This is a genomic window from Granulicella pectinivorans (assembly GCF_900114625.1).
Taxonomy (GTDB): domain Bacteria; phylum Acidobacteriota; class Terriglobia; order Terriglobales; family Acidobacteriaceae; genus Edaphobacter; species Edaphobacter pectinivorans.
In genome coordinates this window covers 975475-1090817 of record NZ_FOZL01000001.1, presented here as the reverse complement: position 1 = coordinate 1090817, position 115343 = coordinate 975475, and the positions used below count along the sequence as shown (strand labels likewise).

Annotated in this window: 91 protein-coding genes (1 of these 91 running past the window's edge); 44 read left to right on the top strand and 47 right to left on the bottom strand. The window is 62.6% G+C overall.

Translation table 11 applies throughout. The annotated features are described in order from the left end of the window. The 5 genes from BM400_RS22745 to BM400_RS04315 form a co-directional block, all read left to right on the top strand. Window positions 1-713: the final stretch of a GDSL-type esterase/lipase family protein gene (locus BM400_RS22745; protein ID WP_089836957.1), read on the top strand. The gene continues 907 nt to the left of window position 1, outside the view; only the last 713 of its 1620 coding nucleotides appear in the window; its start codon lies beyond the left edge, outside the window; the stop codon is at window positions 711-713. Window positions 714-875: 162 nt separating this feature from the next. Beyond that, window positions 876-2330, top strand: coding sequence for a GDSL-type esterase/lipase family protein (locus BM400_RS04330; protein ID WP_175528862.1), 1455 nt, complete (start codon window positions 876-878; stop codon window positions 2328-2330). 26 nt (window positions 2331-2356) lie between these two features. Further along, window positions 2357-2593, top strand: coding sequence for a phosphopantetheine-binding protein (locus BM400_RS04325; protein WP_089836953.1), 237 nt, complete (start codon window positions 2357-2359; stop codon window positions 2591-2593). After that, complete coding sequence (locus BM400_RS04320; RefSeq protein WP_089836951.1) at window positions 2594-3523, top strand: 3-oxoacyl-ACP synthase III family protein; 930 nt, start codon at window positions 2594-2596, stop codon at window positions 3521-3523. 123 nt (window positions 3524-3646) lie between these two features. Then, a complete protein-coding gene (locus BM400_RS04315) occupies window positions 3647-4792 on the top strand; it encodes a glycoside hydrolase family 88/105 protein (protein ID WP_089836950.1) in 1146 nt (381 codons plus the stop codon). A gap of 347 nt (window positions 4793-5139) precedes the next feature. Here the strand turns inward: BM400_RS04315 and BM400_RS04310 are convergent, their stop codons facing one another. Further along, window positions 5140-6942: a glycoside hydrolase family 2 protein gene (locus BM400_RS04310; protein WP_089836948.1), complete on the bottom strand. Its 1803-nt coding sequence runs from the start codon at window positions 6940-6942 to the stop codon at window positions 5140-5142. Between the two features lie 293 nt (window positions 6943-7235). Between BM400_RS04310 and BM400_RS04305 the strand changes: the two genes are divergently transcribed. Next, complete coding sequence (locus tag BM400_RS04305) at window positions 7236-8483, top strand: pyridoxal phosphate-dependent aminotransferase (RefSeq protein WP_089836946.1); 1248 nt, start codon at window positions 7236-7238, stop codon at window positions 8481-8483. A 204-nt stretch (window positions 8484-8687) separates the two neighbouring features. Here BM400_RS04305 and BM400_RS04300 read toward each other — a convergent pair whose 3' ends face one another. Next, window positions 8688-11288, bottom strand: coding sequence for a hypothetical protein (locus BM400_RS04300; RefSeq protein WP_089836944.1), 2601 nt, complete (start codon window positions 11286-11288; stop codon window positions 8688-8690). 288 nt (window positions 11289-11576) lie between these two features. Here BM400_RS04300 and BM400_RS04290 point away from each other — a divergent pair, with 288 nt between their 5' ends. The 4 genes from BM400_RS04290 (at window position 11577) to BM400_RS04275 (ending at window position 15545) form a co-directional block, all read left to right on the top strand. Further along, entirely contained in the window at window positions 11577-12203 is a 627-nt protein-coding gene (locus tag BM400_RS04290) for a DUF305 domain-containing protein (RefSeq protein WP_089836940.1), read from the top strand. Further along, complete coding sequence (locus BM400_RS04285) at window positions 12200-14146, top strand: LVIVD repeat-containing protein (protein WP_175528861.1); 1947 nt, start codon at window positions 12200-12202, stop codon at window positions 14144-14146. Before BM400_RS04290 ends, BM400_RS04285 begins: the two co-directional genes overlap by 4 nt. A gap of 187 nt (window positions 14147-14333) precedes the next feature. Further along, window positions 14334-14570 (top strand): hypothetical protein, encoded by a 237-nt coding sequence (locus BM400_RS04280; protein WP_089836938.1) that lies wholly within the window; start codon window positions 14334-14336, stop codon window positions 14568-14570. A gap of 3 nt (window positions 14571-14573) precedes the next feature. After that, window positions 14574-15545, top strand: a complete 972-nt coding sequence (locus BM400_RS04275) for a sensor domain-containing diguanylate cyclase (RefSeq protein ID WP_089836935.1) — start codon at window positions 14574-14576, stop codon at window positions 15543-15545. Here the strand turns inward: BM400_RS04275 and BM400_RS04270 are convergent. The 4 genes from BM400_RS04270 to BM400_RS04255 all read right to left on the bottom strand — a co-directional run bounded on the left by BM400_RS04270 (window position 15542) and on the right by BM400_RS04255 (window position 18788). After that, window positions 15542-16186: a TetR/AcrR family transcriptional regulator gene (locus tag BM400_RS04270; RefSeq protein ID WP_217644076.1), complete on the bottom strand. Its 645-nt coding sequence runs from the start codon at window positions 16184-16186 to the stop codon at window positions 15542-15544. The genes BM400_RS04275 and BM400_RS04270 overlap by 4 nt on opposite strands. Window positions 16187-16200: 14 nt before the next feature. Continuing rightward, a complete protein-coding gene (locus BM400_RS04265; RefSeq protein ID WP_089836933.1) occupies window positions 16201-16380 on the bottom strand; it encodes a hypothetical protein in 180 nt (59 codons plus the stop codon). A gap of 141 nt (window positions 16381-16521) precedes the next feature. Next, complete coding sequence (locus tag BM400_RS04260) at window positions 16522-17538, bottom strand: hypothetical protein (RefSeq protein ID WP_089836931.1); 1017 nt, start codon at window positions 17536-17538, stop codon at window positions 16522-16524. Between the two features lie 119 nt (window positions 17539-17657). Next, entirely contained in the window at window positions 17658-18788 is a 1131-nt protein-coding gene (locus BM400_RS04255) for an esterase/lipase family protein (protein WP_175528860.1), read from the bottom strand. Window positions 18789-18944: 156 nt separating this feature from the next. On the opposite strand from BM400_RS04255, the gene BM400_RS04250 reads away from it, so the two are divergent. From BM400_RS04250 to galU, 5 genes are all read left to right on the top strand, one after another. Then, a complete protein-coding gene (locus tag BM400_RS04250) occupies window positions 18945-19685 on the top strand; it encodes a TIGR03435 family protein (RefSeq protein ID WP_089836927.1) in 741 nt (246 codons plus the stop codon). A 105-nt stretch (window positions 19686-19790) separates the two neighbouring features. Beyond that, window positions 19791-23669, top strand: a complete 3879-nt coding sequence (gene mfd / locus BM400_RS04245; RefSeq protein ID WP_089836925.1) for a transcription-repair coupling factor — start codon at window positions 19791-19793, stop codon at window positions 23667-23669. Between the two features lie 145 nt (window positions 23670-23814). Then, a complete protein-coding gene (locus BM400_RS04240) occupies window positions 23815-25578 on the top strand; it encodes a DUF885 domain-containing protein (protein ID WP_089836923.1) in 1764 nt (587 codons plus the stop codon). A 43-nt stretch (window positions 25579-25621) separates the two neighbouring features. Further along, complete coding sequence (locus BM400_RS04235) at window positions 25622-25903, top strand: AbrB/MazE/SpoVT family DNA-binding domain-containing protein (protein ID WP_089836922.1); 282 nt, start codon at window positions 25622-25624, stop codon at window positions 25901-25903. An 85-nt stretch (window positions 25904-25988) separates the two neighbouring features. Continuing rightward, window positions 25989-26870: a UTP--glucose-1-phosphate uridylyltransferase GalU gene (galU, locus tag BM400_RS04230; protein WP_089836920.1), complete on the top strand. Its 882-nt coding sequence runs from the start codon at window positions 25989-25991 to the stop codon at window positions 26868-26870. Between the two features lie 83 nt (window positions 26871-26953). Here galU and BM400_RS04225 read toward each other — a convergent pair whose 3' ends face one another. Beyond that, window positions 26954-27715 carry an SDR family NAD(P)-dependent oxidoreductase gene (locus tag BM400_RS04225; protein WP_089836918.1) on the bottom strand — a complete coding sequence of 254 codons (762 nt, stop codon included), beginning with the start codon at window positions 27713-27715 and terminating at the stop codon, window positions 26954-26956. 129 nt (window positions 27716-27844) lie between these two features. On the opposite strand from BM400_RS04225, the gene BM400_RS04220 reads away from it, so the two are divergent. Both BM400_RS04220 and BM400_RS04215 read left to right on the top strand, forming a co-directional pair. Continuing rightward, complete coding sequence (locus tag BM400_RS04220) at window positions 27845-29002, top strand: glycosyltransferase family 4 protein (protein ID WP_089836915.1); 1158 nt, start codon at window positions 27845-27847, stop codon at window positions 29000-29002. A gap of 85 nt (window positions 29003-29087) precedes the next feature. Further along, the gene (locus tag BM400_RS04215) at window positions 29088-30296 is read left to right on the top strand and encodes an FAD-dependent oxidoreductase (RefSeq protein WP_089836913.1); all 1209 of its coding nucleotides are present in this window, start codon (window positions 29088-29090) and stop codon (window positions 30294-30296) included. A 98-nt stretch (window positions 30297-30394) separates the two neighbouring features. On the opposite strand, the gene BM400_RS04210 is transcribed toward BM400_RS04215, so the two are convergent. Then, a complete protein-coding gene (locus BM400_RS04210; protein WP_141223803.1) occupies window positions 30395-31366 on the bottom strand; it encodes a hypothetical protein in 972 nt (323 codons plus the stop codon). 220 nt (window positions 31367-31586) lie between these two features. On the opposite strand from BM400_RS04210, the gene BM400_RS04205 reads away from it, so the two are divergent. Next, on the top strand, window positions 31587-32057 hold the full coding sequence (locus BM400_RS04205) for a ferritin-like domain-containing protein (protein WP_089836909.1): 471 nt from the start codon (window positions 31587-31589) through the stop codon (window positions 32055-32057). A gap of 90 nt (window positions 32058-32147) precedes the next feature. Here the strand turns inward: BM400_RS04205 and BM400_RS04200 are convergent, their stop codons facing one another. After that, on the bottom strand, window positions 32148-33428 hold the full coding sequence (locus BM400_RS04200) for a DUF2252 domain-containing protein (protein ID WP_175528859.1): 1281 nt from the start codon (window positions 33426-33428) through the stop codon (window positions 32148-32150). A gap of 136 nt (window positions 33429-33564) precedes the next feature. On the opposite strand from BM400_RS04200, the gene BM400_RS04195 reads away from it, so the two are divergent. Beyond that, on the top strand, window positions 33565-35616 hold the full coding sequence (locus BM400_RS04195; RefSeq protein WP_175528858.1) for an HAD-IIIC family phosphatase: 2052 nt from the start codon (window positions 33565-33567) through the stop codon (window positions 35614-35616). A gap of 186 nt (window positions 35617-35802) precedes the next feature. Here the strand turns inward: BM400_RS04195 and BM400_RS04190 are convergent, their stop codons facing one another. Continuing rightward, a complete protein-coding gene (locus BM400_RS04190) occupies window positions 35803-38886 on the bottom strand; it encodes a TonB-dependent receptor (protein ID WP_089836905.1) in 3084 nt (1027 codons plus the stop codon). A gap of 16 nt (window positions 38887-38902) precedes the next feature. Between BM400_RS04190 and BM400_RS21570 the strand changes: the two genes are divergently transcribed. Beyond that, a complete protein-coding gene (locus BM400_RS21570) occupies window positions 38903-39241 on the top strand; it encodes a hypothetical protein (RefSeq protein ID WP_141223802.1) in 339 nt (112 codons plus the stop codon). Next, window positions 39238-39948, top strand: coding sequence for a GntR family transcriptional regulator (locus BM400_RS04185; RefSeq protein WP_089836903.1), 711 nt, complete (start codon window positions 39238-39240; stop codon window positions 39946-39948). The genes BM400_RS21570 and BM400_RS04185 overlap by 4 nt, the downstream gene beginning before the upstream one ends. A 79-nt stretch (window positions 39949-40027) precedes the next feature. Here the strand turns inward: BM400_RS04185 and BM400_RS04180 are convergent, their stop codons facing one another. Next, window positions 40028-41749, bottom strand: a complete 1722-nt coding sequence (locus BM400_RS04180) for an OmpA family protein (RefSeq protein ID WP_141223801.1) — start codon at window positions 41747-41749, stop codon at window positions 40028-40030. 122 nt (window positions 41750-41871) lie between these two features. Continuing rightward, entirely contained in the window at window positions 41872-43509 is a 1638-nt protein-coding gene (locus BM400_RS04175; RefSeq protein WP_245781674.1) for a M28 family peptidase, read from the bottom strand. Between the two features lie 353 nt (window positions 43510-43862). Between BM400_RS04175 and BM400_RS04170 the strand changes: the two genes are divergently transcribed. After that, window positions 43863-45305 carry a GGDEF domain-containing protein gene (locus BM400_RS04170; protein ID WP_175528857.1) on the top strand — a complete coding sequence of 481 codons (1443 nt, stop codon included), beginning with the start codon at window positions 43863-43865 and terminating at the stop codon, window positions 45303-45305. Here BM400_RS04170 and BM400_RS04165 read toward each other — a convergent pair. Continuing rightward, window positions 45302-46375 (bottom strand): A/G-specific adenine glycosylase, encoded by a 1074-nt coding sequence (locus tag BM400_RS04165; protein WP_089836896.1) that lies wholly within the window; start codon window positions 46373-46375, stop codon window positions 45302-45304. The two genes, BM400_RS04170 and BM400_RS04165, sit on opposite strands and share 4 nt — an antisense overlap. A 42-nt stretch (window positions 46376-46417) precedes the next feature. Between BM400_RS04165 and BM400_RS04160 the strand changes: the two genes are divergently transcribed. Together BM400_RS04160 and BM400_RS04155 are read left to right on the top strand one after the other, a co-directional pair. Beyond that, the gene (locus tag BM400_RS04160) at window positions 46418-47722 is read left to right on the top strand and encodes an MGH1-like glycoside hydrolase domain-containing protein (protein WP_089841470.1); all 1305 of its coding nucleotides are present in this window, start codon (window positions 46418-46420) and stop codon (window positions 47720-47722) included. A gap of 48 nt (window positions 47723-47770) precedes the next feature. After that, a complete protein-coding gene (locus tag BM400_RS04155; protein WP_089836894.1) occupies window positions 47771-48553 on the top strand; it encodes a TIGR03435 family protein in 783 nt (260 codons plus the stop codon). Between the two features lie 63 nt (window positions 48554-48616). Here BM400_RS04155 and BM400_RS04150 read toward each other — a convergent pair whose 3' ends face one another. From BM400_RS04150 to BM400_RS04120, 7 genes are all read right to left on the bottom strand, one after another. After that, complete coding sequence (locus tag BM400_RS04150; RefSeq protein ID WP_089836892.1) at window positions 48617-49648, bottom strand: DUF6807 domain-containing protein; 1032 nt, start codon at window positions 49646-49648, stop codon at window positions 48617-48619. After that, the gene (locus BM400_RS04145; protein WP_089836890.1) at window positions 49641-51002 is read right to left on the bottom strand and encodes a Gfo/Idh/MocA family protein; all 1362 of its coding nucleotides are present in this window, start codon (window positions 51000-51002) and stop codon (window positions 49641-49643) included. The genes BM400_RS04150 and BM400_RS04145 overlap by 8 nt, the downstream gene beginning before the upstream one ends. A 104-nt stretch (window positions 51003-51106) precedes the next feature. Beyond that, a complete protein-coding gene (locus tag BM400_RS04140; RefSeq protein ID WP_089836887.1) occupies window positions 51107-54595 on the bottom strand; it encodes a carboxypeptidase-like regulatory domain-containing protein in 3489 nt (1162 codons plus the stop codon). 368 nt (window positions 54596-54963) lie between these two features. Beyond that, window positions 54964-55578, bottom strand: a complete 615-nt coding sequence (locus BM400_RS04135) for a YdeI/OmpD-associated family protein (protein ID WP_089836885.1) — start codon at window positions 55576-55578, stop codon at window positions 54964-54966. Window positions 55579-55611: 33 nt separating this feature from the next. After that, window positions 55612-56412 (bottom strand): SDR family oxidoreductase, encoded by an 801-nt coding sequence (locus BM400_RS04130; RefSeq protein WP_245781673.1) that lies wholly within the window; start codon window positions 56410-56412, stop codon window positions 55612-55614. Beyond that, the gene (locus BM400_RS04125; RefSeq protein WP_089836883.1) at window positions 56412-58139 is read right to left on the bottom strand and encodes a L,D-transpeptidase family protein; all 1728 of its coding nucleotides are present in this window, start codon (window positions 58137-58139) and stop codon (window positions 56412-56414) included. The genes BM400_RS04130 and BM400_RS04125 overlap by 1 nt, the downstream gene beginning before the upstream one ends. Before the next feature lie 101 nt (window positions 58140-58240). Then, on the bottom strand, window positions 58241-59446 hold the full coding sequence (locus BM400_RS04120) for a glycosyltransferase family protein (RefSeq protein WP_089836881.1): 1206 nt from the start codon (window positions 59444-59446) through the stop codon (window positions 58241-58243). 69 nt (window positions 59447-59515) lie between these two features. Between BM400_RS04120 and BM400_RS04115 the strand changes: the two genes are divergently transcribed. After that, window positions 59516-59944, top strand: a complete 429-nt coding sequence (locus BM400_RS04115; protein WP_089836879.1) for a DUF2251 domain-containing protein — start codon at window positions 59516-59518, stop codon at window positions 59942-59944. On the opposite strand, the gene BM400_RS04110 is transcribed toward BM400_RS04115, so the two are convergent. The 4 genes from BM400_RS04110 to BM400_RS04095 are packed head-to-tail and all read right to left on the bottom strand — an operon-like array spanning window position 59941 to window position 62218. Beyond that, window positions 59941-60474 carry a 5' nucleotidase, NT5C type gene (locus tag BM400_RS04110; RefSeq protein ID WP_425432384.1) on the bottom strand — a complete coding sequence of 178 codons (534 nt, stop codon included), beginning with the start codon at window positions 60472-60474 and terminating at the stop codon, window positions 59941-59943. The two genes, BM400_RS04115 and BM400_RS04110, sit on opposite strands and share 4 nt — an antisense overlap. Window positions 60475-60498: 24 nt before the next feature. Then, the gene (locus BM400_RS04105; RefSeq protein ID WP_089836874.1) at window positions 60499-61278 is read right to left on the bottom strand and encodes a zinc ribbon domain-containing protein; all 780 of its coding nucleotides are present in this window, start codon (window positions 61276-61278) and stop codon (window positions 60499-60501) included. Between the two features lie 56 nt (window positions 61279-61334). After that, complete coding sequence (locus BM400_RS04100) at window positions 61335-61796, bottom strand: RES family NAD+ phosphorylase (RefSeq protein ID WP_089836872.1); 462 nt, start codon at window positions 61794-61796, stop codon at window positions 61335-61337. Next, the gene (locus BM400_RS04095) at window positions 61796-62218 is read right to left on the bottom strand and encodes an antitoxin Xre/MbcA/ParS toxin-binding domain-containing protein (protein WP_089836869.1); all 423 of its coding nucleotides are present in this window, start codon (window positions 62216-62218) and stop codon (window positions 61796-61798) included. The genes BM400_RS04100 and BM400_RS04095 overlap by 1 nt, the downstream gene beginning before the upstream one ends. A gap of 148 nt (window positions 62219-62366) precedes the next feature. Between BM400_RS04095 and BM400_RS04090 the strand changes: the two genes are divergently transcribed. Beyond that, entirely contained in the window at window positions 62367-64007 is a 1641-nt protein-coding gene (locus BM400_RS04090; RefSeq protein ID WP_089836867.1) for a DHA2 family efflux MFS transporter permease subunit, read from the top strand. Between the two features lie 256 nt (window positions 64008-64263). Then, on the top strand, window positions 64264-66894 hold the full coding sequence (locus BM400_RS04085) for a putative bifunctional diguanylate cyclase/phosphodiesterase (RefSeq protein WP_089836865.1): 2631 nt from the start codon (window positions 64264-64266) through the stop codon (window positions 66892-66894). 27 nt (window positions 66895-66921) lie between these two features. On the opposite strand, the gene BM400_RS04080 is transcribed toward BM400_RS04085, so the two are convergent. From BM400_RS04080 to BM400_RS04070, 3 genes are all read right to left on the bottom strand, one after another. Further along, window positions 66922-68067: an acyltransferase family protein gene (locus tag BM400_RS04080; protein ID WP_089836863.1), complete on the bottom strand. Its 1146-nt coding sequence runs from the start codon at window positions 68065-68067 to the stop codon at window positions 66922-66924. Between the two features lie 63 nt (window positions 68068-68130). After that, the gene (locus tag BM400_RS04075) at window positions 68131-69531 is read right to left on the bottom strand and encodes a phytoene desaturase family protein (protein WP_089836860.1); all 1401 of its coding nucleotides are present in this window, start codon (window positions 69529-69531) and stop codon (window positions 68131-68133) included. A 128-nt stretch (window positions 69532-69659) separates the two neighbouring features. Beyond that, a complete protein-coding gene (locus tag BM400_RS04070; RefSeq protein WP_089836858.1) occupies window positions 69660-70688 on the bottom strand; it encodes an aldo/keto reductase in 1029 nt (342 codons plus the stop codon). Between the two features lie 171 nt (window positions 70689-70859). Here BM400_RS04070 and BM400_RS04065 point away from each other — a divergent pair, with 171 nt between their 5' ends. Both BM400_RS04065 and BM400_RS04060 read left to right on the top strand, forming a co-directional pair. Further along, window positions 70860-71816: an isoaspartyl peptidase/L-asparaginase gene (locus BM400_RS04065; RefSeq protein WP_089836856.1), complete on the top strand. Its 957-nt coding sequence runs from the start codon at window positions 70860-70862 to the stop codon at window positions 71814-71816. Further along, window positions 71813-72514, top strand: a complete 702-nt coding sequence (locus BM400_RS04060) for an endonuclease III domain-containing protein (RefSeq protein WP_089836854.1) — start codon at window positions 71813-71815, stop codon at window positions 72512-72514. Before BM400_RS04065 ends, BM400_RS04060 begins: the two co-directional genes overlap by 4 nt. On the opposite strand, the gene BM400_RS04055 is transcribed toward BM400_RS04060, so the two are convergent. From BM400_RS04055 to BM400_RS04045, 3 genes are all read right to left on the bottom strand, one after another. Then, complete coding sequence (locus BM400_RS04055) at window positions 72511-73215, bottom strand: helix-turn-helix transcriptional regulator (RefSeq protein WP_089836852.1); 705 nt, start codon at window positions 73213-73215, stop codon at window positions 72511-72513. The genes BM400_RS04060 and BM400_RS04055 overlap by 4 nt on opposite strands. 90 nt (window positions 73216-73305) lie before the next feature. Beyond that, window positions 73306-73683 (bottom strand): VOC family protein, encoded by a 378-nt coding sequence (locus BM400_RS04050; RefSeq protein ID WP_089836850.1) that lies wholly within the window; start codon window positions 73681-73683, stop codon window positions 73306-73308. Window positions 73684-73855: 172 nt separating this feature from the next. After that, window positions 73856-77173 (bottom strand): glycoside hydrolase family 38 N-terminal domain-containing protein, encoded by a 3318-nt coding sequence (locus BM400_RS04045; protein WP_089841466.1) that lies wholly within the window; start codon window positions 77171-77173, stop codon window positions 73856-73858. A gap of 771 nt (window positions 77174-77944) precedes the next feature. Between BM400_RS04045 and BM400_RS04040 the strand changes: the two genes are divergently transcribed. After that, window positions 77945-79069, top strand: coding sequence for a hypothetical protein (locus BM400_RS04040; protein ID WP_141223800.1), 1125 nt, complete (start codon window positions 77945-77947; stop codon window positions 79067-79069). On the opposite strand, the gene dnaB is transcribed toward BM400_RS04040, so the two are convergent. Continuing rightward, window positions 79034-80434, bottom strand: coding sequence for a replicative DNA helicase (dnaB, locus tag BM400_RS04035; protein WP_089836846.1), 1401 nt, complete (start codon window positions 80432-80434; stop codon window positions 79034-79036). The genes BM400_RS04040 and dnaB overlap by 36 nt on opposite strands. Before the next feature lie 119 nt (window positions 80435-80553). Between dnaB and BM400_RS04030 the strand changes: the two genes are divergently transcribed. Beyond that, entirely contained in the window at window positions 80554-81753 is a 1200-nt protein-coding gene (locus BM400_RS04030) for an alpha/beta hydrolase (protein ID WP_245781671.1), read from the top strand. 41 nt (window positions 81754-81794) lie between these two features. Further along, a complete protein-coding gene (locus BM400_RS04025; protein WP_089836844.1) occupies window positions 81795-82091 on the top strand; it encodes a DUF5076 domain-containing protein in 297 nt (98 codons plus the stop codon). A 65-nt stretch (window positions 82092-82156) separates the two neighbouring features. Here the strand turns inward: BM400_RS04025 and msrA are convergent, their stop codons facing one another. The 3 genes from msrA to BM400_RS04010 are packed head-to-tail and all read right to left on the bottom strand — an operon-like array spanning window position 82157 to window position 85812. Next, a complete protein-coding gene (gene msrA / locus BM400_RS04020; RefSeq protein ID WP_089836842.1) occupies window positions 82157-82855 on the bottom strand; it encodes a peptide-methionine (S)-S-oxide reductase MsrA in 699 nt (232 codons plus the stop codon). 54 nt (window positions 82856-82909) lie between these two features. Then, window positions 82910-84856, bottom strand: a complete 1947-nt coding sequence (gene mnmG, locus BM400_RS04015; protein WP_089836840.1) for a tRNA uridine-5-carboxymethylaminomethyl(34) synthesis enzyme MnmG — start codon at window positions 84854-84856, stop codon at window positions 82910-82912. A 32-nt stretch (window positions 84857-84888) separates the two neighbouring features. Continuing rightward, complete coding sequence (locus tag BM400_RS04010) at window positions 84889-85812, bottom strand: AraC family transcriptional regulator (protein ID WP_217644075.1); 924 nt, start codon at window positions 85810-85812, stop codon at window positions 84889-84891. Between the two features lie 132 nt (window positions 85813-85944). Between BM400_RS04010 and BM400_RS04005 the strand changes: the two genes are divergently transcribed. Continuing rightward, the gene (locus BM400_RS04005) at window positions 85945-86997 is read left to right on the top strand and encodes an NAD(P)-dependent alcohol dehydrogenase (RefSeq protein WP_089836838.1); all 1053 of its coding nucleotides are present in this window, start codon (window positions 85945-85947) and stop codon (window positions 86995-86997) included. 61 nt (window positions 86998-87058) lie between these two features. Here BM400_RS04005 and BM400_RS04000 read toward each other — a convergent pair whose 3' ends face one another. The 7 genes from BM400_RS04000 to BM400_RS03970 all read right to left on the bottom strand — a co-directional run bounded on the left by BM400_RS04000 (window position 87059) and on the right by BM400_RS03970 (window position 94375). Next, entirely contained in the window at window positions 87059-87268 is a 210-nt protein-coding gene (locus tag BM400_RS04000) for a hypothetical protein (protein WP_089836836.1), read from the bottom strand. An 87-nt stretch (window positions 87269-87355) separates the two neighbouring features. Further along, window positions 87356-88135 carry a hypothetical protein gene (locus BM400_RS03995; protein WP_089836834.1) on the bottom strand — a complete coding sequence of 260 codons (780 nt, stop codon included), beginning with the start codon at window positions 88133-88135 and terminating at the stop codon, window positions 87356-87358. Between the two features lie 93 nt (window positions 88136-88228). After that, entirely contained in the window at window positions 88229-90220 is a 1992-nt protein-coding gene (locus BM400_RS03990) for a M56 family metallopeptidase (protein WP_089836832.1), read from the bottom strand. Window positions 90221-90251: 31 nt separating this feature from the next. Next, window positions 90252-90635, bottom strand: a complete 384-nt coding sequence (locus BM400_RS03985; protein WP_089836830.1) for a BlaI/MecI/CopY family transcriptional regulator — start codon at window positions 90633-90635, stop codon at window positions 90252-90254. Between the two features lie 83 nt (window positions 90636-90718). Further along, on the bottom strand, window positions 90719-93346 hold the full coding sequence (locus BM400_RS03980) for an ABC transporter permease (RefSeq protein WP_089836828.1): 2628 nt from the start codon (window positions 93344-93346) through the stop codon (window positions 90719-90721). A gap of 25 nt (window positions 93347-93371) precedes the next feature. Further along, window positions 93372-93719, bottom strand: a complete 348-nt coding sequence (locus BM400_RS03975) for a PadR family transcriptional regulator (protein ID WP_175528856.1) — start codon at window positions 93717-93719, stop codon at window positions 93372-93374. Between the two features lie 53 nt (window positions 93720-93772). Next, window positions 93773-94375, bottom strand: coding sequence for a TetR/AcrR family transcriptional regulator (locus tag BM400_RS03970; protein WP_175528855.1), 603 nt, complete (start codon window positions 94373-94375; stop codon window positions 93773-93775). A gap of 52 nt (window positions 94376-94427) precedes the next feature. Here BM400_RS03970 and BM400_RS03965 point away from each other — a divergent pair, with 52 nt between their 5' ends. Genes BM400_RS03965 through BM400_RS03955 form a run of 3 tightly spaced genes read left to right on the top strand, consistent with a single transcriptional unit; the run spans window position 94428 to window position 96624 of the window. Further along, window positions 94428-95009 carry an isochorismatase family protein gene (locus tag BM400_RS03965; RefSeq protein WP_245781670.1) on the top strand — a complete coding sequence of 194 codons (582 nt, stop codon included), beginning with the start codon at window positions 94428-94430 and terminating at the stop codon, window positions 95007-95009. An 8-nt stretch (window positions 95010-95017) separates the two neighbouring features. Further along, window positions 95018-95350: a hypothetical protein gene (locus BM400_RS03960; RefSeq protein ID WP_089836822.1), complete on the top strand. Its 333-nt coding sequence runs from the start codon at window positions 95018-95020 to the stop codon at window positions 95348-95350. Beyond that, on the top strand, window positions 95347-96624 hold the full coding sequence (locus BM400_RS03955; RefSeq protein ID WP_089836820.1) for an MFS transporter: 1278 nt from the start codon (window positions 95347-95349) through the stop codon (window positions 96622-96624). The genes BM400_RS03960 and BM400_RS03955 overlap by 4 nt, the downstream gene beginning before the upstream one ends. An 81-nt stretch (window positions 96625-96705) precedes the next feature. On the opposite strand, the gene BM400_RS03950 is transcribed toward BM400_RS03955, so the two are convergent. Further along, complete coding sequence (locus BM400_RS03950) at window positions 96706-97185, bottom strand: SgcJ/EcaC family oxidoreductase (RefSeq protein WP_089836818.1); 480 nt, start codon at window positions 97183-97185, stop codon at window positions 96706-96708. 116 nt (window positions 97186-97301) lie between these two features. Here BM400_RS03950 and BM400_RS03945 point away from each other — a divergent pair, with 116 nt between their 5' ends. Then, window positions 97302-97643, top strand: coding sequence for a PadR family transcriptional regulator (locus BM400_RS03945; protein ID WP_089836816.1), 342 nt, complete (start codon window positions 97302-97304; stop codon window positions 97641-97643). Next, entirely contained in the window at window positions 97640-100381 is a 2742-nt protein-coding gene (locus tag BM400_RS03940) for an ABC transporter permease (protein ID WP_089836814.1), read from the top strand. Before BM400_RS03945 ends, BM400_RS03940 begins: the two co-directional genes overlap by 4 nt. Here the strand turns inward: BM400_RS03940 and trhO are convergent, their stop codons facing one another. From trhO to BM400_RS03925, 3 genes are all read right to left on the bottom strand, one after another. Next, a complete protein-coding gene (gene trhO / locus BM400_RS03935; RefSeq protein ID WP_089836812.1) occupies window positions 100382-101089 on the bottom strand; it encodes an oxygen-dependent tRNA uridine(34) hydroxylase TrhO in 708 nt (235 codons plus the stop codon). It abuts the gene before it with no gap. Between the two features lie 81 nt (window positions 101090-101170). Continuing rightward, window positions 101171-104365 carry a TonB-dependent receptor gene (locus BM400_RS03930; RefSeq protein WP_089836810.1) on the bottom strand — a complete coding sequence of 1065 codons (3195 nt, stop codon included), beginning with the start codon at window positions 104363-104365 and terminating at the stop codon, window positions 101171-101173. Between the two features lie 438 nt (window positions 104366-104803). Continuing rightward, on the bottom strand, window positions 104804-106423 hold the full coding sequence (locus BM400_RS03925; RefSeq protein ID WP_141223799.1) for a hypothetical protein: 1620 nt from the start codon (window positions 106421-106423) through the stop codon (window positions 104804-104806). 141 nt (window positions 106424-106564) lie between these two features. Here BM400_RS03925 and BM400_RS03920 point away from each other — a divergent pair, with 141 nt between their 5' ends. Both BM400_RS03920 and BM400_RS03915 read left to right on the top strand, forming a co-directional pair. Next, window positions 106565-107374 carry an ATP-binding cassette domain-containing protein gene (locus BM400_RS03920; protein ID WP_089836806.1) on the top strand — a complete coding sequence of 270 codons (810 nt, stop codon included), beginning with the start codon at window positions 106565-106567 and terminating at the stop codon, window positions 107372-107374. A gap of 83 nt (window positions 107375-107457) precedes the next feature. Further along, the gene (locus tag BM400_RS03915; RefSeq protein WP_089836804.1) at window positions 107458-108216 is read left to right on the top strand and encodes a metallophosphoesterase family protein; all 759 of its coding nucleotides are present in this window, start codon (window positions 107458-107460) and stop codon (window positions 108214-108216) included. Window positions 108217-108272: 56 nt separating this feature from the next. Here the strand turns inward: BM400_RS03915 and BM400_RS03910 are convergent, their stop codons facing one another. Continuing rightward, complete coding sequence (locus BM400_RS03910) at window positions 108273-110231, bottom strand: ABC-F family ATP-binding cassette domain-containing protein (RefSeq protein WP_089836802.1); 1959 nt, start codon at window positions 110229-110231, stop codon at window positions 108273-108275. A gap of 91 nt (window positions 110232-110322) precedes the next feature. Here BM400_RS03910 and BM400_RS03905 point away from each other — a divergent pair, with 91 nt between their 5' ends. From BM400_RS03905 to BM400_RS03890, 4 genes are all read left to right on the top strand, one after another. After that, window positions 110323-110670: a hypothetical protein gene (locus tag BM400_RS03905; protein ID WP_089836800.1), complete on the top strand. Its 348-nt coding sequence runs from the start codon at window positions 110323-110325 to the stop codon at window positions 110668-110670. Window positions 110671-110674: 4 nt separating this feature from the next. After that, the gene (locus BM400_RS03900; RefSeq protein WP_089836798.1) at window positions 110675-111649 is read left to right on the top strand and encodes an LOG family protein; all 975 of its coding nucleotides are present in this window, start codon (window positions 110675-110677) and stop codon (window positions 111647-111649) included. Between the two features lie 258 nt (window positions 111650-111907). Next, window positions 111908-113398: a serine hydrolase domain-containing protein gene (locus BM400_RS03895; protein WP_089836796.1), complete on the top strand. Its 1491-nt coding sequence runs from the start codon at window positions 111908-111910 to the stop codon at window positions 113396-113398. Window positions 113399-113660: 262 nt separating this feature from the next. Then, window positions 113661-114869, top strand: coding sequence for a hypothetical protein (locus BM400_RS03890; RefSeq protein ID WP_175528854.1), 1209 nt, complete (start codon window positions 113661-113663; stop codon window positions 114867-114869). On the opposite strand, the gene BM400_RS03885 is transcribed toward BM400_RS03890, so the two are convergent. Continuing rightward, on the bottom strand, window positions 114860-115288 hold the full coding sequence (locus BM400_RS03885; protein WP_089836794.1) for a MerC domain-containing protein: 429 nt from the start codon (window positions 115286-115288) through the stop codon (window positions 114860-114862). The two genes, BM400_RS03890 and BM400_RS03885, sit on opposite strands and share 10 nt — an antisense overlap. Window positions 115289-115343: the final 55 nt, after the last annotated feature.

The window sequence follows — 115343 nt, the reverse complement described above, 5'->3', positions numbered from 1 at the left end:
TCTCGAACGGCTTCAACAACGCTGCCTGGGCCGCCGCGCTCCAGCACACCCAGCCAAAGCTCGTCATCATCAATTACGGCACCAACGAATCCGGCTTCGGAGCCTATGTCGACAAGCAGTATGAGCCCACGCTCCTCCACGCCATCCAGCGCATCCGCGCCGCCCTGCCCGGCGTCCCCATCCTCGTCATGGCTCCTATGGACCGCGGCCAGCGCTCCGGTGTCGACGAGATCAAGACCTACGACACCATCCCGCGCATCATCGCCATCCAGCGCCGCATCGCCGCCGAGCAGAACTGCGCATTCTTCGATACCTTTAGTGCAATGGGCGGAGACGGCACCATGTCCCGCTGGTACACCGGCCACCCCCGCCTCGTCGCGGGCGATCTCATCCACCCCACACCGCAGGGCGCTGCCATCGTGGCCAACCTCTTCGTCAAAGACCTGAGCCTCGCCTACGACCGCTACCTCGGCCACGACGCTGCAGTATCAGTTCAAGTCCCTACTCAGCCATCCACACCACCAGCCCCGAAGCCCGCACCGCCAACCCAGGCAGCCCCGTCCAAACCGTCGCCGCCACCCTTGACGGTCATCCCAAAGCCCAAACCTTCCGCAGCGGGAGATCCCGTACCCTCCACCCCAGCCCCGACCCCGCCGTCACCTGAACCTGTCCCCACAACCGAACCAAAACCAGATCCGCCGAACCAGTCATAGCCTTTGGAGTGCCCTTTTGGTTGTCATCCTTCACAGGGAGATCCGCTGTCTTTGCTCTTTGCCCAAGGTCCTACAGGACGTCGATCGACCGGGCTATTCCCTATGGGTCTGCCTTCCTGCTCCGCCGTGCAAGCCGAACGCCTAACCGGGAGTCCTCATAGCATGATCTTCGCTTCACCACTCCATGGCTTCCCGACCACGTTCTCCCGCGTGGCCAAAGCTGTGGCGCTCGCTTTGCCGCTTTTCTGCGCCGCCCAGCCGGCATTGTTTGCCGCCAAACCAAGGCCAAAGAAATCCGCTCCCGCGCACCATGCCAAACCTGCGGCCAAGACCACACGAAAGCCCTTGGCCAAGGGGAGACGTAAGCCAGTCGCCCACGACGACGCCATCAGCCCAGAGCGCGGCACGTTCGCCGCTGAATCCGTCCAGGCCACCCTCGCCGAGTCCCCCGCGAACCCCTTCCTCTACGCCAGAAACCTGGATCCCTTTTTCCGTGCCCTCGCCGCCCAACAAGCCGGAAAGACCGATACGACCATCCGCATCCTCCAGTTCGGCGACTCCCACACCGCCGCCGACTACTTCACTGGGGCCGTCCGCGACCTTCTCCAGTCCCGCTTCGGCAACGGTGGCCTCGGCTACCAGTTCCCCGGGCACCCGTTTAACGGCTACCGCCTCGCCGGCTCCTCCCGCTCCCAGACCTCCGGCTGGATCACAGACGGCAACCACTTCACGCATCTTGGCGACGGGTACGTAGGCCTCGGCGGTCTCAGTATCTCCACCGAGCGACCCGGCGAATCGGTCACATTATCAACAACATGCACTACCCTCCAGATCCAATACCTGCGCCAGCCTGGCGGTGGCCACCTGCACTTCACCGACAACGGCACCTTCATCTCCGACATCGACACTGGCGTTGATACGAGCCCAGCGGCAACGGATGTCGCCAGCCCAACGACCGACCCGCGCGGTGCCGGGACCATGACCTACGCCTGCACCCCCGGCGTCCACGACTTCGAGCTCACCACCTTCGACCGCGCACCCGTTCGCCTGCTCGGGCTCGTCACAGAGCAACCGGGCATCACCTACGAGTGCCTCGGCATCAACGGAGCCTATGCGCCGCTGATGCTCCAGTGGAACCAGACTCTCTTCGCCGATTACCTCCGCCAGCGCGATCCCAATCTCATCGTCCTGGCCTACGGAACCAACGAGGCTGCCCAATCAGCCGCTCACAATGAGGACTATATCTATGATTTTAATAGGCTTCTCCAGAATTTGCACCGCATCGTCCCCGAAGCCGCCATCCTGGTCCTTGGCCCCTACGACCGCGCGATGAAGACCGGTCGAGGACGGCGGGCCTCTTGGCACACCTTTGCGGGAACCGACCGCATCATCGCCGACCAGAAGGAGTCCTGCCGGCAGTACCACTGCGCCTTCTACGATGAGCGTGCCCGCCAGGGAGGGCCAGGCTCCGCCATTCGCTGGGTCTCCGCGGGCTACGGCCAGCCGGATCGCACGCATCTTACCGGTACTGGCTACCGCGCCCTCGCGCAGGCCCTGTACCTGGACCTCCTCGCCGCCTATAAGAAGTTTCAGGCGCAATCCGACCCCGTAAACTAATGTAACGATTGAAAGGAATTCGTCTCATGGACAAGAAACCCGGTATCCTCAAGGTCCTTCAGGCCGTAGCCGACAAGCCCATTACCCCTGCACCCGACGAGAGCCTTTTCACCTCCGGCCTGCTCGACTCCTTCGCCCTGACCGACTTCGTCACCGGCCTCGAAGAGGAGTTTGGCGTCACGATTCCCGACTCGGACTTCTCCGCGCGAAAGTTCGACACCATCGACAAGGTCGAACAGTACCTCGAACAGAAAGGCAAGTAGATGGCCTTCCTCCGCGCCTTCGGATCCAGCCTGCCCGAGCGCATCGTCACGAACGAGGAGCTCGCACCCCAGCTCGGTGTTTCGCCCGACTGGATCTTCTCGCAGTCCGGCATCCGACAGCGGCGCTACGCCTGCACAGACGAGACGGTCGCCACCCTGGGCCACCGGGCGGCTCAACAATGCCTTGAAAAGGCAGCACTTAAAGCCGAAGACCTGGGCATGATTCTGGTCGCGAGCGGCTCCGCAGACCGCTTCTGCCCAGGGCCCGCCTCTTCCATCGCCGCTCTGCTCGGCCTCAGCGCTACACCCGCGCTCGACCTCCCCATCGCCAGTGCCGGGTCTTTAGCTGGCCTCGCTCTGGCCTCGCGGCTCGCCGATGGCATTGGGAACATCCTCGTCCTCGGAGCCGAGATCATGTCGCGGCGCATTGAACCTACCCCCGAGGGCCGCAACACCGCCATCCTCTTCGGCGACGGGGCCGGAGCCTGTGTCGTTTCACCGACAGAAGGGTTTGCGCAGATCACCGACTCCTGTCTCCATACGGACGGGAACTCGGCGGAAGCCCTTACCATCCAGAACAACCGCATCGCCATGGATGGGTCTGTCATCATCCGGCATGCCACACGCCGTATGCCCCAGGCCATGGCCGAGCTCCTTGACCGCAACACGATGAAGGCAAGCGAGATCGGCACATTTCTGCTTCATCAGGCGAACTCCAACTTCTTCTCCCGCATCGCCCAGACCCTCAAGGTTCCGGTCGAATGCTTCTTCGCCAATATCCAGCACTACGGCAACACCAGCTCCGCCTCCATGCTCATCGCCGCCGACGAGTGGCGCACCGCCAACCCGGCCCCACTCGCGGCGCCACTGATGTTCTCCGCCTTCGGAGTCGGGCTGAACTGGGGTGCCGTTCTCGCGCTTCCCCTCTAGATTCCCGGTGTCAAACGGTGAGTCACGACAACAATTTGCTTCGATCTCTATACTGATCCCACTCGCCGGGCTCCCACCCACGGAGATCGGCGAGATCCCATTGTTTTCTTTCGAGGAATCTCCATGGCGTCCGTCACCCGGCGTGCAAATGCGCTTCTGCTCTTATCCCTCAGCCTTGTTAGCCCTGTTTTTGGTCAGACCGCTGCTGAAAAATCCGCCATGGCGGGCGATACGGCGACCGATCCCGGACCCCGCGCCACGCTCTCTGGTTCGACCAAACCTGCCGATGTGAAGGCCGCCGTCAAGAAGGTCGCGGACTGGGAGCTGGCCCGCATGCAGGGTAAGTACAGCCAGGACTGGACGATCGCCACGCTCTACGCGGGTTTTATGGCTGCGTCCTCGCTCACGCATGACCCGAAGTACGCGGCCTTCGATAAGGAGGTGGGCGAGCACTGGAACTGGACGCTTGGACCGCGGCGCACTCACGCCGACGACCAGGCGATCGGCCAGACGTATCTCGAGCTTTATCAGCGGAATCCAAATCCCATTTATATTGAATCACTTAGGAAGCAGTTCGACGAGATGATGGACGAGCCCGATCCGGTCGCAGCCGCAAAGCCCATCTGGTGGTGGTGCGATGCGCTGTTCATGGCTCCCCCCGTCTGGGCAAGGCTCTCCGCGGTGACGCACGACCCTAAGTACAACACTTATATGGATCATCAGTGGCACATCACCGACGATCTTCTCTGGGATAAGGACGAGCACCTCTTTTATCGGGATGCCAGCTACTTCCAGAAGCGGGAAAAAGGGGGGCAGAAGATTTTTTGGTCGCGTGGGAATGGGTGGGTGATGGGTGGTCTGGTGCGGGTTCTGGATGTGCTGCCCAAGACGGATCCGAGCTATCCCTTTTATGTAGAACGACTTAAGGAGATGTCGGCGAAGATCATCACGATTCAGCGGCCGGATGGGTTGTGGAGCCCTGGGCTGCTCGATACGCCCAACTACGAGCTGCCTGAGGTGTCGGGTTCGGCGTTCTTCGTGTACGCGCTGGCTTATGGAATCAACCACCATCAGCTCGACGCCAGGACCTACCGGCCCGTCGTCGACAAGGCGTGGAAGGCTTTAGTTTCAAATATTTACGCGGATGGGCGGCTGGGTTCGATTCAGCCGGTGGGGGCTGCTCCGGGGGCGTTTTCGGCAGGATCGAGCTATGCGTTCGGGACCGGAGCGTTCATGATGGCGGGGTCTGAAGTGGCCAAATTGCGGTAGGTCTGACCAATTGCCCCGGCTCCTTGCGAGCCGGGGCAATTTTCGTTTAAACGCCCTTCCGTAATGATGGTTTTCTAAAGGGGTTACAGACGCTCGTTGTGAAAAAGCCAATGGTCTTCCAGCGTTCTTTTGGAGGTTAAAACGTGGTTTTTTCCTGGATCATGATGGGGTTATGCATGGAAAATGTGGCCATTTTCCATGCATGGGGTGCGTCGCGGAAAGTGGTCTGGAGCAATTCGATTATCGGCCAAAACGATTGATCATTGGTCTAACCAGTCAATCCGGAAGTTTCGTTGTCATATCGGTTGATGCGGTGTGACTCGCGGGTGTTCGTGATGTCCAGGTGTTTAGTCCGCGTGTCCGAGGCCGCCGGTCTTGTAGGCGTTTTGGAGGACGCCGAAGGCCAGCTTCTTTTCGCCCTGGTCGGAGATGAGGCCCTTGCGGTTGTAGCCATCCTGGATGCCGGGGAGCTGGCGGACGGGCGAGCGGAAGTCCATGAGGATCCAGGGGGTAGAGCCGCGGAGCTGGGGGATGCGGTTGAGCATGGCGATGGCGTGGTTGTAGATGTTGGCCTCGTACTCCTCGGTCCAGCGCTCGTGCTCGGAGCCGTGGAGGCCGGCCTTGGCTTCGCCGCCGAACTCACTGACGATGAGGGGCTTGTCGAAGGCGATCTTCCAGGTGATCTGGTCCATGGCCTCGGGGGTCTTTTCGTACCAGCCGATGTACTCGTTGAAGCCGATGACGTCGAGGGCGGAGCCTAGTTTGTCGTCGATGATCTTGGTGTTGCCTTCGCCACGGACGAGGAGGGCGGCGGTGACGAGGCGGGTGGGGTCGAAGCTCTTGACGAACTCGGCGGAGCGCGTGAGGAAGGCGGTGCGGGCTTCGGTGTTGGGGGTCTCGTTGGCGATGGACCAGAGGATGACGGAGGCCTTGTCGCGGTCGCGGGTGATCTCTTCGGTGAGCTGCTTTTTGGACTTCTGGAAGACGGCTTCGTCGTCGAAGTGGACGGCCCAGTAGACGGGGACCTCGGACCAGACGAGGATTCCGAGCTTGTCGGCGGCGCGCTCCATGCGGACGTCGTGCGGGTAGTGGGCGAGGCGGACGAAGTTGGCGTTGAGATCCTTGACCCAGCCGAAGAGGGTGGCGACGTCGGCGTCGGTGTTGACGCGTCCGCCGCGGTAGGGGGCCTCGGCGTGGATGCAGATGCCGTGGAGGACGATGGGCTTGCCGTTGAGGAGGATTTTGGAGCCCTGCACCTCGACGGTGCGGAAGCCCATGTCGTCTTCGAGGGTGTCGTTGCCGGCCTTCAGCGTTACTTTGTAGAGTTTGGGGTTGCCGGGGGCCCAGAGGGAGAGGTTCTTTGCCGGCAGGTTGATGGGGGCTTTGCCCGTGGCGTCGGTGGTGGCGGTGGCGGTGAGGCGGGCCTCGGGGATGGAGACGGAGACCCTGGTGCCGGCCTGGGCACCTTCTACGTGGACGTAGCCCTCGATGACGGAGCGGGTGGCGCGGTCGAGGTGGAGGTCGAAGTCGTCGATGAAGGCCTGCGGTGTGGTGATGATGGAGACGTCACGGGTGAGGCCACCGTAGTTGTACCAGTCGGTTTTGAGGGTGGGGATGCCGTCGGCCATGCGGGTGTCGTCGACGTAGATGACGGCGTCGTTGGAGCCGGGCTTGATGATGCCGGTGACGTCGCAGTCGAAGGTGGTGAATCCGCCCTCGTGGTCGCAGGCGAGCTTGCCGTTGAGGAACATACGGGACTTGTAGTTGGCGGCGCCGATGTGGAGGAAGGCACGGTGGCCGGGCTGGGGGGTGTAGTCGAACTTGCGCTCGTACCAGAGGGGGCCTTCGTACATCCTGAGCCACTCCTTCTGGGAGTTCCAGTCGCCGGGGACCTTGATGGTGGGGCTTTTTTCGAAGCTGTACTCGACGAGGGCGTTGGAGCCGGGGGCGGCGACCTGATCGTTGAAGTATCCGTTGGGGTTGACGTGCATGTGGAAGTCGAGGAGGCCGGCGACGTAGGGGTCGGCGATGATGTGCCAGTCGCCATTGAGCGAGAGGGACTGGCGGTGGTCGAAGTCGGCGAGGACGGTGGAGGGATGACCGGCACCGGGGTCGAGGCCTTTGCCTCGCGCTTCGTCCTGAGCGCTCATGACGCCTGCGAAACTGCATGTCAGTACTCCACCAAGGGCAACTACTTTTGACGCTGCCAGAACGACTTTCTTCAACACGCGGCACTCTCCAGAGGGAAACGTTTTACCAAATCACGATATGCCAATGGGCGGAGGTTCGTCTCTTCGTCATGGAAGGCCCTGCGTGGGAATGCGAATTTTCCGCATTTTTAGGACATTTGCAGTACAGTAACAACAACGTTCCCCCGTTGCCCATCGCTGTCCGGTTTCCCCGTCGTTTCCATCCCACCATGGTCCGAAAGCAGGAGTCCCGTATGAACCATTGTCGTGAGCAACTTGATCTTTCCCGCCGTTCCTTTCTGCGCGTTGCCGGTGCCAGCCTGCCCGCGTTCGCCGCTGCCGGAATCCTCTCCGAATCGCACTTTGCGTTTGCCGCGGGTCAGCAGGGCTCTGCTGCCAAGGCACCTGTCTCGCAACTCCAAATGATGAAGCAGATGATGATGTCGATCCCCAAGGACGCCGTCCTCATCAATGCGAATGAGAATCCGCTGGGTCCGTGCGAAGCGGCGCGGGCGGCGATCGCGTCGTCGGCCAACAAGGGCGGACGGTACGACTTCTTCGAGATGATGACGCTGATGGATGTGTTCGGCAAGCAGAACAATATCAGCCCGGACTCGATCTCGGTGTACGGCGGGTCGTCGGAGCCTCTGCACTACTCGGTGCTCTCGTATACGGGGCCTGGGAAGAACCTTGTTGCCGCGGATCCGACGTATGAGGCGGCCGGCCGCGCTGCGGAGATCTCGGGCGCGAAGACGATCAAGACGAAGCTGACCTCGACCTACGCGCACGATGTGAAGGCGATGGCCGCGGCCGACCCGAACGCGGGCGTGATCTATCTGTGCAACCCGAACAACCCGACGGGCACGATTACCTCGCGCGAGGACATTCTCTGGCTGCTCGACAACAAGCCGAAGGGCACGATGCTGATGGTGGATGAGGCTTACATTCATCTGTCGGATGCGGAGTCGGTGGTGGACCAGACGGCGAACCGCAAGGACATTATCGTGCTGCGGACGTTCTCAAAGATCTACGGCATGGCGGGGATTCGCTGCGGGTTTGCGGTTGCACATCCGGATGTGCTGAAGAAGCTCGAAGAGCGTGGGCAGAACCCGATGGCGATTACGAGCTGCATCGCCGGGCGCGTTTCGCTTGAGGATAAGGATCTGATTCCGACGCGCAAGGCCTATATCGGGCAGGCGCGCATGGAGACGATCAAGTTCCTGACCGACAACAACTACAAGGTGATTCCGGGATCGCAGTCGAACTGCTTCATGATCGATACGGGACGGAATGGCCGGCAGGTGATGGCGGCGATGGCGCAGAAGAAGGTGATCATCGGGCGCACGTGGCCGATCTGGCCGAATACGGTCCGGATCACCGTGGGCACGAAGGAAGACATGGCGAAGTTCCGCACGGCGTTCAAGGAAGTGATGGACACGCCGGTGAAGGCCATGCTCAACAACCCTTACGAGAACGTGCAGCATATTCCGCAGTTGTCGTAGTCGTTTGCACGGTGTAACGAGGCCCGGATGCTTTGCGTCCGGGCCTCGTTGTTTGTTGCCTTATTCTTCCCGCACCATGCCCATGGGGATGGGGCCTCTCGGCTATCACGATAACAACCGAAACGATTCCCTTCGGGAATCTCAGTCCATGATCCTGAAGGCGGCTTTTCGGCATGGCTGAAGCCATGCCCTTCCGTTGTCCGCTTACTTCGGGACGCTTGCCTCTGGTGGTGTGGCGGGCTTCGCGTCGGCGGGGGTTGGTGAAGGCGGCGCGACGGGCTTCGAAGCATCGGCAACCGGAGCCGGAGCGGCTGGAGCTGGTGCCGGGGCGGGTGGCACGGGTTCCGGCAGGGTGACCGTCGCCATTGCGTCGGGGTCGTCGCGGAGCTTGAAGTAGAGGGTAGTGCCGTCGGCGGGGGTGGGGACGGTGAAGGTGGCGTCGGCGAAGCCGGTGGGGACTTCGGCGGGTTTGGCGAAGTCCTTGTTGGCGGCGAAGTTCTGGACCAGGAAGAAGTTCTGGCCGTCGGCGGTGCAGGTGGGGGCGTCCTGCGTGGTGCAGTGGACGGCGCTGATGACGGGCGTGCGGACGAGCGTGCCGAGTGGGGTCCAGTCGCCGGTGGTGCCGTCTTCGGCGACGGGCCGCATCTGGAGCTTGCCGAAGCCGGACTGGCCGAAGGCCTTCAAGGGGTCGAGGGTGCCGATGGCGGTGTGGGCGTCCTGGAGGACGAGATTGTTGTCGGCGAGTGAGAGTTTGGTGTGGACGGAGTTGTCGACGGTCGCGATCTCGATGCTCTGGCTGCGGGGGAAGACGTCTTTGGTTTGAACGACGAAGACGAGCTTGCTGTTCAGCGGGAGCTCATCCTTGCCGGCGAGGGTGATGGGCAGACCCGCGCCCGGAATGGGCGTGGCCTTGAAGGAGAGCAGGTTGAGTCCGGGGCGGGCGGCGGCGGCGGAGATGTTCACGATCATGGTGCGACCGTCTTTGAGCTTCACGATGCCGTCGGAGCCGTCTTCAGGGGTCACGGCCGTCTTGGATGCAAGGTGAATGGTCTTGTCGTCGTTGCCATCGCCCGCGGGGGTGAAGGTCTGGCCGGCGATCTGGACGGAGACGACGTCGCTGAGGCCCTGGCCGGTGAGGACGGTGGTCTTGTCGCCGACGTGGATTTTGATGTCGTCGAGCTGGATGGCTCCGGTGTAGGCGGTGAGGGGAACCTTATCCTTCCTGGGGCTGCCGTACTGCTGGATAGCGAGCGAGTAACCGCCGGGCTGGACCTTCTTGAGCGATACGTCAAGATCGAGCATGTCCTTCTGGGCCTTGTCGTTCTCCGTGGAGGGCGCGGGCTTGAAGGTGACGTCGATATCCTTGTCCTTGTCGGTGGTGAGCGCGATCTTCTGCACGCAGGCGGCACCGTCTCCCTTGAGGCTGAGGTGGTTGTCCTGCCCGGCGAGGAGCTGGGTGTTGGAGACGATCTTCCAGTTTTTGCCGTCGATCTGCTGGAGCTTGAGGGTGGGGCCTTCGAAGGTATCGAAGCCCCAGAAGCCGCGCACGGTGCCGGTGATGGTGAGGTCGGTGGGACTGCCCTGCTTCTCGTCCGGTTTGGCGGCTGGCTTGCCCTCGCCGAGCTTGACGGCGACGAGACCCTTGCGGGTCTCTTCCTTGCCGACCACCAGACCGCCCTCGAAGGCGTCAGGGGTGAGGGCGAGTTCGGTATCGCTGCCGGAGCGGTTGAGGTGCAGGACCATGTCATGCGCGAAGCTGGTCGAGAAGACGAGTGGCGCGCCTTCGAGCAGGAGTGGCATCTTGGGCTGCAGGAGGCAGGCGGTCTCGTCGGGGTCATGCGCGCGGAGCGGCGGCGGGATGGCCTTCTGGATGGCGGGCAGGCCGATGACGATGACGGTCTTGGGATTGATGAAGGAGGGCGGCGCGTTGAGCTTGAGATTCAGCGTCTGGCCTTCGGGAAAGCTGATGGCCGGGATGTACTGGTACTGCGCGGTGCGGAGCGAGGTGGTGAGTTTGACGAGGTCCACGACGGCGCCGACGTAGGCGGAGTAGACACCGGCACCGGCCATGGGCGTGACGGCGGCGGCGTTGATGAAGTCGGACGAGGCTCCGCTGGAGAGGGCGGCGGCGATGCTCTGGCCGTGGCCGTCGTCGAGGAGGACGGGAGCGCTGGACTGGGTGAGGCAGGAGACCTGCTGGTCGACGGGCTGTTTGAAGCAGTCGGCGTTGGGCTTGAGGGCGAGCGTGGAGGCGAGCTTCGCGGAGTGATCCTGAATGGCCTTGGGATCGGTGGGTGAGATGGTCTTCATCGCGGCGAGGTAGCGCTCGATGCGCTGCTGCTCGAAGGAGGCCTGGTTGAGATCGGCGTCGGCGCGGATGAAGACGCCGGGGCGTCCGCGGACGGCTCCGCGGAGGGTTTTGAAGTCGCCGCCGGTCTCGGGCGCGACGAAGAGGACGGCCTGCTCGGCTCCTTCGGGGACGGTGATGGTGGTGCCTTCGACGGTCTTCTTCTCCCAGGTGTCGATCTCGGTGAACCAGTTGTCGGGCGGTTCGTTGGTGGTGCCGCGCAGAAACGCAACAATCAGAAGGAGATGGTTGGACTGGGTGGTGGGCAGCTCGGCCTTGATCCAGAGCTTATCGCCGGCTTGGAGGTTGGGCACTTCGGCGATGGGGAGGGTGGCTCCGCCACGGGTGACGCGGATCGAGATCTTGGGGCCTACGAGATCGAAGCGTGCATTGTCAGCATGGAGAGGAGCCGAAAGGCAGAGGGCGAGCGCGCATGCTGCAAAGATCCGGACGTTCATCCACTATTGGACGCTCATGGAGGCGGCTTTGTTGTGTGAGAGCGACGATATCGAAGGACAGACAAAAGATTGTGGGGAAAAGACGGACAAAGAGGGGAAAAGAGATCACGGCAAAGCGCGCATGAGGGGTGGGCGAGAGCGGATCTGCGGGTTTCGCGACTGGGCGCGGGTGGGAAGGAAGCAGCCAAACTTTGAGTTTTTGTTTTGGTTTTTTTTGCCCGCCTTTTCCGTCTTTTCCCCAGAGTCTTTTGAAAGGGATGGCTTGTGTTAGCGTTGGAGCATCCTGCGATGTGGCTTCTCTCTCCGATATCGATGCTTGCAGCCGTTTTGGCTTTTGGGCAGGCGGTCGTCGTGCAGCCTGGCGCGCCGGGACAGCCGAGCAAGACGTTGCCTGCGAATACTCGTCCCACGGCTCCGCTCCGGTCGCAGGCGGATGTCGCGTTTATGCAGGGGATGATCATGCATCACGGACAGGCGATCGAGATGACGGCGCTGATTCCTACGCATACGACGAATCAGGAACTGATCTCGCTGGGCGCGAGGATCTCGAGCTCGCAGTCCGACGAGATGAAGTTTATGCAGCGATGGCTGGCGATGCGTGGCGAGGCGACCTCCATGGCGATGCCGGGGATGCCCGAGATGGATATGTCCGGACATGCGATGGCTCCGATGCCGGGGATGCTGACCGCTGCACAGATGAAGTCCTTGAAAGCTGCCCACGGTGCTGCGTTCGACCACCTGTTTCTGACCGGGATGATCCAACACCACAACGGTGCGCTGACGATGGTGAAGGATCTGTTCGACACCGCAGGCGCCGGGCAGGATGCCGACCTGTTCAACTTTGCGACGGACGCGGATAACAGTCAGCGCGCCGAGATCAAGATCATGCAGTCCATGTTGAAGGAGAAAGAATGAAGCCAGTGAAGCGCGTTACGTTAGCCCTTGCTTTGATGTGTACGACCGTTGGCTTTGCGCAGGATGCGAAGCCTGCCGACAAGAAGGCTCCCGAGGCCGAGGCGAATCCGTTTGCGCCCACGCCGGCTCCGCCACTGCCGGCTGGGATGACGGGTTCGGACACGAGCGATCCGCGCTATACGCTGAAGCCTGGCATGTACGATGCGGGCGAGGCGGCGATGGGCATCAAGCACCTTGCGCTGATCAAGAAGCCTGCCGCGTTCGACCTGGGGACCTCGAATCCCGACGACCCCAAGGTGAAGGACACGCTCACCAAACTGGGCGTCGGCGACCCGTCGAAGATGCCTGCGGCGATGAAGCTGCCGATCGCCGGGCTGGCCTTCGCCAACTCCGATTTCGCGTTCCAGGGGACGCACCTGTTTCAGGGCAACTTTTACGGCGTCAACATCTTCGACATCTCCAACCCAGGCAAGACGAAGCTGCTTACGTCGCTGGTGTGCCCAGGCGGGCAGGGTGACGTCTCGGTCTATGGCAACCTGCTGTTCATGTCGGTCGAGATGCCGAACGGCCGCCTCGACTGCGGCGGACAGGGCTTTCCGCCGGAGCCGCCGCCGGCCGCCGGTCACGAGAAGGATCCGCCGCACCGCACACCGCAGCCGGAGCGTTTCCGCGGCGTGCGCATCTTCGATATCTCCGACCTCAAGAATCCGAAGCAGGTCGCCGCGGTCCAGACCTGCCGCGGATCGCATACGCACACGCTTGTCACCGATCCGAACGACAAGAACAACGTCTACCTGTACGTGTCCGGCACCTCGTTCGTCCGCGGCTCGGATGAACTCGCCGGCTGCTCCGGTGAGACTCCCGACAAGGATCCCAACACCTCTCTCTTCCGCATCGATGTGATCAAGGTGCCGGTGGCGGCTCCGCAGCACGCGGCGATCGTGGCCAGCCCGCGCGTGTTTATCGATCCGCGGTCGGGCGCGCTGAACGGCCTGAACAACGGCGGCAGCCACGACAAGGGACACGAGAAGTCGGCGGACACGGACCAATGCCACGACATTACGGTGTATTCGGCGATTGGGCTAGCGGCGGGTGCGTGCTCGGGCAACGGCCTGCTGCTGGATATCAAGGATCCGGTGCATCCGAAGCGGGTGGATGCGGTGAACGATCCGAACTACGCGTACTGGCACTCGGCGTCGTTCTCGAACGATGGCACGAAGGTCGTGTTCACGGACGAGTGGGGCGGGGGTCTGGGCGCGCGGTGCCGTCCGAACGACCCCAACAAGTGGGGCTCGGATGCGATCTTCTCGCTGAAGGACGACAAGCTGACGCTGGACAGCTACTACAAGCTGCCTGCGGCACAGGGCGACACGGAGAACTGCGTGGCGCACAACGGGTCGCTGATTCCGGTTCCGGGACGGGATATCGAGGTGCAGGCCTGGTATCAGGGGGGCATCTCGATCATGGACTTCACGGACCCGAAGAAGCCGTTTGAGATTGCGTACTTCGATCGGGGGCCGATCGATCCGAAGGTGCTGGTGCTGGGCGGCGACTGGTCGGCGTACTGGTACAACGGCAACATCTACGGGTCCGAGATCGCGCGTGGTCTCGACATCTTCGAGCTGACTCCGACGAAGTTCCTGAGCCAGAACGAGATCGACGCGGCGAAGAGCGCCAAGGTGGCCGAGCTGAACGTGCAGGACCAGCAGAAGATTGTGTGGCCTTCGCCGACGCTTGCGGCGAAGGCGTACCTTGACCAACTGGTTCGTTCGGAGGCGCTGCCCGCCGACCAGGTGGCCGGTGTGCAGAAGGCGATCAAAGCGCACAAGACGGATGCGAAGCTGGCTTCGTCGCTCGAGCAGAGCGCGGCGTCGGCAAAGACCCCGGCGGATGCGAAGCGGCTGCATGCGCTGGCGGAGATTCTGAACCACCCGACGGCATAACCGTACCGCAGTGAGAAGGCCGCCCCCCTATCTGGTGGGCGGTTTTCTTATTGCGAAACACCGATTCCATTTCGTGGACGGGGTAACCCAACATCCATTACCGCATCTTCCATTGACGCCAAATGTGCGGTTTATCCGGTGTATAACCTTAACGAACGGCGACTTTGCCGATAGAACCGGAGGACGTATGGAGCATCCACTCGAGCCACTTGGGGTTTTAGCCGGGAAGGATCCATTCGGCGACCTTGAGATCCCCGAAGCGCTCCAGTCCAGTCTGGACCGCCACCGCGAAAACCTCGCCCGCCTGATCGTCAGCCTGCAATCGGCAGGCATCAGTGAGGAGCAGATTGAAATGAGCGTCTCGGTCGTTGTCGCCTCGTACAAAGACGAGCTCACACGCGCGATCAAAATGATGATGAGGTGAACTGTGGTCGATACAAAACTGGAAGATGAAGCGGGGCGGCTGGCCGCACTGCATCGTTATGAAGTCCTGGACACTCCCAAGGAAGCAGCCTTCGACAGGATTACGGGCCTCGTCAAGACCGTGTTGAGCGTTCCCATCTGTGCCGTCTCGTTGATCGACGCCGACCGTCAGTGGTTCAAGTCCTGTGTTGGCCTGGACGTCGACGGTACGGCACGCGACATCTCCTTCTGCACTCACACCATCAAGGCCCGCGTCCCGATGAACATCCCCGACGCCGCCGAAGACCCGCGATTCGCTGAGAACCCGCTGGTGACCGGAGCACCATATATCCGCAGCTACCTGGGCGTGCCGCTGAGTTCGCCGGACGGCTACAACCTGGGGTCGCTGTGCGCGATCGACACCAAGCCGCGCGACTTCGATCCGACGCAGATCGAGGTGCTGAAGAGCTTCGCCGCGATCGTCACGAACGAGATGGAGCTGCGCCGCATCGCGCAGGTGGACCACCTGACCGGGGCAGCCACGCGCCGCGGATTCACCGTCGAGGTGGACAAGACGATCAGCCGCTTTCTCCGCGGCCAGACGCCGGCGGCGTTTGTTGTCATGGACATCGACCACTTCAAGAAGGTCAACGACACGTATGGCCATCCTGCAGGGGACATCGTGCTGCGCACGGTGGGAACGAAGCTCTCCGAGCTGATCCGCTCGGGCGACCTGCTGGGACGTCTGGGGGGCGAGGAGTTCGGCATCCTGCTGACCGGGGACACGGTGGAGCAGGCGACCGAGACGGCGGAGCGTCTGCGCGAGGCCCTGGAGACGACCGTCATCGAGCATGATCCGCCCATCCGCATCACGGCAAGCTTCGGCATCGCCGCCCTCGATGCGGAGTGCCTTTCGTTCGAGAAGTGGCTTGCGAAGGCGGATGCGGCTCTCTACGAGGCCAAGCGTACGGGCCGGAACAAGTGCTGCGTGGCTTAGCTCTCCGGCTGCGCCGCGGTGTCCAGCAGGGCGTCGAAGATGCGGTTTGCGATGTTGTTCACGACCTCGTGGTTGGGTGCCTCGGATGAAAATCTCATGTCCACGGCGAGCGCCAGCAGAAGGGAATACACCATCTCGATTCCGACGGCGCGGCTCAGGGCGCCCTGCCCGGTTCCGGCTGGACCGAAGATCCTGGTGAGCCCGCGCTCCCTGTCTCCGGACGTCATCTCCGAGCGGAAGAGGAGATGTGCGGCCTTCGCGTCCGGATGCCGGATGACGTAGAGCTTATATTCCATCATCAGCAACGCCCAGGACTGGTCAAACGCAAATCGCAGGCAGTACTGCCGGAATGCCGCGAGACTCTCCTCCCGGTTGCTGGAACGCCGAAGGAGTTCCTCGACCTCTGCCCGGTAACACCCGACCCGCTTCGTCACGAGGGCCAGAAAGACGTCTTCCTTGCTCTTGAACTGCGCGTAGATTGCCCCTTTGGTGCGTCCGGCGAGCGTGGCGATCGCGCCGAGTTCTGCGCGCTCGTATCCGTCCCGCGCGAAGACCGTCTCCGCCGCCTGGAGCAAGAGCTCCCGTGTGGCCCTCGTCCGCATTTCGTGTTTGCTGATCTTCTGGACCGTGTTCTCGATCATTTCAGGTTCATATCCTATTCCATTGCTTCGGTTCCGATGCGTGCGGGGCCGAGTTCGTCTTCCAGGCTGCGCATCGCGGTGCGTAGCTGCTCATTGCGCGCCAGCAGCTCGCAGACGACCTCCTGCAGGCTTTCGATGCGGCGCAACAGGGCGAGCTTCTCACTGTCCTGTTCCAGGAATTGTTCCATCGACATGATCGTTTCCGTCTACCGATCCATAGAAAACAAAAGGGGAGGAGTCCCGCCGCGCCAGAGCGTCTTCCTGCGTGACGATCCGCCCCTCCCCCAACCGCCTCACGACATGGATGAGGCGAAACTCGTTGGCGAAGCCTGCGGCTAAGGCTGCCTGGTGACGGATGCCGGGACCAGCGGGTCTTTGTCTCCCGCCTTTTTCAACATGGCGGCATAGTCCTTCGACAGCTTTTTGGCGACGTCGCCGGCTACATTCGTGCTCTCCGTCTCGCCCCGGACGGTGGCCTTGATCTGCTCGTGCATCGCGGCATTGCCCGATGCATCGGTCACGTTGGCGTCGAACTTCATCTGGGTGGTGCCGACGAACATACCGACCGGCCCCAACATCGCGCGCTTTGCCTGATTGCCCTCCTTGAATCCGCTGACCGCAATCTGCATGCTGTACTGCGGGCATCCCTGCTGGGCGTAGTTTTCGCCGTCGCGGTAGACGTGGTCCATGCCCTTGACCTGACGGAGCCGGTCGTAGAGGCGCTCGTAGACGAGAGCCCGATAGGCCGCGGGGACCTCGGCCTGCTGCCAGACGGGAGCCTGCAGCAGCACGCTGTGCGGCCTGACCATGCCGTCGTGGCAGACAGCGGTGACTGCCTCACGCGGGACGGGTGGCGTCCGGGAGAAGCTTTCGAGCGCTCCGTCTGCCTCTTTGGCGGGCAGGAAGAAGACGGCTCCGTGGTAGCCGCCGTGGGTATCGGCGAACTCCACCGTGAGCATGTCCACGCGATGATGCATGAAGAGCGCGGCTGCCGCGCCGCCGCCATCCGGGATGACCATGCGGAGAATGCGCCCCTTCATCCCCCAGATTTCGACTCTCTGGTTTCCGGCGCTGACGGCGATGATGGATTGCCGGGGGATCGTGACGCGGCTGGCTTTGCCGGTGAAGGTAAAGTCGTGCGCCGAGAGAGTCAGGGTTCCCTTCTCGTTGGGCTTGGCCTCCGGGAGGCCGTAGACGTGCTTGGCGGCCTGGGAGTTCCAGTCCGAGGGGGCCGGGGCAGAGGAAGTCTCCGGCTGAACGGCGGATGGCGCCGGAAGGGCATACGCCGCTTGCGGAACGAGAAGAAGAGCATGGATCAAAAGAAACAGGGAGACACCGGACAGAGACTTCATCGTTCACCTCAATAAAAAATACGTACTAGTAGGTATATATATGAATGCACCGACGGTTACAAGGCGAAACGCCAAAAAAGATGGTTTTTATGCGTTCTCCGCTTCCCTGGCCGCCAGGCCTACTCCGTGAGGGGGACTTCGCCGCGGATTTTGAAGTGCACCAGGAGGGTGGTTTTTCCCGTAGGGCAACCGAGCATCAGCCCATGGCCCTGCCCCTTGAAGCTGTAGGCGATGTGCGCGATGCCGACGGGGTCGATCTTGCGGACCTCGGGCGGAGCGATGTCCTTGATCTTCTCCGTGTCCACGAACTCCGCCTCCACCGACACGAGTTGTTCGTGGAGGGCGGGGTCGAGGACGATGGGCACCTGGAGGTCGTCGGCAGAGTTCGTCTTGTTGCAGTCGACGGTGAGGTTGGCGATTCTGTTGTCGCGGACGGTCTCGACGGTGTCGATGATGGGGTGGCTGCGGTAGAGCTTGGCGAAGAAGGTATAGGCGTCGGCGTTGCGGTCCGCCGGCTTCACGATGCCGATGTGGTCGGCGACGATCTTCTGGGGAGGCGTATCGACGTCGCAGCCGTAGGTGGCGCTGTAGTAGCTGACGACACGGGTGCGCGCCCGGAGGTACTTGCCGATGCCCTCGCCGGCGGCGGTATCCAGCGTCTCATAGGCGCAGAAGCGGTGGATGCGGGTGACGGCCGGGGTGCTGCGCCACTTGAGTTCGAGATCCATGAGGAAGCTGTTGTCGTTGCTGTCGCGGAGGTCGGTGAGCAGGGGGTCGCCGTCGTAGATTTTGGCGAGGCTGGCGACGAACGATCCCTGGTGCGGCGTCGCGTAGGCGACGATGAAGGGCACGTGGACGGCGTCTTCGGGGTGGCTGAGGAGCATCTCCTCGGTGAGGAGGCCGCCGAGCGAGTGGGCGATGAAGACGATCTCCCTGTGCTCCCAGACGCGTTTCTGCTTGAGGCCGTCGTAGAGGATGCGAGCGAGCTGGTCGGTGGAGAGGCGGCCGTGCGATGAGGGCGTGGGATACTCGGCGACCACGACGTCGGAGCGCTGGAAGCGGGGATCGGTCTTGATGAGATCGGGCCAGTAGGCTCCGTTGGCGGCACGCCACGTCTCATGGTCGCCGTGAAGGCCGTGGACGAAGACGATGACACGCGGCTTGAGGTCATCGGCACGGGCCTCACGACAGGCCGGTCCGGCGACACACAGGAGGAAGAACGCCCAGAACACAGCAGCACAGCTACGCAAAGAAAACCCCTTCCGGATGCACGATCCCGACCGTTTCGACGGTGCTCTTTCCAGATTAGCGCCTTCGCCCGCAAACGGTCGTTGTATCAGGAACGGTAACCTTCGCGGGATTGTTCCGTCAGTTCTTCATCATCTCCCCATGCTCCAAGGACATCCATGCGTCTTCTGCTTTCGCTTGTACTACTTAGCTCCACCGCGTGCGCCCAAGAGACGTTTCAGGTCGCGACCATCAAACCCAGTGCTCCCGATACGCCGAAGGGCATGCAGATTCGCGGCAATCGATTTGCGACCACGGGCACCACGCCGCTGGACTTGCTCGTCTTCGCCTATAACATCCATGGAAGCCAGTTGATCGGCGGCCCGGAGTGGCTTCGCACCAGCAAGTTCGATGTAATGGCCGATCCCGAGAGCGAAAGACAGTCCACCTCGCCGGAGATAAAGGCGATGCTCGCGGAGTTGCTGACGGAGCGGTTCCACCTGGTGCTGCACCATGAGCAACGCGAGCTTTCGGTCTATGCCATTGTGAAGGGCAACAAGGAACCCGTGCTGAGGGTGACGGAGGGCAATGCGATCCATATGCCCACGGGCGGGCTCGTGCCTCCGGGAAGCCTCTACGTGAAGAACGCGACGATGACCAACTTTGCCGCGTTTCTGCAGCGCTTTGCGAGCAGCGATATCGATCGCCCTGTGATCGACCAGACCGGGATTCCGGGGAAGTTCGACTTTGAACTGCACTACACGCCGGCGAATGCACCGGCGGACACTCATGCCGATGCGACCGCTCACCCGGGCATCTTCACGGCCATGCAGGAGCAGCTTGGGCTGAAGCTGAAGCTGACGCGGGCACCGGTCGATGTGCTGCTTGTCGACTCCGCCACGCAGCCGACGCCGGATTGAGGCGCGACGGGGGGCACGGGTCCGCACGGCGTTGGTGTCTGGCGGGACTTCCCTCTTCGGGCGGCTGCGGAGCCTCTTTCGGCTAAACCGGCTAAACTTGAAGGGATGGTGCTTCCCTTTGTCCGCGAACTTCTCGCCGACCTCGAACGATCCGAGGCGTACGAGCGTGTGCGCCGGCACCTTGCCGCCGGATCGGGACGTCGCCGCGTCGCGGGACTGACCTTCACGGCGCGCTCCATGTTCCTGCCCTCGTTTGTGAAGGCCGCGAACGGGCCGTGTCTCATCCTGGTCGCGGACAACAAGGCCGCGGAGGCGCTGCACCTTGCCGTGGTCCAGGCCTGTGAACTGACCGGAGCGCTTGCGCCCGAGGCGGTGCTGCGTCTGCCCGGCCACGACGTGCTGCCGTTTGAGAACCTCTCGCCGCACCCCGAGATCCAGGAGCATCGCGCCGCCACGCTGTGGAAGCTGTGCGAAAAGTCCCCGGCCAAGACCGCCGCGACGCCGCGCCTGATCATCGCGCCGGTGGAAGCGGCCTGCATGCGGCTGTTTCCGCGCGACTTCTACAACGGCCTTGCCCTGCGGCTGCGGGTGGGGGAAGAGCACCTGCCCGATATGCTCGTCGAGCATCTGCTGACGGTCGGGTATACGAAGGTCGATGTGGTGGAGATGCCGGGGCAGGTGACGCTGCGTGGCGGCATCCTCGACGTCTACTCTCCCGAGCAGGAGAGGCCCGTCCGCATCGATTTTTTCGGCGATGAGATCGAGTCGATCCGCACGTTCGATCCGGAGACGCAGCGGTCGATATCCTCACCCAGGGACCATGTTCTTCTGCTTCCGCTGACCGAGTTTCCCGTCACCGAGAAGCTGCTGACCGCGATCAATGCGCGGCTGACGCGCAGCGGCAGCGCGGCCGGCGCGAACCTGGAAGGGGGTGAGCAACCGCGCGAGTTACAAACCCGCAGCGGTGAGGCGACGATCTTCCCCGGATGGGAGTTCTTCGCACCCGTGGCCGGAGCCAGCGGCACGCTGCTCGATCTGCTGGGCCCCGCGACGCGCGTCTTCATCGAAGAGCCCGCGATGGTGCAGAACCAGGGCGAGCGCTGGTGGAACAAGGTCGAACAGAGGCATGAGCGATCGGGTATCGGGAACCTGGTGCGGCCCGAGGATGTGTACATCTCGCCGTGGGATCTGACGGATCGCCTGCGCGACTTCTCGGGCATCGAGCTCGACCAGCTCGGCGCGGTGGATATTCTCGACGCGGACCGCAGCGATCTCTCCGAGGTCGAGTTCCATACGCGCCCCACGCAACGCTTCCATGGCTCGATCCCCGGGCTGATCGAAGCGATCAAGGATCTTGTCCGGCTGGACGCGCGGGTGCTGCTGACCGCGCCCAACCAGGGCGAGGTCGAGCGGCTTGCGTCGCTGTTGCAGGAGTACGCCGTGCCGTATCGGCTGGGTTCGCGCAACCAGCAGCAGGGCGGCAGCACGACGGTGTATTCGGAGTCGAGCTATCTTGCGGGCGAGCTGAGTACGCCCGTGATCGTCAAGGCTGCTCTCGCGAATGGCGTGCAGGTGCTGGACCTCGATAAGGCGAGCGCGAAGCAGATCGTGCTGTTCGGGGCCAACGATCTCTCCGACGATGCCGATGTCGAGGCGCGACCCGTGCGGCGTTCGAAGTCCAAGACGAGTGCTTTCATCTCCGACTTCCGCGATCTTGCGGTGGGCGACTACGTGGTGCATGTCGAGCACGGCATCGCGCGGTACTGCGGGCTCCGGATTCTGGATGAGGACCCCGCCGCGAATCCGCTGGAGCTGATGATCCTCGAGTTCGCCGATGAGGCCAAGCTCTACGTTCCGCTGACGCGACTCGACCTCATCCAGAAGTACCGCAGCACCGATACGGGACCGGCTCCGCAGTTGAACAAGCTTGGCAACCCTGCGTGGCAGAAGACCAAAGCCCGCGTGAAGAAGGCCATGGCCGACATGGCCGGCGAGCTGCTGAAGCTGTACGCGCAGCGCAAGGCCGCGCAGGGTACGCCGTTTTCGCCCGATACCAACATGCAGCATGAGTTCGAAGACGCCTTCGACTTCACCGAGACCGACGACCAGCTTGCGGCCATTGCCGACATCAAGCGCGACATGGAGTCGACCCAGCCGATGGACCGGCTGCTGTGCGGCGACGTCGGCTACGGCAAGACCGAGGTCGCCATGCGCGCCGCATTCAAAGCGGTGCAGGACTCGAAGCAGGTGGCTGTGTTGACGCCCACCACCGTGCTGAGCTTCCAGCATTTTGAGAGCTTCAAGAAGCGCTTCGCCAACTTCCCGGTCAACATCGAAATGCTCTCGCGCTTCCGCACCGCGAAGGAGAAGGCAGCGATCCTGGAGAAGGCAGCGGAAGGCAAGATCGACATCCTGATCGGTACGCATGCGGTGCTGGCGCAGTCGCTGAAGTTCCAGGACCTGGGACTGCTGATCGTGGATGAAGAACAGCGCTTCGGCGTGAAGCACAAAGAGCGGCTGAAGCAGATGCGCGCTTCGATCGACGTGCTGGCCATGTCCGCGACGCCCATCCCGCGCACGCTGCATATGTCGCTGATCGGCCTGCGCGATATGTCCGTCATCGAGACACCGCCCAAGGACCGCATGGCCATCCAGACGATCGTTGCCAAGTTCGACGAGAAGCTCGTCCGCACGGCGATCGAGATGGAGCTGGAGCGCGGGGGCCAGGCCTACTTCGTCCACAACCGCGTCGAAACGATCTATGAGCTCGCCGCGAAGATCCGCGAGCTGGTGCCAAGCGCGCGGATCGGCATCGGCCACGGACAGCTTCCGGAGGCCGAGCTCGAACGCGTCATGCTCGCCTTCATGAATCATGAGTACGACGTGCTGTGCGCGACCAGCATCATTGAAAACGGCCTCGACATTCCGCTGGCGAACACGATCATCATCAACCGCGCGGATCGCCATGGCCTGAGCGAGCTGTACCAGTTGCGAGGCCGCGTCGGCCGCTCGAATCGCCGCGCGTATGCGTATCTCCTGATCCCTCCGGAGACGGAGTTGACCGAGATCGCGCGCCGCCGTCTCGCCGCGCTCAAGGAGTTCTCCGACCTGGGTGCGGGCTTCAAGATCGCGGCGCTCGACCTGGAACTGCGCGGCGCGGGCAACATGCTGGGCGGCGAACAGTCCGGCCACATCGAAGCCATCGGCTTTGAGATGTATACGACCATGCTCGCGGAGGCGGTCTCTCGCCTGAAGGGTGACGACAAGCCGGATGAGGAGACGGCGACGCTCTCGCTCGGCATCTCGTTACGTATCGATGCCAGCTATATCCCCGAGGAGAACCAGCGTCTGCGCATGTACAAGAAGATCGCCGGCGCGCAATCGGACCTGGAGCTTGAAGACGTGCGGGCGGAGCTGGTCGACCGTTATGGTGAGATTCCCGAAGCGGTGCTGAACCTGCTTGCCGCGGGCGCGATCCGCATCCACTGCGAGCGGCTCGGGATCGCCTCGCTCGAGCGCAAGCGCACCGCAATCGAAGAGCCCAAAGCTGCGGCCAAACCCACACAGCAGCCGGCCCAGCAGCGCCCCGGTCTACCCGGGCGTCATGGGCAGGCCCCGATCCACAATCCGCTGCAGCACAGCTATCGCCAGGTCGCGGCACGCCCCGTGACCAACGCGACGATGGCGGTGCGCGCCACGACGGCAGCCCTCACGCGACCGGGCCAGGGAGGCAGCATCAGGCCCATGCGCGAGATGCTGTACGTGAAGTTCACCGAGCGCACGCACGCGCCGATCGAGACGGGCAAGCAACGCATGGGTGTCGACCCCGGACTGCTGATGAAGCTGGTCTCCCGCAACACCAAGAATGGAGCGCAGTTTACTCCGCAGGGCGTGCTGCGCTGGCCATTGTCGAGCGCCAAGGCGGAAGACGTGCTGGCGGAGACGCGGGCTCTGCTGAACTCGCTGGATCCTGCCACGAACTGAGGCTGCAACACTCCCTCGCAGGCGACTCGCGCGTGAAGATTAAGCTCATCGGAAAGCTTCACCGGCTGTCCTATGTCGAGAAGCGAGCGTCATGATTTCTCGAGGTGAATCAACGCAGCAACGCACAACGCGATACAGTATCCCCATGCGCAAGCCACTCCTCGCTCTTGCCCTCGCGGCCTTCGCTCTCCTTCCTGCAAACATTCCGGCCCAGCGCCTTTCAGCCGACGGGGCGCCCCAGACCTTCGACTTTCTCGCGGAGCAGTTCTTCTCCGACATCTACTTCCGCTACAGCCCCACCACCGGCACCCAGGCCGGACTGCACCAGTACGACACGCAGCTTGAGGACTACTCCGCCGCCGAGATGCAGCGTGAGGTTGCCGCTCTGCACGCGATCGAGAAGAAGATTGAGGCCGTTCCCGCCGACGCGCTCGATGCCTCCGTTCAGGCAGACCGCGAGATCCTGCTGAACACCATCCAGTCCACGCTGCTCACGCTCGAGGTCATCCGTCCCTGGGAGAAGAACCCCGACACCTACTCCTCCGGCATCGCCAACTCGGCGTTCGTCATCATGAGCCGGGCCTACGCCCCCGCGAACACGCGGCTGAAGGCGGTCGTCGCGCGCGAGCTCCTGATGCCACAGGTGCTTCTCGAAGCGCGGAAGAACCTGAAGAACCCGCCTAAGATCTACACCGAGATCGCCCTCGAACAGATCGACGGCAACATCAGCTTCTTCCAGAACGATCTTCCCTCGGCCTTCAAGGACGCCGACAGCACCGTCGCCAAGGCCGCCTTTGCGAAGTCGAACGCCGCCGTCATCCAGGCTCTGAAGGACTATGCCACCTGGATGAAGACCGATCTCCTGCCGCGCTCGAATGGCGATTTCCGCTTCGGCGCCGACACCTTCCGCAAGAAGCTCGCCTATGACGAGATGGTCGGCACGCCGCTCGAGACGCTGCTGCAGATCGCCTACGACGACGCGCACCGCAACCAGGCCGAGTTCGCACGCGTGGCCAAAGAGGTCGATCCGACCAAGACCCCGCTCGAAGTGCTGGCGCAACTGGCTACCATTCATCCTCCGCCGGACAAGCTGCTCGAGACGTTCCAGGGCCAGTTCTCGGGGTTGATCTCCTTCATCAAGACGCACCACATCATCACGATCCCATCGGACGTCGAGCCCACGCTCGAAGAGACCCCGCCCTTCCTGCGCGCGACCACGCAGGCCTCGATGGACCCTCCGGGTCCGTTTGAGACGCACTCCACCAAGGCCTACTTCAACGTCACGCTGCCCGAAAAGGACTGGTCCGCCGCCCGCATCGCGGAGCATATGGCCGCGTTCAATATCGGCACGATTACCTCCACCGCGGTGCATGAGGCGTACCCGGGACACTACGTCCAGTTCCTCTATCTGAACCAGTTTCCCTCGAAGATCCGCAAGCTGCTTGGGGCCAACACCAACATCGAAGGGTGGGCGCACTATTGCGAGCAGATGATGCTGGACGAGGGGTATCTTCCTGACGGCGTGGATGCGAAGCAGGCCAAACTGATCCGTCTGGGGCAGTTGCAGGATGCGCTTCTGCGCGACGCGCGCTTTATTGTCGCCATCCGGATGCACACCGGCGTCGGCGGCCCGCTGACCACGGACGAAGCAGCCCAGCTCTTCGTCAAGGAGGGCTACCAGTCCCCCTCGATCGGTTCCATGGAGACCAAGCGCGGCACCGCCGATGCCACCTATCTCTACTACACGCTGGGCAAACTCGAGATCATGAAGCTGAGGGCGGATGTGAAGGCGCAGCAAGGCGCGGCCTTCTCGCTGGAGGAGTTCCACAACGCGTTCATGCACCAGGGATTTGCGCCGGTGAAGGTGATTCGCAAGGCGATGCTGCATGACGATTCGCCAGTCATGTAGGAGAAGATGATCCATACATGGCATTTTCGAGCGACATCATGGCATGATGACCACCGTGGCGGAGATCGTTAAGGCAGGCCGGTTCGTCGTCCCGAAGCAGATGCGGGACGCACTGCACCTTGTTTCGGGAACCCGGATTCCTCTGGAGCAGGCGGGCGAATCGATCGTTATTCGCCCTGAGGAAGGCCTCACGGGAGGGATTGCGTATGACGCTCTTTTGCTCGCCTGCGCCCGCAAGGTCGATGCGACCGAGTTCTACACCTTCGATACGAATCGCTTTCGTCTCGTGGCTCCCGACCTCGCGGATGGCATCGATGTCCAATGACCCAATCGTGTCACATCGCAATATCCACACGTTTGTTAGGATGATGCTCTAAACCCCTCACGAGAGAGAGAGAGTCCCAAGACCCATGTCCACACCTCAGAAGATCCGCAAAGCCGTCTTCCCCGCCGCAGGCATGGGAACCCGCTTTCTTCCCGCCACCAAGTCCACGCCGAAGGAGATGCTCTGTCTGGTCGACAAGCCGCTGATCCAGTACGGCGTCGAGGAGGCTGTTGCGGCCGGATGCACCGAGATCATCATTGTGACGGGCCGCGGCAAGACCACCATGGAGGACCACTTCGACAAGTCCGCCGAACTCGAAGCCTCACTGCTGGCTAAGAACAAGATCGCCCTGCTCGAGATCGCGCAGTCGGTCTCGAAGCTCGCCAAGATCGTCTACGTGCGCCAGCCCGAAGCACTCGGCCTGGGACACGCCGTGCTGATGGCCAAGGAGATCGTCGGCAATGAACCGTTCTGCGTGCTGCTTCCAGACGATATCGTCGACGCCTCCACCCCATGCATGAAGCAGATGGTCGAAGCCTTCCACGAGACACAGTCGTCGATCCTCGGCTCCGAAGTCGTCGAAGGCGACGCGATCTCCGCGTACGGCTGCCTGGACTGCACTCCGGATGCGACCAACCCGCGTCTGCTCTCCGTCTCCGGCATGGTCGAAAAGCCTGCGCCCGGGACGCAGCCGTCGCAGAACGCCATCATCGGCCGCTACATCCTTACGCCGCGCATCTTCGAGATGATCGAAACCATCAAGCCCGGCGCGGGCGGCGAGCTTCAGCTCACCGACGCCATTCTGGCGCTGCTGCAGTATGAGAAGGTCTACGGATTCAGCTATGAGGGCAAGCGTCACGATGCCGGCGACAAGCAGGGCTTCCTGCGCGCGACGGTCGAGCTGGCGCTGAAGCATCCGAAGCTGGGCGGAGACTTCCGCAACTGGCTGAAGACACAAAACTTCTAAGATCGCCCTAGACGGGCGGCGAGCGCCCACACGCCTTTTCCCACTGCGCCTGGTCCTCCGGGGATCTGCGCGCAGCGGGGCGGCTAGCGTTTCCGCATCCGCAAAGTCTCCCAGCTTCCGTCCGCCGTCCATCCTCCATCGACGGCCAGCGTCTGTCCATTCACAAAGCCGCTCAACTCCGGGTCCGCGAGGAAACAGATCGCCTGCGCGATCTCCTCGGGTTTGGCGAAGCGCCCCATCGGAACGCGATTCCCGATATCGGCGTCCGTGTAGCCGCCACCAGCCTGGTCCGCGACATCCATCTCCGTCTTCACCCACCCCGGACACACCGCATTCGAGCGCACGCCACGCCCGCCCCACTCCGCGGCGAGCGTCCGCGTCAGGCCGATCAGGCCGTGCTTGCTGGCGTTGTAGGCCGAGCGGTCTCCGATACCGACCAACCCGGCGATCGAGGCCACATTCACCATCGCCCCCACGCCCTGCGCCAGCATCACCGTCCCAAAGGCCTTCGACAACAGAAACGGCGCGACGAGGTTGATCTCCAGCACCTTGCGGAAGTCCGCGACCGACACCGTCTCAGCCGGGGCGATAAAACTGATCCCGGCGTTGTTCACCAGCACATCGACGCGCCCCCATTGGGCCATCACTGCCTGGACAAAAGCCGCGACCGTGCCTTCGTCCGACACATCCCCGGCAAAGTCGAGGCAATCGCCCGCAATCGCCGCAGCCGTCTCCGCCGAGCCGCGCAGATCGATCATCGCCACGCCATACCCACGTGCGGCGAGCATCTCTGCCGTCCGCCGCCCAATTCCCTGCCCCGCACCTGTGACCACTGCAACGCGCATCCGCCGATTTTACTGCGCGGACGGTGCTGTGCGGCTTCCCGGCGCAGCCGAATCGTCCCCACGAAACGCTCACGGTACACTGGAGGCACGCGCATCGCGAACCCTCCAGGCGAAAGGCACCAAACCTCCGTGATCGTCACCCAGGCTGTCTTTGGTGTGTACCACCACTTTGAGCTGGCCCGCGAGTTCGAGCGCCGTGGACACCTCGAGCGCATCTACTCCACCTGGCCATGGGCGCGGCTCAAACGCGAGGGTCTTCCCCAGCCACGGGTCGAGTCCTTCCCCTGGATCCACACACCCGAGATGATTCTGGGCCAGAGAAACCTGATGCCCCGCTGGCTGGGCGATCACCTCGGCTATGCCAACGCACTCCTCTTCGACGAGTGGACCCTCCGCCGCATTCCGCCCTGCGACGCCTTCATCGGCATCTCCGGAGCCGGCCTCAAAACCGGGCAACTCGTCCAATCCCGCGGCGGAAAGTTCGTCTGCGACCGTGGCTCCTCGCACCAGCGCTACCAGGAAGAGATCGTCGCCGACGAGCAGCGCCGCTGGAATGTCGACCGCCCCGTCTCCGATATCCGCGACACCATCCGCGAAGAAAAGATCTACGCAGCCGCCGACGCCATCACCGTCCCCAGCACCTTTGCCGCGCGCTCCTTCATCGAGATGGGCGTGGCCGCCGAAAAGATCCACACCATCCCCTACGGCGTCCGCCTTGAAAACTTCAAAAAGGTAGCCGACCCTCCCGCAGACCGCTTCGAAGTCCTCTTCGTGGGCGGCGTCGCTCTGCGCAAAGGCATCCCCTACCTTCTGCAGTCCTTCGCAAAGCTGAAGCATCCCGGCAAGCGTCTCCGCATCATCGGCTCCGTGCCCGACTGGATGCGTCCCGTCATCGCCCGGTTCCCGCAGGACCACGTCGAGATCCTCGGTGCCGTCCCGCAGTCGGAGCTGACCGCGATCATGAGCAGCAGCCACGTCCTCGTACTCCCATCCATCGAAGAAGGCCTCGCCCTCGTCCAGGGACAGGCTCTCGCCTGCGGCCTCCCCGTCCTGGCCAGCACCAACACCGGTGCGGAAGACCTCTTCACCGACTCCGTCGAAGGGTACATCGTGCCCGTCCGCGATGTCGATGCCCTCGCCAGCCGCATGCAGCAACTCGCCGACGATCCCGCCCTTCAGCAGCGCATGAGCGCCGCCGCTCTGGAGCGTGTCCAGCACCTCGGCGGATGGACCCAGTATGGAGATCGCTGGGTCGACCTGCTCCAGAACCTGACCGGCAAACAATAACCTTCATGGCTCCGCGCCCATCCGGCTGGAGCTCCGTCATACGCTACAGTAAGACCAACCACAGCACGCTCAACCAGGAGCCCGGATGAATCGCCGTCATTTCCTGCATCAGGCAGCCGCCTCGACCGCTGCCCTCGCCCTCGCCGGCTGCGCCCCCGGCAAGAAGAACCTGGCCGCCACACCGCCGCCGCCGCGCCTGCCCTTCTACGACGCCGTGCAGCCCATCAACCCCATCCGCGCCCACGAAGACCGGCTCTTCCGCATCACCGTCTGCCTCCGGCCGTTTCGGGCGATGGGGCCACGCATGGACACGGAACAGATCGCCGGCAAGCTCGTCGTTCACAACTACGGCCACGGCGGCTCCGGCTGGTCGCTCTCCTGGGGATCCGGCAAGTTCGCTGTCGAAAAAGCGCTCTCGAACGGCGACCGCGACATCGCCGTCATTGGCTGCGGGGCGCTCGGGCTTACCAGCGCCATCCTCGCCCAGCGCGCGGGTGCCAGCGTCACGATCTACGCCAAGGAGCGTCCGCCCGAAGTCCGCAGCGCACGCGCCACCGGCTCCTGGACGCCCGACTCCCGCATCGCCCTCGTCAAGGACGCACCGCCCACGTTCGCCGCGCAGTGGGAGAAGATGGCCCGCGCGTCCTGGTCGATGTACCAGTCCTATCTGGGCATGCCCGGCAACCCCATCGAGTACACCGACCGCTACATGCTCTCGGACAAGAACTCCCCGCCGCCCAGCCCTCGACCGGCCGGCACCGAGGATCTCGAGTTTGCCCGGTACGAGCACCTGATCGGCGATCTGACACCGAAGTTTCAGACGCTGCCCCCGGGCTCGTATCCCTTCCCGGTCGATGAATGCCGTCGCACCACCAGCCTCCAGTTCAACGTCGCCGACTACTCCCGCCAGTTGCTCAACGACTTTTACATCGCCGGCGGCAAGATCGAGACGATGGAGTTCCACGAGCCGTCCGAGTTCGTGAAGATCCCGCAGAAGTCCATCATCCACTGCACCGGCTACGGGGCCAAGGCGCTCTTCAACGACGCCTCCATCACGCCGGTGCGCGGCCAGATCGGCTGGCTGATCCCTCAGCCCGAGGTCAACTACGGCTTCTACTACCGGCAGGTGAACGTGCTGGCGCGGCGCGACGGAATCGTCGTTCAGTCCAGCGAGCAGGGCGAAGCTTCAGGCTGGAACGATGCCAACGAGACGCCGGATCGCGGCGAGGCGGAACGCGCCGTTCGGGTGATCGCGGACCTCTACAGCCGCATGCAGCCGAAACACATGTCGTAAATGTCGCTGGTCCTCGCGTTGCTCGGAATTTGATCTCCGGCCAACGGGAGGACCACGCGAAGCAGAAAAAGGCCTGCCCGTCCGGCAGGACACGCCTTTTACTGCGCTGGAGACGCCTTGGGCTTGATCGCCACGCACGGCGGATCGGGCAGCGTCTCTCCCGGCAGCGGCCTCCGCCCAGCCTCCCTCATCTGCCCCGCCGGACATGGTGGCAGCAACACCACGGGACGCAGGTTCTTCGGCAGCGGAGGAGCCCCCGCCAAGGCCTTGACCTCCTTCGCGCCCGGCCACCCGTACGGCGGAACCCGCAGCGTCCCATACCCCATGACGGGAAACCTCGTCGGCAGCTTGAACTCGCGATCCAGACGCACGTACGCCGACGCCGGTTTCTTGCCCAACAATCGCGTGTCGGCGGAATACAGCTCCAGCGTGTGGCCCTCCGCCGTCACCAGCAGCGTCTTGTCGTTGAACCCGTTCTTCTGCTCCGTAGCGCCCGGAAACGGCTCATTCGAAACGATCGTCACGCCGATGCCCGGTGCGTACAGGTAGATGTACTTCAGGTCGGGAATGTCATAGTTCAGCGCCGCTTTACCCGTCATGCCGTCGATGGTCAGCGTCCCCCGCGTAATTGCAACCTTCACCACCCTGGGCGGCTTCTCTTTCTTGTTCTTGATTTTCTTGCCCTTCTCGTCGTAGCCCAGGTCGGTCGCCGTCTGGAACACCGGCTTGCCGTCGCCATCGAACAGCGGATGCCCCTTCTTGTCCCTCTGCTGCTTCACCGGCGCGTTGAACATGGGTTTGCCGTCCGGGTCGAGACGCTGCCGCCCCTCTTCATCGAGCATCGGCGTCGCGGGCTGCTCGACGATATTGGCCGGCCCCGTGTACACCTCCTTGCCCTTCTTTCCCCTGGGCTTCTCCGGTGCCTTCGCGGCTGGCGCGGGAACTGCCTCCACAGGAGCCTGTTCTACCGTCGGGGCGGGCATCGCCGGAGCTGTCCCGGTCTGCTGTCCCCACCCCAAACTCGAAGCCGCCACCACCATCCAGGCCATCATCCTGCACCGCATACGCATGGTTCACTCCTCGTCGTTCAAAAAAGCCTCATCGCAGCACATGGATCCCGCACGGACGGGGAGGTTCCACTTCGGGAATGCTGGATTGATTCAAAGCATATCCGTATCCGCGTGACTTCGGGGTTAAGTTTTCCGGAGGGTACTGCACCGTGGGGCCCTAGGCTGAAGCCATCAAAATTCAGCCGGATGGCATCTCACGGAGAAAGAAACAGGAGGCACCATGTCCACCCCAGAAACGAAGACCGGAATTACCCGGGAGAAGCTGATCGAACTCCTCAATGAGGATCTCTCCCGCGAATACCAGGCGATCATCGCCTACGTGAACTACTCGCAGGTGCTCAAAGGCGCGCAGTACATGAATATCGCCGCCGAACTCGAGGTCCATGCCGGTGAAGAGCTCCAGCACGCCATCAAGCTCGCTTACCAGATCGACTACCTGGGCGGCATGCCCTCCGTGACGCCCAAGCCGGTCAAGACCAGCGACAAGGCCACCGACATGCTGCGCTTCGATCTCGAAAACGAGAAGGAGACGATTGCCAACTACCGCCGGCGCGTGAAGCAGGCCGACGAGTTGAACGAGTTTGCCCTCTCCGAGACGCTGCGCCAGATCCTCACCGACGAGCAGGATCACCTGGTCGCCCTTGCCACCGCCCTGAACGAGGATCCACCCGACGCAGGCATCGCCGACTAACTGCCCGGGAACGCCACTTTTGCTCAGAGCATGCCTGCACAGGCTACGGAAGACCGTGTCGCTTACGGCCTTCCGTAGCCTGTGCGGTCGTTAAGCCTTCGGTTTGCCGGCCTTCAGCATGGCCTTCCAGTCCTTTTCGGTCTGGTCGGCGTAGGCGAGGGCGTAGGTGAGCATGGCTTTTTTGAAAGGTTTGGCTTTGGCAAAGTACGCAGCGAGATCGCGCGCGTTGCCGGAACGGGCGTGGCCGCGGGCCAGCATTTCGCCACAGACCAGCGCGTACTGGATGAGGCCTTCGAGGCTGAGCCTGGTGACATCGACCGTTGCCTTATGGTCATGGAGCTGCCGCACCAGGTAACTGCGCCCATCGCAGGTCGTCCATCCCAGCAGAGGGTCGGACTGGAGCTGCATCGCCCTTTGGCCTTCGACGACGCGCTGCCCCTCGTGCGCTGCCTGCGACGGGCTGGGGGTGACGTAAGGGGTGTAGCAGGAAGGAACCTCCTCCTTGACCTGCAGGAAGAGCGGATCGCCTGGGCCGTTGCCTTCCATGTAGACGCAGTAGTCGCGGAGCCCGACGGAGCCGGTGCCGACCACCTTGAACGCGACGTCGACGGGCCGGTACTGCGCGAAGAAGTGCCGTCGCTCAGGGAGCAGGCTGGGGAGATAGGTATCGAGAGAGGCCAGCACCTCTGCCCGTTCGGTTCCTGTCACGCGGCGCAGGAGAGGCGGCTGCGATTTGAAGATGCGGCCCGGCTTCCCGGGCTCGGTGAGGCTTTCCACGGTCAGGTCCGGGGTCTGCCGTTTGGCCTTGCGCAGCGCCCGGGAGATGGGTGCCGACGCAGCAAGGCGATGGACCTGGTAGCGCGCCACCTCCAGCACAGGCATGCGCGAGAACTCACGCATGAGGTTGCAGTACGTGGCCAGAAAGATGGACGCAGCCGACGCGCAGCCGGTGTGTTTGAAGCAGGCCTGCCGGCCCGCGAGCAGGATGCTGGTGGTCATGCGCTTTACGTCCCACTCGAACGGCGCTCGGATGGTCTCGTCGAAGTCGTTGATGTCGAAGATGAGCCGGCCATCGGGTCCGGCGTAGGCCCCAAGGTTCTGGACGTGGGCGTCGCCGCAGATCTGGTTCACGATGCCGGAGTGCGGCGTCAGCGCAAGATCCGCCGCCATGATGGGAGCGGCACCCCGGAAGAAGCCGAAGGAAGAGGCAGCCATCCGCTCGTACTTGACCGAAGCCAGCGCGGGGACGCGTCCCTCCATGGCGCGCGCGAGAAGCGCGAGCGGATCGTAGGTGCGCAGACTGGGGTCCCAGCGGGCAAGCAGCTTTGCCGAGGGGGGCGCGACGGCTGGAAGAATGGGTGTCGTGGGCACTTTCGGCTTGTCTGTTTTCTTTTTCGACACAATGCACAGAAGTTTACGGCAAACCGGGGCTTCCGTACGGACTTCATGCGACGATGAGAGGGTTAACCTATCCATGAACGCAATGACAGGACAAGGAGCATCGAGCGTGGGCCCTGAGGAACCTCTGCCTGCAGTAGCCCGTGCGCTGGCCGCGGCGGAGAGAGCAGCCGCCGAGGCGTTGGGCGAGCCCCTAGCGCGGTGGGACAAGTTTTCCTCCACCGTCGCCTCCATGGGTCACGAGACGTTCATCACCTGGGAGACTCTTCCCCTGGTGCATTACCTGATCCGCTCGCTCGGCCCGAACGGCGCGGACTGGCGGAGCCTGTTTCTGGGCGAACGCATGAAGCAACTGCATTGGCCCGCCGAAACCCTCGACGAGTTGATTGCGCGCCGCGAGACGGTTTTTCAACAGGACCGCGACGCCCTTGTGAAAATCCTCGCCGGAAAGGTTCCCCCGGCGGAGCTCGAGGCCTTCACCGCACGGCTGGACCGCTGGCGCGAACTGGTTACGACCAACGTGCGGACCAGCCGCGAGATCAAGATTCTGCTGGTGGGCGACTGCCTTTTCCTCGATATCACGACCTTCCTGGCCGCTCTTCTGCTGGAGCGCGGCATCACGCTCCGGCCGGTCTTCGCCGCCAGCAAGAACCCTGTGGAAATGAACGCGCTTCTGCGCACCCACGCCGCGGATCGCTTCGACCTCGTCTGCTACAGCCCCTACACTTACGAGCAGAACCTCTCGCTGGCCCGCACCCACTTCCTGCAGGGCATCCGCAGCGGTCCGGCCACCCTGCGGACCCTGGCGGACGAGGCCCACGCCCAGATGCTGCCCACGTTCCGGATGCTGGGCGACCTCTTCGAGTGCGGCGTCTACGTCCACAACACCGCGAACGTCCGCCGCCACGACGGCACGCCCCTCTCCTTCGCGAAGAACCTCATCACCGCCTACGCCCGGCGGACGGCGGCCAAACGCGTCAACGAGCTACTCGACACCACACTCCGTGAGCACAATGCCAGCGCGCCGCGTCCGGCGATGCTGATCGATGAACGCGCGCTTCTGGCCCGATTCGGAGACATCAACCTCTCCCGCAAGTTCTACTCGACCGAGTCGGTCCATCCCACCGTGCTCTCGCTGCGCCTCGCCGAGATTTACACCGACTTCATCGGCGCGGTCGCCGGCCTGACCGGGAGAAAGGTCGTCGTCGTCGACCTGGATCACACGCTCTGGGCGGGTGTCATCGGCGAGGGTGCCGTCCAGCACCACCGCGACCGCCAGCAGACGCTCAAGCGCCTCCGCGCCAAGGGTATTCTGCTCGCGATCGCCTCGAAGAACGACGCCAGCAATATCCGCTGGGACGGTGCCGTGCTGGGAGCGAACGACTTTGTCTCCCAGCAGATCCACTGGGAGCTGAAGAGCACCAGCGTCCGCAGAATCGCCGCCGAGCTGAACCTCGACGCCAAGGACTTCGTCTTCATCGACGATCGCGCGGACGAGCGGGAGATGGTCTCTGCCGCGCATCCGGGGCTTCTCGCGCTGGATGCGCTGGACGAAGGGCCCTGGAGGATGCTGGACTGGTGGGCCACCTCCCTGCCCGAGCAGAAGGGGGCCGACCGCACCCAGTTCTACGCCGACCGCAAGAAGCGGCAGGAGCTCCAGGAGGAGCTCGGGGGGGATTCCGGCGCAGTCCTGGCCGGCCTTGGCCTGCGTGTGTCCATCCGCACCCTAGTGCCGAAGGAGCTCGACCGGGCGGTGGAGCTCGTCAACCGGACGAATCAGTTCAATATCCGCGGCAGCCGGGTGACCAGGCAACAGATGGCGGCATGGTCGAAGAGCGACACGCACCGCATCCTGGTGGCAGAGGCGGCGGACAAGTTCGGCGGCATGGGCATTGTGTCGGTCATGGTGTTGGAGGGCGAGGAGATTGCGATCTGGGTGCTGAGCTGCCGCGTCTTCGGCTTCGGGATCGAGACGGCTCTCCTGAACGAGGCTCGCCGGAGAACGCCGGTGCTGCGTGGCGCGATCGTGGAGACGGAGCGCAACCAGCCCTGCCGGGAGGTGTTCGCGGCGAATGGATTTCAGAAGGATGCGGACGGCTGGCTCTGGCCGGGTGGCGAGGTCCCTGCGGATCCGGAGTGGCTCGCCGTAACGACCACATAAAGTCCCGACCAACGGGAGGCCCGCACGACAACACTGCGCCACGACCGGGATACACGTCAGGAAGGTTCTGCCGCAAGCGCCGTGACCGCCTCGCTCGCAGCGGGTCCGTCCGGCAGGACAGCCTTTCGAAACAAGAAAAACGGCGCCCCGAGAAAGGGACGCCGTTTGCTTTGCTGCGAGTGAGGGTTAGAAGGTGAACTTGCCGCTCAACTGGAGCTGCCTTGACGAGCCGGCATCGCCGACCTGGTTGCGCGTCGCCGTGATCTGGCCGAACGTTCCCGTGGTCGATGCCGTCAGATTCGGGTTGGCAAGGTTGACGTGGTTCAGCAGATCGAACGAGTCGATCCGCAGCACCAGGTTGACCGACGCGGCGATCTTCGTCGTCTTCTGCAGCGAGAGATCGACGTCCGAGAAGCCGGGTCCGTTCAGCTTGTTGCGGCTCAGGTTTCCGAATCCGTTGGTCTGCGTGTAGAAGGTGCAGCCCGTCGTGATGGTGGTGCAGACGGTTGCGTTGATGAACGGGATGTTGCCGCTGGGCAGGAGGGCGCCGCGCCCGGTGGAGTAGGTCCCGATCAGCGTGGGACGGATGCTTCCGCTGCCCGTGATCGACGTGTTGGAGGTCGTCACGTTGAGCGGGTTGCCGCCCTGCGCCTGCACGATGGAGGCCAGCAGCCAGCCTTCCTTGGCGCGGTTGCCGTGGAAGGGCAGCGTCCAGATGCCGCTGAATACGAAGTGATGACGGACATCGAAGTCGGAGCGGCCGTAGTCGCCGGCGGGGTTGACGTTGTTCTGGACGCCGTTGCCCGAGAGCGAGTTCAGATCGAGCGACTTCGAGAACGTGTAGCTGGAGTTGAGCTCAAGGCCGCCGTGGAGGCTCTTGCGGGCGGTAATCCATAGAGCGTTATAGCTGGACATGCCCGCATAGGCGACCTGCGAGATGTTGCCGAGCGCCGCGCTGGGCCGGATGAGGCTGGCAGCGGAGACGGTGGGGAAGGGCCGCACGGTGCTCGTGCCGTTGGGCGTAACGAACTGGTTGATGTTCAGCGGCATGCGGAGGTGACGTCCGCCGGAGCCGATATAGCCGACCTGCAGGACGGTGCCGAAGCCAAGATCCTGCTGGACGTTGAGGTTGTAGGACTCCATGTAGGCGTTGCGGTAGTTGGTGTTGGTGGCCGAAGGAGCGAGGCCGCTGACAGCCGCCTTGGTGTACAGCGTGCCCACCGCCAGGTTGCCGCCCGAGAGCGAGACCGGCGACGAGTTCGGCGGATTGCCCGCAAGGCCGGAGACGACACCTTCGTTCGGCTGGTCCGCCATAATGCCGAAGCCGCCGCGGACGACCGTCTTGCCCGTGCCGAAGAAGTCGTAGATGAAGCCGACGCGGGGCGAGTAGTTGTAGTTCTGGTTGTAGGGCTGGTCGACCTGAGTAAGGGTGCCGGACCCGGGAAGGAAGTTCACGAAGCGGTGAGCGCCCTCGGTGAAGGTGCCGTTCCACTCGAAGCGGAAGCCAAGCTCCGCCGTGAGGCGGGGGGTCATCTTCCAGCTATCCTGCAGGAAGCCGGCAGCCGAGGAGTCGAAGATGCGGCTGACGACGTTCGAGGCGTTGCCGGTGAAGGTGTTGGCGAGGCCGTTGATGAAGTTGGCGGTGGTGGTGAAGTTGACGGTGCCGGCGGTCTGCGAGAAGTTGTTGCCCTCGAAGCGGCGGAACTCGCCGCCCACCTTGATGGAGTGCTTGCCGACAAGGTAGTTGAGGGTGTCGGAGAAGACCCCGGTGGTCACGAAGCGTCCCTGCGGAAAGCCCGAGGGCCCGCCGAAGTTCAGGCCAAGGTCGGTCACGGTAATCTGCGGAAGACCAAGGGGGGACGTCACGCCGTTGTTGATGCCGTAGGCGCTGGAGAGCCCGGTGAAGTTCTGGTTGAACGAGATCGCGATACGGTTGAAGCCGATGCGGGCCTCGTTGACCATACGCGGCGAGAAGACGTGAACTTCGTTGATGGTGCCGATCTGCCGGTGCGCTCCGCGATGATCGCCGAAGCCGGCAACAGTGTTGCCCTGCAGATTGGGCTCGGTGCGGGCATCCTGCTGCCACGCATAGTAGAGGTGAAGGGTGTCGGCGGTGGTGAGGTTGTGAAAGAGATCGCCGCTGAACTGGTCGGTCTTCACCGGTCCGGGCGAGGAGCCCGAGGCCACGGCCGTGGTCACGCCGTTCGTTGTGGTCTCCACGCCGATGGGCAGAACGTTGATGATCGTCGCATATGCCGCGCCCGCCGGGCTGGTGGCGAACTGCGCGCGCTGGGCGGCGGTCGGCACGTTGCTGGTGAGCAGGATGCCCTGCTTCTGGCGGAGGCCCTCATAGCTGAGAAAGAAGAAGGTCTTGTCCTTGAAGACGGGCCCGGAGAAGGCGCCGCCGAAGTTGTGGCGGTTGAGCTGGTTCTGGCGGCCCGAGGCGAGGGGGGTGGCGCGGTTGAAGAAGTTGCGGGCGTCGAAGTAGTTGTTGCGGATGTAGTCGAAGCCTTCGCCGTGGAACTTGTTGGTGCCCGAGCGCGTGCTCACGTTCACGATCGATCCGGACGAGCGGCCATACTCCGCAGAAAACGTCGAGTTGATGATCTTGAATTCGGAGGTCGTGTTAATCGAAGGCTGGAACGTGATCTGGTTCTGCGTCATGTCGTTCAGGTTGATGCCGTTGACCTGGAAGTTATTGGTGTCTTCGCGGTTGCCGGCGGTATCGAACGAGTTGGCTCCAAGGCCGCGGCTGGGAGCGGTCAGGCTTCCATTATTGGGCGGAACGACCGTGCCGGGGGTCAGGTTCGTGAGGTCCAGGAAGTGACGGCCGTTGAGCGGAATCTGCTGTACGGTCTCGCGGTCGATGACCTGTCCAAGCGTGGTGGTCTGGGCCTCGATCGGGGCCGGAGCGGCTTCGACCTGGACCGTCTCACCCGCACTCGACACGGAGAGCTTCACATTGGCGGTCGCGGTGGTGTTCACCTCGAGAACGAGGCGTGGGATGGTGAACTTGCCGAAACCGGAGGCGTTGACCACGATGGAGTACTCACCGGGCTGGAGCGAGGGGGCGGTGAAGCTGCCGGCGCTGTCGGACACGGTGTTACGCGCGGAGCCCGTGGCAAGGCCGAGGATCGCAACCTGCGCACCCGGGATAACCGCTCCCGTCGCATCGGTCACAATTCCGGAGATGGTTCCGGTCGACTGCGCAAGCGCACCCGCGGTAACGAAGAAGAGGGTGAGGATAAAGAGCCAGACGGTGCGTTTCAAGGGAGGTCTCCTGTAAATGAAACAAGTTGGTTCGTTCTTTGGACCGCGTGCGGTGCGGCGGAAGGCCACGCTCGTCGCGGGGAGAAAAGAAAGCGGGTCCAATGGAAGCTGCTGCAAACCAGAGGCGAAATCTATGACCAGGCTCGGCGGAGATGAGAGACTCTACGCTCCGGGAGGGGTCGTGATTCGTTCGGAAAAGCGCTGGATACAGGTGGGTACGTGGATAAGATATCAGATATCAAAATTCGATGAATTGTTTTTCTCGGCCCATTCCCGTCAGGCTAAAAAACCAATTGTCATCGTTTTGTCATCTGGTGCTGTAGACTCGTTTTGTTTCGAGGACGAAAAAGCATGAGCTATGGCGCAATCACCAAGCTGGAGAAGCTCGATTCATCAGCAAGTCTCACTGAACGAGCACACCTGAGCATCAAGCAGTACATCCTGGAGGGACACCTCGACGTGGAGGCGCGCCTGACCGAGGATTTTTTCGCGCGCCACCTCGGCATCAGCAAGAGCCCCGTCCGTGAGGCCCTGAATACGCTGCAGGGTGAGGGACTGGTCCGCATCGAGCCGCGCCGCGGGGCGTTTCTGCGCCGGTTTACCGCCAAGGAGATCGCCGACCTGTATGAGTTGCGCGAGGCCCTCGAGGTCTTCGCGGCAGCCACCTGCGACATCACCACCGAACTAGTCACGGAACTTGAGGCGAGCGTCGCCCGCACCTGCCAGTATCTCGCCGAGAACGACAAGGTCCACTACATCGACGAGGATGTCCACTTTCACGACCTGATCGTCAGCGGGACAGGCAACGAGGAGCTGCGGCGGGTCTTCGACAACATCCAGAACAAGCTTTGGCTGTGCCGCCTGCAGACCTACCGGCTCACGTCTCCGGATACCCCGGAGTCGCACCGCGAGGTGGCTCGTGCGCTGAAGGAGCGGGACCGGACCAGGGCGCAGCAGATCATGAGCCGCCACATCCGCCTGGTGCGGGATGCCCTGCTCGCTTCCATGGAAGAGCAGGAGGCGGAGAAGGCGGCCGCCGCCGAACTGGTGTCAGCGGATTAGCGTCAGGGCCTGAGTTCCGGTGAATCGACATAAGAATGGCCAGGAAGATCGCTCTCCCTGGCCGTTTTCCGCCTGCGTTTTACTTCGTCTTCTTCCTGCGCCGGGTCACCCGGTGCGTGGTGCGGCGACGCGTCACATGCCGGCGCGGAGCCCTCATGGAGTACGTCGGCGGATGCACTGAAGCGGCATCGAAGGTCGTACCGATATCCGTGTAGGTCGCTCCCACCGGTACCAGGATGCTGTCTGCCGAACGACCCGACGGGTCGCCCACGCGCAGCTCGATCCGTCCTCCATCCACTCCCTTTTCCAGAAGATACGTCTGGATATTCACGCTCCGCTGCTCGCCCTGCAAAGGCTGCTCGTCGGGGGAGTAGCGCCCCACGACGACCAGCTTCGCACCCGTGTCGCGGTTGAGGTTGAGCGCCACGTCGTCGAGGCAGGCCTTGGCTTCGTTGTCGACCCGCACCGGACGCCTGCGGTCCCGCTCGAACGAGACGCTGCATAGTTGCTGGGTCATCGGCAGAGCCATGGCCACCGGCGGTGCCGTCACGGTCACCATCGTGGTCGCCGAAGCAGTCTTGCCAAGGTCGTCCAGCAGGCTGCAGGTCACACGGATCGTGCCTGGAGGCACCCCAGCCGTCGAAAGCGTACCGGTCGAGCCCGTGCCCACAATGGTGCCCGCGCTCGCGGTGTACATGTACGTCAACTGGCGACCCTGCGGGCTGAAGCCGTTCGACGCGATCGTGGAGGAGCCGCCGGGCTGCACGGTGCTGGGGGTCGCGGTGCAGGAGATGGTGGGGGGTTCATAGGCGCGGATGGTGAACATGCCCTGGCAGCTCGCGCTCTGCATGCCCTTGCGGCCCTGCGTGACGTGTCCCGTGACGGTGTACTCGCCGGGAGGGATGCCGGTGGTGTCGATCGACGCCCCGCCCTCGCCCGCCGTGATCTTGCCGCCGGTTGTCGTCCAGGTGTAGGTCGCCTTGCGGCCGGGGACGAGATTCAGTGGCTGCGCCATCACGCTGAGCGGCTCACCCGGATAGATCGAAGCCGGGGAGACGGGACAGGCCAACGTTACCTGCTGCGGGGCCGAGCCCATGCTGCCAAACCGCGCGACCAGACCGCCGGAGAGTTTGAAGGCAGACAACGCACTGGTGCCGCCACCCAGGTTGTTGGCGAGCAGCGGGCCGTAGTCCACATGCGAGTAGTGGTAATCGGCCTGAATGGGGCGGATCGCGATGCGGTCGTGCCAGAACGGCAGGATGTAGTCCACACCACCCCCGCCTGTCGCCGCATAACCCCAGGTGAGCGGCTGGTAGACGGGCCCATTGATCTTTGCCGCGCCGCCCAGCGCGTGGATGAATGGGACGAACCGCCCGAACTGCATCCGTGCGACCGGGCCGGCCTCCGCGGTGTAGTACGAGGGATCGCGGTACAAACAGCCGAACCCGTTGGCCTTGCATTGATTCGCGATGACATCGGAGTTCGGCCCGGAGAAGTAGCCGCCTTCCACCTGCACGCCGAAGTGCCGCGTGAAGTAGTCCGTGATGCTCACCGTCGCATTGGGGTTATAGACCGGCTGGTAGAGATAGCCGCCGATGCCGCTGCTGAACGGGTGAATGTACCCGTAGCCCGCGTAGATCTCGACATGATCCGGGGCTGGTCCGTCGGCACGCACTTCCTTCTGGGGATGGAACCGGATCGGCACCATCGGCGTGTCCTGCGCGATCGCCAGGGTGGAGATGGAAGAGACACAGACGGCGAGCAAGAGAGCCTGTTGGATTCGGCGAACACGACGCGACATAGAGTTGGGCTCCTGAGGAAGCAAAACAAGGAAACGGAAAGGTTGGACCAGTGTACCGGCGATGATTGTCGTTTTTCCCGGCAAAACAACACTCTTTCCAGGAACGGACGGGGTTGCTGGCGTTATGGCGCGAGACTCGCCTTGCGCGCGGGTTCGAACTCGTCGCCGGGCTGCCAGCCGACCGAGCTGGGGGCGGCGAGTGCCTCCCAGCCAAGCTCGATGCCGAAGCGGGTCATCTTGGCGAGCGAAGTGAAGTCCATGGACTCGGTGTAGTTGTCGGAGAAGTCGTGATAGCGGTGCTCGTTATAGTCTTCACCCTGCTTCAGACCCCATGCGCGGTCGTGCCCCACATACAGGTCGCCGGCATCGATGGAGAAGGCAGGAACGCCGATACGCGCCATGCTGAAGTGATCGCTGCGGTAGTAGCCGCCGGCCTCCGGATGGGCCTCCGGCACGATGCCGAGGTGGAAGCGTTTGGCCACAGCCTCGAGGGTGGGGTAGAAGGTGGTGCGCTCGGCTCCGGCTACCTGGACTTCGAGCGGATCGCCGATGGGCTGAAGCGCGTCGTAGTTGAGGTTGAGCGAGATCTGGCCGGCGGGGATGGGTGGATGCTGGCCGAGGTACTCGCTGCCGAGCAGACCCTGCTCCTCCGCGGTGACGGCGGCGAAGATGACGGTGTGCGGAGGCTTGATGGGCATGGCACCCCAGACGCGAGCCATCTCGAGGAGGATGCCTGAGCCGGTGCCGTTGTCGACGGCTCCGTTGTAGATGTTGTCGCCAGCCATGCCGGGGACGAAGCCGAGATGGTCGTAGTGCGCGGAGTAGAGCACGGCCTGATCCTTGCCGGTCGACGTCCCTGCAATCTTGCCGACGACGTTCGGGCTTTGGAAGGGCCGGATCACACTTTCGACGTGGCCTTTGATCCGGAGGGGAAGCTCGTAGGACTTGAAGCCCTTCTTGCCGGCCTCGGTGATGGCGGCGTTGGCATCGGGGCTCTTGCCGGCTGCAGCGAAGATCTTTCCGGCGACGTCGAGCTGAATCCAGCTTGCGGCCTGCAGGGCTGGGTTGTGATCGTCGCGGAGATAGGTCTTTTCGCCGCTCCAGGAGTGCTGGACGACGCTCCAACCGTAGCTGGCGAGGTCGGTGCGGTGAATGATGAGCGCGCCGACGGCACCCATGCGGGCAGCCTGCTCGAACTTGTAGGTCCAGCGGCCGTAGTAGGTCATGGCCTTGCCCTTGAAGAACTTGGGGTCGTCCGAGGGTGGGTCGCCCACGATGAGCAGGACCACCTTGCCTTTAACGTCGATGCCCTTGTAGTCGTCCCATCCGTACTCGGGCGCGGTGACGCCGTAGCCGACGAAGACGATGGGCGCGTCGATCTCCGCGCCGGCGGTGTGCTGCTGGTTGCTGACGACGAAGTCCGAACCGAAGGTGAGCGGCATGGAGCCGATGCTGAGCGAGGTCTTCTCCGGAATCGTCTTGACGCCGACGAAGTTGACCGACTGGAAGAAGGTGCCGTTGTCGCCGGCAGGCTGGAGGCCGTCGAGGGCAAACTGGGTGGCGATGTACTTGGCCGCGATATCGGCTCCACGCAGACCGGGATAGCGGCCTTCGAGGGCGTCGTCGGCCAGGAACTTGACGTGCGCGCGGATCTTCCCGGCATCCACCGATGCCTCTGCTGCCTTCACCGCGGGGGGGACCACCTGACCCAACAAAGCGGGACTCATCAACGTCAACGCCGTCACCAAAAGCTTCTTCACAAACCCTCCACGTCACAACAACGGATAAGAGGCAGTCTACCGCCAAATGGGGTGCGTCATCCCCCAGGACGCGCAGGTTTTGTGCGCGCGTTCCATGGAGCCACAAAGGCTCTTGCCCGCATTCGGCAGAACCATAGGACAACAAACACAGGCGGCGGACAGGCAAACGCGCTTATGCTGAATCCACAGGCGCAGCGTATCGGGGCTTGGAGGCTGTTTTCTTGACACGGTGGAGAAGGCGGCAGCTTTCCGTAGGGGATGCAGATCGGGCGGCGGAAGGTTCCCGCGCTCGTGCATGGTGGGCTGCGCTCTGCGGTGCGTGCGCGGTTTGCCTTCTTCCTCTGCTGGTTCCCGTGCTGACGCCGCACGATGGCCGTTTCTTCATGTATCCCTATGGGGCCACGCTGCAGCTTTTGCCCATGGCCTTCTGCTTCCGGTGGGCGGCGCGCCAACCGGGCATGATGCGCACCCAGTGGAGGGTGCTTGGCGCTCACTTCGCGATGATGAGTTTGAGCCTGTGGGCTCCAAGCCTGATGCTTTGGGTGCATTGGCCGACCGTGCAGAAGAGCTCGTGGTGCGTGAGTGGATTCGCGGCAACAGCCTCGATGTGCTGCCTGTTGTGCTTCAGCGTGTTCTCAGGGTCATCGACGAGGAGTAAGCGACTGCTGGATGCGGCGATGACGCTGATTCTTTGCGGACTGAATTTCTCCACTGCCTTCTCTCCGGGGCCAACGGGGTTCAGCCGGTATCACCTGCAGGTATCGATGATCACCGCGGTCTTCCTGCTCTGTGCCGCGGAGTCTTCACGACGAAGCGTCACCCAGGATGGCCACCGGCTCTTCGCCGAGGTCACGGAGATCTACCTGATCACGCGCGTGGTGATGCTGTTCCTGGTGAACATCGTCAATGCGGTTTGGCTCGCGACGCCACGTGAGCTGCCGTTCGATCTGTTTTGCGGCATCCCTCCGCTGTGCTTCGCTCTGCTGACGTTGCGGCTGTTGCTGTGGGGTCCAAGGCGGAAGACCGTGAGCAGGCCATCCGCGCTTTGGGCGAATCTGCTGCCATCGATGATTCTGCTGGCCACGGTAACCTTTGCGCTGCATGGACTGGTAAGCCATCCCATCCTGTATAGCTTGACGATCCTGTTGTCCGTCGCATGCTTTGTGCTGCGAACCCACCTGCTTTACCAGCAGATGTTCCGCGAACAGAGAGAGTTGCTGGTGCGCACGGGGCAGCTCGAGAAGCTGGCGACGCGCGATATGCTGACCGGGATCGGAAATCGCCGGTCGCTGGAGCTGATGGCATTCGAGCTGCTGGAGACCGGGTCGCCGATTCCCTCGGCGCTCCTGCTGATCGACACCGATCGCTTCAAGTGGGTCAACGATACGTTCGGGCACCTGGCGGGAGATGAGTTGCTGAAGGCGATCGCGGAAGAGGTGCAGGAGCAGGTCGGAGAGATCGAGGGGGCGTGCTGCGCGCGGATTGGTGGCGACGAGTTCGCGGCTCTGCTTCCGCATGTGCCGCTCCACGCGGCGAGGGAGATTGCGGAGAAGATTCGCAAGCGGATTGGAGAGTTCCAACTGGAAGGCGAGGGGAGCCACTGCACGGTGAGTATCGGGGTGGCGGCGGCGAGCGGCAGGGTGTCGCTGACGGGGCTGCTGGAGCTGGCGGATGCGGCGCTCTATCGGGCGAAGGGGCATGGACGGAACGCAGTGGAAGTGGCTCTGGAGGACGCGGCGACTTCGACGCAGGCTCCGGCGACGCACGCGCAACGCCGCTTCCGGACCAAGGCCTAGCCGATAGCCTCTATCTCGATCACGCCGAGCCGCCTGAGCACCTTACGCGCGAGGCCGGTCAGTGGGATCTCGCCGAGCTTGCTGGTCCTGATCCAGGTGAGGTCTTCTTCCTTGGCGACCAGTTCCCGGCGGAGTTCGCGGGTATCTCCGAAGATCTGCACATAGTAGTTGGTGTTGGTGATGGAGTGGCGAAGACGGAGCATGGGCTCGGTGTCTCCGGCGGCGTCGATGGGAAGTGCAGGCAGCTCGTACATGCTTGCCATGAGGCTGGCCTCGGCGGAACGCTGCACGAGAAGCACTTCAGTCGAGGTGCCGGCCTTGCGCAGGGCGAGGAGGAAGTCCGCGGGCTTGCTCTGCTGTTTGCCGCGCGGGACGGTGACGTGTTCGCCTTTTGTCTGACAGAGACTGTAGACGGGGCACTCCAGGCAGAGCGGAGCGCGGGGCGTGCAGATCATGGCACCGAGCTCCATCATGGCCTGGTTGTGATCGCCCGCAGCGTTGACGCGCTCGCGAAGGCCGTCGATCCTGGCCAGCATGCGCTTGGGGGGGACGAGAGCGCCGGCCACTTCGCGGACAAAGGCGCGGCCCACGGACGAGGTGTCTTCGGGCTTGCCCATGATGCGAAAGACGACGCGCTCCACGTTGCCGTCGACGACGGCGACGCTCTCTCCGAAGGCGATGCTGGCGATGGCCGCAGAGGTGTACTCTCCTACACCGGGAAGGGTGCGAAGCTCGGTCGAGCCCCGTGGGATGATGCCGCCCATCTCGCGGGTGCAGAACTGCGCCGCCTTGTGGAGCATGCGGGCACGCCGGTAGTAGCCAAGACCGGACCAGGCGGCGAGGACTTCGGCCTCGTCGGCGAGGGCGAGGGCGACGACCGTGGGGAACTTTTTCATGAAGGCGGTGTAGTGCTCAATGACGGCGGCCACGCGGGTCTGCTGGAGCATGATCTCCGATACCCATACGCGGTAGGGATCGGCCGACTCGCGCCAGGGCAGGACGCGCGCATGCTGCTTATACCAACTGCCAAGCATCCTTCGGAATGCTTTTACCTCGAGTTCCAACGCCATGTTGTGATTTTAGATGGGTCGCGTTTGCTCTACACTTCTCCGGTGAGCACAACGACGACACGACGCACCTTCCTACAGACCTCCGCCCTGGCAGCTGCCTCCACTGCTCTGCCCGGTTTTGGCCAGACGCGTGACCTTGCCGCGACGCGGGCAGCCGCCATGGCAACGTTGTCCGGCAACATCCGCACGCTGCCTGCTCGCCCCGTGGGATATACCGAGCCGGTGTTGATTGAAGGCAGCACCTACCTGGGTGTCTGGATGGAGTGTGCCCCGCTGGAGGGGTTGGTGTGGGCGCAGTTAGGCGTCGAGCACGAAGGCGCGCCGTCGCCTCTGCAGGTGGCTCGCAACAACCACATGGCGTTCTTTTCGCTGCAGCGCGCGGACGGTCAGATTCCCTCCGCGGTCAAGGTGAGCGATACGGGTTGGGGGCAGATCCAGATGGTGGTTCCCATCGCCGCAACCGCCTGGGAGCTCGCGCAGATGAAGGGATTGCCCGAGGCGCAGGAGTTTCTGGAGGTCACGTACAAGGCGTGCAGCCGGTGGGACGCGTGGCTTCGTCAGTATCGCGATACGCGGAAGACCGGTCTGGTCGAAGGCTTCTGCACCTACGATACCGGCCATGACAATAGCCCGCGCTGGGCGGGAATTCCAAACCGTTGCCCCGACTCCGATGCGCGGAAATGTCCGGCCATAGCGAGCATGCCACGACTTTGCCCCGATCTTTCCGCCACGGTCTTTGGCGGGCGCATCGCGCTGGCGGCGATGGCGAAGGCTCTGGGCAAGAAGGACGAGGAGGCGCGGTGGCTGGCCGATGCCGAGCATATCCGCAGACTCATCCTCACGAAGCTCTACAGCCCCGAGGATGCTGCCTTTTACGATCTGGACGCGCAAAACAACTTCGTCAAGGTGCGGTCGGACGCGATCTCGCGCGTGCTTGGCGAGCATGTGCTCGATCTTTCGCAGCGAGGGGATAAGGCGATCTTCGAAGCGGTCTGGACCCGTCAGCTTCATAACCCGAAGGCCTTCTGGGCACCATATCCGCTCTCGTCGATCGCACAGGACGATCCGACGTTTGTGCGGCCGATTCCGCGCAACTCGTGGGGCGGAGCAAGCCAGGCGCTGACGGCTCTGCGTGCGCCGCGATGGATGCCGCACTACGGCAAGAACGCCGAGTTCCGGTACCTGATGGAGCAGTGGGTCGAGGCGATCTCGAGGCACAACGAGTTTCGCCAGCAGGTCGATCCGCAGACCGGCGTGTTCACACAGCCGGATCCCGGTGGGTATTCGCCATGTGCGTTGACCTTCCTGGATTTCGACCGCCGGCTGCATGGCATGGCAAAAAAATAGGCGACATCCGCGAGCGTGCTTCGTCTGACGACCAAAGGAGAACTCTCCATGAAACGGATGTTGTGCTTCATCGCCATCCTTGCCGCATCGTCTGGATTCGCCCAGACCGCTCCGGTTACGGAGACGAAGGCTCCTGCTTATGACGTCGTTTCGATCAAGCCCAACGACCATGGCCGCGGGGTCAGCATTCATATCAACAACAATATCTTCAACGCGATTCATATTTCGTTGAAGGAGCTGGTGGCACAGGCGTACGGGACTCGCTGGGATCTCATCTCGGGAGGCCCGTCCTGGATCGAGTCGAACGGCTTCGACATCCAGGCCAAGGTGCTGGATGCCGATCCGCATGCGCTGAGTAAACTAAGCAATCAGCAGCGTGGCGCTTTGCTCAGGCCCATGCTGGGCGAGCGGTTCGGTCTGAAGATTCACACCGAGGTAAAGACGCTGCCCATCTATGAGCTTGTCGTGGTGAAAGGTACACCCAAGTTCAGTGAGGCCTCGCCCGCAGACAAAGATAAGCGATGGAACAATGCCACCGCCGGTGGCATGATCATTCACAACGGCACTCTGGTGGCGCATGACGTCTCGCTATCACGGTTGATCGACGTGGTGGCAGGTCAGCTTCATCGCGAGGTGGTCGATAAGACGGGCCTGACTGGCAGCTACGATATTCAATTGAACTGGACGCGGGATGATGATCCCTCACCGGAAAGGTCGGCCCCATATCTGGCGCAGGCTCTGGAGGAGCAGTTGGGATTGAAGCTCGTGGCGGCAAAGGGGCCCGTGGAGACGCTTGTGATCGACCATGCAGAGCTGCCCACGGAAGACTAGCCGGCCAACGCAGAGGAGGCGCCCATCGCAGGGCGCCTCCTCTGGGGTGGACCGGAACAGCGTCTAGTACTCTGCGTCGAACTTTGCGCTTTCCTTGTTCATTTCGTCAGCCCCAGCGGCGTGGGAATAAAAGAGGACACGATACTTGAAGGTCACGCTTCCGCCCTTCTCGATGGTCATCTTGTGCTCCTTGGCCTTGGGGTCGAAGATGTGATCGCCCAGCGGATTCGCGGCGAAGAGGCCGTATCCGCGGGCGTGCCAGTAGGTGGGGTAGCCGGGATTGCCGGTGTGATCGAGGATCGCAATCGTCTCGGTCTTGCCGTCGGTCGTGCCGGTCAGCGTGCACCACTTGCCACGCGTCGACCAGACCTTGTCGCCCTCGATGCCCTCGCTGGTGCGATAGACACCGGTGGCCTTCGAAGTATCCGCATCGGCGACCTTGGTGGGATTGCCGGCTGCATCCATGAAGATACCGCCCTTCTCGGTAGGCGACTCCAGGAAGGATGCTACGCGGATGCCGAGGACACCTTCCTTGTCATCGTTGAAGACGGCCTTGTCGAGCGCCTTCAGCGTGGTGACACGATCGATGACGCGGGCTCCGTTGCGCTTCGAGAAGACGAAGCGATCCGTCTCCTTGAGGATGTCGACGCCTGTGCCTGTGGTCCAGGTGGACTCGACGACGAGTTCGCCTTTGTCCTTTCCGCTCTTGGTGGACACGATCTTGTCCATCTTGATGGAGCCCATCTTCGGCTTCTGCTCGGGCTTGATGGCGTCTGAGTTATTCCAGAAGTCGAAGCCGTTGACGTTGCCGTAGTTGAACCACATGCCGGCGTGGTGCGGGTGGTCGACGCGCTCCTTGTCCCGCGGCTCAAGCGGATAGCCGCGCGAGACGGTCGTCCCATCGGGAGCGATCAGGGGATAGAGCACGGGCTTTTCGAGCGACGTCGGCCACATGTAGGACGTGAACCGCTGGCCGTCGATCGTGACATCGACGCGGCGTTGAGCCTCGTTCGATGTCACCTTGACCTGTGCGTGTGCTGCGAGTGCCATGCCCATGCTGAGTGCCGCGACCCCAAGGCGAAGTGCCTTAGACATACTTGCCTCCCGCCATGACGCGCTGCGTCTTGTCGTCGAAGGTGACGCGCGTGCCGGTCTGCATGGCGGCGATGCACATGCACAGCGCAATGGAGTGGCTGTAGCCGGCTTCGATGGAGGCGTTCGGTGTCTTGCGCGAACGGACGCACTCCATCCAGTTGAGCATGTTGGCGCCCGTCTGCGGGTCGCCGCCGCCGGTGTTGGCGTCGGTCGAGACCTTTTCGGCCTTCGCTGTCGCCAGCGAGAAGGGCTTGAGCAGGTCGGGCTGCATGTTCATCTCCTTGGCATACTTCGCGGTGAGGCCTCCGGTCGGGGTGACCTCCTGCTTGTCCATGTCGAGCATGCCGCCCTTGGAGTAGTAGAGCTCCTTGACGCCGCCTGCCTCGTTGGTCTGCCGGGTGGAGTAGGAGACCTGGAAGCCTTTGGTCAGATCGTCCAGCGGGCCGTAGTCGAAGACAGCAGTGAGGGTGTCCCAGTTCACGCGGCCATCGCGCCATGCATAGATACCGCCGTTCGCAACGACTGAGCGCGGGTGCGGCAGACCGGTGAACCAGTGAACGGTATCGATCTGGTGGACGAGCCACTGATCGGGAAGACCGGAGGAGTAGGGCCAGAAGAGGCGGAACTCAAGATACTTGCGCGCATCGAAGGGAACCTTGGGCAGATTGAGCTGGTAGCGCTTCCAGTCGGTGTCCTCTTCCTTCAGGAGGGGCACGACGTCGGGGCGGCGCCAGCGGCCGGGCTGGTTCACGTTCCAGGTCATTTCGACCATGACGATGTCGCCAAACTCACCGCTCTTGATGTACTCGTAGGCCTTCTGATAACTGGGAGTGGAGCGGCGCTGGGTGCCGACCTGAACGATCTTTCCGGTCTTATGCACGGCGGCGCGGAAGTTGCGCGCGTCTTCCATGGTGTGTGCCGTGGGCTTCTCGACATAGGCGTCACGGCCGGCGTTGACCGCTTCGATGCCATGCTGCGCGTGCTGGAAGTCGGCGGTTGCAATGAGGACCGCATCGACATCCTTGCGGGCGTAGAGCTCGTCATTGTTGCGGACGGCGTCGACCTTATTGCCGGTCTTCGTGGTCAGCATGGCGGCTCCCTGATCGCGGCGCATGTTCCAGATATCGGAGACGGCAACGAACTGGAAGTTCTGGGCCTTGGCATGGCTGAGGAAGGCAGGAACGAGAGCCTGCTTCATCCGGTCGCCGCAGCCGACGATGGCCGTGCGCACGCGGTCGTTGGAGCCCGCGATCTGGGCGTAGCTCGCCGCGGTCCAGTTGGTGACCGCAACGCTGGCCGCCGCGGCAGAGGCCGTCTTGAGGAAGTCCCTGCGATTGCTCTCTGGTGCCTTCATCGGAAATCTCCTGAATCAAAAATGATTTTTAGTCTTTGGAAACTATGCTACTAAAGACACCTTGCCCCCCTTCGTGAGAAGAGGGGCAAGGTGCGTCTGACGATTTAGAAGTTGACCTTCGCCGAGGCCTGGAAGATACGGGCCGCAGAGGCAGCCGTGACCTGGCCGAAGGTCGTGGAAGCGACGCTAGATCCCGGGTTGCTCAGGTTGGGATGATTGAGAACGTTGAATGCCTCCAGCCGCAGGACGGTGTTGACACTCTCGTGGATCGGGAAGGTACGGGAGAGCTGCGCATCGAACTGATACGAAGACCGACCACGGAAGGCGTTGCGGCTGACGTTTCCAAAGGTTCCGGGTGCCGGTCCGCCGGGGCAGGTTGCGGTGATGGCGGAACAGAAAGCGGCGGGATTCAAGGACCCGCGTGCTGCCTGAAGACCAGCGGTTGATGTGATTCCGATGCCGGACCGGATGGGACCAGGGAGGTACGGATTCACGCCCGCGATCCGGTTGGGGCGATCCAGGGTGACAGCAGTCAGCGAGGTGTCGACGCCGGAGGTGACATTGATGACCGAACCACTTTGAATATGGACAAGCGGACCAAGCTCCCAGCCGTTCACCGCGTAGGCGAGAGCGCGGTTCGCGATGGAGAACTTGCTGCGCGTGACAAGGACCAGATTCTCGATGTGGCGATAGTCCGATCCGCACGGGCCATAGTCCATGCCGGGGTTATTGGGGTTCTCAACGGATGAGCCGGCGAGATCGCCATTGGCGTCGGCGTTGTTCAGGCACTTCGACCAGGTGTGGTTGGCGAGGAGGCTGAAGGTCGACGAGAGGCGGTGCTGCACGGTGGTGATGAGGCCATGGTAGTTGCCGGTACCACCATCGCCCACGATTGCCGAACTGTTGCCACCGCCATACTGGTTGCCGACGAGCGGGTTGAGCTGCGTGAGCTTGTATCGCTGCGCGGAGTTGGCCAGCGTGGAGCAGTTCGTTCCAGCAACGCCATTCTTGCCTGCGGGTCCAGTGGTCACAACGCCTGGGCATCCGGTGTTGTTCGCACCCCAGACACCGGGGACATAGACGGCCGGGCTGAGCGGCAGACCGAGGGGCACGTGGGTGGTCTTATTGCCGATATAGTCCACCTGCAACTGCCAGCCACGACTGAACTGATGTTGCACACTCGCCGTCCACTGCATCGTGACGGAGGGGTGATACTGGGTCGGCAGCACGATGTACTGCGACTGAGCGTAAAACAGCGCTGTCGCTGGCGTGGGTACAGCCGGCTGCGGGAAGGGGCTGCTGGTGAGCGTGCCAGCCGACCAGGGAGCCGAGAACGGGATGGGCCCCGAGGTCGCGGTGGGGATCTGCTTGATATCCGTGGCGAAGGGCGGGTTCTGCTGGTTGCGCTGACCGGTGAAGTAATTCACCTGGTCGTAGATGTAGCTGGCACCCGCACGGATGACCGTCTTGCCGTCACCGGTCAGGTCATACGCCATTCCGAAGTTCGGCGTGAACTGCCAGGGTGAGTTCTTGGTGAACTGGCGAGGTACGCCCTTATCGCCGTAGTAGAAGGTACCGGCCGGAGAGTTGGGGTAGACCGAGCTGGTCGTACCGGCCAAAAAGGCGGTTTGATCGAAGGTCGTACCGCGATTGAAGTAATCGACCGGCATGAACTCCGGTGCCCAGCGGATGCCCGCATTGATGGTCAACTGCTTGGTCGCGTGGAAGGTATCCTGCACGTAGATGCTGGGGATGTTGCCGCGCAGAGCATTCTGCTGCTGCTTGGACTGTTCGAAGGAGTTCATCGCCCCCATGAGAAAGTCGAGGTTGTTGTCGACAGCGGTTTTACCGCCGACGCCGGTCGGACCGTTGGCGCTATAGTTCAGGGCACCGCCAAAGGTGAAGATACCATTCCCGTTGTAGGCGTTGGAGATGTTGAGCTGGTTGTGTACAAGCTCACCGCCGATCACGATCTGGTGCTTGCCGCGCAGCATCGTAACCAGGTCTTCAATGGCGAGGAAGTTGTCGTTGAAGTGGGAGACGGAGTTTCCGCCACCACCCAGGGTGAACTTGTTCGCGACGGTCACATAAAGACCGTTCGGAACAGCTTGGAACGCGTTGACGCCAAGCGTCGTGGCATTGATGGCGTTGGGTGCGTAACCGCGGTTATTGCGGCGCCGTGAGAGCGTAACGTGTGCCGAGTTGACCGTCTTCGAACTGATCGCGAAGTCCTCACCCAGGGTGAAGCTCTGGACACGCTGCAGATTTCCGGACTGCGTGGTGATCAGGATATTCGTCGGAGAATAGAACGCAGGAAGCTGGTATCCATCGATGAAGTAGCGGGCATAGAGGTTGTTCTTGGCGTTGATGGTGTAATCGACACGGGTGACAAAGGAGTTGTCGGAGGTCTGGAGCGGAATGGCATAGCTGACCTGGCCGTTCGCAGCCGTCGTCTGAGGCAGATACTTGACCAGAGCCAAAGCCTGCGGATTGAAGAGCGACGGGTTGATCTGATTATTCGGCAGAGGTGCGCCGGTAAGGGGGTTCACGAGCGGGACCTTCGTCGGATCGTCAGACTGCGAAAAGTCACCGGCCAGATTCGCCGCCGAGGGAACGAATGCCGTCACCGAAGACTGGCTGGACTTGGACTGGGTGCGCTGATAGCCGGCAAACGCGAAGATCTTGTCGCGCTTGATCGGCCCGCCAAAGGTACCGCCGTACTGGTTCTGATGCAGGCTGTCTTTGGTGGCCGAAAAGAAGTTGTTCGCGTTCAGGTAGTTGTTGCGGAGGAATTCAAAGGCCGAGCCATGGAACTTGTTCGTACCGGAGCGCGTGACCACGTTCACCAGTCCGCCCGAGTGCTCGCCTTCGCCCGCGCCCAGAGCCGTGGACTCCACCGAGAACTGGCTGACTGCGTCCGGGAAAGGGAAGGGCAGGTTGCCGTTCGCCATGTAGTCGTTGTTGTCGCCGCCGTCGAGCTTCCACTGCGTCGTGTTGCCGCCCGAGCCTGCGATCGAGACCGCGATCGTCTGGTAGGAGTACTTGCTGCCCGTAAAGTCACCAGCGGGCGCGGGGGACGATCCGCCCGAGAGGGTGATGAGCGCCGCCATCTGGCGGCCGTTGAGGGGCATCTCGGTCAGCGTCTGCGAGTCGACCGTCTGCTTGAACGAGACATCTTCCGTCTGCAGAGCCAGGCCTTCCGAGTGAACCTCGACCTTCTGATCGGCGGCGCCGACCGTCATCTTGGCGTTGATCGAGATGCTGCTGCCGACTTCGAGCACATTGCCCGTGCTGGTGTAGCCCTGGAAGCCGGTTGCGGTGATGCTGATGGAGTACGAACCAACTACCAGGTTGGGAAACGTGTACACACCGACCGCATCCGTGACGGCCGTGTGGGCAACGTGCGTGGAGGCTTCGGTCGCGACGACCGTCGCTCCAGGAATGACTGCGCCCGTGGCATCGGTAACCGTGCCCTGAATGTTACCCGCGCCGGCGACCTGCGCGACCGCGCCGGCCGTAAAGAGACACGCAACAAGCGCAACGACGACCCACCGGGACGTGCGCCTGACCTGATTCAAGAAAATATCGACCATTAAAACCCCCAAAAATGCTTTTCCAACCGGCGATCGCGATGATTGAAATCCTGCGCCGTCCGGTTCCCTGCTCTTCTCCAAAACCCCTTGGACTGTCGGCCATCCGACCGTTCCGTGGTCAAAGAGATCAGACCTCTTCGTCCTGACCGTTTTCGGTTCAGAACGGCAAAACAGGCCTGTTTTATGCGGAGCGGAATATAGATACCGCAGATGAGGGCTGTCAACTGAAATTGTTTTCGGCTGGTTTTCTGCGGATTGGTCAGTCCTCCCGAGCGCGTTGCGGCGCACCGGTCCGCCCACCCCACGCACACAGTGGGTCGCCGGAGCGCACCAAAACGCCCCATGAGACGACCCTCAAGCGACAGGTTCTAGCAGTTTTCGTACTTCCAGTTCCGCTTCTTGCCTTCGGCGATCCACCCAACCGCCTCGCCAATCCGTTTCGTCCTCGTCTCGGGCCGTTTGGCCTCGACGATCCACTCCATATACTCCCGGCGGCAGCTCGGACTCATCGCCTCGAAGCGCTCCATCGCCCCGATGCGAGCGAGCGCGGCCTCGAGATCCTCGGGTGTCTGGATGCTGGCGGCGGCCTTCTTCGCCGCAGGCTTGGGTGGCCGCTTCAACTTGCCGCCCTCTTCTCCGGCCAACGCGAAGGCCGTCTTCAGGAGCCCGAGCAGGACTTTATCCCTGGGAAGGTCCTTCAGGCTGGTGATTTTCCCCAACGATCCCGAACTTCCCTCTCGCTCAAAACCGGCCTCGGCCAGCGGGCCCGCCATGCCGGATCCCCAAAAACCAAAGCCGCAGTGCTCCTTGAACGCAGACATGCCGCAGACGATCTGGCCGCCGGACAAAAACGCAGGCCGCGACCACTTCATCCCCTCTTCCACCGCCGGATACGCCCTGTGGACCAGATCCCTGAGATGGTGCAGCACCGGCTGCGCATACGCCGGCGCCTTTCCGATATACGCATCGACGCGAGCATCCACCCGTCTACCCTCCTCTGCGTGATGGCAACAACTTCAGTGCGTCTGCTGCGCCATCATGTCGTTGAACTGATTCACGAATGCGGCTTCAGCGGGGCCTGGATTGTTTCTCAGCGGCTTCACCCGCTCCACCAGAATCTCCTCCACGCCTTGCGCCAGCAGCACCATCGTCTCTTCAATGAACGCGGACAGGGGCATGGCACGCGGATCGTTCGCCCCGCCCATGAGGTCGGTCTGCACGTAGGGGGGCGCCAGCTCCATCACGGCCACGGAGCTGCCCTTCAGCTTGAACCGCAGCGACTGCGTATAGGAGTGCAGCGCAGCCTTCGTGGCGGAGTAGATCGCTGTCATCGCCAGGGGAACGAAGGCCAGGCCGGAGGTGACATTGATCACCGTCGCCTCGTCGAGGCTCTTGAAGTGCTCGATGAAAGCGGAGGTTACCCGGATGGGACCGAGAAGGTTCGTCGTGATCGTCGAGACCAGCACGGCCTCGTCGATCACCGAAGACGCGTCGTCCATCTTCATGATGCCGGCGTTGTTAATGAGGACATTCAGCTTCGGAAAGCGCGCGATCAGGTCTGCCGCTCCCTTCGCGATGCTGGCCGGATCTTCGACGTCGAGCTCCACGGCATGCATGCCGGGATTCGCCGCCGTCGTCTCGTCGAGCACAGACCTGCGGCGCCCGGAGATGATGACCTCATTGCCCATGTGATGCAGCGCCTCAGCCAGACCGCGCCCGATCCCGGAGCCACCGCCAGTGATAAAGATCGTGTTCCCCGTCATGCGCATCGTCGTCCATCCTCGCTCATACTGCCGGCGTTCCGTAGCATCATCCATCAGACTGTATCCCCCGGGGTCTTGGCCTTGACCGGCTCCGAGTAGGTCGGATACGGCGGACCCTTTTGCAAAATCGCCTGCGTCTTCTCGTCGTACTTATAGATGTCGTCGAAGAAATCGACTCGTCCGTCATCTCCCACGCGTGCGGTCAGGTAGAAGATCGCAATCGGCAGGGGAGTTTTGAGATTCACCTGGTGATTGTCGGCTCCATTGTTCATCGCCTCGCGGACTTTGTCCAGATCCCAGTTTGGCTGGTCCTGGAGGACCCAGGCCGCAAGATCCTCGGGTTTCTGCACCCGGACGCATCCATGGCTGAAGTCGCGGCGCGTGCGGTTGAAGAGCTCGGTTGCAGGCGTGGAGTGCAGGTAAATGTCATATTCGTTGGGGAACATGAACTTCACGAGGCCGAGCGAGTTCTTCGGCCCGGGTTTCTCCCGCACCATCACGCCGCCGCGCGCTACCTGGGCGGAGGTGTAATCGGTGAGGACATCGCCCTTCGCATTGGTGACCTCGAAGTTCTTCGTCGCTAGATAACCCTTGTTCTTCTCGATGTGCGGCACCAGTTCCTTACGGGCGATATCGGTAGGCACGTTCCAGTAGGGACGGAAGATGAGGTACTTCATCATGTGAGTGAAGACCGGCGTCTCGTGCTCACCGAGCACCTTGCCCACCACGACCTTCATGGTGAAATCGAGCTTGTTGTCCGGCGTATACCCGCGCAGCACAAACTCAGGCAGGTTCACCACCAGGCGAGCGTGGACATACGGATCGGGCAGCCAGCGCCACCGCTCCAGCGAGCACTCCAACTGCAGGACGCGCTGTTCGAGCGGAACGTTCATCGAGGCGATGGTCTGGGCGTTCAGCTTGCCGTCCGGAGTAATGCCGTGACGCTCCTGGAAGGCCTTCACGCCATCCGAAAACTCCTGCGTATACGCCGTTGCGGCCGTGGGCGGACCGCTGAGATCGCCCTCCAGTTGCAGCCGGGCGGCCAGTGCGTCGAGCGCCGGGTACGCCCCACCCACGCCGATCGGTTTCACCGCCGTGGGCAAAGGCTCGACGCCGCTCTCCCGCTGCTGCTTGGCGAGCACAAGATACTTCGCCAAGGCCTGCTCGGTCTGGCGATATTCATCGTTGTCCGGTTCGGCGGAGGCGATCAGCTTCGGCACATCGTCGGCGTCGACCGCATTGTCGGAGACGAACTCGGGCAGGTCGTAGCGCTTCGACTCCGCGTTGATGTCGAAGTTGAAGTGCTGCGGATTGATGCGGCCCGTGCGGATATCCGACATGTAGCGCATGACCGCCACAGTCATGGCAACGTCGTACTCCGCGAAGGCCTCATCGGAGTTCGACTTGAGCGCGGCTACGCGTCCGGCCCAGCGGGAGGCATCGTAATCCTCCGGATTCAGGCCCTTCTGGGCAGCATCGGAGAAGGCCTGGGTAAACGCCGCGGCCTGCGGGGTAGGCTTGCCATCGCGGGTCCAGGCGATCTCGTAGTTACGATCGTCATAGAAGGTCTGGGCGGGTGTCTGGAAGGGGCCCACGTCCGGAATCTTCATGAACGGCAGCTTGGTCGCCTGCACCAGCGGCTGAATCTTTGAAGAGTACGCGTCGGTATTCTCCTTCGACCGCGTCTTTCTATGCCGCTTGCAGCCCGTTGCCGTTGATAAAACCAGCAGCCCACACGCTGCGACCACACCGATTCGTCCCCACGCCTGCTTCCCGTTCATCCTGGTCCCCGTCCTCAATCCGCATCTATCTGTGTGCAATGTACACCGTAAGATGCAGATTCCACGCGAACAGCGTCAAGGCAAATTCGGAGACGGGAGGATCAGGGACGGGCGATGACTCCCAGCGAACCGAGGCAGACAACGGCCTGCGCGACCATCAGGCAGGCCGCCAGCCCGAGGAACATCTTCCGGTGTTTGGTCTCCATGGCGTCGGCAAAGACTCCGCCGGTAAACGTAAGACCGAACGGCACCGCCCAAAGCCAGGCCGCCGCGACGACCTGCGAAGGTTGAACGAGGCTGATGAGTGCCGCCAGGATCAGGGGTGCCGTGTTGCCGAAGTAGCGGCTGCGCTTGACGCCAGCCCACATGACCAGAGCCACACCAATGGCACCCACAATCGGGGCTTCGGCCAGAGCGCCGAAGAAGGTCTTTACCCCGTCGAGCGAGAACCAGAAGCGTCCGCCGCCGCCGGTAAAGACATAGGTGAACGCCGCCGCGCGAAACGCAAACGAGGCAAACACCAACACGAGCGCGCCCAGCGCGGAGAAGATGAGGATCTGCATCACGTAGCTGCGCCGGCGCTCCGCGAGGTACATCATCAGGATCAGCGCCGCCACAAATCCCACCATGGCCGCCACCAGATGCGCCGCCGCCGTAAGACCAAGCGCCAGGGTCAGCAGAACAATGCGCGGCTTCCATTTCCTGCGTGGTCCCTGCATGGCATGGGCCACGCCGATGGCCGTGTACACCAGCCCGTACAGACCCCACATCGCCAGCACTTCGTTGTTCGGCACCACCGCATACCGGACCACAGCCGGCGAAAAGCAGTAGAGACCAAGCGCGAAGAACGCACCTTCATTCCCGAAGAGGCGTCGGGCCACCCACCACAGTCCGGCGCCAAGCCACATAGCGAACAGCACAAACGGCAGATGCATGAGCCAGACGACACCTCCAAGCTGGTGGCGCGCCTCCCAGGTCGAGCCGTTCAGCGTACCGCCGACGTAGAGGCGGTTCTCCGGCTTGCGAAACTTGTCCGCCCCCAGAAGCACGAGGCGCTCCATGGTGAGCGGCAGACCCGCGTCCCGATAGGCCAGCGTGCCGTCTCCGTGCAGATTCCCACAGGTTGTGAAATACCCCGCCAGTGGCGACGGGCGCTCCCACATCTCACGCCCGCACTCCGCATACTGATAATCGGCCGCTGTGAGCCGCTGGTGCCCGATGACCCACGAGCACTGCGCCAGAAATACCAACAGCAGCAACCCAGCCCAGCGCTGCGCCCGACCAATCCGAATCTTCGGAAACTTCATCGACAAAGCCCCCGCGCACAGCCGTTCAAAATCCCATCCTGCATGGCCCTAAGTGTATCGTGGAGACATATGCAGTCGCTCCTCTTTACCCCTGGCGATGCCTACCTGGCAGCCGATTCGTCCACCTATCCCTGGTACGTCGTCTTTGAAGACGAGGGCGTTGCCGCTTATTTTTACGCCTGCGACCGCACCCGCGGCACCGACGATGACGCGATCGTCGACGCGATGCTCGTCTACAACGTCAGTTCCCTCCGCGACCCCGAAAAGCAGCGTCTGGCCAGCATCCAGTGGTCGCGCGACGGCATGCAGGCGGTGATGTACCTCGACGGCGTCGCACAGGGCCTGTTCGACTTCGCCAAACGCATCGGATCCTGCCGGCTCGACTTCCCGAACTTTATGGCGGCGCAGGGCGAGACATGGCGTCAGTCCAGCCATGCCTGGGACGACGAAGCGCTGAGGACCTTCGAATCCGGTCTCTACGCGGAACCCGCCAACTAGAGGAACATCCGTTCCACATCGAGCCAGTTATCCACACGCCGGTACCCCTTGACGTGGATATTGTGGGGAGACGTGTACAAGATCCCCTCGCCTTCGAACCGCCGGAGCTGCCGCGGGTTGTCGTCGATGAGGTATTCGGCGCGCAGAATCCCCTTGTCCCCGCAAAACACGATGTGCGAAGAGGGAATGAACGGAAAGTGCCGTTTGAGCCACAGGTACTTCGCGTTGAATGAGGTGGGAACCTCCATCGCCGCGGTGGCGATGAAGACCTCATACTTCGACTGCAGGGCTTCGATCACCCGAGGGGCGTCGGGCATGACGTCCAGAACGGCGAAGAAGTCCTCGGAGCGCATGTACGCATCGAGCTTCGCGTGCCGATCCGCGGACACGACCTCCCACAGCCACTTCCCGGCCAGATCGTCCTTCGAGATCTGCTCATCGTGGTCCTGGTTGTAACGCAACAGATGCTCCGCCACAGCATCCGCAATGACCTCATCCATATCGATGCAAATTCGTTTCAACGCGCTCACTCACCCACCATACGCCGGTTTCCGTTACAGCGACCGCACAATGCGGGCCGCGATGCTCTCCACCTCGACCACCTTGCGCTGCGGCGAATCGCGAGCCGGATCGTAGTACAGCAGGCGCCCGCAACTCTCGCAGGTAGTGATCTCGTCCTCGTTGTCACGATTGCGAATGTCGTTCCAGCGCTGGGGACGCAGCATCATCTGGCACGCCATGCACTTCTGGTTCAGCGCCTCGGCCAGTCCGGTGCCCTTGCCCTTCGCGATCCGATCGTAGTTCGACAGAATCGCCTCACCGATTGTCGGCCGTAGAACCTCGCGCTCCGTGTCGACCCCAGCCAGCAACACCTTATCCTTGTCGATCGTCTCGACCGCACGGGCACGTTCCCGGCTCAGCGTAGCCTTGGCCTCGGCGACGGCGGCATCGGCGAGCGTCTTCTGCGCCTCCATCTCCTCGGTCCGCAGCATGCTCTCGAGCTCAGCATCCTCGAGCTTCGCGATCTCGCCCTGGGAGAAGGCAATCTCGCGCTCGAACCCTTCGACCATCGCCGAAGTCGTCGCGGCATCGACCTTCTTGCGGCCTTTCTCGATCTTCAGCCGGAAGTCCTTCACATCCGACTCCTGCCGCCGCCGCAGAGCCTCCTCCTTGGCGAGCAGGTCGACCACCACAGCTCTCTGCCCTTCGAGAGCCGCCAGCTTGGCCGACAACCCGGCAACATGCTTCGGCAGCGCCGAGATTTCATCCCTGAGCCTCTTCGCCTCAAGATCCAAACGCTGCAACACAATCAACTTCTCAAGATCCGGATGCATCGTGCCTCCCGCAAAATCCGATTACACGCCGGACTGCCCATCGATGCAACTCGGATCTAGAACCCTCCAGGAAGGAGACGAGGATCCCACTCGATTTCTTCAGGGGCGGTAACCAAAATCTTCGCGAAATCAGCGTGTTCGGGATTGAGCAATACATTCCACTGACGCCCTTGGACAACGACACTCGGAACTTTCAGGAACGCCGTTCTTCCTTCTTCAAGCCATGCATCGCCGAACGAACAACTCGCAACCGGTTCGTACGACTTCCAACCAGAGACATACGGAGGTTGCAGCGTTTCGAGAGCAAGTTCATCGGGAATCTCGATCTTGATCACGACCTGGTTCTTTGGCACCGCATCTCTGCTTGCATGAACCAGTACTTCAAGAAGAGCGAGCGAATACGAATCGGCAGTGTACACAACACGGCGTCCGGGCAAATTCCATCGACCACCCTTCAAATAGGCTCCCACACCGTCAAGCCCGGGCCGGCGACGATCGGCGATGCGAAAAACGATCATCAGACCGGCAATCCATAGAAGAGTTTGTCCAACACGTCTTCCACTCTGCGCGCGCCCAGTTCGGTCTTCGCCGCTTCGAGTGGCGTTTGCCCCTGTAACTCACCATGGGGGCGGTTCATCCATGCCCGCGCCTGATCTGTGTCGTCCCACACGTACTCCGCGTAGGCAAGTACTCTCGCCATGCGCTCCGCCCGTTCACTGGCCGCCACCGAAAGCTTGCCCTTCGTCCGCTTCCATGTCGCGAGCGGAACCACTTGATCGCGCAACGCCCGAGCCGCCTTCACGTCGGTTGCGGCGCGGCTCACCAACCGTGTGACCGATTGCTTCGACAAACCGCGAGACACGGCGCCATCCAGTTCACTCAAAGAACTGACATTCCCGCCGAGACCGAGAATCAACGCAATTGCCTGGGGTGCGATCATGGATCACCTCTCATGATCATTGTAGCCTGATCCCAGGCTCAGATGAGCCCTGATTCCCGCCCGCGCGGACGCCGGATCACTGCCCCAATCGCGGTGCAGAGCGAAACATCCTGAATCCCAGGCAACCCTTGGCCATCCAAACCTACACATGGCTACGGCAACCGCATCCTTACCCGAGCAGACGATCTCTGCCCCCGCACCCTGGCGGCCCCGCGCCAACCCTTGGGCCATCGCCCTTACCGTCACGCTCGCCACCTTCATGGAGGTGCTCGACTCCTCCATCGCCAACGTGGCCCTGCCGCACATCGCGGGCTCGCTCGGCGCTTCGCAGGACGAAGCCACCTGGGTCCTCACCAGCTACCTGGTCTCGAACGCCGTGATCCTGCCGGCGTCGGCCTATCTCACCACCTTTATTGGCCGCAAGAAGTTCTACATGATCTGCGTCGTCCTCTTCGGCATCTCGTCGATGATGTGCGGCCTCGCCCCCTCGCTGCCGATCCTCATCTTCTGCCGTGTCCTGCAGGGCGCAGGCGGAGGCGGACTCGCACCCTCCGAACAGGCCATCCTGGCCGATACCTTTACCCCCAAACAGCGTGGACAGGCCTTTGCGCTCTATGGTTTGGCGGTCGTCTGCGCCCCCGCCATCGGACCCTCGCTCGGCGGCTGGATCACCGACAACTATAACTGGCGATGGATCTTCTTCATCAACGTCCCCATCGCGATCGTGTCGCTCTTCCTCACCAACCGCCTCGTCGAAGACCCACCGCACATCGTCAAGCAGGTGAAGCAGGCGGCTCGAGAGGGCCTCAAACTCGACTTTCTCGGCTTCGGCCTCCTCGCGACCGGCTTCGGTTCGCTGGAGTTCATCCTCGACAAGGGCCAGGAAGACGACTGGTTCGGCTCGCATGTCATCGTCTTCTTCACCGTGCTCTGCGTGATCTCGCTGATCACCCTCATCGTGTGGGAGCTCTACCAGCTCAAGATCAAAAACCGCCCGATTCTCAACCTGACGCTCTTTAAACGCAAGACCTTCGCCATCCCGTTCGTGCTGATGTTTGTGCTGGGCTTCTCGCTCTACGGCACCACCGTTCTGATCCCGCAGATGGTCCAGACGCTACTCGGCTATACAGCCGAACTCGCCGGATTCGTGATCTCGCCGGGCGGCATCTGCATCATGCTCATGATGCCGGTCGTCGGATTCCTCATCGGCAAAGTCGACCCGCGCTACCTCATCTGCGGCGGATTCTTCATCCTGTCGACCTCGATGATCGTCATGATGACCTTCTCGCTCGATTCGAGCTTCAAGTACATCATGTGGGTCCGCGTCTATCAGGCCTCCGGCCTCGCATTCCTGTTCATCCCGATCAACACCATCAGCTACTCCGGCGTGCCGCAGTCGCAGAATAACGACGTGGCCGGCCTCACCAACCTCGCACGCAACATCGGAGGATCGGTCGGTACTGCGTTCGTCGCCACCATGCTCGCCCGTGGCACGCAGAAGCACGAAAGCTACATGATCCGCGATCTCACCGCCGGCAACCAGGCCTTCGTCGACAAGGTCAAGAGCCTGAAGGGTGCTTTTGGTGGACATGGCGGTGGAAACCCGCTCACCGGGCCTGGCGCCCACACGGCACAAGCCTTTATCTATCAACAGATGCACCGCCAGTCCTCGATGCTCGCCTACCTGGACATCATCTCCATCTTTGTCGTCTTCTGCGCCTGCATGATCCCGATCGTGCTCGCCATCGGCAAGATCAAGCCGCCCTCCGGCGACGCACCCATGCACTAACCCTATGGCTTGCCTCGATAAAATCGTATCCACGCGGATACATCCCCCAAAAGTTGTAGGTTGTATAGGGTAATCATCGGGTCAAATGAGAACATAGATGTGAGCGCACTCCGGTCCAGCTTCGACACGCTTACCTGAATACACCATTGCCGCAACGGGGACTCCAAACCGGCAGCAGGCTGGCGTTTCTAGCTGTGTTTCTCATGCTCCCGCTCCCAGGCGCGTGTTACCTTCGCAAGACCCATTCAGGTTCACGATGCCGATGTTGGTGGAACACACTCAAACCCGTAAGTTGCGGCTTGGGCCGGTCCTCTTTGTCCTAGCAGGTTCGACGACCTGCTGCCTCTTTTTTCTGGGGAACTGGGCAGTTGGCTCCCCAGGCTACCGCCAACCGAGCGCTCTGCGCTACGATACCCCGGCAGAGCTCTTCCTCTGGCTCGGCTACACCGCCTTTGCCGCGGTGCTCTTCGCCATCCTGTATAACCTGCGGAAGATACTCCCGGTAAAGCCGATCGCACTGGCTTTCCTGCTCTTCTGTGGCGGGCACGCCGCGCGCCACTACCTTGAGGAACACGTCGCCGCCTATCCGGATAGTTGGCTCGACACCGCGATGAGCATCTTCGAGGGTGCGCTCGCCGTGGTGACCGCATGCTGCCTGCCCCTCTACTACCGCCGTATCAGCTCCATCCTGGAACGCGCCTCCATCAGCGTTCGCGACGAGGCACGCCTTTCAGCCGCGATGGAAAGCACGCTTGTCAGCATCTTCATGTGTGATACCGTCCGCGACCGCAGCGGAGCCATCGTCGATTTCGTCTTCGTCTTCGCCAACCCAACGGCCGAGAAGATGATCGGCCTCTCCCGGGAACATCTGGTCGGCAAGCGGCTCAGCGAGATCAATCCTCATGTCTACCGCGACGGGCGCCTCGAGCTCTACCGCAAGGTCGTGGAGACCGGCGAGCCATGGGTCTTCGATACCGAGACCAGGATCCTGAACGCCGGCACCGGGCGCGAGAGCTCCTTCGTGCGCATCCATATCTCGAAGCTGGGCGATGGAGCCCTGGTGACCTGTCTCGACGTGACCGCCGAGCGCCTCTCCACCCAGAGCCTCAAGCGCTCGCTCGCCTACAACAAGGCCATCGTCGCCAGCTCCTCCTTCACCATCATCATCACCGAGCCCGACGGCACCATCTCGTCCGTGAACCCGGCCGGACAGATCATGCTGGGCTACAGCGAGGAGGAACTCGTTGGCCGCAACATCATCGTCCTCCACGACCAGAATGAACTCACCGAGATCGCGCAACGCTATACCGAAGAGTTCGGCGAAACCGTTCCTCCCGACAGCTCCGTGCTGCGAGTGCGCCTCGCACATGGCCTGGAAGAAGAGCGGGAGTGGACTTACCTCTGCCGCAACAACCTCCGCATTCCGGTGCAGGTCAACGTCAATACCATCGAGGACGAACGCGGCTCGGTCATCGCCTACATGGCTTCCTCCTATGACCTGACGGACCGCAAGCAGACCGACCAGTACATCTACCACATTGCGCATCACGATCCCCTCACCGGGCTGCCTGGACGCTCTCTGCTGCGCGACAGCATCGAGACCGCCATCGAGGTCAACGCACGCACCCGCAGCCAGTTCGCAGTACTCATCTTCGACCTCGACCAGTTCAAGCGAATCAACGATTCACTCGGCCACGACACGGGCGATCTCGTACTGCGCGAGGTCGCTCTCCGGCTCCGCTCCACCAGCCGCAACTCCGACACCGTGGCTCGCTTCGGCGATCAATTCGTCGTCATTCTCAACGGACTCGCCGATCGATCCGAGGCGGAAATCACGGCAAGGAAACTGCGCGACTCCTTCGCCCCGCCCATCTCAGCCGACGGACATCAGATCGTCATCTCCGCCAGCGTCGGCATCAGCATCTATCCTGAGACCAGCTCCGCCGACGAACTGCTGAAGCACGCCGATATCGCGCTGGACCATGGCAAGATGCAGGGGCGCAATGGACTTGCGGTCTTCACGCCGGACCTGGGCAAGAAACTGCTGGAAAAGCTGCATCTCGAGACGGCCCTCCGCAAGGCCATCGCCAACAATGAGCTCTTCCTCGTCTATCAGCCACAGATTTCGCTGACCGACCACACCCTTGTAGGCGTCGAGGCATTGATGCGCTGGCGACGTCCCGGTATCGGGCTCGTGCTGCCCAGCGTCTTCATCCCCATCGCGGAAGAGAGCGGCCTCATCACCGATATCGGCGCATGGTGCCTGGAGACCGCGTGCCGCGATATCGCCCAGTTGCAGCGGGAGGTCGGTTACGAACTCTCGGTTGCCGTCAACCTGTCGCCCAACCAGGTCCACGGAGTCCACTTCCAACAGACCATCGAGCGTGCTCTCAGCGTCAGCGGACTCTCGCCCAGCTCGCTCGAAGTGGAGATCACCGAAGGCCTGCTCATGCGCGACTCCGAAGAGACCCTGCAGATCCTCGAGGGCATCCAGGCCCTGGGCGTGACTACCGCCATCGACGACTTCGGCACCGGCTTCTCGAACATGAGCTATATCACCCGCTTCAAGGTCGACCGCCTCAAGATCGACCGCTCCTTCGTCTCGAAGTGCCTCACCGATGCCAACTCGCTCGCGGTCACAACCGCCATCATCGCCCTGGCGCATTCGCTCAACATGGAGGTCATCGCCGAGGGCGTCGAGACCGTCGATCAGGCCACGATGCTCCGCGACCTCGAATGCGATTCCGCTCAGGGCTACCTCTATTCGAAGCCGTTGACGCTCGCCGATGTCAGCGCCTTCACCCGCACCCTGCACGAGTTCGGTGCCAACGGGGCAGACCGCAGCAAATGGATGTACCAGCCCCGCAACCAGCCGCACGTCTCGTAACCCGTCGCCGAACAACCCGGCGGACGCTCAGGCAAACGGTGCGCCGGAAGCCTCAACCCGCTGGGCAACTTCGGCCCGGGCCACCTTCCCCGTACCCTCGGGAAACTTTCTCTTGAGCTTCAGGATAGGCTCCTCGAAGTAGTTGAAAGAGAGCGTAGCGGCGGCAAAGCTGACACACATGCCAACCACGAAGACGAGACCGAGATAGAGCTCACGGTGAGCCGGACCGACGAGTCGGCCCACAAGCCAGAAGGTCAAAGGAAGCAGAAGAGAAGGAAAGACATAAAGCCCATAACTGATCCTGCCTACCCAGCGCAGCCATGGCAGACTCATCAGGCGAGTGAGGAGCCCTGGTCTCAGACATAGCATCAGCATCCCCGTAAAAAGCAGCCAGAAGACGGGTAGATGAAACAAGGGTGCTTGATACCCCATGAAATGAGCGGTAAGCAGAAACCCGCAGAGACCCGCGAGGGTGACCGCCGGACCCCAAACGATAACGCGCGGCCACGAGGGTGCCCGATAGGCCAGGGCAAGAAAACTGCCGGCACCGAGACCTCCCATATTTGCCAGAAAGGAAGAGTCCAAGCCCGACAACACGTGAAGTCCGGTGCCCACATCGACGCAGAGAGAGATCAGTACCACGGCAAGGCAACATACCTTGGCCTGCCCGGATGTGCGGGTTTTCATCAGAACCAACGGCCAAATGAGGTAAAACTGCTCCTCCACGGCAAGCGACCAGTAGTGAGCAAGTGGCAGTGAGAGGTGATCTGCCAGCTCCCGCAGGTGGCCTGGGAACTGAAAGTTCTGCAGGTAAAGCGCGAAGATCCAGAGGCTGCTCAACGCGATCCAGCCAAGGCCCGACAGCGCGGAAACAATCAGGTTCAGCAGCAGACTTGCATAATACAGCGGGAAGATACGCAGGGCGCGCCGCATAAAGAAGTTGCGCCACCAGAAAGCCGATCCCTTGGAGTCCCAGAGTATGCCGGTGATTAAAAATCCGGAGAGTACAAAGAAGAGCTGCACCCCCGCAAAGCCGTATCGCGTCGCAACCCCGGCCAGGTGTACGACAGGGTTGTGGGACTGAACTCCTCCGCCCAGGTGATAGCACATGACAGCGAGGACGGCGCATCCGCGGAGCCCATCCAACGCTGGAATATGTTTTCGTTCTCCCATGCGGGGACTATAGCATTCTGAGCTTCCTGTCCTGCCGATCGGCCGCGAGGGCAGACCTACGCACTACAGGGTCTCCAGCGCCCTCATCGCCGCCCAATAGCCACACATCCCATGCACGCCACCGCCCGGCGGCGTCGAAGCGCTGCACAGATACGTCCCCTTCACACCCGTGCCATACGTCCTCGCCGTCGGCCGGAAAGCGATCTGCCCGAGGCTCATCGCTCCCCCCGACACATCTCCCCCGACAAGATTGGGATTCCACGCCTCCATCTGCGTCGTCGTCTGCGTCCGCCGCGCCAGCACGCACTCGCGAAACCCCGGTGCAAACCGCTCGATCTGCGCCTCAATCTGTCTCGACCAGTCGAGCCCCGAGCCGTTCGGCACATGGCAGTACACCCACGCCGTATGCTTCCCCGCCGGAGCCCGCGTGGGATCGAACAGCGAAGGCTGCACCAGCAGACAGAACGGCGGCCCATCCATCCGCCCGGTCCACGCCGCCTCCTCCGAAGCCACAATCTCCTCGAAGCTCCCTCCAAGATGCACCGTCGCCGCACGCCGGCACTCCTTCGCGCGCCACGGAATCGGCTCCGAGAGCGCATAGTCGATCTTGAACGCGCCCGGCCCATACCGCCAGCCCTCCAGCCGGCGCCGCATGCCTACCGGAACATCCGTCATCCGAAGAAACTGCCGTGGCGTCACATCGCACAGCGTGCGGTCGGCAGGCTCCAGATCCCCCAGCCGCTCCACCCGCACTCCCAGGCGAATCTCCCCACCGAGTCCGCGCAGAATCGAAGCCATCGCCTCCACCAGCGCCTGCGAGCCTCCTTCCACGACAGGCCACCCCTCCCCATGCGCCGCTCCATGCAGCGTCAGTCCCACCGCAGCGGTCGACGCCTTCGTCAACGGCATCACAGAGTGCGCCGCATTCCCCGCAAACAGCGCCCGTGCCCGTTCTCCCTTGAAGCTCATCTTCGCCAGAGCCGTCGCCGGCAGCAGCCCCATCGCACCAAACCGCGCCAGCGCCAAAGGATGCCGCGGCACATGCAGCAGCGGCTGCAAAATCTCCCCCACAAGCCCGCTCCAGCCCGACACCAACGGTTCCATCATCCGTCGATATGCGGCTCCATCTTCGCCCAGCCCATCCGCCGTCTCGAACACGCCTCGCTCCAGCATCACCGCCGTCCCATCGTCCAGCGGATGCGCCAGCGGAGCCGCCGGCTGCACCCAACGAACGCCATGCTGCTCCAGTGGAAGAGTTCTCAAAAACGGCGATGCCAGCCCCATCGGAAACACGGCCGCACCCACATCGTGCCGAAATCCCGGAAGCGTCAACTCCTCCGTGCCACACGCTCCGCCCACCCGCTCCATGGCCTCGTACACCGTCACCCGAACCCCGGCCCGGGCCAGCACAATCGCCGCCGCCAGCCCGTTCGGTCCCGCCCCGATCACCCTCGCCGTCGCCATGCGCCCAGCCTACGCTAAAATCCAGCGGCCCCATCCACCATCCCTTAGCAAGCAGGTGGTTCCCATGCGTTCCTTCTTCCGAGCCGTACTCGCCGCCACACTCCTCGCCATCCCGTTTTGGCGTTCCCTTACACCGGGAAGGGATTCCGCTCCACGAACTGCACCTGGTGCCAATACGGATACGTCTTCGTCTGCTCGCTCGCTGCATCCAGCTTCTTCACCTGCTCAGCCGTCAGCTCCCAGCCGATCGCCCCGAGGTTCTGCTTCAACTGCTCCTCATTGCGAGCCCCAACGATCACCGTCGAAACCGTAGGGCGGCGCAGAAGCCAGTTCAGCGAGATCTGCGGGATCGTCTTGCCCGTCTCCGCAGCCACCTCATCCAACGCATCGACCACCTTGTACAGGTACTCATCCGGCACCGGAGGCCCATACTGCGCGGTCACATGCAGGCGGCTCTGCTCCGGAATCGGCGCGCCCCGGCGCAGCTTGCCGGTCAGGCGTCCCCAGCCCAGCGGCGACCACACCAGCGCACCCACCCCTTGGTCGAGCGCCAGAGGCATCAACTCCCACTCGTACTCACGGCCAACCAGCGAGTAGTACACCTGGTGCCCGATATACCGGCTCCATCCGTAACGCTCGCTCACCGAGAGCATCTTCATCAGGTGCCAGCCCGAAAAGTTCGAACAGGCGATGTAGCGGATCTTCCCCGACTGCACCAGACCATCGAGCGTCCGGAGAACCTCTTCGGCGGGCGTCATCGCATCGAACGCATGCAGATGATAGATGTCGATATAGTCTGTCTTCAGCCGCTTCAGGCTGTTCTCCACCGACTGGATCAGGTGGTAGCGCGACGAACCCACATCGTTCGGCCCCTTGCCCAGGCGGAAGGTCGCCTTGGTCGAGATGAGATAGTCCTCGCGCTTCAGGTGCGCAACCGCCCCGGCAAGCACCTCTTCACTCGATCCGTCCGAATACACATCCGCCGTGTCGAACAGATTCATCCCGGCTTCCATGCAGATATCGACGATCTTCTTCGCCTCGGCGACATCGGACGCACCCCAGGCCTTGAAGAACTCGTTGTTGCCGCCAAATGTTCCTGCCCCGAAGCAAAGCTCCGGAACCTTCAAACCCGACCTGCCAAGCTGACGATATTCCATAGCCCTTCAGATGCGATCCCAACGCCCAGGCTGCGTTAAAATTGCCCTGCTAAACTTGGTCCCAGTGCCATGGACGGACCGGAAGCCCCAGGTCTGCAAGTAAGCTCATATTTCTGAAGACTTTACGGTGTTTACCGGGGTCGGGGTGCAACCCTCGAAAGGGAGAAAAACATGGCAGGAAAACCCGTTCTCCTCATCCACGGCGGTGCCTGGGCCATGCCCGACGACGCTATCGAAGCGCACGAAAACGGCATCGCCAACGCCCTCGCCGCGGGCTACAGGCAGCTTGAGATGGGCCGCTCCGCACTCGATGCCGTACAGGCCGCCGTCACCGTCATGGAAGACGACGACACCTTCGACGCCGGTCGCGGCTCCTTCCTCACCCGCGACGGTCGCGTGCAGCTCGACGCGCTGCTGATGGATGGATCGAACCTCCGCACCGGCGGCGTCGCCTGCGTGGAGCGCATCCGCAACCCCATTCAGGCCGCGCGGCTCGTCCTCGACAAGAGCCCGCACGTCTACTTCGTCGGCACCGGGGCCGAGCGATTCGCCTTCCAGAACGGCATGCCCCTGATCGACAACACCGAGCTGATCGTCCCCCGTGAGCGCGACCGCCTCATCGCCTTCCAGAAGGCCGAACTCGCCGGGGCAGTCGACACCACCTTTTCCGGGGAACTCATCCTGGACGAAGGGCTTCCAGACCCGACGCTGCACTCGCACGACACCGTCGGAGCCGTTGCGATGGATGCGAACGGCAACATTGCCGCCGGAACCTCCACCGGCGGGACGCTCTCAAAGGCCCCGGGCCGCGTCGGCGATTCCTCGCTCATCGGCTGCGGCTGCTACGCCGACAACGACTCCGCCGCGGTCTCGCTCACCGGCTGGGGCGAACCCATCATGAAGCTCGTCCTCGGCAAGTGGGCCGTCGACCGCGTCGCCGCGGGAGCCACCGCGCAGCAGGCCGCCGACGAGGCCATCGCCTACCTGTACAAGCGGCTCGGTGGCCACGGCGGCATCATCCTTCTCGCCCCCGACGGCACCCTCGGCCTCGCCCACAACACGCCGCGCATGGCTTGGGGCATCCACGACGCCGAGGGCGCACGGCTTGGGGTGACGCGGAACGCATGACCGAGCTCCTCTTCCAGCCCCCAGCCGACCCGCGCCTCCCGGAGATCCACCAGATTCTGCTCGAACGCTACGGCCAGCCGAAGACACGCGAGCCGTGGGATCCACTGACGCAGTTCATCTACTCCATCCTGTCGAGCCGGACGAAGACAGACGTCTCACACGAAGCGCTGCGCGCTCTTCGCGCCCGGTTCGGCACCTGGGACAACCTGCGCGACGCGCCCGTGGAGGAGATCGAACGCACCATCGGCATGATCACCTTCCCCGAAACCAAGGCTCCCTGGCTGAAGACCGCGCTCATGCAGATCACGGCGCGCTACGGAGAGTTGACGCTCGACTTCCTGGCCAAGTATCGGACGGACAAGATCAGGATCTGGCTGGAGCAGTTCGAGGGCGTGGGGCCGAAGACTTCGGCGGCGGTGGTGAACTTCTCCACGCTGCGCCGAAAGGCCCTCTGCATCGACTCGCACCACCTCCGCGTGACGCAGCGGCTTGGCCTGACGCCACGCGCCGACGCGGCCACCACCGAGGAGCGGCTGATGCGACTGGTTCCTCCGGAGTGGACGGCGGAGATGCTCGACGAGCACCACGCACTCATCAAGATCCATGGGCAGACGCTCTGCACCTTCGCCGAGCCCAGGTGCGGAAGTTGTCCTCTGCTGGAGCGCTGCCCCTACGGCACAAAGCACACCCGACCCTAGTTCGCGCGTGCGGTCTCGGGCCACTCCGCGCGGACCTTGGCGAGGAAGTCCGCGAGCGTTTGCCCGGAGCGGTCCTCGAAGGTCGTCTGCTCTACCTCGATCTCGTCCATGCGGTCGATGCGGAAGGTCCGGAAGTCGCGGCGCAGATCGCACCAGGACGCCAGCGTCCAGGAGTTCGTCCACCGGTAGAGGCCAAGCGGGCGAACGGTGCGCTTCGACTCCGTACCGTCTTCCCGCTTGTAGCGGAAGGTGAGCGGATGACGCGCCACACAGGCCTCGTGGATGAGGTCGACACGCCTCCGGTCCGAGTGCGGGATATAGAAATCCGGCGCAAACAGCAGGATACGGTCGAGGCGCGCGCGAAGGTCCAGAGGCAGCACCGCCTCGATGCGGGCGAGTGCGCTCTCAGCCGCAGTCACCCCCTCGGCCCCTCCCCAGGCCTTCACCATCCGGGCTCCAAGGACGATCGCCGTCAGCTCCTGGTGGGTAAACATAAGCGGCGGCAGGTCGAACTCCTTGCGCAACCGGTACCCTACGCCGGCCTCCCCTTCGATAGGCGTCCCGGAGAGCTGGAGGTCCCGGACGTCGCGGTAGATGGTGCGCTCGGAGACCTCGAGGCGCTCGGCAAGGGTCCGGGCGGTGGTGAGGCGTCCCCCACGAAGTTGTTGGACGATTCGAAAGAGACGGTCGGCTCGGCGCATGTGGTGCTCGTTTCCAGCCTACTGCAAGGGGAAGGGCGCCCTGCGCGGGCGGCTGTCACGATGGGCAGCGGCCCCGTTCAGCAGGACGCTTTATTTGGAGGAATGCAGCCCGACGACATTGCCTTCGGGATCGCGGAAGCACGCATAGACGCCCATGCCGCCCGGGATCTTCGTGCGTGGGATCAGCATACGGCCTCCAGCCCGGGGGATGCGCTCGATGGTTCCGTCGATATCCCCATCCACATTGAGGTACACGACCGCCCCGCCGCTACCCGGCTTCATGAAGGTGCGGTGAATCAGCGCTCCGGTCAGGCCCGCAACGTCAGCCGGGAAAAGATGCATGACGTCGTCGGGCTCCTCCGCGTACTCGATGAGCTTCCGGTTCAGGACAGTCTCGTAGAATTTGGCGGCGCGGGCGAGGTCCGCAGTCGGAAGTTCGAACCAGGTAATGGCGTTGGCAGGCGGCATGTCTTTCGTCTCCTTATGAGGTGCGACCTGGTGAGTATGGAAGGGGGCTCCTGACAGCGTACTGTCAGGAGTGATTTTCTTTTGGAGCGCTCAGGCGTGTCAGCGGAGTGTCAGCAGCAAAGCAAACGCCCCCGGCCAGAGAGCTTCTGGCCGGGGGCGTTTGCGGTAGTGGTTATTTGACGGGGTAGGCGACCTGAACTGTCAGGATCTCGTAGGGCTTGATGGGCACCGTCACAACATCGTCTGTCAGTGGCAGGTGCCCGCCTTCGGTCTTCTCCATCAGGTTCGACTCGACGGCGTAGGTCGCTCCCTTGGGGACATGGAGCTTCACGTCCGTGGGGGTGCCGTTCCACTCATACATGCGGAAGACCAGAGCGTTGGAGTCCTCGGCCTTCTTCACGGCGGTCAGGACGACATCCTCGTTCTCGACCGCGCCCCACGAATACACATTGGGCAGCGAGCCGGTGTGGGGGAAGACCTGCTGGGCAGTCATCGGGTCGTTGAGCTCGTACCCGTGACGAACCGTCAGTGCCTGCTTCCAGGTACCGGCATGCGGGTAGATGGCATAGGTAAAGCGCTGGCGGCCGCGGTCGGCGTCAGGATCGGGCCAGGTGGGCGCGCGGAGCATCGTGAGGCGAAGCTGATTGCCCACGGCGTCGTAGCCGTACTTGGAGTCGTTCAGGATCGACACGCCCTGCTTCGAGTCGCCAAGATCCGCCCAGCGAAGCGCCGGAACCTCAAACTGCGCCTTCTCCCACGAGTTGTTGCGTGTCGTGGGACGCTCGATGGAGCCATAGGGGATCTCATATGAGGCCTTCGGACCAGTGGCGGCAAGGGGGAACGACGCCTTCAGCAGGACATGCGCCTCCTGCCAGTTGATGTCGTTGGCGACCGTGACGGCGTCGGCCGCAGCATCCAGCGAGATATCCTGCACAAACTTCGACGACTGCCAGGTGCGGGCGACGCGGACGGTCGCGCGCAGCGGGCCGTTGTCGACGAGCGTGACCGAGTCGACGGCGGTAATGGGGGTCATGGTGCCGTCCAGGGTGCCCGGGTCGATGTTCCACGCGTCGTACTGCTTCGGCAGGTCCTTCCAGGTCTGAAGCTGGTTACCGCATCCGCCAGCGGCGATGGTCTCGGCCCCGCCCAGGTTCTGCAGCGAGGTGATACAGCCGTTGGTGCGATCGATCTTGACCTTGAGCTTGCTGTTCGAAAGCGTAAAGGCCCCGGGATCGTCGGCGACGAGCAGGTCGGTGGGAAGCTTGGCGTTGCTGTTGGCATCGCCCTTCTCCGCGTGGAGAATCCGGTACCCAAGGGCCGGAACGCTGTTGACGCGGGCCAGCACCTCGAAGCGATGCGTCGCAGGATCCTGCGAGAGAACCTGCGCGAGCACGGGCTTGTCGAGCGAATCGAACAGGCGGACGCCCTCGGCCGACTCAGGAAGCTGCACGGAGAGCTTGACCGTCTCGCTGCGGGCCCAGCCCGAGGGATTCATCACGGCAAGCGGTACGCCGCCCTTCACGCGCGTATCGGCAGCCGCCAGCAGCGTGGCGGACGAGCCGGCGGCGATCTCCTCGTCGGAGTGAAAGACCTCCGTATAGTCCTTCTGGGCGTCGCGGTAGATGACCGCGATGCCCGAGCCGGCGGCGAGATCGTGAAACTGGTTGAAGGTGATCTTCTTCCACGAGTCGGTGAGCGCATCGCCCGGGTAGGGCTTGCCGCTCAACCACGCGAACGACGCGAGCTTCTCGGCGTCGAGGGTGGCCACCTCGGTCTTGCGGTTGCCCTTCTTGTGATTGGCCTGCGAGGTCATGATGCCGCGGTGATACTCGAAGTAGAGCTCATCCTTCCAGGTCGGAAGGCCAATCAGACCCGGCGCCGACGGCTGGGGGAAGGTGTATCCCTTGGCGATCGTGTCGTAGTTCCAGGTCGGCGAATCGGTGCTGAGCTTGCCCTCGACGTCGGTGAAGAACTGCTGCGCCGTGTGATACCGCATCGTCGGAACGGCGTCCTTGCCGGACTTGCCCGCCGTAATCCAGTGGTCGGCCTGGTCGAGCATGGCGCGCGTCGGTCCGCCGCCGTGGTCGCCTACGCCATACAGGTCCATGTGCTCGGTCGTGCCGGGGTTGCGCTGGGCGGACTCGGCGAAATCGGCCGAGATGCGGGTCGGGTTGACGTCACCGTGGGTGTAGTCCGTGGGAAAGTACGTCAGGACCTTGGAGCCGTCGGGCGACTCCCACCAGAACAGCCGGAACGGAAGCTGGTTAGTGTCGTTCCAGTGCATCTTCTGCGTGACAAAGTAGTCCAGGCCGGAGCGCTTGTAGATCTGCGGAAGCTGCCAGTTATAGCCGAACGAATCCGGGTTCCAGCCGATGCGGGCCACCGTGTCGTACTGCGACTTGAAGTAACGCTGCCCAACCAGAAGCTGGCGCACAAGCGATTCGCCATCGGGAATATTGAGGTCGGGCTCGACCCACATGCCGCCAACCACCTCCCAGCGGCCTTCCTTGATGCGCTGCTTGATCTGCGCGTTCAGCGCAGGGTACTTGTCCGCCATCCACTCGTAGTACTGAGCGGCGGACTGGCTGAACGTGTAGTCCGGGTACTCGTTCATCAGTTGCAGTGCCGTCGTGAAGGTGCGGTGGACGACATCCACCGTCTCGGACGCCGGCCAGAGCCAAGCGGCATCGATATGGGCATTGCCGGTCAGGTCGAGCTTGGCCTGGCTCAGAACGGGCTCCAGGGGCGTCAGGATCGCCTGGGCCTTCCGCAGCGACGCGTCGAAGGCAACCTGGTTTTCGGCATTCAGTGCCTTCAGATCGATGGCGGCGGCCGCCTCTTCCACCTTCGGCAGAAGGTCCTTGCGCGGGGTGGCGAGCGCCGGCAGGATGTTCGCCGCGGTAATGATCTCGGTGCGGATGTCCTCGGGGCTGGGACGGCTGTTGGTAGCGCTGGGATCGCGGTCGATCCGGAGATTGACGCCGGAGAAGCGCTTCTCGTCGACGGTGCGCAGGAGCTTGACCGCCACGAGGATCTTGTCGCCGGGCCTGGCGGGCTCGAACATGACGATGGGTTCGAGGTCGTCGCCCAGAGCGACGCGCTTGCCGTTGAAGTAGATAATCTCGGGAATGGGGCCGTTGGCGTCGGCGCGGAACTGGAACCAGATGCGGGCTCCCGTAATGTCGTAGCCGTTCAGGGTCTTGGGGACGGTGATCTCGCGGCGGTACCAGACGGCATCGAAGGGCGCCTTGGAGCGGGGCTCGACGAGTGGCCACGACGAATCGTCCAGGGTCGGGGCTTCGCCGTGCGGGATATCGCCCGCGTGGAAGCGCCACTTGCCCGCAGGGAGCGCGTTGAGCGTCTCCAGCGTGTGGAGCTTGGCGATTGCGGCAGGCGAAAGGTTCTTCTGCTCGCGGACGGGCGTAAACGATTGGGCGAAAGCGGCGGTAGAAGCCAGAGCCAGAGCGAGCGTGCAGGCGAAGGTGCGCATGCTGGGAAGGTTAGCAAATGGAAACGATTCCGTGAAGGGACAGAGGACGTACCGGAAGAGAGGAACAGTGAGGAACAGAGAGGAACAGACCAGCCGCGACATCCGCTTCTCACGGACGGTCAGAGCTGGGGCCCGCCCGGTCTGGGCACCGCTCGCGTTTCCGCAGGGACCGGATACCCACCGAGGCGGATCCGTCTCCTCTCTCGACCCGCTCCAAAGGCTTGTTCGAAACGACAGAAAAAGTAACCAGCACCGACGTGCGGAAACCGGCCTTGCGTTCCACGGGCGGAGCGACGGTCGAACCACGTCCTTCCGGGTGAGCTCAAGGCTGTGCAATTTTGCTCACATCAAAGTGCAGACCCGCCAAAAGACGCATACCAGCACTTCAACCCTATGATTTCCCTGGTAAGAACAGGAGTTACTTAAGTGAGAAAGGGTAATAAACAAAGGTGGTTACTACTCAAATGGGTAGGTATGGCGCGGGGTTGGCGAACGAAGTACCATCTCCATCTATTTTTCCGGCAAGGTGGCCAAAATATTCGATGTCGTGAATATACTCAGGTTCTACTCACGTTTACTCCGGCCCCAGACGCAGGAGCGATGAGGTGCAAGAGCCCGCCCGGTGCGGGATGGGTTCCCTGATTGCCCTTGGTCCCGGAGGAATAGACCGCCATGAAACGCTTTTTCGTTGTGTGCTCTCTCGTCATCTTCTGCTCGCTTCCAGTCCACGCTGAGAAACTATCCAGAACGATCGAATTCGATCGATACCAGATGCACGCTCGCAACGCGATCGCGAAGGGAGACTACCGGACCGCGGCCGAAAACTACGAACGCGCCGCCAAGCTCGACACCGATCCTCCCGAGAGCTTCTATTTGGACTATGCGGCAAGTCTGGGGGCATTAGGCCGTTGGAAGGCCGACAAGGCGGTCTTGTACACCTACTTTCAACACTTCGATAAACAGGGTAAATACTACGAACTCGCTCTACGCCGGTATGTTGAGGCCGAAGAGAAGGTCAACCGCCACTCGGAGGAGAGGGTTCGTCCCGAGCTGCAGGGTCTGGCCGTTCCGGCATCGAGACCGTTGACCGCCCCCGACGCACAGGTCTGGGTTCCGCAACGAGCTCCCGCGACAACTCCTCCGGCCAATCTGCCTCCCATCGGAATCACCCAGCGCACCGACCCGGCGGCCAGCCAACGACCGGAACCGCCAGCCGCGGGACGCGACGTTCTCGAGCGGCTGATTGGCCTCTACAGCGGCGAAACGAAGGAAGCCGAAGCGATCGCGCGCAGCAACAACTGCGGGCGGACCGAAGGATCGTCGCATCCCGCCTACGACTGTTTCTATGGCTATCACCGGAATATGAGCCTGAACATGATCGACGGGAATGCCGTCGTAGGCTTTGTGAAGGTGGACTATGTCAGGGAGCACAGGCCGGCCTCGACTGGAAACGCCAGCCAGGATAAGCCCGCGACCTACCTGCAGATGGAGTACTACCTGTCGATCCGGCTATGGGTCACGCCGGGCGGATTGATCCAGGGACAGCAGAAGCCGCTGTGCGAGTTCGTCGTGGCCGAAAAGATGTGTACGCAGACCGCCAAGGCAGGCATGACGCCGCTGCGCGCGAAGATGACGACAGAGGGCGGATTGGCGCTCGAATCGGACAAGGGCGGGGGGCCAAGGGTCTACTCCAAGGTCGATACCATCCCCGACGTCGTACGGGGCGATGTGGTGCACGCCGTACCGTCCCTGGGAAACTTTATGACCGCGCCAGGTTCCGCGCCGGAGAGACCCGCCGAGGGTGAGGCCAAACCGGCAGCGCTCGGTGACACCGCCGATGTGGGCGACGAGGCAGACGACTCAGTAGCCGCCGCCTTCACCGCCGCCGCCCGCTAGGTTTTCGAAGCGAGTGTAGTCCGACAGATAAGCGAGATGCACGGAGCCGGTGGGCCCGTTACGCTGCTTGGCGATGATGATCTCGGCCTTCCCCTTGGACTCAGGATCCTCGTCCCCGTTCTCATCCTTGTTGTAGTAGCTGTCGCGATGGATAAACGCAACAACATCGGCATCCTGCTCGATCGATCCCGACTCACGCAAATCCGACAACATGGGCTTCTTATCGCCGCCGCGCTGCTCGCTGGAACGCGAGAGCTGCGAAAGCGCAATCACCGGCACGCGCATCTCCTTGGCCAGAGCCTTTAAACCGCGCGAAACGGACGAAACCTCCTGCGTACGGTTCTCGAACTTCTTCTGCCCGCCCGAGACCGATCCGGTCATGAGCTGCAGATAGTCGATCACGATCAGATCGAGCGCGCCTTCCTGCTGCTTCAGACGCCGAGCCTTGGCTCTCATCTCAGCCAGCGAAATGCCCGGGGTATCGTCGATGAACATCTTCGACTCCATCAGGCGCTCCAGCGCCGCGAGCAACTTGCCCTTGTCTTCGCGGGGCAGAAAGCCCGTCTGAATCTTGCGCGAGTTCACCAGCGCCTCGGACGCCAGCATACGTCGCAGCAGCGACTCCTTCGACATTTCCAGCGAGAAGACGGCAACCACCTTGCCATCGCGCACCGCGGAGTTCTGCGCGATATTGATAGCCCAGGCCGTCTTTCCCATCGACGGGCGCGCGGCAATGATAATCAGCTCGGACTGCTGCAGACCGGAGGTCATGCGGTCGAACTCGGTGTAGTGCGTAGACAACCCGGTGATCTCGCGGCCCTGCTCATAGAGCTTGTCGATACTGCCGAAGGACGAAGCCACGATCTCCGCAATGCCGGAAAACGAACGCGTAATCGCCTGGTCGGCGACGTCGCCCAGCCGCTGCTCGATGTCGGAGAGAACGTTGATGGCGTCGTCGGACTGATCGGCGGAGCGCGTCGCTCCCTCTTGGAAGATCGACATCATCTGGCGCAAAAGAGACTTGTCCTTGACGATGCGGACGTACGACTCGATATTCAGATTGCGCGGAATCCCCTCAACAAGATAGGCGATGTAAGCCCGTCCCCCGATGGCCTCCAGCTCTTTCTTGGAAGAGAGCGCCTCGGCGACGGTGATCTGGTCGACGGCATGCCCCACGGTCATGAGCTCAAGGATGGCGTCGAAGATACGGCGGTGCGAGTCGAGCGAGAAGTCCTCTGTCTTGAGGCGGCCCGTCGCGTCGGAGATCGCGACCGCGTCGAGCATCATAGCGCCCAGGATGGCGACCTCGGCGTGGAGAGAGGCGGGGAGGCCCTGCAGGTCTTGGAGTTGAGCGAAGCTAGCCATAGCTTATTGTCCGGCGAATTGAGGCTGTGTGCGCCTGTGATTTAACGCCTCAGACCGTGGAAGAACCGGACGAAATGCGCCCGTGATATTTTGGGTGCCTCGAAAGAAGGTGTCTTCTGATGTCGACAAACCCGAGTTTTCCTCGATTCCTCGATGTAACGCGCATTCTGGCGCTCGCTGCAATCGCGATCGCGGCCCCCGCATGGTCCCAGCAGGCGGTTCCCCAGTCCACCGCCCCCGTGCCCCTGGTCGCCGCTCCCGCAGCCAGCCCGGTCGTCCATCCCGACGGCTCCGTCGACTTCCGCCTCGAGATGCCGAACGCCAAAGCCGTCACCATCTCCATCGAGGGCTACGCCGCGCCGTTTCCCATGGTGAAAGACGCCACCGGCGCCTGGACCTATACCGCCGCACACCTCGACCCGGAGTACTACTCCTACACCTTCAAGGTAGACGGCACCGACGTCGTCGACCCCCATAACCAGACCGTCAAAACCAGCTACTTCCGCGTGGAAAACGTCTTCCTCGTGCCCGGCGGCAAGCCGTGGGAGCTGCGCGACGTGCCCCATGGCGTGGTCCACCGGCACCGCTACCACTCCGCATTGGTCAACACCGACAGCGAATATTACGTCTACACCCCGCCCGGCTTCGACGCGGCGTCGAAGCAGAAGTACCCCGTCCTGTATCTGCTGCACGGTTACAGCGACGACGCCAGCGCCTGGACCGCGATGGCGAAGGCCAACCTCATCCTCGATAACCTGATCGCCGCCGGCAAAGCGAAGCCGATGATCGTCGTGATGCCGACGGGCTACGGCTCCATGGAGATGATCACGCGCGGCTGGGCCGCCTGGCAGGATCAGGCGCTCGTCCGGCTGAACTTCTCGCGCTTCGGCGAGGCGCTCTACAAGGAAGTCATGCCGCGCGTGACGCAGGAGTACCCACTTGCACCCGGGCGCGACCAGCACGCCATCGCGGGGCTCTCCATGGGCGGCGCGGAGAGCCTGCTCGTGGGCCTCAACCATCCCGACGACTTCGCCTATGTCGCTGGATTCAGCGCCGGCGGCCTGGGCGACCGCAACTTCGAGCTGATCTTCCCCGGAATCACCGAAACCTCCGGCGCAGGCCTAAGCAAGCGGCTCAAGCTCCTGTGGATCTCCTGTGGATCGGAGGACGGTTTATTCGCACCGAACCAGAAGCTGATCGGCTGGCTGAAGGAGCGCAACGTCGACCCCAAGGTCGTCGTGACACCCGGAAGACACGTCTGGCCGGTCTGGCGCGACAACCTCAGCAACCTGCTCCCCCTCCTGTTTCAGGCAAAGTAACCCGATGATGGCAGAATGGAGAGAGATCGGGAGGGTTGCGAATGGGTGTCGAGAAAAGTCTGGCGATTCCGCCGGCGGCGCAGCGGGATAAGGCGTCGTTTGAGGTGATGCGGGTCTGGATCGCGGAGAAGGGCCAGCACGTTTCGATCCAGAGCGGCGCGTGGGAAGACCCGTTCGCCTGGGGCATCGTCCTGGCAGATCTTGCCCGGCACATCGCCAACGCCCACCAGATGCAGGACAAAAAGGTCGACCCCGAAGCCTTCCTCGAGCGACTCCTCGAAGGCTTCCAGGCCGAGATCGACGATCCAACCGACGAGCCCGAAGGCGAAGTGAACTAAAAAGGTCCTCGCATTGGTCGGAATCTGAATTCCGACCAACGCGAGGACCGCACAGTCCCGCTGGCTTACTTGCCTTTATACGTCTGGAAAAGCTCCGGAAACTCAGCCCGCAGCGCCTCGATCTTCGGCCTGTCGCAGACCTGGATATAAGGATTGTTCGGGTTGTTCGTCGCGTAGTCCTGGTGGTAGCTCTCGGCGTCGTAGAAGCCCTTCAGCGGAGTCACTTCCGTCACAATCTTGCCGTGAAAGATGTGCGCTGCCTCAAGCTGCGCGATATAGGCCGTCGCCACCTTCTTCTGCTCCTCGTTCGAGTAAAAAATCGCCGAGCGGTAGCTGGTGCCGACATCCGGACCCTGCCGGTTCAACTGCGTGGGGTCATGCCCGACCGTGAAGAAGATGCGCAGAAGCTGGCCATAGGTGATCTTCGACGGATCGTAGACCACCTCGACCGACTCGGCATGTCCCGTGGTCTCGGTCGTGACCTGGTCGTAGGTCGCGGTGGCGGCCGAGCCACCGGCGTATCCGGCCTTGGTGGCCGTCACTCCCTTCACGCGCTGGAAGACGGACTGCGTGCCCCAGAAGCATCCTCCGGCAAAGACGGCCTTTTCGCGTCCGGGGTGCGCGGCCTCATCGACCTGCGGGACAGGAGCCGGCGTCTTCAGCAGAGGCGCAGCCTGCGCACGAGACAGAATCCCCCGGTAGCCGAGGAAGACAGCGGCAAGGATAAGAGCGGTATAAACGGCGGTGCGAAGAGTCGTATTCATAAAATGCCTCTGCCTATAGGACGTCCGCAGGTTACAGTTAGATTCTCCGCACGGCTACGCCGAGGCCCGCGCCTTGCCCTGAATCTCCAGAAAGCAGTTCACCAGCGCCACCGCCGCAGGCGTCACCCCGGGAATCCCCCCCGCCTGCCCAAGCGTCATCGGCCGCACCCGGCTCAGCGTCTCCACCATCTCGCGCGAAAGCCCCGAGCAGGCGCGATAGTCGAACCACTCCGGGATCAACCGGCCCTCGGCACGCTTCAGCTTGTCGATCGCCTTGCTCTGCTGCGAGAGATACCCCGCGTACTTGATCTCCGTCTCGACCGTCTTCATCTCATTCCGCACCCACGCCGGCAAGGCACCCTGCTGCATCGCGTCCGCCCAGGGCGCAAGCGCGGACTCGGAAACCAGCTTCAGAGAAAGCATCGGAACCAGAAGCTCAATGGTCAGCTCCGGCCTCTTCAAAAGCTGCGCGTACGTCTGCCCCTTCAGCGTGTGCATGTCCTCATGCGGCAGCGCCGCCCGAACAGCATCGGTAGGCTGCTCCGTCGTAACGCGCGTCGTCGCCAGCAGCTTCTCGAACGCCACGGCACGCGCCTGCTTCGACTCATAGGCAGCCCACGCCGCGTCGTCGATCAGCCCCAGCCGCCGTCCATGCGGTGTCAGCCGCGTGTCGGCATTATCGATCCGCAGATGCAGCCGGAACTCAGCCCGCGAGGTAAACATCCGGTAAGGCTCATTGGTGCCCTTGGCGATCAGGTCGTCGATCAGGATGCCCGTATAAGCCTCGCTGCGGTCCAGCGTAAAGCCCGGCTCACCCTTCACAAACAGCGCGGCATTGATCCCCGCCATGATCCCCTGGCAAGCCGCCTCTTCATACCCGCTCGTCCCATTGATCTGCCCCGCCAGGTAGAGCCCTTCATACTGCTTCACACGCAGCGTGCGGTCCAGCTCCGTCGGGTCGATCGCGTCGTACTCGATGGCGTATCCAGGCCGCAGCATCTCGGCATTCTCCAGCCCCGGAATCGAGTGCACCATCGCCGCCTGCACCTCCATCGGGAGCGACGTCGACATGCCGTTCACGTACACCTCGTGCGTGTTCAACCCCTCCGGCTCAAGAAAGAACTGGTGCTGCGCCTTATCCGGGAAACGGACGATCTTGTCCTCAATCGAAGGACAGTAACGCGGCCCAATCGCCTCGATCTGCCCCGTATACATCGGCGACCGATGAACGTTCTCCCGAATCAGCCGCAGCGTCTCCGGCGTCGTCGTCGCAATGTGGCACGAAATCTGGCGCAACGGCAGCGAGCGCGTCCGAAAGCTGAACGGCGTGGGGTCCGCATCGCCGGGCTGCTCAACAAACTTCGACCACTCGATCGTCCGCCCGTCCAGACGTGGCGGCGTCCCCGTCTTCAACCGGCACTCCCGCAAACCAAGACGCTTCAGCGCCTCACCCAGCAGCACCGAAGCGGGCTCCCCCGAACGGCCCGCCGTGTACTGCTGCTCCCCGCAGTGGATCAGGCCATTGAGAAAGGTGCCGGTCGTAACGATGGTCGCCTTGGCAAAGATAGTTCGACCATCCCGAAGCTGCACCCCACCCACCACGCCCTCGTTCAGGACAAGATCGATCACCTCGGCCTGCTTGATAAACAGGTTCGCCTGCGACTCCAGCACCTCGCGCATCTTCACGCGGTAGAGCGCCTTGTCGCACTGCGCCCGTGGACTCCACACAGCGGGCCCACGCGAAGTGTTCAGCAGTCGAAACTGGATCCCGGTCGCATCCGCCACCTCGCCCATGATGCCGCCCAGCGCGTCAATCTCGCGCACCAGGTGTCCCTTGGCGATCCCGCCAATCGCAGGGTTGCACGACATCTGCGCGATCAGGTCGAGATTCAGCGTAAACAGCGCCGTTCGCAGCCCCATCCGCGCGGACGCCATCGCAGCCTCGCAGCCCGCATGGCCCGCGCCGACGATCAGCACATCGTATTGTTCCGTATACGCCATCTACCCTTTATTTTAGCGAGTTCCAGTGCCGATTACGCCACCGCAGTCTCTCGCATCAGCCCAATCGCCGCCCGCACCCGCTCCGTCTCCTCCATCGGCGTCGCCTGGAACATCCTGCGGAACTCCCGGCTGAACTGCGACGGGCTCTCGTACCCCACGCGCTCCGCAGCCACCGACGCCCCCAGCGAGTCCTGCACCATCAGCATCCGCGCCTTGTGCAGTCGAATCGTCTTCAGATACTGCAGCGGCGAGGTCGCCGTCACCGCCTTGAAGTTGTGGTGCAGCGCCGAAACGCTCATCCCCAGCTCACTCGCCAGCGAAGCGATATGCAGAGGCCGCGCATAGTCCGCATGCATGCGGTGCAGAACGCGATGCATCTGCATCCGCGTCTCGTCCATCGGCAGCAACTGCTCCAGCGCCCCGCCACGCTGGCCACGGAGCACCCGGTACGTAATCTCCCGCACGATCGCCGGCCCCAGCACGCGCGCCTCCACCGGCGACTGCAAACACTCCAGCAGACGCAGCAGAGCCCCGCTCAAGTCGAGTTCGAGCGGCGTCGACTGCACCCCGCCCAGGCACCCCCCCGCCGGCGGTACCGCGCGAATCCCCATCGTCATCAGCAACTCGCCCACCAGCGCCAGGTCCACCTGGACCGACAGCCCCAGGAACGGCCCATCCTCTCCAATCGTCGTCTCGCACTCGAACGGCAGCGGCACGGTCAGGACAAGGTAGTTCAGCGCATCGTAGGTAAAGGTCTCCTGATCCAGATAGCCCTTTTTGCTCCCTTGCAGAACGAAGATCATGGACGGCTCATAGAGAATCGGAATCCGCCGCGAAGGCTTGCTCGCCCGCATCGTCCGCACGCCCGGGAGCGAGGTCTCCCGCATCCCCTCCGGCTTCGCCATCCGCTCCAGCAGCGTCACCATCTTTTTCCGGTTCTGCTCCACGATATCCATACATTTAACCTACCCAATCTTCACCCCACTGTCATGATCTTTGCAGAATCAGGCAAGCGATAGGCAGTTCTATGCATTGTCCCGGACGCCCGTATGCGGTGAGATAGAACAGTACCTCAGGAGAGAAACACCATGTCGACCGCGACCAAGTCCTACGCAGCCCAGACCGCCACCTCCCCGCTCGCTCCCCACACCATCGAACGCCGCGAACCGCGCGTCTCCGACGTCGCCATCGAGATCCTGTACTGCGGCGTCTGCCACTCCGACCTGCATCAGGCCCGCGACGAGTGGCACTTCTCCACCTTCCCCGTCGTTCCCGGCCACGAGATCGTCGGCCGCGTCACCGCCGTCGGTTCGGCCGTCACGAAGTTCAAGCAAGGCGACCTCGCCGCCGTAGGCTGCCTCGTCGACTCCTGCCGCACCTGTAGCTCCTGCGCCCGCGACCTCGAACAGTACTGCCTGAACGGCGCGACCCAGACCTACAACACCCCCGACAAGATCTCCGGTGGCAGCACCTACGGCGGCTACTCCGAGAGCATCGTCGTCGACGAGGCCTTCGTCCTGCACGTCCCCACCAACCTCGATCTGCCCGCCGTCGCTCCCCTCCTCTGCGCCGGCATCACCACCTACTCGCCGCTCAAGCACTGGGGCGTCAAGGCAGGCCAGAAGGTCGGAATCGTCGGTCTCGGAGGACTGGGCCACATGGGCGTCAAGTTCGCCCACGCCTTCGGAGCCCACACCGTCGTCATCACCACCTCGAAGAGCAAGATCGAAGACGCCCTCCGCCTCGGAGCCGACGAGGTCATCCTCTCCACCGACCCCGAGCAGATGGCCAGGCACGCCGGAACCTTCGACTTCCTCCTCGACTGCGTCTCCGCCGACCACGACATCAACGCCTACCTGAACCTGCTCGCCGTCGACGGCACCATCACCCTGGTCGGCGCACCCGAGAACCCCATGCCCGTCGCCGCCTTCCCCCTCATCATGGGCCGCCGCTCCTTTGCAGGATCAGGCATTGGCGGACTCAAAGAAACCCAGGAGATGCTCGACTTCTGCTCCCAACACAACATCGTCTCCGACATCGAGATGATCGACATCGACCAGATCAACGACGCCTACGAGCGCCTGCTGAAGAGCGACGTGAAGTACCGTTTCGTGATCGACATCGCATCGCTGAAGAAGTAGCCCACACGCGCAACGCTCGATGCCCCATGCCTATCCGCGTGGGGCATCGTCGTTTTAGTTGTTAGCGGTTGGCGCGGTCCGCCGCGATTGCGCCCCAGATCATCGCGATCGGATGCAGCACCGCAAGCCCCCAACCCAGGGTTGGAATGCCAATCGCCACATACAGCACCATCATCACCAGCGCGCCGGGCACCGTGCTGTACAGCATGCCGAACGGCCCAAAGAAAAAGGTCAGCACAAGCGACAAAACAACACTCTTACGTTTTCCCATAAAAAAGGGCGGCCTCCTTGCGGTCTTCTTCAACAATACGATGCAGAAGACCGTAAGGATGCCGCTTCCGAAGAGAATCGCATCGGCTCAATCTTCGAGCTTGAAGATCTTTATCTTGATCAACTGCGCAATCGTCGCGTTCCCCATGCCCCGCGCCTTCATCCGCTCCAGGAATGGCCTGTCGATCTTGAAGACCGACATCTGGATCAGCTCTTCCTCGGTCGGCTGAAAGCCCATCGCCTTCGCATCGCGCACCTTCTCCGGCGTAACCCCCACGGCCTTCATGCTGGTCAGCTTGCCGGCACGCAGCTCCGGATACCCCGCCGCCGCCATCCCGTGGATGTAGTCGAGATCCACATGCAGTGCCCGAAGCCCCATGATCTTGCCGGTCGAAAGCTCCGTGACGCCCGCCGCCTTGATCTGCTTCACCCAATCCGTCGTAATGTCCAGCAGAAGAAAGCCCTCCTGCTTGCTGGGCGAGATGTCGTCGAAGCCCAGCGCACCCATCGACGCGAGAAACGTCGGGTTGGGCGTAAACTCGTACCGCCCCGCAAGGATGCCGTCATGCACGGTCCCGGTGCAGACAAGCTGCCCTGGCTCGCCACTCATCGCAGCCTTCAACTGCGCACCCTCCTGCCCCAGTTGAGAGGCCGAAACACCGCTCCATCGGCTCCACGCAAGGTTTGAGTTCTCCGATGTCCCGCAGCTCCCGTGCTCGGAATCACTGCATTCGTTACGACGCAGCACCAGGTCCGCCTGCTGCACCTTGCCCTCCGACACCGAGAGCATGCACAGCCCCTTCCGCATCTGCGCCTGCGCCGACATCGCAAGACCGCCCAACAACACCATCATCATCATTCGCTTCATGATCTTCTCTCCTGAAAAAGAACGTAGTAAGGGCAGCCCACGTCCCACGTGTGGTGTCTATCCTGCTGCCAGCTTGTGTAGGGGTATTCGCTCTTAGTCGAGCAGGCCGGTCATCTTCAACTTCACCAGCTTGTCCAGGCTCATATCGTTGAAGCCATGTGCCCTGGCCTTGGCGATAAAGGCATCGTCGATGTGGAAGACCATGGCCCGCTGCACGTTATGCATGTCGGCATCGGGAAAGGTCTTCTTCACCCAGGTCACGTACTCCGGCGTCACACCCTGCGCACGCATGGAGATCAGCTCATGCGTGGACATATTCGGGAAGCCCGATGCCGCCATGCCCTTCGCAAACTCCGGCGTTACGCCGACAGCTTTCGCACTCGTCACCTCATGCAGATCCTTGAACGCGATACCCGAGGCCTTCATCTGCGCCACGTACTCCGGCGTGATGCCCTGCGCCTTCAGCGACATCAGCTCGTGTACCGATGGGTCGCCCATGTGCAGCGCGGCAATCTCCTTCGCATACTCGGGCGTCACGCCCAGAGCCTTCTCGCCGATCGCCTCGTGAAAGTCCTTGGGCGGAATTCCCGAGGCGTGCAGCCCTGCCAGATACTCCGGCGTAATCCCCTGCGCCTTCAGCGCAACCAGATCGTGCAGCCCCGGCGTACCCAGCCCCGACTGCGCCATCGCCTTGGCATACTCGGGCGTCACCCCCACGGCGCGCAACGATACCAGTGTGTCGAGATCCTTGTTCAGGTCCAGCGGATAGCCCGCCGCACGCATGCCGTTGATATAGTCCGTGCCATTGCCCTTCACCTCGTCCTGGCGATCGCCTGGCTCGGGCGTCGGCATGGGCAGTGCCATTGGCATAGGCATGGGCATCGCTGCCGCAACCGGCGCAGGTACGGGCGCCGCGACGGGAGCGGACGCAGGCACCGGCACAACGGCATGCACCACCGGTGTCTTGCTCGCGACCTCCACCTCCGGCGCAAAGATCGCCGGCCCCACATTCGTCAGCACAGGCATCGCATTCAGCCCCTTCGCCACACGCGGGGCAACAAGAAGCCCCATCATCACGGCGCCCGCAACCGCAACACGCATTCCACTTACCGTCTTGCTCTCCATCATGATCCCCTCTCCAAGAATCTGTTTCACTCTCGTGAGTAACGTCCCACGATGGCCATCGAGCGCCATCGCCAAATGCAGCTTTTGCGAACGCTGCTCCTCCAGCTGCAACAACGCTTCCGCATACACCAGCGGGTCTTCACAACTCCGCGCCGCAATCTCATCGCAGCAGACCTCGCGCAGCTCCCGCGTCCTGCGGCTCACCCACCACACGGCTGGGTGAAAGAACAGCAGGCACTCCACGCCCGTCTGCACCAGGTTGCAGACATAGTCCCACCGCCGGACATGCGCCAACTCATGCGCCAGCACCGCCTCCAACTGCTCCCTCTCCAGGCGCAGCATCGCCGACACCGGAAGAATCACCGCCGTGCGCCACACTCCCATCGCCAGCGGCGAGATCACCTCGTCCGACACACGCAGCACCACCCTGCGTCCCATACGCAGCTGCCGCGACACACGATAGAAGCTCGCCATCACCTCCACCGGCATCATGCCCTGCGCGCGCTTGCGGATACCCTCGAGCTGCCACCATCCTCCCAACGCACGCAGCGCAAGAAGCATCACGCCACCCATCCACACCGAGTCGACCCACGGCAGCAGACGATCCGCATGCGAGGCAATCCAAAGCTCGCTGGTCTCCACCGCCGGAGCCGCCGCCGGAATCTCCGCGACGAGTGTGCCGTGCAGCGCGCCAAGCTGCGAGGCCATCACCGCATACCCCGGTCGCGCGACCCGCACCACCAGCCGCTCCTGCTCCAGAAACGTGATGGCGGCAGCAACAGGCATCAGCGCCAGCACCAGCATCGCAATGCCGTACCGCGTCTTGGTCGCCGCATGACGCGTCATGCGGTTGACGATCGCGTACACCAACGCCAACGCCGTACCCTGCCAGCAGAAGTGCAGCAGCGTCCATCCCAGAGCCACCATCTCACCGTTATCGATCCATCCATGAGCCGTCATCGCCTTGCCTCCCGATCCCCTGGAAACGCCCTTACGACCTCTTCTTCCGCAGCAGCTTCCGAATCTCATCCAGCTCCGCATCCGAAGCCGTGTCCATCTCCAGCGCCCGCAGCGCAAGCTGTGCCGCACTGCCTGCAAAGAAGCGCTCGCTCAACTCCTGCACGAACTGCCGCTCCGTATCCGCGCGCTCCACAGCCGCACGATACACATGCGCCCGCTCGCTCTCGTCCCGCACAACAAGACCCTTGTCCGTCATAATCTGCAGCAGCTTCAACACACCCGTGTACACCACGCGGCGCTCGACATTCACCGCGTCGAACAACTCGCGTACCGTGGCGGGCCCACGCTCCCAAAGGATCGTCAGCAACTCCAGTTCCCCTTCGGTCGGCTTCGGAATCAGCTTCGTCTTGATCATGCGAGAAACATATACGAACTTATTCGTACATGTCAACGAAGAGTTTCGTAGATAGAGAAAAATATTTTCGCGGGGAAGAGGTCTTACTCCGCCCGCAGCGCCTCGACCGGATTCACCGAAGCAGCCCGCCGTGCCGGCAGATAGCTCGCCACCATCGCCGAGCCTCCAAGCACCGCCGCGACCGTCACCAGCGTCGCTGCGTCCCAGGGTGCCGTGCCGTACAACATCTTCCCCAACAGGCTCGCCGCGCACACCGCGCACACCATGCCGACGCCGATACCCACCCCCACCAGTCGCGCGGCCTCTTTGAGGATGAGCCCATACACGCCGCTACGCTGCGCCCCCAGCGCCATCCTCACGCCAATCTCGCGCGTCCTCTGGCTCACCGAGTAAGCCACCACACCATACAATCCGACCACCCCAAGCAGCAGCGCCATCGACGCAAATCCACTCGCCAGCCACGCCGATGCAACATGCAGATACGCCGCCTGCGAGCGGTTGATCCGGTCATCCATCGTCTCCGCATCCAGCACCAGAATCCCCGCATCCAGCGCATGCACCGTCGACGACAGCGCCGACACAATCCCCCGCGGAGCCTGCTCCGTCCTCACCACGACAAAGTAGTTCCGCATAGGATCCTGCTCGAGCGGCCTGTACATCACAGGCGGAACCATCGTATCGAGCGGCCCCTCCTGGATGTCCTCCACCACCCCCACAACCTCCATCGCCGCGACCGCTCCATCGAACTGGATCATCTTCCCAAGAGCCTCTTCGCCGGGAAAATAGCGCTGCGTAAACGTCCGGTTCACCACCACCACCGGAGGCTTCGAAGCATCTTCTCCGTCTCGAAAATACCGGCCACGCAGCAGCGTCGCTTCAAGCGTGCTGAAGTAGTTCGCGCTCACCGTAAGACTCTTCGCCTCGTTCTTGTCATGGCTCGGCCGCCCCACAATCTGAAACCCCGCGCTCGCCCACGACCCGCTCGACACCGGCACAAGCTCCGCCATCGCCACGTCCTTCACTCCCGGTAGACGGCGTACCTCCGCGCCGATCCGCTGCGCCAGCCCGATCCTCTGCGCATCGGTCGCATACCCCGCATCCGGAGCCCGCATCCGCAGAATCGCAAGATGCTTCGACTCCATCCCGATCTCCGTATGCATCAGCTTGTAGAGACTCTTGCCCAGTAATCCCGCACCCACCAGCAGCACCATCGCCATGCCAAGTTCCAGCACCACAAGGTTCGCGCCAAGATGCTTCCACACTCCATTCGCCGCGGTCCGGCCGCCATCCGCAAGGCCACCCCGCAGATCCCCCCGCGCGATCCTTCCCAGCGGCGTCACCGCCAGCAGAGCCATCATCCCCAACGTAATCGCAGCCGCAAACCACAGCACATGTCCGCTCAGCCCAAGCCCACGCAGATACGGCATATCGTCCTGCATCGTCGACGGAATCAAACCGAGCAGAAGATGCATGAAGCCATACGCCGACCCCAGCCCCACTGCACTCCCCGCCACCGCAAGCACCATCGCCTCGATGCAGAACTGCCGCACCATCCGCGAACGCGAAGCACCCAGCGCACCCCGCAACGAGAACTCTCTGCGCCGCGTCTCCGTCCGCACCAGCAGCAGGCTCGCCACATTCACCGAAGCGATCACCAGCAGAAGCAGACCACCACTCAACATCAGCAGCAGCAGCGGACGCAGCCTCCCGATCATCACCTCACTCAACGGCACCACCGTCGCGCTATGCCCGCCGTTCGTATCCGGATACAGCCGCGCCAGCCCCGCCGAGATCGCATCCAGATCCTCCGAGACCTGTTCGATCGACACCCCATCCTTCAGCCGCCCAATCGCGCCGAGCCCATGGTCCCTTCTGCTGTCGATGCCGGTCTGCACCCGCACCGTCGTCCAGAACTCGCATGTGCCCACCGGCGAAAACGCGGCCTGCGGCGGAAGCACACCGACGATCGTCTTCACCTCGTTATCGACGACAATCGACTCGCCCAGCACATTGCGCCGGCCGCCAAACCGCTTCTGCCACGCGCTGTAACTCAGCAGCACAACACCCTCCGCGCCGGGGGCATCATCGCCGTCACGAAAGTCCCTTCCCAGCACCGGAGCCAGGCCAAGCGTGCGTAGAAACCCCGCCGTCACCGAGCCGCCATCCACCAGCTCCATGCCTGCATCGGTCTTCAACGGCCACGGCCCCTCATCGAACGCCTCCAGCGCACTCAGGCTCTTGTTTCCACTCTTCCACGCTACATAGTCCGCATACGACAGGTGATACCGCGGCCCCATTGGCGTCTTCTCAAACAACCCCACCAGCCGTGCCGGCTCCTTGTACGGCACCGGCTTGATCAACACCGCATCCGCAAACGCGAAGATCGCCGTCACCACACCCACCCCAAGCGCAAGCACCGCAATCGCCGTCACCGCGAACCCCGGATTCTTCACCAGTCCCCGGCACGCATATCGCGCGTCCGCCCACGCGCTCTCCAGCCACAACGCCGCATCCACCCCCACGACACGCTCCTTCGTCGCCGCTGCGTTGCCGAAGCGCACCAGCGCATCGCGCCTCGCCTCCTGCTCCGTCATCCCGTGCTGCATATTGTCTTCCATGCGCATCTCGATGTGCGCCCGCAGCTCGGCCTCGATCTCGCTCTCCACCTTCGACCGCACAAACAGATTGGCAATGCGCCGCATCAGTGACATGACATCCTCCCCGTTTGCGAATCAGTTACGCGTACCGCAGCATCGCCCGCACACCCTTCACCAGCAGCTCGAAGCTCTCCTCCGCCGCGCGCATCTGCTTCCTGCCTGCCGCCGTCAGCTTGTAAAACTTGGCCTTGCGATTGGTCTCGGTCAGCCCCCACTCCGACACGATCCACCCCGTCTGCTCCATGCGATGCAGCGCCGGATAGAGAGACCCTTCTTCCACCTTCAGCAGTTCGGCCGAAGCATTCTGCACATGCAGCACAATGCCATATCCATGCATCGCACCCATCTGCGACAGCGTCTTCAACACCAGGAGATCCAGCGTACCCTGCAGATCGTTTTTGGCCACGGCGTCTCTACCCCTAGACATCTTAGTCTAGAGAAAACATACCCCTAGAACACTAGGCATGTCAACGAGACAATCTAGTCCGTAGCCTTCAACCGCGCGCTGAGATATTCCACCAGCAACACCTTGAACTCGCCGATGATGGCCTCTTTCTCCTTCGCACTCGCGCCGTCGAACAGAGGGCTCAACCCCTTCAACACCTGCATCGTCATATTCGCGATACGAAACGCCTCTTCATGCGTGAGATCGGGCTGACGCTCACGGAACAGCCCCGCAAGGTGCTCCCGCAAGCGGTTCCGGGTGCCCATATCGCGAGCCGAATTGCGGGGAACCGTCATCAGCGGCAGGTACGCCGGACGCCGGGCAATGTACTCCACGAAGAGATCCACCATGCTGTCGACCAGACGCTTCAGGTCCAGCTTCTGACCCTCGGCCTTCAACGCAGCCCACGGCGCCTCGAACTCCTTCACATACTGCACACGAAGCGCATCCAGCACCGCATCCTTATCCGGATAGTACTGATACAGCGTGCCGATCGACGCGCCCGCGCGCTCCGCGATCGCCGTCATCGTCGCCGCCTGGTACCCCACCTCGGCCATTACCGAAGACGCCGCCTCCAGCAGTTGCGCTACCCTGCGCGCACCACGCCCCTGCTGCGGCGTACGTCGTACATTTGACATCGTTGAGGACACCCTCATATTCTAAGGCTATCCGAAACATGAGGCTACCCTCATGTTTAAAGCAGGTGCTTCCATGCCCATCACCACGCTCGACCCCAACACCGCGCTTATCGTCATCGACCTCGTCAAGGGCATCGTCGCCATGCCCACCGCCCACCCCACCGCAGACGTCGTCGCCAGGTCCAGTGCGCTCGCCGAGGCCTTTCGCAGCCAACATCTGCCGGTCGTCCTCGTCAGCGTCAACCCCGCCGTACACGGCCGTGCCGACCAGGCGCCACGCGCCTACAACCTCCCTGAGGGCTTCGCCGACCTCGTCCCCGAGCTCAACCATCAGCCCGAAGACCACCTCGTAATCAAGCGCAACTGGGGTGCCTTCACCAACACCGGCCTAGCCGAGTACCTGCAATCGAAGTCCGTCACGCAGGTCGTCATCGTTGGAGTCGCCACCAGCATCGGCGTCGAATCCACCGCGCGCCAGGCGCATGAGCTCGACTTCAACGTCACGCTCGCCATCGACGCCATGACCGACCTGCACCTCGACGCGCACAACCACAGCATCGCCCGCATCTTCCCCCGCATCGCCGAAACCGGCACCGCCCAAGAGATCATCACACTGCTCCAAGCCACACGCTAAAGGTGCCTATGCCAGCGACTCATCTCATTGCTTACTTCTTCGGCGGCATGTTCCTCACCAACGCCATCCCGCACTGGGTCTCCGGCCTGCGCGGCGAGCCCTTCCAGTCGCCCTTTGCCAAACCCTCCGGCAAGGGCCTCTCCTCGGCGAACGTCAACATCCTCTGGGGCTTCGCGAATCTCGTCTTCGCCTATCTCCTGCTGGAACGCGTCGGCCGCTTTCACCTGCGCACGCCGCACCACGCCATCGCCTTCGGTGCCGGTGTACTGCTCATGAGCCTCATGTCCTCCCACTTCTTCGCGCCGTTCCACGGCGGCCTCAACCCAGCGGAGAAGCGTTGAGTCGCTTCTCCCACGCATGGCGAGCCCTCCGGCATCGCAACTTCCAGTTGTACTTCTTCGGACAGGGCATCTCCCTGCTCGGCAACTGGATGACCAACCTCGCCACAAGCTGGCTCGTCTACCGCACCACGCACTCGGTGCTTCTGCTCGGCGTCGTCAGCTTCTCCGGACAGATCGTCGCCTTCGCGCTCTGCCCCTTCGCCGGTGTCTGGGTAGAGCGCCTCGACCGCCGCAAGCTTTTGCTGGGCACCCAGTCCGCGGCGGCCGTGCAGTCGCTCGCTCTCGCCGCCCTCACGCTTGCGGGCCGCATCACCTTCCCGGAGATTGTGGCCCTCATGATCTTCCAGGGGCTCATCAACGCCCTCGACATGCCCGGCCGCCAGTCCTTCCTCGTGCAGATGGTCGACGACCGCGCCGACCTGCCCAACGCCATCGCCATCAGCTCCTCCATGGTCAACGCCGCGCGCCTCATCGGGCCCGCCATCGCGGGCCTCGTCATCGCTGCCGTGGGAGAAGGCTGGTGCTACGCCATCGACGGCGTCAGCTACTTCGCCGTCATCGCCTCGCTGCTCCTCATGCGCATCCACGCCACTCCCGCGCTCCGCCACAAGGCGACCATGCTCGAGCAGATGCGCGAGGGTTGGGACTACGTCGTCACCTTTCGTCCCATCCGCACCATCCTCATGCTCTTCGCCCTGCTCGCCATGATGGGCTACTCGTACACCGTGCTGCTGCCCGTCTTCGCCGCGCAGATCTTCCACGGCAACGCCACCACCCTCGGCTGGCTCAGCGGAGCCGCCGGTCTCGGAGCCCTCACCTCGGCCCTGTCGCTCGCCGTCCGCAAGTCCGTCGTCGGCCTCACCCGCAACCTGCAGATCGCCTCCGCGATCCTCGGCACAGCCCTCATCGGCGTTGGCCTCTCGCACGCGCTATGGCTTTCGCTGATCCTCATGGTCTTCGTCGGCTTCGGCATCATGCAGTGCGCCTCCGGAGCCAACACCATCATCCAGTCGCTGGTCACGGAGACCATGCGCGCCCGCGTCATGAGCTTCTACACCATGGCCTTCTTCGGCGCCGCTCCCTTCGGCAGCCTCATGGCAGGAGCCCTCGCGCATCGCATCGGCGCTCCCCACACGGTCTTCGTCACCGGAGGCTTCTGCCTCGCCGGATGCCTGGCCTTCACCCTCGATCTCCCACGCGTCGACGCCGCCATCGAGCCCATCTACCGCGAGCAGGGCCTTCTGCCTGCCGAAGATAAGCTTCTGCCCTCGTAGAGAACGTTTTGCCTTTTGGTTGTCATTCCCGAAGGGAATCTGCTTTCGCTCTTGCCGTTGCTTGTTCCGGCTATCCACCCGTTACTTCAAATGGATCAGATCCATCACCACCGCATCGCACACCTTCCACTCCCCATCCTTCTTCACCAGAACCTCCAGATAATACGAATGCCGCGGCTCCATCGGGTGTCCGCTCACGTCATTCACCAGCCCTTCAATCTTCTCGTCGCTCCACACCGTAGCCGTCGTCGGTGAGGTCATCCGCACATCCAGAATCCTCGTCGGTGCCGTGCTCACCCCAGCCCGATAGCCGGGCCGCGCCATCAGCACGATAAGAAACTTCTCCAGCTCCACCCGACCATGAAGGCGCACACCAAACGGGTTCTGCCAGATCGCATCGTCCGTATACGACGAAGCCACCTGCTTCGGATCGAACTTTGCCCATCCATCCCACTCCCGCGTAATCACCGCGCGCACCGCCGCCTCATCCGAAGGTTGCTGCGCCTGCCCCGTGACACCAAACACCGCAATACCCAACACGAACATCAACCGACGCATCATGGAGAAATCTCCTTCACAACAATCTATCAACCACAATTCCCCTTGACATCCGACAGGAACGCAAGCATCCTCTCCTCAGACGTTCTCCTGTCGAACGTCACAGGGAGAAGCCACACATGCCGCCATCCACCGACCTGCTCCAGGGAACCCTCGATGTCCTCATCCTCAAGACCCTCGCCGTCGGCGACATGCATGGCTGGGGCATCGCCGCGCGCATCCAGCAGGTCTCCTCCGAGGTTTTGCAGATCGGCCAGGGTTCGCTCTACCCCGCCCTCCACCGCCTCGAGTACAAGGGATGGATCGCGTCCGACTGGGGCGTCTCCGAGAACAACCGCAAGGCCAAGTTCTACTCCCTCACTAAGGCAGGCCGCAAACAGCTCGCCGCCGAGCTCGCCCAGTGGAACCGCCTCAGCTCCGCCATCGGTCTGGTGCTGGGAGAGGGCGAGGTGACCGCATGATCCGCGAAACCCTCTCCCGACTCCGCTTCCTCGTCACCCGCAAACCTGCGGACGATACCGACGAAGAGATTCGCCTGCACCTCGAAGAGCTTACCGAGACCTATATCCAGTTGGGCCTCACCCCACAGGAGGCCCGTCGCAAAGCTCGCATCGTCTTCGGAGGCATCGAGCGCACCCGCGAAGAGAGCTACCGCCAGCGCCCCGGCTGGTGGATCGACGTTGTGCTTCAGGACGTTCGCTATGCCCTCCGCCAGCTCGCCCGCACCCCCGCCTTCACCACCACTGCCGTCCTCACCCTTGCCCTCGGCATCGGAGCCAACGCGGCGATCTTCACCCTCGTCAACGCCGTCCTGCTCAAGAACCTGCCTGTCACCGATCCCAAAACCCTCGTCCGCATCGGCGACCAGCCCGACTGCTGCGTCGGCAACGGCCACTCCGACGATGGCGAGTTTTCCTACTTCTCCACCAATACCTATACCGAGCTCAAGAAGAGCTTGCCCGAGTTCGAAGACCTTGCTGCCATGCAGGCTGGCTTCGGCTTCCGCCCGATCATCGCCCGTCGCGACCGCAACGGAGAAACCGCCCGATCCGTCATGGGTGAGTTCGTCTCCGGCAACTACTTCCGCACCTTCGGCCTCACGCCCGAGGCCGGCCGCCTTATCACCGACTCCGACGATGTGATCGGCGCGCCCCTCTCCGCCGTCATGAGTTACGACACCTGGAAGAACCAGTACAACAGCGACCCCGCGGTCGTCGGCAGCACCTTCTGGATCAACACCAAGGCCGTCACCGTCGTCGGCGTCGCGCCCGAAGGCTTCTACGGCGACCGCCTCTCGCCCGAACCGCCCGAGTTCTATCTCCCCATCGAGTCCATGCCGCCACTCGCCAACGCGCCGTACGTCCACGACAGGACGCAGTGGCTCTACATCGTCGGCCGCCTCAAACCCGGCGTAGCGTTGGGGCCGCTCCAGGAAAAGATCAATGCGCACCTGCGCCAGGTCTTCCTCGATCAGGGCAGCCTGTCCGCCGCCAAGGATAAGGACTTCCTCCCCAGAGTCCACGCCACCCTCTCCCCCGGCGGCGCCGGCATACAGTCCATGCAGGAGGGATACGCCTCCAACCTGCATCTCCTCATGGGCGTCTCCGGCCTTGTGCTCCTCATCGCCTGCGCCAACATCGCGAACCTCCTCCTTGTGCGTGGCATGGCCCGCAAGGCAGAGATGTCCGTCCGCACCGCCCTCGGCGCCATGCGCGGACGCATCGTTCAGCAGCTTCTCACCGAGAGCCTCGTCCTCTCCCTCCTCAGCGGCCTCGCCGGTCTCATCGTCGCCTACCTGGGCACCCGCGCGCTTCTCCTCCTAGCCTTTCCCGGAGCGCAAAACGTCCCCATCCACGCCACACCATCGCTTCCCGTGATGGGCTTTGCGATCGGCCTCTCGCTGCTCACTGGCGTCCTCTTCGGCGTAGCTCCCGCATGGATCGCCGCCCAGGCACAGCCCGTCGACGCCCTCCGCAGCACCACCCGCACCACTGCCGCAGGAGCCTCCCTGCTGCAACGTGGCCTGGTCATCCTGCAGGCCGCCCTGTCTCTGGTCCTCCTCGTCGTAGCCGGCCTCTTCTCCCAGAGCCTTGGCAGGCTCCAGGGCACCGACCTCAAGATCCAGACGAAGAACCGCTACATCATCCACATCAACCCGCAGGCCGCCGGCTACTCGCAGACCCAGCTCGAAGCACTCTTCCACACCATGGAAGACCGCTTCCACGCCATCCCCGGCGTGCTCAACGTCGGCATCTCCAGCTACACCCCCATGGAAGACAACAACAACGGCTGGGGCTTCCAGGTGGAAGGCATTCCCAATCAGTCCACCGCCGCTTCCATCATTCGCACGAACGCCGAGTATTTCAACGCTGTCGGCACGCGTCTGATCGAGGGCCGCGGCTTTACCCCGCAGGATACCTCCACCGCTCCCGCCGTCGGCATCGTCAACGAGAGCTTCGCCAGGCGCTTCTTCAAACCTGGTGAAAGCCCCATCGGACACCGCTTCGGCGCGGGCGCTCCCAATGACTTCCAGATCGTCGGCGTCGTCGAAGACAGCGTCTACACCAGCGTCCGGTGGAAGAACCACCGCATGGTCTTCATCCCGCTCATGCGCCGCTCCCCCAGTGACACCAGCCCCATCGAGAAGGACGACACCCTCTACGCCGGCGCCATCGTCCTCCAGACCTCCCGCCCCATGTCCGACCTCGAGTCCATCTCACGCCACACCTTGGCCGGCATCAATCCAAATCTCACCGTCGTCAAATTCCAGACCTTCAACGACCAGATCGCAGACCGCTTCACCAACGAGCGCCTGCTCGCCCGCCTCACCAGCCTCTTCGGCATCCTCGCCCTGTTGCTCGCCACCATCGGCCTCTACGGAGTCACCGCCTACCACGTCGCCCGACGCACCAGCGAGATCGGCATCCGCATGGCCCTCGGCGCCGAGCGCCTCTCCGTGGTAGCCATGGTCATGCGCGGAGCCATCCTCCAGACCGTCGTCGGCCTCGCCATCGGCATACCCGTCGCCCTGCTCTGCGTCCGCTACGTCAAGGCGCAGCTCTACGAGATCACCGCAATCAACCCATACGTCATGACCATCGCGATCGCCACCCTCGCGGCAGCCGCCTGCATAGCCGGACTCATCCCCGCACGCCGCGCCGCCTCCACTGACCCCGCTCAGGCCCTGCGCGCGGAATAACTACCCCGCAAAGTCCTCATGATCCACCGAAACCCGTTCATCGAAGATGTAGCACTCACCCTGCCACTGGCTCTTCCCCGCCTCCACCTCTTCCAGATACTTCAGAATCCCGCCCTTCAGGTGGTACACCTCCGGAAATCCCTGCTCCAGCATGTACGCCGAAGCCTTCTCACACCGAATCCCGCCCGTACAAAACATAGCCACCCGCGTATGCTTCTCCGGATCCAGATTCGCCCGCACATACGCAGCAAAGTCCGAGAACGTAGCCAGCGCAGGCGTCACCGCCCCTGCAAACGTCCCAATCTCGCTCTCATACGTATTCCGCGTATCGAGCACCAGCACTCCGGGATCCGCAATCAGCTCATTCCAATCCTTCGCCTCGACATACTGCCCGGCGTTCGTCGGATCCACCGGATTCCGAAACGTAATAATCTCCCGCTTCAGCTTGAACTTCAGCCTCCGGAACGGAGCCACCTCCGCCACCGAAAACTTCACCTCACCCCGATCCAGCCCCGTCCGCTCGCCCAGAAAATCCAGCAGCCGATCGATCGTAGCGGCGTCCCCAGCCATCGTCCCATTCACGCCCTCAGGCGCAATCAGCGTGGTTCCAAGCAGGTCGGTCCCTGCAAACATCGTGCGAAGCTCTTCCCGCAGCGCGGAAGGATCGGCAAGCGTAACAAAGCGATAGTAGGCGGCAACGGTATACATGCTGCCTCTATTCTAGAATCCCGGCAAAAGAAAAGCCCGAGAGCGGAAGGAGATTCTCCTCCCGCTCTCGGGCCGCGCAGCTTAGAAGTTGTACTTCGCCGCAAGCTGCAGAGCACGATTCGAGAAACCCGATGCCGTGCTGCTGATCACACCGAAGCTGCTCGAACCATAGGCTGAACCCGGGCTCGCAAACTGCGGTGTGTTCAGTGCATTGAACGCCTCGAACCGAATCATCAGACTGTGATGATCGTTGTATGGCATCGGGAAGCTGCGGGAGATTCCCAACGTCACAGGATTATGCGAAGGAACCCGGAGCGTGCCGGGGTTGCGCGGAACATTGCCATAGTGACCATTCGCAGCCGTGAACGCCGCAGTATTGAACCAGTGAGCAAGCGTACGCTGACCCGCAGGCAGCGCCAGCGTATTCACGTTATTGCCCACCGTAAAGTCGGGCCGTTGAAACAGATTGTCGTTGTGTTCCAGATCCTGCGATTGCGTAATAAACAGAGGAGTACCCGTGACGTAGGAATAAAGACTCGTCAACATCCATCCGTTCGCAAAGCCCTTCATCAGACGGTTCGCCATCGCGAACTTCGTCTCATACACCAGCCCGATCGAGAGATAGTGCCGTTGATCCGTAAGACCGTTGGCCCACTCCTTCGACGTAGGTATCTGCGTCTCACTCCGTGACCCATTGGTGTCGCCACCCTGGTTGTCCATCAGATGCGAGAACGTGTACGACGCAATGAACGTAAGACCGCGCGAGTACTTGTGCTGGAACTTCGCCTGCAGGCCGTTGTATTGCGACGCACCATGAAAATCCACATACCGGATACGCCCGAACGTCGGGTACGGACGATTCGCCTGCGCCGAGATCGCGCCATTCGTCGGCGGCCCCGAGTTGAAGTACGGAATCGACGTATCCTGATGCGTTCCCTTCACGCCAACATACGAGACATCCAGCACGTTGTTCCAGAACTGCCGAGAAAGGGTCGCCGTATAGGTCTGCAGATACAGGTCCGGGCGGCGTCCATCTGCCGGAAGCGTCGCAACGTTCGCGCTCGCCGGCGTAATGGAGGCGGGGACCGGATTCTGAATCGTCGCCTGTGGAACAGGCGTTGTGGGCGCAGCCGCCGTCGGTCCCGTGGTGTTGGAGATCGAGAAGCTCGAGTCGACCGGAGGATTCAACTGCAGGATATTGATGTTGTCGAACTTGCCTCCGTAGAAGGTAATCCCATACGCCCCGCGCAGCACCGTCTTCCAGGGAAGGCTGTACGCAAAACCAAGACGTGGCGAGAAGTCCTTGTACGTAATCTTCCATAGCGGATTCGGCAGCGGAACCAGCGTAGGCGTCGGCGTGCTGAAGTCCAGCGTGCGCGATGTGTTCAGGTTGTTGTGCGGCGGCATCCATAGGTCGTAACGAAGACCGATGTTCAGCGTCAGCTTCGGCGTGGGCTTCCAGTCGTCCTGCACATAGAAGCCATAGCGCCACTCCCGCGCGACCGTCAGCGGCACACCCTCCGGCGTAATCACCGAGGCCGGCACGCCCAGAATGTAGTCCGCACCCGCATTGCCCGTCATCGAACCCGTAAAGCTGAGCGAGCCGAAGGGTGTGTTGTTGGTGGTCGCATTGTCCTGAATATGACGAATATCCGCACCCACCAGAATCGTGTGCTTCCCTCTCGTCAACGTAAGGTTGTCGGTCACCTGGTACGTTCTGCTGTCATCGAGATTCGACGCAGCCGTGCCGCTGCCCACCGTCACGAAGTTGGAGATCGAGATCGTCGGGAAGCCCTCCTGCGTCGGTGGCAACGGAGCCCCATTCAGCGTGAACTGGTTGATGCCGAGTTGCGCAGCCGTAAAGCCGCTGTTGTAGTAGCCCTTCGGAAGCTGCTGCACATGCTCCAGGTCCGCGCCTCCGCGGAACTCATTGATCAGCGTCGGCGAAAAGATATGCACATACTGCATCCCCGCATTGTGGATCTTGTACGTCCCCGTGTAGCTGAAGTTCGGGTTATAACTCGTCAACGGAAAGTCGCGCCCTTGGTACAGGTAGTGGATCGCGAACTGATCCTTATCGCTGATCGCATGGTCGATACGCGTCAGATACTGGTTGTTGGTCTGGTTGCCTGTCTGCACGCCGCTGTAGTTGTTCACCGTGCCATTGCTGGTGCCGGGAATGTTCGGTCGAGGCATATAGGTGCGTGCAATCGCCTGCGCAACGGAGTTCACAGGCACCTGATTGCCCGCATACACCGTGTTCGTATACGGATTGCGCAGCGTCCCCGAAACCGCCGAGAAGTCGCCATTGAGCTCTGCATCCGTAAAGACCGTGGAGACCTGCACACTCTGCTGAATGGAACGGATGCCTTCATAGCTCACCATGAAGAACGTCTTGTCCTTGAAGATGGGACCTGTCACCACACCGCCAAACTGGTTCTGCTTCAGCACCGTCTTCGAGAGAGGCGCAGGCCGGAAGTAGTCGCGCGCGTCCACCGCCGAGTTGCGAATGAAGTCGAACACCGTCCCGTGAAACCGATTCGTACCGCTCTTCAACTGCACATTCACAATCGCGCCCGCGCCTCCACCGTACTGCGCGCCATAGTTGCTCGTCAGCACGCTGAACTCCTGCACGGCATCCACTGAGGGATACGCATTCACATACGGACTGCGGTTGTTCACCATCGTAATGCCGTCGAGAAACACCTGACCCCATGTGCTCTGGTTGCCATTCGAAGAAACCGTCGAGCCCGCCGTCGAAGACGAATGGTTGTCCGGATTCGAGACCGTGACGCCCGGTGTCAGCACCGCAAGATCGTTGAACTTGCGCCCGTTCAAAGGAAGATTTGCGGCTTCGGTCGTGCCCACCACCGCGCCCAGCGTGCCGTTATCGACATTCAACAACGGCTGCGTGGTCTTCACCTCCACCACTTCATTCGCGCCACCGGCCCGCATCGTCACATCGATCTTGGCCTGCTGGTTAATCTCAAGCGTGATGCCCTTCGTCTGATACGTCGTGAAGCCGGCCGCCGAAACGGAAATGTTGTACACGCCGGGAATAAGGTACGTGACGCTGTATTCCCCGGAGCCGCCCGAGGTGAACGTCTTGCTCTGTCCGTTGGAAGGGTTGGTAATCGTAACGATCGCGCCTGCAATCGCAGCTCCAGCGCCATCGACGACAGTGCCGCTGATAGACGTATCGACGGTCTGCGCACGAGCGGAAAGGCAGAGACCGATAAGGACAAAAAGCAAACAGTGGATCCTCAAGATGCGCATGCAGTTCTCCAAGGGGACTTCGTTAAGGAAGTTAAAGAACTAGAATTGTTACAAGTTGGTGCATTATGCCAGAGTTATTTCCACATGGCATGCTGCAAAGCTCATAGAACGTTTAACTTTGGGCAAACTGAAAGAAAACAAACGGCAAAAAAATGTCCGCCATACCTCTTTTTTGTAGGCACGGCACACATTTTCGCTACGAAGTCAGCACACCCATCACCTGCTCGAAGAAGTGACTCGGACAAATGTCCCATCGCGGCGTAGGACTATCGCGCACGTGATTTGTGCAGCGCAGAGACAGAAACCCGCCTCCCGCACCCTGGAAATACCATGCCGCCGGCAACGCTCAATGCCACCAAAGAGGTCGCTGCAATCCGGCCCTCTGCAAATGAAGAGCGCACGAAGACGAGTCGCTCACGGCAAGCACGGCACGATGCCTTACTGCGTCGTACCACCCATGAACACCGTATCCGCCTTCCCATCGATCACCCGGTAAACCCCAAACTGCCGCGAGCTCTGCCCTCTCAGCTCAAACAACAGACTCGCCCGGTTCGAAGCCTCCACATCCACCACATCCACAAACCGCATCCACGCCGTCCGGTCGAGATGCGCCGCGTCCGTCACGCTCTTCATCGCAACCTTCAGCTCCAACTGCGCCCCCGGAATCGCACTCCCCTGCGCCACGATCGTCACATACCGCAACGCAGCGCCCGTGCCCGCCGTGTGCGCCGTATACACATATGTGGGAGCCCCGCCATAGCTGAGCGTGAATCCCTTGACCTCTTCCTCCACCAGCACCTCAGGCACAACCTTCGCCGCATCCGCCGCCGCCTTCTTGGCCTTGGCCAGCGCAGCCCTGCGCTGCACCGGCGTCATCTTCGCCAGCGCAGCCGCCGAAGGCACAGCAGCTTTCGCAGCAGCAGCAGACGCAGCAGCAGCAGACGGAGCAGCAGCAACCACCGGAGCCTTCACCTGCTCCTGCGCCGCCGCATCCGCCGCCACCTTGTTCCGCCGCAACACCGGAGCGCCATTCGTCGTATCCTGCGATGCCAGCCCGGGACCCTCGGCCACCGGAGCCTTCGCAGCAGCGGCCGCAGCAGCAGCGGCATTTGCACTCAGTTGTGGTCCCGTATACGGCGTCGCCGTCGACACAGCCTGCACCGGCACCGGACCATACTTCACCAGTTCGGCCTGTGCAATCTCCCGCATCTTCCCCAGCACCATCTGCTTCTCGGCATCGTCCTCCCACGCCCGCGCAAACGGATGCGGCTCACGCCTCTTCGGGTCCGACACCGCCACCATCTGCTTCATATCCGCAGGCAGCCCGTTCAACGCCGGAAAATCCTCTTCCGTCAGCCCCGTCTTGCGCTTGATCGTCGGGCGGTCCGGATCGTCGTTCAGCGAACCCTTCTCCGCAATCACCCCCGACTCCCCCTGCGCCTTCTTGTTCTTCTTCGCCGTCTTCGGATCCACCGCAGGCCGACGCCGCAGCGTAGGCCTGTCCACATCGTCCTTGTCGCCCGTCCCGGAATCGATCTTCACATCCTCCGGCGACCCGGCCTCGGGCTTGTCGTCGTCATCCGTATTCCTCTTGCCGAAGTGCGGCTTCGAGTCATCCAGCGCCTTCCCATTCATCGACGCGCGTGAAGAAGGCTTCGCCGTCCGCGACGAAACCTTCGTCGCCGCCGGAGCCTCGAACTTCCCATACCCAAACCAGCCGTCATCGAACGGCGGCAGATCCGCCCCATCCGGAACCTGAACATGCCGCGCCGACATCAGGTCCACCAGCCCCTTCTCCACGCCCGCATCATCCAGCTCGTACAACGTCCCACCCTGCAGAGCCATCGGAATCGGCCTCGCCAGATACACCGCGGCGTCCTCCACCTGCCCATCGATAAAGATCGTCACCGGCACCAGCCGCATCCCCTTCGGCTTCGCCAGGTCGCCCGTCCACTCATACACTCCCACCGCCCGCACCACCTGCTCAGGACGCTCCACCTTATGCATCTGCCCCGAAGCCACACCCGCCAGCAATCCCATCCATACCCAACGCTTCATCGCCCACTCCCGTCCCGCCGCACTCTCGTCCCGTTAGACGCATGTCCCAGGAACACGCCTACGCCTGTCCACACTAACCGTACATCCGCCCACATCTTCACCAGCAAAAATGACCAGAATTCGCTACTATCAGCCCAGCGAATGGAATCCCCTCTCCTCAACATCGAAGACCTGTCCATCTCTTTCGGCACCCGCGAAGTCGTGCACCGTCTATCACTTACCATAGCCCCAGGCGAAACCCTCGGCCTCGTCGGCGAATCCGGCTCCGGAAAATCCGCAACCTCCCTGGCCATCCTCCGCCTCCTGCCAGCAAGCGCCCGGATCACCGGCAAAATCGAGCTAAACGGCCATTCCCTCCTGACACTTCCCGAAGAATCCATGCGCAAACACCGCGGCTCCTCCATCTCCATGATCTTCCAGGAGCCCATGACCGCCTTAAACCCAGTCATGAAGGTCGGTGCCCAGATCGCCGAAGCCTACACCGCCCACCACCCGGGCGAAACGCGTATCTCCCTGCGCAATAAGGTCTTACAGTTCATGCGAGATGTCGCCCTGCCCGATCCCGAGCGCCGCATCGACGACTATCCGCACCAGTTTTCCGGCGGCCAGCGCCAGCGCATCCTCATCGCCATGGCCCTCATCAACCGCCCCCGGCTCCTGATCGCCGACGAGCCCACTACCGCCCTCGACGTCACCGTGCAGGCCCAGATCCTCCATCTTTTGAAAGACATCCGCCGCACCCACAACCTCTCCATGCTGTTCATCTCCCACGACCTCGCCGTAGTCTCGCAGATCGCCGATCGCGTAGCCGTCATGCAACACGGAAAAATCGTCGAACAAAACACCACCCAGGCCCTCTTTACCAATCCTCAACACCCCTACACCCGCAGCCTGCTCGCCTCCGCGCCCACCATGCACACGGACCCCACCCGCCCTCTCGCCTGCCCGTAAGCCATTCATTCAAAAAGACCGTCCCCGTTTGCCTCAAAAGAGAGTTACCCTGTAGCTTCGGGCCCGAGCTCGAAACGACGAGCATGCGCGCCCTTATCCTCTCCGACATTCACGGAAATCTCGAAGCTCTCACCGCTGTCCTCGCTGACGCCGACGGTCACTACGACCTCATCTGGAATCTCGGCGACGTCGTCGGCTACGGCGGCAGCCCCAACGCCTGCCTGGACATGGTTCGCCCCCTCGCCGATCTCAACGTCCGCGGCAACCACGACCGTGTCTGCACCGGCCAGACCTCCGCCCTCGGCTTCAACCCGGTAGCCCGCGCCGCCGCCCTCTGGACCCTCAAAGAGCTCACCGCAGAAAACCTCGAGTGGCTCAAAGCCGTCCCGCAGGGACCGCTCTCGTCCACCGAAGTCCCCGGCATCACCTGCGCCCACGGCTCACCGCTCCACGAGGACACCTACATCCTCAGCATGCGCGACGCCTGGATGCCCCTCCAGCAGATGCCCACCCCCATCACCTTCTTCGGCCACACCCACGTCCAGGGCGGCTTCTCGCAAAAAGAGCACGACTGGCACGAGGTCCGCCCGCGCTACGCCACGCGCTCCGACAAAGAACACTGGATCCTCGATCTCCCGCCCGGCACCCGCCATCTCATCAATCCCGGCTCCGTCGGCCAGCCCCGCGACCATGACTGGCGCGCCGCATACGCCATCTACGACGTCGAAGCCGCCCGCATCGTCTACCACCGCATTCCCTACGACGTGACCACCTCGCAAGGCCGCATCCTCATGGCCGGCCTCCCCGAGCGCCTCGCAGCCCGCCTCAAAGAAGGCCGCTAGGCTCTCCATTTTGGTTGTCATTCCCGTAAGGAATCTGCCTCTGCCGTTGCCTGTTCCTACCCCCGCTGCTCCTCCAACTGCGTAGCCAGCTCTTCCCACTCCACCATCAGCGCCGCATGTTCGATCCGCATCTTTTCCAGCGAAGCTGCCAGCCTCTGCGACTCATCCGCCGACGAGTACATCCCCATCTGTTCCTCGGCCGCTTCGATCGCCTTCTCCAGCCGCGGCATATCCGTCTCCACAAACGCCAGCCGGTCCTCCAACTGCTTCAGCTTGATCGGATTCAGCTTCTTCACATTGCTCGAAACCGGCGCAGCCACCGGCTTTTCCGCAAGAGCAACCGGAACGGTTACAGATTGGGACGACTGTGTAATCGAAGTGATGACCTTCTGCGGCCCACCCTGCTTCCGCCACAGATAGTCCTCATAGTTCCCCGGATAGATATGCACCCGGCGGTCCTCCACCTCGAACACCCGCGTCGCCAGCCCATCGATAAAGTAGCGGTCGTGCGAAACAAACAGCACCGTCCCGGTAAAGTTCCGAATCGCGTCCAGCAGCACATCCTTCGCCCTTAGATCCAGATGGTTCGTCGGCTCGTCCAGAAGCAGCATATTCGCCGGCGAAACCAGCATCTTCGCCATCGCGTAGCGATTCCTCTCCCCACCCGAGAGCACCCCAAGCTTCTTGAACACATCCTCGCCCGAGAACATGAAGCACCCCAGCAGGCTCCGCAGCTCCACCACCGGTACCTTCGGCGCAATCCCGCAGATGTCCGAAAGCATCTCCGCCTGTGGATCCAGCACCTTGTACTGATCCTGCGCAAAGTAATCCGCCAGCACATTGTGCCCCAGCTTGATCTCACCGCTCGTCGGCGCATCCAGCCCAGCCAGCATGCGGATCAGCGTCGACTTACCCGCGCCATTCGCGCCGACAAGAGCAATCCGGTCCCCACGCTCAATCCCGAAGCTGACATCCTCCAGCACCCTCTTCACGCCGCCATCCTTCGCGGGAAAGTGCTTCGTCAGCCCATTCACTTCAATCACCGTCCGCCCACTCGCCGGCGGTTGCGGAATCGTAAAGTGGATCGTCGCCTCGTCCTCCGGAACCTCGATCCGCTCGATCTTCTCAAGCTCCTTGATCCTGCTCTGCACCTGCTTGGCCTTCGTCGCCTGCGCGCGGAAGCGATTGATGAACGCCTCCAGCGCCTCGATCCGGTCCTTCTGGTTCTTGTACGCATTCATCAACTGCGTGCGCCGCTCGTCCTTCTGCGTCACATACTTCTCGTAGTTGCCGTGGTACGTATGCATCCGCTTGTTCCACAGCTCCACCGTCTTCGAGACCGTCTGATCCAGGAAATACCGATCGTGCGAGATCAAAATAAACGCATTCGGATAGTCCCGCAGATACTCCTCCAGCCAGTTCCGCGACTCCAGATCCAGATGGTTCGTCGGCTCATCCAGCAGCAGCAGCGAAGGCTTCTGCAGCAGCAGCTTCGCCAGCGCAATCCGCATCTGCCATCCACCGGAGAACTCCTCCGTGAACCGCTCCCAGTCTTCCTTCGCAAACCCCAGCCCGCCCAGCACCGCGCCCACCTGCGCGTCCAGCGTATAGATATCGTGGACATGCAGCGTGTCCGCAATATCGGAGTAGCGATCCGCCGCCGTCTGGTACGCCTTCGACTTCGGGTCCGCCGTGGACATCGTGTCCATCAGCTCAATCGCCTCGGCCTCGAGCTGGTGCAGATGGTCGAACACCGAAAGACACTCGGCGAACACCGTCTTGCCCCGCAGCGCGAGTCCATCCTGCGGCAGATACCCCAGCGTCATGCCCTTCACACGCGTCAGCTCGCCCATGTCAAGCGTCTCGACGCCCGCGAGCACTTTAAGCAAGGTCGACTTACCCGTCCCGTTCCCGCCCACCAGGCCGGTCCGTTCGTCCGGCGTAATCAGCCAGTTCGCATCTTCAAACAGCAGTTTTTGGCCAAAGCGCTTTCCAGCGCCGGAGAGTTGCAACATGAACCCATTTTCGCATCCTCGGAGCGCTTCCGAACCGCCTCACCCCCAAGACACACCCCGGACCCCTCTGTTACCGTCAACATGAGGGCAAATGGCGGTACAGAGACAGCTATTTCCGGAGCCTCAACGCACGGTCCCCGGTGCCCCCGCATCCGCCGGCCTGCCCAGCCGCGTCGACGAAACGCCCGGAGCCCCCATCTGGCTGCAGCGCGTCTCCCTCTTTGTCTTGGTGCTCTTCTGCATCTACCTCGGCGTGCTGGTCACGGTGCTGCCCTGGTGGACGCGCGTCTGGGACCACAACATGTTCCTCGCCGCCCGTCCCACCCTCGCCCACATCCTCCATAACGGATACGTGCGCGGCATCATCTCCGGCCTCGGCCTGCTCGATATCTGGATCGGCATCTCCGAAGCCATCCACTACCGCGACTACAAAGACTAAGACAATGCCCATCCCCCCACCCTCCCCGCTCGTCTCCGCGCCCCTCGCCTTCGAAGACAAGAACTTTGTCGAGTCCCAGGACGGCCGCATGCTCCGCATCATGGCCGAGTACCAGGAACCCCTCGCCCGCTTCCGCCGCGAGCGCATCCAGGACACCGTCGTCTTCTTCGGCTCCGCCCGCTTCCGCGCCCTCGACGAGGCAAACAAGGCCCTCGAGCTCCTCGAAAACACCGGCTCCCTCAACCCCGCGCCGCCCAACGAGCAGCCCGCCACTCCCCACGAGATCGCCGCAGGCCAGGCCTCGCAGCAACAGCTCAAACTCGCCGCCGCCGCCGTCGAGATGGCCCGCTTCTACGAAGACGCGCGCCGCCTCGCCCACATGGTCGCCAGTTGGGCCTGCACCCTCCCCGGCAAACGCCACCGCTTCGTCGTCACCTCCGGAGGTGGCCCCGGCATCATGGAAGCCGCCAACCGCGGTGCCTACGAGGCAGGCTGCAAGACCATCGGCCTCAACATCAAGCTGCCCTTCGAGCAGCAGCCCAACCCCTACGTCACACCCGCCCTCAACTTCAACTTCAAGTACTTCTTCATGCGCAAGTACTGGTTCGCCTACCTCGCCAAGGCGCTGGTCGTCTTCCCCGGGGGCTTCGGCACCCTCGACGAGATGTTCGAGCTCCTCACCCTTGCCCAGACCCACAAGCTCGACAAGCAGATCCCCATCATCATCTACGGATCCGACTACTGGAAGAACGTCATCAACCTGGAGCTCCTCGCCGAAAAAGGCGCCATCGCCTTCAAGGACACCGATCTCTTCCAGTTCGCCGACACCCCCGAGCAGGCCTTCGCCATGCTCCAGGCCGGCCTGGCTGCCTCCATCCATCCCGCAGCAGAGGGCGAGCCCCAACACGGCCGCGTTCCCACCGAACCAGCCCCGTCCGCCCAGGATCTCCTCGGCCCCGACATCGCGACCACCCGCTAAACGTCAAAAAGATGGACCGGGTTCTCGCGGCCCGGTCCATGGTAATCGTCCCAGAGGCGATCAAGAGCGCGCCAGCATACCCACTGATGCGCTACACCCTCGTTTGCGCCGCAACCCTCGCATCGCCCAGGAAAATCGCGCATGCCGGGTCGGTCCGCGAATCTCGTCCATCAAAAATCGGACCCGGACGGAAAAATGCTCGACCGCGTCCAGGCTCTTCTACCGTAAGCGGTAGCATCTCCAACAGGAACCCCCCATATGGGAGGAATCCTCACCGCCAATCGGGTAACAACCCAGGCAACACCCGCACAGTCGCGCTATAACAGCTACATGGTCAACCCATCCGCCGTACGGATCCCGTCCCGCCGCCTTCTCGCGGCAGCCTCCCTGCTCCTCACCGCCCTCCCCGCGCACACACAGCAGACCGACGGGCTCAAAGCCCGGCTCGAAGCCGCCATCCCGGCTGTCCTCAAGCAGACCGCCACCCCCAGCGCCCAGATCGGCATCGTCAGGGACGGCAGGGTCATCTACACCGGAGCCTTCGGCCTCGCGCAAACCACTCCCGCCGTCCCCGCCACCCCTGACATGCCCTACCGCGTCGGCTCCGTCTCCAAACAGTTCACCGCCGCCGCCGTCATGGTCCTCGTCGAACGCGGCAAGCTCCGCCTCGACGACCCCGTCTCCACCTGGTTCCCCGAGTTCGGCCACTCCAGCGAAATCACCCTCCGCATGCTCCTCAACCAGGTCAGCGGCTACTCCGACGACTACACCGAGGACTACCTCACCCCCGAGATGGCCGCTCCCATCGACCCCTACAAACTCATCCAGGAGTGGACCGCCAAGCCCCTCGACTTCGCCCCCGGCACCCGCTGGCAATACTCCAACACGAACTACGGCCTAGCCGGCCTCATCGTCCAGAAAGTAGCGGGTGAACCCTTCTTCCAGTTCCTCCGCGAAAACATCCTCCTCCCCGCCGGCCTCACCCACGCCATCGACCTCGACGGCCCCAGCGTCCCCGCAGTCCCCGTAGGCTACATCCGCAACGGCTTCGGCCCCATACGCCCTGCCATCCAGGAGGGCAAAGGCACCGTCTTCGGAGCCGGCGAACTTGCCATGCCCATCGGCGACCTCGCCAAGTGGAACGCCGTCGTCCTCCACCACCAGATCCTCAAACCAGAATCCTGGCAGACCCTGCAAACCGAGTACACCCTCCCCGACGGCAAGGGCAGCGGATACGCCATGGGCTTCTTCCTCCGCGTCCGCGACGGCCGCCGCCTCATCGACCACGGCGGCGAGGTCAACGGCTTCGTCTCGCTCAACACCCTCTACCCCGCCGAAGGCATCGCCATCGCCATCCTCACCAACGCCGAAAGCTCCACCAGCGCGCTCACCCAGGCAGTCGAGACCGCCGTCTTCGCCCCCGAGGCCAAGGCCCCCATCCCCCGCGACCCCGCCGCCGAAGCCCTCGTCAAAAACGTGATCGCCCAACTTCAGCAAGGCAAGCTCGACCGCAGCCTGATCGCACCCAATCTCAACTTCTACTTCACCGATCAGGTCATCGCCGACTACAAGACCAGCCTCGCCCCGCTCGGCCCCATCCAGTCCATCGAGCCTCTGAACCGCAGCGAACGCGGCGGCATGACCGGCATCTTCTACAAGGTGCAAGGCACCGGAGCACCCATCGGCGTCTTCATCTACGTCATGAACGACGGCAAGCTGGACCAGTTCGTCCTCGAAAAACTGAACTAGCAGCATCTCCTGCCGGAATGACCGCTGCGCGCAAGCAGCACGCCCGCCGTCGGGCGGCGCGGAGTTCCACCCGACCAACGGAAGAGCCACGCGAAGCAGTAGAAACGCGTGGAAACGACCGCCCCGCGCGCAGCGGGCCCATCCGGCACGACATAGGTACCCACAAAGTCATCAATTGAAGCATCATTCTCGGTGCAGTCATCTTCCCGTCACGAACAGCACCGATACTGGCCCTGTCTGAAGAAGCAGGAGGGCAACCCCCATGAGCCAATCCACCGTATCCTACCTCTGGCGCGAGCCGAACGCCGCGAAGCCATTCGCCACCGGCGTCTCTCTGCACTCCCACACCAGCCAGTCCCGTGAAACCCTCGACTTCATCGCCGAGCTCTCCACCGACTGGAAGCCCCTCCAGCCCATCCTTCGCTGGCTCGAAACGCGCTGCGAGGGCATCTCCGGCATCAAGCCCGACTACGCCCGCGCCTTCTGGACCCCGCCCCTCACCCCGCGCCTCGCCTTCGACCTCGAACGATCCCAGATCGAAGACAAGCTCGCCCTCCCCGCGCTCGTCTCCCTCACCGACCACGACGACATCTCCGCGCCCATGCTCCTCCGCGCCGTCCCCAGCGCCCGCCACATCCCGGTCTCTCTCGAATGGACCGTCCCCTTCAACTGCCAGGGCAACCCCCAGGCCGGCAAAACCTGCTTCCACCTCGGCATCCATAACCTTCCCTCCGCCGAAGGCCCCGAGTGGATGGCCCGTTTCACTGCCTTCACCGCCACCCCCGTCGAAGAGCGCGCTCCCGCCCTCCTCAACGACCTCCTCGCCGAGCTCGCCGCCATCCCGCAGGTCCTCATCGTCTTCAACCACCCGCTCTGGGATCTCTATCGCATCGGTGCCGCGAAGCACCAGTTCCTCGTCAACGACTTCCTCGCCCTCCACGGTCAGTACTGCCACGCGCTTGAGCTCAACGGCCTCCGCAACTGGGATGAAAACCGCGAAGTCACCGCCCTCGCCGAGCGCTGGAACCAGCTCGTCCTCTCCGGCGGCGACCGCCACGGCATCGAGCCCAACGCCAACGTCAATCTCTCCCGCGCCAGGACCTTCAACGACTTCGTCCACGAGCTCCGCGTCGAGCGCCAGTCCCACGTCCTCTTCATGCCCCAGTACGCCGAACCCTGGAAGCACCGCATTCTCCAGTCCACCCTCGACGCCATCCGCAACCACCCCCACTTCCCCGAGGGCACCCAGAACTGGGACGAGCGCGTCTTCCACCCCAACGCCAACGGCGACATGGTCAAGCTCTCCACCCTCTGGCCCGACCCCCACGCGCCCCGCTACCTCAGCATGATCCTCAGCGCCGTCCGCCTCCTCGGGGCCCGTCCCGTCTCCCATACCCTTCGCATGGCCTGGAACGACCGCCAGAGCGCCGCCGACATGCAGGGCAAGCGACTCGCCCCTCGTCAGGCCTGACAGCCCGAAGAGCACGCACAGGACTTGCAGAACGTGTGATTCAACCGGTGGGCAGCGATCATCAGCGCGCTGCCCATCATCGTGACCGCCACCTCATACGCATGCGAGGGCAGCCTGTCGCCAAACCACGCCGACCCCGCGATACACCCCAGCCCACCCATCATCAACACCAGCACCGTAGCCCGCCGATGCCGGCGAAACCCCGCAATCAGCGCCATCGTGCCAAACAGCGCCACCAGCACAGCCAGACTGCGATGCGTCTTCTCCTCCGCCGGAAGAAAGTGCGCCAGGATCGCCGAAGAAGAGAGCAACACCGGCGTAAGCAGGCAATGGACGACACACAGGGCCGACGTCCACACACCCATCCTGTCCGCCCATACCCGCGAACCATTCGTTGAAACACGTGCTTCCAAGCTCATCGGTTCATTCTATCCAGCCGCCATCGACGACACGCCACTGCAAAGAAAAACCGGT

Excerpts from the sequence above, each read along its gene's own strand:
- BM400_RS04330 (WP_175528862.1), top strand. The coding sequence starts at position 876 with ATGATCTTCGCTTCACCACTCCATGGCTTCCCGACCACGTTCTCCCGC.
- BM400_RS04325 (WP_089836953.1), top strand. The coding sequence starts at position 2,357 with ATGGACAAGAAACCCGGTATCCTCAAGGTCCTTCAGGCCGTAGCCGAC.
- BM400_RS04320 (WP_089836951.1), top strand. The coding sequence starts at position 2,594 with ATGGCCTTCCTCCGCGCCTTCGGATCCAGCCTGCCCGAGCGCATCGTC.
- BM400_RS04315 (WP_089836950.1), top strand. The coding sequence starts at position 3,647 with ATGGCGTCCGTCACCCGGCGTGCAAATGCGCTTCTGCTCTTATCCCTC.
- BM400_RS04310 (WP_089836948.1), bottom strand. The coding sequence starts at position 6,942 with ATGAGCGCTCAGGACGAAGCGCGAGGCAAAGGCCTCGACCCCGGTGCC.
- BM400_RS04305 (WP_089836946.1), top strand. The coding sequence starts at position 7,236 with ATGAACCATTGTCGTGAGCAACTTGATCTTTCCCGCCGTTCCTTTCTG.
- BM400_RS04300 (WP_089836944.1), bottom strand. The coding sequence starts at position 11,288 with ATGAACGTCCGGATCTTTGCAGCATGCGCGCTCGCCCTCTGCCTTTCG.
- BM400_RS04290 (WP_089836940.1), top strand. The coding sequence starts at position 11,577 with ATGTGGCTTCTCTCTCCGATATCGATGCTTGCAGCCGTTTTGGCTTTT.
- BM400_RS04285 (WP_175528861.1), top strand. The coding sequence starts at position 12,200 with ATGAAGCCAGTGAAGCGCGTTACGTTAGCCCTTGCTTTGATGTGTACG.
- BM400_RS04280 (WP_089836938.1), top strand. The coding sequence starts at position 14,334 with ATGGAGCATCCACTCGAGCCACTTGGGGTTTTAGCCGGGAAGGATCCA.
- BM400_RS04270 (WP_217644076.1), bottom strand. The coding sequence starts at position 16,186 with ATGATCGAGAACACGGTCCAGAAGATCAGCAAACACGAAATGCGGACG.
- BM400_RS04265 (WP_089836933.1), bottom strand. The coding sequence starts at position 16,380 with ATGTCGATGGAACAATTCCTGGAACAGGACAGTGAGAAGCTCGCCCTG.
- BM400_RS04260 (WP_089836931.1), bottom strand. The coding sequence starts at position 17,538 with ATGAAGTCTCTGTCCGGTGTCTCCCTGTTTCTTTTGATCCATGCTCTT.
- BM400_RS04250 (WP_089836927.1), top strand. The coding sequence starts at position 18,945 with ATGCGTCTTCTGCTTTCGCTTGTACTACTTAGCTCCACCGCGTGCGCC.
- mfd (WP_089836925.1), top strand. The coding sequence starts at position 19,791 with ATGGTGCTTCCCTTTGTCCGCGAACTTCTCGCCGACCTCGAACGATCC.
- BM400_RS04240 (WP_089836923.1), top strand. The coding sequence starts at position 23,815 with ATGCGCAAGCCACTCCTCGCTCTTGCCCTCGCGGCCTTCGCTCTCCTT.
- BM400_RS04235 (WP_089836922.1), top strand. The coding sequence starts at position 25,622 with ATGATGACCACCGTGGCGGAGATCGTTAAGGCAGGCCGGTTCGTCGTC.
- galU (WP_089836920.1), top strand. The coding sequence starts at position 25,989 with ATGTCCACACCTCAGAAGATCCGCAAAGCCGTCTTCCCCGCCGCAGGC.
- BM400_RS04225 (WP_089836918.1), bottom strand. The coding sequence starts at position 27,715 with ATGCGCGTTGCAGTGGTCACAGGTGCGGGGCAGGGAATTGGGCGGCGG.
- BM400_RS04215 (WP_089836913.1), top strand. The coding sequence starts at position 29,088 with ATGAATCGCCGTCATTTCCTGCATCAGGCAGCCGCCTCGACCGCTGCC.
- BM400_RS04210 (WP_141223803.1), bottom strand. The coding sequence starts at position 31,366 with ATGCGTATGCGGTGCAGGATGATGGCCTGGATGGTGGTGGCGGCTTCG.
- BM400_RS04205 (WP_089836909.1), top strand. The coding sequence starts at position 31,587 with ATGTCCACCCCAGAAACGAAGACCGGAATTACCCGGGAGAAGCTGATC.
- BM400_RS21570 (WP_141223802.1), top strand. The coding sequence starts at position 38,903 with ATGAAACAAGTTGGTTCGTTCTTTGGACCGCGTGCGGTGCGGCGGAAG.
- BM400_RS04185 (WP_089836903.1), top strand. The coding sequence starts at position 39,238 with ATGAGCTATGGCGCAATCACCAAGCTGGAGAAGCTCGATTCATCAGCA.
- BM400_RS04180 (WP_141223801.1), bottom strand. The coding sequence starts at position 41,749 with ATGTCGCGTCGTGTTCGCCGAATCCAACAGGCTCTCTTGCTCGCCGTC.
- BM400_RS04165 (WP_089836896.1), bottom strand. The coding sequence starts at position 46,375 with ATGGCGTTGGAACTCGAGGTAAAAGCATTCCGAAGGATGCTTGGCAGT.
- BM400_RS04155 (WP_089836894.1), top strand. The coding sequence starts at position 47,771 with ATGAAACGGATGTTGTGCTTCATCGCCATCCTTGCCGCATCGTCTGGA.
- BM400_RS04150 (WP_089836892.1), bottom strand. The coding sequence starts at position 49,648 with ATGTCTAAGGCACTTCGCCTTGGGGTCGCGGCACTCAGCATGGGCATG.
- BM400_RS04145 (WP_089836890.1), bottom strand. The coding sequence starts at position 51,002 with ATGAAGGCACCAGAGAGCAATCGCAGGGACTTCCTCAAGACGGCCTCT.
- BM400_RS04140 (WP_089836887.1), bottom strand. The coding sequence starts at position 54,595 with ATGGTCGATATTTTCTTGAATCAGGTCAGGCGCACGTCCCGGTGGGTC.
- BM400_RS04130 (WP_245781673.1), bottom strand. The coding sequence starts at position 56,412 with ATGGATGATGCTACGGAACGCCGGCAGTATGAGCGAGGATGGACGACG.
- BM400_RS04125 (WP_089836883.1), bottom strand. The coding sequence starts at position 58,139 with ATGAACGGGAAGCAGGCGTGGGGACGAATCGGTGTGGTCGCAGCGTGT.
- BM400_RS04120 (WP_089836881.1), bottom strand. The coding sequence starts at position 59,446 with ATGAAGTTTCCGAAGATTCGGATTGGTCGGGCGCAGCGCTGGGCTGGG.
- BM400_RS04115 (WP_089836879.1), top strand. The coding sequence starts at position 59,516 with ATGCAGTCGCTCCTCTTTACCCCTGGCGATGCCTACCTGGCAGCCGAT.
- BM400_RS04105 (WP_089836874.1), bottom strand. The coding sequence starts at position 61,278 with ATGCATCCGGATCTTGAGAAGTTGATTGTGTTGCAGCGTTTGGATCTT.
- BM400_RS04100 (WP_089836872.1), bottom strand. The coding sequence starts at position 61,796 with ATGATCGTTTTTCGCATCGCCGATCGTCGCCGGCCCGGGCTTGACGGT.
- BM400_RS04095 (WP_089836869.1), bottom strand. The coding sequence starts at position 62,218 with ATGATCGCACCCCAGGCAATTGCGTTGATTCTCGGTCTCGGCGGGAAT.
- BM400_RS04090 (WP_089836867.1), top strand. The coding sequence starts at position 62,367 with ATGGCTACGGCAACCGCATCCTTACCCGAGCAGACGATCTCTGCCCCC.
- BM400_RS04085 (WP_089836865.1), top strand. The coding sequence starts at position 64,264 with ATGCCGATGTTGGTGGAACACACTCAAACCCGTAAGTTGCGGCTTGGG.
- BM400_RS04080 (WP_089836863.1), bottom strand. The coding sequence starts at position 68,067 with ATGGGAGAACGAAAACATATTCCAGCGTTGGATGGGCTCCGCGGATGC.
- BM400_RS04075 (WP_089836860.1), bottom strand. The coding sequence starts at position 69,531 with ATGGCGACGGCGAGGGTGATCGGGGCGGGACCGAACGGGCTGGCGGCG.
- BM400_RS04070 (WP_089836858.1), bottom strand. The coding sequence starts at position 70,688 with ATGGAATATCGTCAGCTTGGCAGGTCGGGTTTGAAGGTTCCGGAGCTT.
- BM400_RS04065 (WP_089836856.1), top strand. The coding sequence starts at position 70,860 with ATGGCAGGAAAACCCGTTCTCCTCATCCACGGCGGTGCCTGGGCCATG.
- BM400_RS04060 (WP_089836854.1), top strand. The coding sequence starts at position 71,813 with ATGACCGAGCTCCTCTTCCAGCCCCCAGCCGACCCGCGCCTCCCGGAG.
- BM400_RS04055 (WP_089836852.1), bottom strand. The coding sequence starts at position 73,215 with ATGCGCCGAGCCGACCGTCTCTTTCGAATCGTCCAACAACTTCGTGGG.
- BM400_RS04050 (WP_089836850.1), bottom strand. The coding sequence starts at position 73,683 with ATGCCGCCTGCCAACGCCATTACCTGGTTCGAACTTCCGACTGCGGAC.
- BM400_RS04045 (WP_089841466.1), bottom strand. The coding sequence starts at position 77,173 with ATGCGCACCTTCGCCTGCACGCTCGCTCTGGCTCTGGCTTCTACCGCC.
- BM400_RS04040 (WP_141223800.1), top strand. The coding sequence starts at position 77,945 with ATGCACGCTCGCAACGCGATCGCGAAGGGAGACTACCGGACCGCGGCC.
- dnaB (WP_089836846.1), bottom strand. The coding sequence starts at position 80,434 with ATGGCTAGCTTCGCTCAACTCCAAGACCTGCAGGGCCTCCCCGCCTCT.
- BM400_RS04030 (WP_245781671.1), top strand. The coding sequence starts at position 80,554 with ATGTCGACAAACCCGAGTTTTCCTCGATTCCTCGATGTAACGCGCATT.
- BM400_RS04025 (WP_089836844.1), top strand. The coding sequence starts at position 81,795 with ATGGGTGTCGAGAAAAGTCTGGCGATTCCGCCGGCGGCGCAGCGGGAT.
- msrA (WP_089836842.1), bottom strand. The coding sequence starts at position 82,855 with ATGAATACGACTCTTCGCACCGCCGTTTATACCGCTCTTATCCTTGCC.
- mnmG (WP_089836840.1), bottom strand. The coding sequence starts at position 84,856 with ATGGCGTATACGGAACAATACGATGTGCTGATCGTCGGCGCGGGCCAT.
- BM400_RS04010 (WP_217644075.1), bottom strand. The coding sequence starts at position 85,812 with ATGGATATCGTGGAGCAGAACCGGAAAAAGATGGTGACGCTGCTGGAG.
- BM400_RS04005 (WP_089836838.1), top strand. The coding sequence starts at position 85,945 with ATGTCGACCGCGACCAAGTCCTACGCAGCCCAGACCGCCACCTCCCCG.
- BM400_RS04000 (WP_089836836.1), bottom strand. The coding sequence starts at position 87,268 with ATGGGAAAACGTAAGAGTGTTGTTTTGTCGCTTGTGCTGACCTTTTTC.
- BM400_RS03995 (WP_089836834.1), bottom strand. The coding sequence starts at position 88,135 with ATGAAGCGAATGATGATGATGGTGTTGTTGGGCGGTCTTGCGATGTCG.
- BM400_RS03990 (WP_089836832.1), bottom strand. The coding sequence starts at position 90,220 with ATGACGGCTCATGGATGGATCGATAACGGTGAGATGGTGGCTCTGGGA.
- BM400_RS03985 (WP_089836830.1), bottom strand. The coding sequence starts at position 90,635 with ATGATCAAGACGAAGCTGATTCCGAAGCCGACCGAAGGGGAACTGGAG.
- BM400_RS03980 (WP_089836828.1), bottom strand. The coding sequence starts at position 93,346 with ATGTCACTGATGCGGCGCATTGCCAATCTGTTTGTGCGGTCGAAGGTG.
- BM400_RS03975 (WP_175528856.1), bottom strand. The coding sequence starts at position 93,719 with ATGTCTAGGGGTAGAGACGCCGTGGCCAAAAACGATCTGCAGGGTACG.
- BM400_RS03970 (WP_175528855.1), bottom strand. The coding sequence starts at position 94,375 with ATGTCAAATGTACGACGTACGCCGCAGCAGGGGCGTGGTGCGCGCAGG.
- BM400_RS03965 (WP_245781670.1), top strand. The coding sequence starts at position 94,428 with ATGTTTAAAGCAGGTGCTTCCATGCCCATCACCACGCTCGACCCCAAC.
- BM400_RS03960 (WP_089836822.1), top strand. The coding sequence starts at position 95,018 with ATGCCAGCGACTCATCTCATTGCTTACTTCTTCGGCGGCATGTTCCTC.
- BM400_RS03950 (WP_089836818.1), bottom strand. The coding sequence starts at position 97,185 with ATGATGCGTCGGTTGATGTTCGTGTTGGGTATTGCGGTGTTTGGTGTC.
- BM400_RS03945 (WP_089836816.1), top strand. The coding sequence starts at position 97,302 with ATGCCGCCATCCACCGACCTGCTCCAGGGAACCCTCGATGTCCTCATC.
- BM400_RS03940 (WP_089836814.1), top strand. The coding sequence starts at position 97,640 with ATGATCCGCGAAACCCTCTCCCGACTCCGCTTCCTCGTCACCCGCAAA.
- trhO (WP_089836812.1), bottom strand. The coding sequence starts at position 101,089 with ATGTATACCGTTGCCGCCTACTATCGCTTTGTTACGCTTGCCGATCCT.
- BM400_RS03930 (WP_089836810.1), bottom strand. The coding sequence starts at position 104,365 with ATGCGCATCTTGAGGATCCACTGTTTGCTTTTTGTCCTTATCGGTCTC.
- BM400_RS03925 (WP_141223799.1), bottom strand. The coding sequence starts at position 106,423 with ATGAAGCGTTGGGTATGGATGGGATTGCTGGCGGGTGTGGCTTCGGGG.
- BM400_RS03920 (WP_089836806.1), top strand. The coding sequence starts at position 106,565 with ATGGAATCCCCTCTCCTCAACATCGAAGACCTGTCCATCTCTTTCGGC.
- BM400_RS03915 (WP_089836804.1), top strand. The coding sequence starts at position 107,458 with ATGCGCGCCCTTATCCTCTCCGACATTCACGGAAATCTCGAAGCTCTC.
- BM400_RS03910 (WP_089836802.1), bottom strand. The coding sequence starts at position 110,231 with ATGTTGCAACTCTCCGGCGCTGGAAAGCGCTTTGGCCAAAAACTGCTG.
- BM400_RS03905 (WP_089836800.1), top strand. The coding sequence starts at position 110,323 with ATGGCGGTACAGAGACAGCTATTTCCGGAGCCTCAACGCACGGTCCCC.
- BM400_RS03900 (WP_089836798.1), top strand. The coding sequence starts at position 110,675 with ATGCCCATCCCCCCACCCTCCCCGCTCGTCTCCGCGCCCCTCGCCTTC.
- BM400_RS03895 (WP_089836796.1), top strand. The coding sequence starts at position 111,908 with ATGGGAGGAATCCTCACCGCCAATCGGGTAACAACCCAGGCAACACCC.
- BM400_RS03890 (WP_175528854.1), top strand. The coding sequence starts at position 113,661 with ATGAGCCAATCCACCGTATCCTACCTCTGGCGCGAGCCGAACGCCGCG.
- BM400_RS03885 (WP_089836794.1), bottom strand. The coding sequence starts at position 115,288 with ATGAGCTTGGAAGCACGTGTTTCAACGAATGGTTCGCGGGTATGGGCG.